This window comes from Rugamonas brunnea, from assembly GCF_014042345.1.
GTDB lineage: Bacteria > Pseudomonadota > Gammaproteobacteria > Burkholderiales > Burkholderiaceae_D > Rugamonas > Rugamonas brunnea.
Map to the genome: position 1 here is coordinate 574,258 of NZ_JACEZT010000001.1, position 115,019 is coordinate 689,276.

The 115,019-nt window shown below is 65.9% G+C and carries 102 protein-coding genes (1 of these 102 running past the window's edge); 43 read left to right on the forward strand and 59 right to left on the reverse strand.

What is annotated here, in order from left to right; all coding sequences use genetic code 11:
- Positions 1–88 precede the first annotated feature (88 nt).
- The 3 genes from H3H37_RS02605 to H3H37_RS02615 form a co-directional block, all read right to left on the reverse strand.
- Positions 89–2,137: an NAD(+) synthase gene (locus H3H37_RS02605; protein WP_182159866.1), complete on the reverse strand. Its 2,049-nt coding sequence runs from the start codon at positions 2,135–2,137 to the stop codon at positions 89–91.
- 181 nt (positions 2,138–2,318) lie between these two features.
- Positions 2,319–3,449, reverse strand: coding sequence for a GNAT family N-acetyltransferase (locus tag H3H37_RS02610; RefSeq protein ID WP_182159869.1), 1,131 nt, complete (start codon positions 3,447–3,449; stop codon positions 2,319–2,321).
- Positions 3,450–3,532: 83 nt separating this feature from the next.
- Entirely contained in the window at positions 3,533–4,942 is a 1,410-nt protein-coding gene (locus tag H3H37_RS02615; RefSeq protein ID WP_182159871.1) for an amidase, read from the reverse strand.
- Positions 4,943–5,094: 152 nt separating this feature from the next.
- Between H3H37_RS02615 and H3H37_RS02620 the strand changes: the two genes are divergently transcribed.
- The gene (locus tag H3H37_RS02620) at positions 5,095–6,090 is read left to right on the forward strand and encodes an AraC family transcriptional regulator (protein WP_182159874.1); all 996 of its coding nucleotides are present in this window, start codon (positions 5,095–5,097) and stop codon (positions 6,088–6,090) included.
- On the opposite strand, the gene H3H37_RS02625 is transcribed toward H3H37_RS02620, so the two are convergent.
- The 9 genes from H3H37_RS02625 to hemC all read right to left on the reverse strand — a co-directional run bounded on the left by H3H37_RS02625 (position 6,056) and on the right by hemC (position 18,546).
- Positions 6,056–6,394, reverse strand: a complete 339-nt coding sequence (locus H3H37_RS02625) for a DUF5335 family protein (RefSeq protein WP_182159877.1) — start codon at positions 6,392–6,394, stop codon at positions 6,056–6,058. The two genes, H3H37_RS02620 and H3H37_RS02625, sit on opposite strands and share 35 nt — an antisense overlap.
- A 77-nt stretch (positions 6,395–6,471) precedes the next feature.
- The gene (locus tag H3H37_RS02630) at positions 6,472–6,618 is read right to left on the reverse strand and encodes a hypothetical protein (RefSeq protein WP_182159880.1); all 147 of its coding nucleotides are present in this window, start codon (positions 6,616–6,618) and stop codon (positions 6,472–6,474) included.
- Positions 6,619–6,626: 8 nt separating this feature from the next.
- On the reverse strand, positions 6,627–8,126 hold the full coding sequence (locus H3H37_RS02635) for a peptide MFS transporter (protein ID WP_182159883.1): 1,500 nt from the start codon (positions 8,124–8,126) through the stop codon (positions 6,627–6,629).
- A 151-nt stretch (positions 8,127–8,277) separates the two neighbouring features.
- On the reverse strand, positions 8,278–13,431 hold the full coding sequence (locus H3H37_RS02640; RefSeq protein ID WP_182159886.1) for a diguanylate cyclase: 5,154 nt from the start codon (positions 13,429–13,431) through the stop codon (positions 8,278–8,280).
- Positions 13,432–13,628: 197 nt separating this feature from the next.
- Positions 13,629–14,171 carry an inorganic diphosphatase gene (gene ppa, locus H3H37_RS02645; RefSeq protein WP_182159889.1) on the reverse strand — a complete coding sequence of 181 codons (543 nt, stop codon included), beginning with the start codon at positions 14,169–14,171 and terminating at the stop codon, positions 13,629–13,631.
- A 202-nt stretch (positions 14,172–14,373) separates the two neighbouring features.
- Positions 14,374–15,570 carry a heme biosynthesis protein HemY gene (locus H3H37_RS02650; RefSeq protein WP_182159892.1) on the reverse strand — a complete coding sequence of 399 codons (1,197 nt, stop codon included), beginning with the start codon at positions 15,568–15,570 and terminating at the stop codon, positions 14,374–14,376.
- Between the two features lie 2 nt (positions 15,571–15,572).
- Entirely contained in the window at positions 15,573–16,709 is a 1,137-nt protein-coding gene (locus tag H3H37_RS02655; RefSeq protein ID WP_182159895.1) for a uroporphyrinogen-III C-methyltransferase, read from the reverse strand.
- The gene (locus tag H3H37_RS02660; protein WP_182159898.1) at positions 16,706–17,500 is read right to left on the reverse strand and encodes a uroporphyrinogen-III synthase; all 795 of its coding nucleotides are present in this window, start codon (positions 17,498–17,500) and stop codon (positions 16,706–16,708) included. The genes H3H37_RS02655 and H3H37_RS02660 overlap by 4 nt, the downstream gene beginning before the upstream one ends.
- Before the next feature lie 5 nt (positions 17,501–17,505).
- Positions 17,506–18,546, reverse strand: coding sequence for a hydroxymethylbilane synthase (hemC, locus tag H3H37_RS02665; RefSeq protein ID WP_229218613.1), 1,041 nt, complete (start codon positions 18,544–18,546; stop codon positions 17,506–17,508).
- Positions 18,547–18,638: 92 nt separating this feature from the next.
- On the opposite strand from hemC, the gene ppc reads away from it, so the two are divergent.
- Both ppc and H3H37_RS02675 read left to right on the forward strand, forming a co-directional pair.
- Complete coding sequence (ppc, locus tag H3H37_RS02670) at positions 18,639–21,461, forward strand: phosphoenolpyruvate carboxylase (protein WP_182159902.1); 2,823 nt, start codon at positions 18,639–18,641, stop codon at positions 21,459–21,461.
- 193 nt (positions 21,462–21,654) lie between these two features.
- A complete protein-coding gene (locus H3H37_RS02675; protein ID WP_182159905.1) occupies positions 21,655–22,965 on the forward strand; it encodes a PAS domain-containing sensor histidine kinase in 1,311 nt (436 codons plus the stop codon).
- Positions 22,966–22,971: 6 nt separating this feature from the next.
- Here the strand turns inward: H3H37_RS02675 and H3H37_RS02680 are convergent, their stop codons facing one another.
- The 8 genes from H3H37_RS02680 to nosZ all read right to left on the reverse strand — a co-directional run bounded on the left by H3H37_RS02680 (position 22,972) and on the right by nosZ (position 32,234).
- Positions 22,972–24,027 (reverse strand): FAD:protein FMN transferase, encoded by a 1,056-nt coding sequence (locus tag H3H37_RS02680; protein ID WP_229218614.1) that lies wholly within the window; start codon positions 24,025–24,027, stop codon positions 22,972–22,974.
- A gap of 79 nt (positions 24,028–24,106) precedes the next feature.
- Positions 24,107–24,424: a c-type cytochrome gene (locus H3H37_RS02685; RefSeq protein WP_229218615.1), complete on the reverse strand. Its 318-nt coding sequence runs from the start codon at positions 24,422–24,424 to the stop codon at positions 24,107–24,109.
- Positions 24,425–24,506: 82 nt separating this feature from the next.
- Positions 24,507–25,037: a nitrous oxide reductase accessory protein NosL gene (locus H3H37_RS02690; RefSeq protein ID WP_182159911.1), complete on the reverse strand. Its 531-nt coding sequence runs from the start codon at positions 25,035–25,037 to the stop codon at positions 24,507–24,509.
- The gene (locus H3H37_RS02695) at positions 25,034–25,858 is read right to left on the reverse strand and encodes an ABC transporter permease (protein ID WP_220456306.1); all 825 of its coding nucleotides are present in this window, start codon (positions 25,856–25,858) and stop codon (positions 25,034–25,036) included. The genes H3H37_RS02690 and H3H37_RS02695 overlap by 4 nt, the downstream gene beginning before the upstream one ends.
- Positions 25,842–26,762 (reverse strand): ABC transporter ATP-binding protein, encoded by a 921-nt coding sequence (locus H3H37_RS02700; protein ID WP_182159914.1) that lies wholly within the window; start codon positions 26,760–26,762, stop codon positions 25,842–25,844. The genes H3H37_RS02695 and H3H37_RS02700 overlap by 17 nt, the downstream gene beginning before the upstream one ends.
- Complete coding sequence (locus H3H37_RS02705) at positions 26,743–28,011, reverse strand: nitrous oxide reductase family maturation protein NosD (RefSeq protein WP_375539977.1); 1,269 nt, start codon at positions 28,009–28,011, stop codon at positions 26,743–26,745. Before H3H37_RS02705 ends, H3H37_RS02700 begins: the two co-directional genes overlap by 20 nt.
- Positions 28,012–28,055: 44 nt before the next feature.
- A complete protein-coding gene (locus tag H3H37_RS02710) occupies positions 28,056–30,275 on the reverse strand; it encodes a 4Fe-4S binding protein (RefSeq protein WP_182159917.1) in 2,220 nt (739 codons plus the stop codon).
- Between the two features lie 15 nt (positions 30,276–30,290).
- Positions 30,291–32,234 carry a TAT-dependent nitrous-oxide reductase gene (nosZ, locus tag H3H37_RS02715; protein WP_182159920.1) on the reverse strand — a complete coding sequence of 648 codons (1,944 nt, stop codon included), beginning with the start codon at positions 32,232–32,234 and terminating at the stop codon, positions 30,291–30,293.
- A 365-nt stretch (positions 32,235–32,599) separates the two neighbouring features.
- Here nosZ and H3H37_RS02720 point away from each other — a divergent pair, with 365 nt between their 5' ends.
- The 7 genes from H3H37_RS02720 to H3H37_RS02750 all read left to right on the forward strand — a co-directional run bounded on the left by H3H37_RS02720 (position 32,600) and on the right by H3H37_RS02750 (position 39,163).
- Entirely contained in the window at positions 32,600–32,797 is a 198-nt protein-coding gene (locus H3H37_RS02720) for a hypothetical protein (protein ID WP_182159923.1), read from the forward strand.
- A 129-nt stretch (positions 32,798–32,926) separates the two neighbouring features.
- Positions 32,927–33,955, forward strand: a complete 1,029-nt coding sequence (locus tag H3H37_RS02725) for a sensor domain-containing diguanylate cyclase (RefSeq protein WP_229218616.1) — start codon at positions 32,927–32,929, stop codon at positions 33,953–33,955.
- 536 nt (positions 33,956–34,491) lie between these two features.
- Entirely contained in the window at positions 34,492–35,439 is a 948-nt protein-coding gene (locus H3H37_RS02730) for a hypothetical protein (protein WP_182159926.1), read from the forward strand.
- A gap of 69 nt (positions 35,440–35,508) precedes the next feature.
- Entirely contained in the window at positions 35,509–36,039 is a 531-nt protein-coding gene (locus H3H37_RS02735) for a nuclear transport factor 2 family protein (protein WP_182159929.1), read from the forward strand.
- A gap of 31 nt (positions 36,040–36,070) precedes the next feature.
- Positions 36,071–37,069 (forward strand): lipase secretion chaperone, encoded by a 999-nt coding sequence (locus H3H37_RS02740; protein WP_182159932.1) that lies wholly within the window; start codon positions 36,071–36,073, stop codon positions 37,067–37,069.
- Between the two features lie 20 nt (positions 37,070–37,089).
- Positions 37,090–37,854 carry a DsbC family protein gene (locus H3H37_RS02745; RefSeq protein WP_182159935.1) on the forward strand — a complete coding sequence of 255 codons (765 nt, stop codon included), beginning with the start codon at positions 37,090–37,092 and terminating at the stop codon, positions 37,852–37,854.
- Positions 37,838–39,163 (forward strand): MFS transporter, encoded by a 1,326-nt coding sequence (locus tag H3H37_RS02750; RefSeq protein ID WP_182159938.1) that lies wholly within the window; start codon positions 37,838–37,840, stop codon positions 39,161–39,163. Before H3H37_RS02745 ends, H3H37_RS02750 begins: the two co-directional genes overlap by 17 nt.
- Before the next feature lie 61 nt (positions 39,164–39,224).
- Here H3H37_RS02750 and rpoD read toward each other — a convergent pair whose 3' ends face one another.
- Complete coding sequence (gene rpoD, locus H3H37_RS02755) at positions 39,225–41,738, reverse strand: RNA polymerase sigma factor RpoD (protein ID WP_182159941.1); 2,514 nt, start codon at positions 41,736–41,738, stop codon at positions 39,225–39,227.
- Positions 41,739–42,208: 470 nt separating this feature from the next.
- Here rpoD and H3H37_RS02760 point away from each other — a divergent pair, with 470 nt between their 5' ends.
- The 4 genes from H3H37_RS02760 to H3H37_RS02775 all read left to right on the forward strand — a co-directional run bounded on the left by H3H37_RS02760 (position 42,209) and on the right by H3H37_RS02775 (position 45,560).
- A complete protein-coding gene (locus H3H37_RS02760; RefSeq protein WP_182159943.1) occupies positions 42,209–42,691 on the forward strand; it encodes a ProQ/FINO family protein in 483 nt (160 codons plus the stop codon).
- A 1-nt stretch (position 42,692) separates the two neighbouring features.
- Positions 42,693–43,427: a 3'-5' exonuclease gene (locus H3H37_RS02765; protein WP_220456307.1), complete on the forward strand. Its 735-nt coding sequence runs from the start codon at positions 42,693–42,695 to the stop codon at positions 43,425–43,427.
- A gap of 131 nt (positions 43,428–43,558) precedes the next feature.
- Positions 43,559–44,278 (forward strand): c-type cytochrome, encoded by a 720-nt coding sequence (locus tag H3H37_RS02770; RefSeq protein ID WP_182159946.1) that lies wholly within the window; start codon positions 43,559–43,561, stop codon positions 44,276–44,278.
- Positions 44,279–44,282: 4 nt separating this feature from the next.
- Entirely contained in the window at positions 44,283–45,560 is a 1,278-nt protein-coding gene (locus tag H3H37_RS02775) for a c-type cytochrome (RefSeq protein ID WP_182159949.1), read from the forward strand.
- 37 nt (positions 45,561–45,597) lie between these two features.
- On the opposite strand, the gene H3H37_RS02780 is transcribed toward H3H37_RS02775, so the two are convergent.
- Positions 45,598–46,719, reverse strand: a complete 1,122-nt coding sequence (locus H3H37_RS02780) for a type IV pilus twitching motility protein PilT (RefSeq protein WP_182159952.1) — start codon at positions 46,717–46,719, stop codon at positions 45,598–45,600.
- Positions 46,720–46,852: 133 nt separating this feature from the next.
- Complete coding sequence (locus tag H3H37_RS02785; RefSeq protein ID WP_182159954.1) at positions 46,853–47,503, reverse strand: class I SAM-dependent rRNA methyltransferase; 651 nt, start codon at positions 47,501–47,503, stop codon at positions 46,853–46,855.
- A 150-nt stretch (positions 47,504–47,653) separates the two neighbouring features.
- On the opposite strand from H3H37_RS02785, the gene H3H37_RS02790 reads away from it, so the two are divergent.
- Positions 47,654–48,952, forward strand: coding sequence for a Xaa-Pro dipeptidase (locus H3H37_RS02790; RefSeq protein WP_220456308.1), 1,299 nt, complete (start codon positions 47,654–47,656; stop codon positions 48,950–48,952).
- Positions 48,953–49,003: 51 nt separating this feature from the next.
- On the opposite strand, the gene H3H37_RS02795 is transcribed toward H3H37_RS02790, so the two are convergent.
- The 5 genes from H3H37_RS02795 to purU form a co-directional block, all read right to left on the reverse strand.
- Entirely contained in the window at positions 49,004–51,283 is a 2,280-nt protein-coding gene (locus tag H3H37_RS02795) for a TonB-dependent receptor (RefSeq protein WP_182159957.1), read from the reverse strand.
- 16 nt (positions 51,284–51,299) lie between these two features.
- Positions 51,300–51,746: a copper chaperone PCu(A)C gene (locus H3H37_RS02800; protein ID WP_182159959.1), complete on the reverse strand. Its 447-nt coding sequence runs from the start codon at positions 51,744–51,746 to the stop codon at positions 51,300–51,302.
- A gap of 193 nt (positions 51,747–51,939) precedes the next feature.
- On the reverse strand, positions 51,940–52,350 hold the full coding sequence (locus H3H37_RS02805) for a DUF2946 domain-containing protein (protein WP_182159962.1): 411 nt from the start codon (positions 52,348–52,350) through the stop codon (positions 51,940–51,942).
- Between the two features lie 84 nt (positions 52,351–52,434).
- Positions 52,435–52,977 (reverse strand): YaeQ family protein, encoded by a 543-nt coding sequence (locus H3H37_RS02810; protein ID WP_182159965.1) that lies wholly within the window; start codon positions 52,975–52,977, stop codon positions 52,435–52,437.
- 30 nt (positions 52,978–53,007) lie between these two features.
- Entirely contained in the window at positions 53,008–53,877 is an 870-nt protein-coding gene (gene purU / locus H3H37_RS02815; protein ID WP_182159968.1) for a formyltetrahydrofolate deformylase, read from the reverse strand.
- A 188-nt stretch (positions 53,878–54,065) separates the two neighbouring features.
- Here purU and H3H37_RS02820 point away from each other — a divergent pair, with 188 nt between their 5' ends.
- The 3 genes from H3H37_RS02820 to H3H37_RS02830 all read left to right on the forward strand — a co-directional run bounded on the left by H3H37_RS02820 (position 54,066) and on the right by H3H37_RS02830 (position 56,260).
- A complete protein-coding gene (locus tag H3H37_RS02820) occupies positions 54,066–55,097 on the forward strand; it encodes an NADP-dependent oxidoreductase (protein ID WP_182159971.1) in 1,032 nt (343 codons plus the stop codon).
- Between the two features lie 179 nt (positions 55,098–55,276).
- Complete coding sequence (locus tag H3H37_RS02825) at positions 55,277–55,765, forward strand: phasin family protein (protein WP_182159974.1); 489 nt, start codon at positions 55,277–55,279, stop codon at positions 55,763–55,765.
- A 138-nt stretch (positions 55,766–55,903) separates the two neighbouring features.
- Positions 55,904–56,260 (forward strand): KGG domain-containing protein, encoded by a 357-nt coding sequence (locus tag H3H37_RS02830; RefSeq protein ID WP_182159976.1) that lies wholly within the window; start codon positions 55,904–55,906, stop codon positions 56,258–56,260.
- Between the two features lie 148 nt (positions 56,261–56,408).
- On the opposite strand, the gene H3H37_RS02835 is transcribed toward H3H37_RS02830, so the two are convergent.
- The gene (locus tag H3H37_RS02835; RefSeq protein ID WP_182159979.1) at positions 56,409–57,233 is read right to left on the reverse strand and encodes an inositol monophosphatase family protein; all 825 of its coding nucleotides are present in this window, start codon (positions 57,231–57,233) and stop codon (positions 56,409–56,411) included.
- A 103-nt stretch (positions 57,234–57,336) separates the two neighbouring features.
- Here H3H37_RS02835 and H3H37_RS02840 point away from each other — a divergent pair, with 103 nt between their 5' ends.
- A complete protein-coding gene (locus H3H37_RS02840; protein ID WP_229218618.1) occupies positions 57,337–58,140 on the forward strand; it encodes a helix-turn-helix transcriptional regulator in 804 nt (267 codons plus the stop codon).
- A 79-nt stretch (positions 58,141–58,219) separates the two neighbouring features.
- Here the strand turns inward: H3H37_RS02840 and H3H37_RS02845 are convergent, their stop codons facing one another.
- The 4 genes from H3H37_RS02845 to modA form a co-directional block, all read right to left on the reverse strand.
- Positions 58,220–58,987 carry a TOBE domain-containing protein gene (locus H3H37_RS02845; protein ID WP_229218640.1) on the reverse strand — a complete coding sequence of 256 codons (768 nt, stop codon included), beginning with the start codon at positions 58,985–58,987 and terminating at the stop codon, positions 58,220–58,222.
- Between the two features lie 157 nt (positions 58,988–59,144).
- The gene (locus H3H37_RS02850) at positions 59,145–59,864 is read right to left on the reverse strand and encodes an ABC transporter ATP-binding protein (RefSeq protein WP_182159985.1); all 720 of its coding nucleotides are present in this window, start codon (positions 59,862–59,864) and stop codon (positions 59,145–59,147) included.
- A gap of 6 nt (positions 59,865–59,870) precedes the next feature.
- Positions 59,871–60,545: a molybdate ABC transporter permease subunit gene (gene modB, locus H3H37_RS02855; protein ID WP_182160307.1), complete on the reverse strand. Its 675-nt coding sequence runs from the start codon at positions 60,543–60,545 to the stop codon at positions 59,871–59,873.
- Positions 60,546–60,560: 15 nt separating this feature from the next.
- Positions 60,561–61,319: a molybdate ABC transporter substrate-binding protein gene (modA, locus tag H3H37_RS02860; protein ID WP_182159988.1), complete on the reverse strand. Its 759-nt coding sequence runs from the start codon at positions 61,317–61,319 to the stop codon at positions 60,561–60,563.
- 153 nt (positions 61,320–61,472) lie between these two features.
- Between modA and H3H37_RS02865 the strand changes: the two genes are divergently transcribed.
- From H3H37_RS02865 to cydX, 5 genes are read left to right on the forward strand one after another with little or no spacing between them, the layout of a single operon-like run.
- Entirely contained in the window at positions 61,473–62,099 is a 627-nt protein-coding gene (locus H3H37_RS02865) for a GbsR/MarR family transcriptional regulator (protein WP_182160308.1), read from the forward strand.
- Complete coding sequence (cydP, locus tag H3H37_RS02870; protein WP_182159991.1) at positions 62,096–62,332, forward strand: cytochrome oxidase putative small subunit CydP; 237 nt, start codon at positions 62,096–62,098, stop codon at positions 62,330–62,332. Before H3H37_RS02865 ends, cydP begins: the two co-directional genes overlap by 4 nt.
- Entirely contained in the window at positions 62,316–63,896 is a 1,581-nt protein-coding gene (locus tag H3H37_RS02875) for a cytochrome ubiquinol oxidase subunit I (protein WP_182159994.1), read from the forward strand. Before cydP ends, H3H37_RS02875 begins: the two co-directional genes overlap by 17 nt.
- 9 nt (positions 63,897–63,905) lie before the next feature.
- Complete coding sequence (gene cydB, locus H3H37_RS02880) at positions 63,906–65,048, forward strand: cytochrome d ubiquinol oxidase subunit II (RefSeq protein ID WP_182159997.1); 1,143 nt, start codon at positions 63,906–63,908, stop codon at positions 65,046–65,048.
- A gap of 12 nt (positions 65,049–65,060) precedes the next feature.
- A complete protein-coding gene (gene cydX / locus H3H37_RS02885) occupies positions 65,061–65,210 on the forward strand; it encodes a cytochrome bd-I oxidase subunit CydX (protein WP_182160000.1) in 150 nt (49 codons plus the stop codon).
- Between the two features lie 100 nt (positions 65,211–65,310).
- Here the strand turns inward: cydX and H3H37_RS02890 are convergent, their stop codons facing one another.
- Entirely contained in the window at positions 65,311–66,168 is an 858-nt protein-coding gene (locus tag H3H37_RS02890; RefSeq protein WP_182160003.1) for a GIY-YIG nuclease family protein, read from the reverse strand.
- A gap of 109 nt (positions 66,169–66,277) precedes the next feature.
- Here H3H37_RS02890 and H3H37_RS02895 point away from each other — a divergent pair, with 109 nt between their 5' ends.
- The gene (locus H3H37_RS02895) at positions 66,278–66,787 is read left to right on the forward strand and encodes a M48 family metallopeptidase (protein WP_182160006.1); all 510 of its coding nucleotides are present in this window, start codon (positions 66,278–66,280) and stop codon (positions 66,785–66,787) included.
- Positions 66,788–66,887: 100 nt separating this feature from the next.
- Here H3H37_RS02895 and H3H37_RS02900 read toward each other — a convergent pair whose 3' ends face one another.
- The 5 genes from H3H37_RS02900 to H3H37_RS02920 form a co-directional block, all read right to left on the reverse strand.
- On the reverse strand, positions 66,888–67,445 hold the full coding sequence (locus tag H3H37_RS02900; RefSeq protein ID WP_182160008.1) for an LOG family protein: 558 nt from the start codon (positions 67,443–67,445) through the stop codon (positions 66,888–66,890).
- A 6-nt stretch (positions 67,446–67,451) separates the two neighbouring features.
- Entirely contained in the window at positions 67,452–68,225 is a 774-nt protein-coding gene (locus H3H37_RS02905) for a hypothetical protein (RefSeq protein ID WP_182160010.1), read from the reverse strand.
- Between the two features lie 29 nt (positions 68,226–68,254).
- The gene (locus H3H37_RS02910) at positions 68,255–68,920 is read right to left on the reverse strand and encodes a TetR/AcrR family transcriptional regulator (protein ID WP_182160012.1); all 666 of its coding nucleotides are present in this window, start codon (positions 68,918–68,920) and stop codon (positions 68,255–68,257) included.
- Between the two features lie 52 nt (positions 68,921–68,972).
- Positions 68,973–70,250 carry a patatin-like phospholipase family protein gene (locus H3H37_RS02915; RefSeq protein ID WP_182160014.1) on the reverse strand — a complete coding sequence of 426 codons (1,278 nt, stop codon included), beginning with the start codon at positions 70,248–70,250 and terminating at the stop codon, positions 68,973–68,975.
- A 240-nt stretch (positions 70,251–70,490) separates the two neighbouring features.
- Positions 70,491–71,255 carry a phasin family protein gene (locus H3H37_RS02920; protein ID WP_182160016.1) on the reverse strand — a complete coding sequence of 255 codons (765 nt, stop codon included), beginning with the start codon at positions 71,253–71,255 and terminating at the stop codon, positions 70,491–70,493.
- 196 nt (positions 71,256–71,451) lie between these two features.
- Between H3H37_RS02920 and H3H37_RS02925 the strand changes: the two genes are divergently transcribed.
- Positions 71,452–73,440, forward strand: coding sequence for an SDR family oxidoreductase (locus H3H37_RS02925; RefSeq protein WP_182160018.1), 1,989 nt, complete (start codon positions 71,452–71,454; stop codon positions 73,438–73,440).
- A gap of 81 nt (positions 73,441–73,521) precedes the next feature.
- On the opposite strand, the gene H3H37_RS02930 is transcribed toward H3H37_RS02925, so the two are convergent.
- The 5 genes from H3H37_RS02930 to H3H37_RS02950 all read right to left on the reverse strand — a co-directional run bounded on the left by H3H37_RS02930 (position 73,522) and on the right by H3H37_RS02950 (position 80,022).
- On the reverse strand, positions 73,522–76,038 hold the full coding sequence (locus H3H37_RS02930) for a TonB-dependent receptor (RefSeq protein WP_182160020.1): 2,517 nt from the start codon (positions 76,036–76,038) through the stop codon (positions 73,522–73,524).
- Positions 76,039–76,115: 77 nt separating this feature from the next.
- A complete protein-coding gene (locus H3H37_RS02935; protein ID WP_182160023.1) occupies positions 76,116–77,387 on the reverse strand; it encodes an alanine racemase in 1,272 nt (423 codons plus the stop codon).
- Between the two features lies 1 nt (position 77,388).
- Positions 77,389–78,810, reverse strand: coding sequence for a D-arabinono-1,4-lactone oxidase (locus H3H37_RS02940; RefSeq protein WP_182160026.1), 1,422 nt, complete (start codon positions 78,808–78,810; stop codon positions 77,389–77,391).
- A complete protein-coding gene (locus tag H3H37_RS02945) occupies positions 78,807–79,175 on the reverse strand; it encodes a c-type cytochrome (RefSeq protein WP_182160029.1) in 369 nt (122 codons plus the stop codon). Before H3H37_RS02945 ends, H3H37_RS02940 begins: the two co-directional genes overlap by 4 nt.
- A gap of 106 nt (positions 79,176–79,281) precedes the next feature.
- Complete coding sequence (locus H3H37_RS02950) at positions 79,282–80,022, reverse strand: TetR/AcrR family transcriptional regulator (protein ID WP_182160031.1); 741 nt, start codon at positions 80,020–80,022, stop codon at positions 79,282–79,284.
- 135 nt (positions 80,023–80,157) lie between these two features.
- On the opposite strand from H3H37_RS02950, the gene H3H37_RS02955 reads away from it, so the two are divergent.
- The gene (locus tag H3H37_RS02955; protein WP_182160033.1) at positions 80,158–80,736 is read left to right on the forward strand and encodes a transglutaminase-like domain-containing protein; all 579 of its coding nucleotides are present in this window, start codon (positions 80,158–80,160) and stop codon (positions 80,734–80,736) included.
- 207 nt (positions 80,737–80,943) lie between these two features.
- Positions 80,944–82,644: a methyl-accepting chemotaxis protein gene (locus tag H3H37_RS02960; RefSeq protein WP_182160035.1), complete on the forward strand. Its 1,701-nt coding sequence runs from the start codon at positions 80,944–80,946 to the stop codon at positions 82,642–82,644.
- Positions 82,645–82,680: 36 nt separating this feature from the next.
- Here the strand turns inward: H3H37_RS02960 and H3H37_RS02965 are convergent, their stop codons facing one another.
- The 5 genes from H3H37_RS02965 to H3H37_RS02985 form a co-directional block, all read right to left on the reverse strand.
- On the reverse strand, positions 82,681–86,307 hold the full coding sequence (locus H3H37_RS02965; protein WP_182160037.1) for an EAL domain-containing protein: 3,627 nt from the start codon (positions 86,305–86,307) through the stop codon (positions 82,681–82,683).
- A 69-nt stretch (positions 86,308–86,376) separates the two neighbouring features.
- A complete protein-coding gene (locus tag H3H37_RS02970; protein WP_182160039.1) occupies positions 86,377–87,858 on the reverse strand; it encodes a PAS domain-containing sensor histidine kinase in 1,482 nt (493 codons plus the stop codon).
- Between the two features lie 188 nt (positions 87,859–88,046).
- On the reverse strand, positions 88,047–88,988 hold the full coding sequence (locus tag H3H37_RS02975; RefSeq protein WP_182160041.1) for an esterase/lipase family protein: 942 nt from the start codon (positions 88,986–88,988) through the stop codon (positions 88,047–88,049).
- Positions 88,989–89,070: 82 nt separating this feature from the next.
- Positions 89,071–90,723, reverse strand: a complete 1,653-nt coding sequence (locus H3H37_RS02980) for a GMC family oxidoreductase (RefSeq protein ID WP_182160043.1) — start codon at positions 90,721–90,723, stop codon at positions 89,071–89,073.
- Positions 90,724–90,751: 28 nt separating this feature from the next.
- The gene (locus H3H37_RS02985) at positions 90,752–91,276 is read right to left on the reverse strand and encodes a hypothetical protein (protein ID WP_182160045.1); all 525 of its coding nucleotides are present in this window, start codon (positions 91,274–91,276) and stop codon (positions 90,752–90,754) included.
- 145 nt (positions 91,277–91,421) lie between these two features.
- Here H3H37_RS02985 and H3H37_RS02990 point away from each other — a divergent pair, with 145 nt between their 5' ends.
- Positions 91,422–92,120, forward strand: a complete 699-nt coding sequence (locus H3H37_RS02990; RefSeq protein WP_182160047.1) for a DUF8198 family protein — start codon at positions 91,422–91,424, stop codon at positions 92,118–92,120.
- A gap of 85 nt (positions 92,121–92,205) precedes the next feature.
- Here H3H37_RS02990 and H3H37_RS02995 read toward each other — a convergent pair whose 3' ends face one another.
- Positions 92,206–92,982 carry an RNA methyltransferase gene (locus H3H37_RS02995; protein ID WP_182160049.1) on the reverse strand — a complete coding sequence of 259 codons (777 nt, stop codon included), beginning with the start codon at positions 92,980–92,982 and terminating at the stop codon, positions 92,206–92,208.
- A 202-nt stretch (positions 92,983–93,184) separates the two neighbouring features.
- Between H3H37_RS02995 and H3H37_RS03000 the strand changes: the two genes are divergently transcribed.
- The 6 genes from H3H37_RS03000 to H3H37_RS03025 all read left to right on the forward strand — a co-directional run bounded on the left by H3H37_RS03000 (position 93,185) and on the right by H3H37_RS03025 (position 98,677).
- On the forward strand, positions 93,185–93,967 hold the full coding sequence (locus H3H37_RS03000; protein WP_182160309.1) for an inositol monophosphatase family protein: 783 nt from the start codon (positions 93,185–93,187) through the stop codon (positions 93,965–93,967).
- Positions 93,968–94,184: 217 nt separating this feature from the next.
- Entirely contained in the window at positions 94,185–95,600 is a 1,416-nt protein-coding gene (locus H3H37_RS03005) for a DEAD/DEAH box helicase (protein ID WP_182160051.1), read from the forward strand.
- Positions 95,601–95,744: 144 nt separating this feature from the next.
- A complete protein-coding gene (gene hyi / locus H3H37_RS03010) occupies positions 95,745–96,524 on the forward strand; it encodes a hydroxypyruvate isomerase (RefSeq protein WP_182160053.1) in 780 nt (259 codons plus the stop codon).
- A 78-nt stretch (positions 96,525–96,602) separates the two neighbouring features.
- On the forward strand, positions 96,603–97,505 hold the full coding sequence (locus tag H3H37_RS03015) for a hypothetical protein (protein WP_182160055.1): 903 nt from the start codon (positions 96,603–96,605) through the stop codon (positions 97,503–97,505).
- Between the two features lie 113 nt (positions 97,506–97,618).
- Positions 97,619–98,122 (forward strand): hypothetical protein, encoded by a 504-nt coding sequence (locus tag H3H37_RS03020; protein ID WP_182160056.1) that lies wholly within the window; start codon positions 97,619–97,621, stop codon positions 98,120–98,122.
- Between the two features lie 180 nt (positions 98,123–98,302).
- On the forward strand, positions 98,303–98,677 hold the full coding sequence (locus H3H37_RS03025) for a TraR/DksA family transcriptional regulator (RefSeq protein WP_182160058.1): 375 nt from the start codon (positions 98,303–98,305) through the stop codon (positions 98,675–98,677).
- A 69-nt stretch (positions 98,678–98,746) separates the two neighbouring features.
- Here the strand turns inward: H3H37_RS03025 and phbB are convergent, their stop codons facing one another.
- Both phbB and H3H37_RS03035 read right to left on the reverse strand, forming a co-directional pair.
- Complete coding sequence (gene phbB, locus H3H37_RS03030; RefSeq protein WP_182160060.1) at positions 98,747–99,493, reverse strand: acetoacetyl-CoA reductase; 747 nt, start codon at positions 99,491–99,493, stop codon at positions 98,747–98,749.
- Between the two features lie 100 nt (positions 99,494–99,593).
- Positions 99,594–99,911, reverse strand: a complete 318-nt coding sequence (locus tag H3H37_RS03035; protein ID WP_375539974.1) for a hypothetical protein — start codon at positions 99,909–99,911, stop codon at positions 99,594–99,596.
- 369 nt (positions 99,912–100,280) lie between these two features.
- Here H3H37_RS03035 and H3H37_RS03040 point away from each other — a divergent pair, with 369 nt between their 5' ends.
- Genes H3H37_RS03040 through nosR form a run of 5 tightly spaced genes read left to right on the forward strand, consistent with a single transcriptional unit; the run spans position 100,281 to position 107,259 of the window.
- A complete protein-coding gene (locus H3H37_RS03040) occupies positions 100,281–103,211 on the forward strand; it encodes an EAL domain-containing protein (RefSeq protein ID WP_182160064.1) in 2,931 nt (976 codons plus the stop codon).
- Positions 103,208–103,579: a hypothetical protein gene (locus tag H3H37_RS03045; protein ID WP_182160066.1), complete on the forward strand. Its 372-nt coding sequence runs from the start codon at positions 103,208–103,210 to the stop codon at positions 103,577–103,579. The genes H3H37_RS03040 and H3H37_RS03045 overlap by 4 nt, the downstream gene beginning before the upstream one ends.
- Positions 103,580–103,581: 2 nt before the next feature.
- The gene (locus tag H3H37_RS03050; protein ID WP_182160067.1) at positions 103,582–104,418 is read left to right on the forward strand and encodes an HDOD domain-containing protein; all 837 of its coding nucleotides are present in this window, start codon (positions 103,582–103,584) and stop codon (positions 104,416–104,418) included.
- A 16-nt stretch (positions 104,419–104,434) separates the two neighbouring features.
- Positions 104,435–105,922: a PAS domain-containing sensor histidine kinase gene (locus H3H37_RS03055; protein WP_182160069.1), complete on the forward strand. Its 1,488-nt coding sequence runs from the start codon at positions 104,435–104,437 to the stop codon at positions 105,920–105,922.
- Positions 105,919–107,259 (forward strand): response regulator c-di-GMP phosphodiesterase, NosR family, encoded by a 1,341-nt coding sequence (gene nosR / locus H3H37_RS03060; protein WP_182160071.1) that lies wholly within the window; start codon positions 105,919–105,921, stop codon positions 107,257–107,259. The genes H3H37_RS03055 and nosR overlap by 4 nt, the downstream gene beginning before the upstream one ends.
- A gap of 12 nt (positions 107,260–107,271) precedes the next feature.
- On the opposite strand, the gene H3H37_RS03065 is transcribed toward nosR, so the two are convergent.
- From H3H37_RS03065 to H3H37_RS03085, 5 genes are all read right to left on the reverse strand, one after another.
- A complete protein-coding gene (locus tag H3H37_RS03065) occupies positions 107,272–108,312 on the reverse strand; it encodes an extracellular catalytic domain type 2 short-chain-length polyhydroxyalkanoate depolymerase (protein WP_182160072.1) in 1,041 nt (346 codons plus the stop codon).
- 229 nt (positions 108,313–108,541) lie between these two features.
- Complete coding sequence (locus tag H3H37_RS03070) at positions 108,542–109,846, reverse strand: ATP-binding protein (RefSeq protein ID WP_182160074.1); 1,305 nt, start codon at positions 109,844–109,846, stop codon at positions 108,542–108,544.
- Between the two features lie 112 nt (positions 109,847–109,958).
- On the reverse strand, positions 109,959–110,846 hold the full coding sequence (locus H3H37_RS03075) for a M90 family metallopeptidase (RefSeq protein ID WP_182160076.1): 888 nt from the start codon (positions 110,844–110,846) through the stop codon (positions 109,959–109,961).
- A 104-nt stretch (positions 110,847–110,950) separates the two neighbouring features.
- Positions 110,951–111,538: a winged helix-turn-helix domain-containing protein gene (locus tag H3H37_RS03080; RefSeq protein ID WP_311197393.1), complete on the reverse strand. Its 588-nt coding sequence runs from the start codon at positions 111,536–111,538 to the stop codon at positions 110,951–110,953.
- A 293-nt stretch (positions 111,539–111,831) separates the two neighbouring features.
- On the reverse strand, positions 111,832–112,143 hold the full coding sequence (locus H3H37_RS03085; protein ID WP_182160078.1) for a BON domain-containing protein: 312 nt from the start codon (positions 112,141–112,143) through the stop codon (positions 111,832–111,834).
- A 204-nt stretch (positions 112,144–112,347) separates the two neighbouring features.
- Here H3H37_RS03085 and H3H37_RS03090 point away from each other — a divergent pair, with 204 nt between their 5' ends.
- Genes H3H37_RS03090 through H3H37_RS03100 form a run of 3 tightly spaced genes read left to right on the forward strand, consistent with a single transcriptional unit; the run spans position 112,348 to position 113,474 of the window.
- Positions 112,348–112,809, forward strand: coding sequence for an outer membrane lipoprotein (locus H3H37_RS03090; RefSeq protein ID WP_182160080.1), 462 nt, complete (start codon positions 112,348–112,350; stop codon positions 112,807–112,809).
- A gap of 15 nt (positions 112,810–112,824) precedes the next feature.
- Complete coding sequence (locus tag H3H37_RS03095) at positions 112,825–112,977, forward strand: DUF3309 family protein (RefSeq protein ID WP_182160082.1); 153 nt, start codon at positions 112,825–112,827, stop codon at positions 112,975–112,977.
- A gap of 32 nt (positions 112,978–113,009) precedes the next feature.
- Positions 113,010–113,474, forward strand: coding sequence for a hypothetical protein (locus H3H37_RS03100; protein WP_182160084.1), 465 nt, complete (start codon positions 113,010–113,012; stop codon positions 113,472–113,474).
- A gap of 51 nt (positions 113,475–113,525) precedes the next feature.
- Here H3H37_RS03100 and H3H37_RS03105 read toward each other — a convergent pair whose 3' ends face one another.
- Positions 113,526–114,677, reverse strand: a complete 1,152-nt coding sequence (locus H3H37_RS03105) for a patatin-like phospholipase family protein (protein WP_229218619.1) — start codon at positions 114,675–114,677, stop codon at positions 113,526–113,528.
- Between the two features lie 27 nt (positions 114,678–114,704).
- A protein-coding gene (locus H3H37_RS03110) for a hypothetical protein (protein ID WP_182160086.1) crosses the window boundary here: on the reverse strand, positions 114,705–115,019 show its 3' portion. 63 nt of this gene lie beyond the right edge of the window; only the last 315 of its 378 coding nucleotides appear in the window; its start codon lies off the right edge, out of view; its stop codon occupies positions 114,705–114,707.

Sequence of the window (115,019 nt, forward strand, 5' to 3'; positions counted from 1 at the left end):
CATTGTAAGCTACCCGGCGCCGCTCTCCTACCCGGGCACGCCGATACCGAGGCGCCACTCGGTTCTGGCGCCCGCCCGGCGTCCCTTCTCAGACGGGAATCCGTTGCAAATCCTGCATCCAGACCACGCTCTGGCCGTCGGTCGGCGCGCGCCAGTCGCCGCGCGGCGACAGCGAACCGCCCGTGCCCACCTTGGGCGCGTTCGGCACGCAGGTGCGCTTGAACTGGCTGGTGCGGAAGAAGCGGTCCAGGAAAATGCCCAGGTTCTTCTTGATCACCGCCAGGTCGTACTGGTTGCGCGCCACATGCTCGCCATCGGGCCAGCGGCCCTGCTCGCGGTCATGCCAGGCCGCCAGCGCCAGGAACGCCACCTTGGACGGCGCGAAACCATAGCGCAGCACGTAGTACAGGTTGAAGTCCTGCAGTTCATAGGGGCCGATGGTGCTCTCCGTGCGCTGCTCCGGCTGGCCATCGGCCGTGCCGGGCACCAGCTCGGGGCTGATTTCCGTGCTCAGGATGTCGAGCAGCACTTGCGCGTCGTTGCGGCCGATCACGCCCGACTCGGCCACCCAGCGCACCAGGTGCGAGATCAGCGTCTTGGGCACGCTGGCGTTGACGTTGTAGTGCGACATGTGGTCGCCGACGCCGTAGGTGCACCAGCCCAGCGCCAGCTCGCTCAAGTCGCCGGTGCCGATCACGATGGCCTGGTTGTGGTTCGCCAGCCGGAACAAATGGTTGGTGCGCTCGCCCGCCTGCACGTTCTCGAACGTGATGTCGTACTGCTGCTCGCCGGCCGCGTAGGGGTGCCCCAGGTCTTGCAGCATCTGGATGCAGCTGGGGCGGATATCGATTTCGGCCGAGGTGCAGCCCACCAGTTTCATCAGCCGGTGGGCCTGGGTCAGCGTGCGTTCGCTGGTGGCGAAACCAGGCATGGTGTAGGCCAGGATGTTGGTGCGCGGCAGTTTGAGCTTGTCCATCACGCGCGCGCACACCAGCAGTGCGTGGGTGGAATCGAGGCCGCCGGAGATCCCGATCACCACTTTCTGGATGCCGCTCGCCTGCAACCGCTGGGCCAGCGCCTGTACCTGGATGTTGTAGACCTCGTTGCAGCGCTCATCGCGGCGGCGGCTGTCGGCCGGCACGTAGGGGAAGCGTTCCACGCAGCGCTTGAGCGGCAGCGTGCGTTCCAGCGGCAGCGCCAGTTCAAAACTGACCACGCGGAAGCGGGCCACCTCCTCCGCATGGCGCTGCACCGACTGGCCAAACGTGGTCTGGCGCATGCGCTCGCGCGACAACCGCTCCAGGTCCACGTCCGCATAAATCAGGCTGGGCTCATCCTGGAAGCGCTTCGACTCGGCCAGCAGTTCGCCGTTCTCGCTGATCAGGGCTTGGCCATCCCAGGCCATGTCGGTGGTCGATTCGCCGCTGCCGGACGACGTGTACAGGTAGGCCGACAGGCAGCGCGCCGACTGCTGCGCCACCAGCTGGTGCCGGTAGCCGGCCTTGCCCACCAGCGCGTTGGAGGCGGACAGATTGACCAGCACGGTGGCGCCGGCCAGCGCCGCGAACGACGACGGCGGCACCGGCACCCACACGTCCTCGCAGATCTCGACGTGGAACTTAAACAGCGGCAGATTGGCCACCTCGAACAGCAAGCCGGAGCCGAACGGCACGGTCTGGCCCAGCAGCGTCACCTCCGGCACGGCCGCGTAATCGCCGGTAGAGAACTGGCGCGCCTCGTAGAATTCGCCGTAGTTGGGCAGGTAGCTCTTGGGCACCACGCCCTGGATGCGGCCACCGGCGACCACCACGCCGCAGTTGTAGAGCTGGTGCTGCACCCGCAGCGGCATGCCGACCACCAGCGCCAGCGGCAGTTCGGCCGACGCGGCCACCACCGTGGCCAGCGCCGCTTCGCAGCCGTCCAGCAGCGCGCGCTGGTGGAACAGGTCGTCGCAAGTGTAGGCCGACAGGCCCAGTTCCGGGAAGGCTACCAGCGCCGCGCCCTGCTGGTGCGCCTCGGTGGCCATGGCGATGGTCTGGGCCGCGTTGAACGCCGGGTCGGCCACGCGGCAACGCGGCACGGCCACGGCCACGCGGGCGAAGTCGTGGGTGTACAGGTTGAAGAAATTCTTGGTCATCTGCGTCTTTCTCACCTGCCGGGCGCGCACCCGGCGGTGACGGAATATTGTGCGTAGGATGCCACACTGGTCAGTGCAAACATGATGAGCGGGCAACAAAAAAGTATTATCGCACGGGGATCATTTCTTCTCCCGCCGAGGTGGCACGGACACAGGACAGGACTAACCAGGCATCGGTACGCTAGGCGGGGTCGTCCTGTTTGAACGGCGACCGGCTTTCCAGGCTATCGGCGTAGCATTCGATCGCCACGGTCTCCCGGTCGAGGAAATCGGCAATCGCATCCGCAAAGGACTGATTGGCAATCCAGTGCGCCGACCAGGTCTTGATCGGCGTAAGGCCGCGGGCCATTTTATGCTCCCCCTGCGCGCCGCCTTCGAAGCGCTGGAAGCCATGGTCGATGCAATACTTGATCGACTGGAAATAGCACGTTTCGAAATGCAGACCGGACACGAATTCCGTGCTGCCCCAGTATCGGCCGTAGACAGTGTCGCCGCCAACGAGGTTGAGGGCGGTCGCGATTGGCCTGCCGTCTTTCGACGCGAGAACGATCAGCATGTCGTCCGGCGCGTCCCGGAGGATGCGTTCAAAGAACTGGAACGTGAGATACGGACTGGAGAAATGCGCCTCGTACGTGCGCGCGTAGCATTCGTAAAAGAAGCGCAGCACGTCAGTGGAAATGTGGGCTCCACGCAGATGTTCGAACGTCACGCCGGCTTCGGCGACGCGACGGCTGTCCTGCCGCAGCTTCTTTCGCTTCTCATGTTTCAGCGATCCCAGAAAATCGTCGACAGATTCAAAACCCTGGTTCGACCAGTGGAACTGAACGCCTTCACGTATCAGGTATCCCGCTTCGACCAAAGCGGCCTTGCTGGCGTCATCAGGATAAAGAACGTGCAGCGAAGAGACGTCCATCTCCTTGGCGACCTGGATGGCGGCCCTCGCCAGCGTCTCGCGATGCGCGGGGGTCTGGCCCAGCAGGCGTGCGCCCGTCACCGGGGTAAAAGGTATAGATGACAGCAGCTTCGGGTAGTAACGCATCCCATGCCGATGAAATGCTTCCGCCCATCCGTGGTCGAACACATACTCACCCCTTGAGTGGCTCTTGAGATAGAGCAGCATGCCTCCGACCAGGCGGGCGTCTTCACGCAGCACCAGGAAATGCGGCGTCCAGCCGGTCTTGGGCGAGGCACAACCGGTATCGTGCAACGCTTGGATGAATTCGTACTTGGTCGTTGGATTGCTGCCCGCAAGCAGATTCCAACCAGCCGCATCGGACGCATCCAGGAAATTGACAAGGGAGATTTCAAACACCTGACGGGGCCTCGGGAAACAGTATCGAGCTAAATACTAACTGAAACGCCGAGGCCGCGTTGGGTGCACGAGCATCACCCCATTCAGTTCAGTACACTTTCAATGCACTTGGCCGCCTCAAACAATTTTGCTTCGGCGCCAGGGGCACAGAGCACGGAAATACTGGGTGGAAGGCCCGTCGCAGGGTCCCGGAATTTCCAGGCCGGTATCGCGATGGATGGCAGGTCCAGGTAGTTGCCCATGGTATGACCGGTAAACAGACCGTTGATGCCGGGCTTGAGCGACAAGCGGTTCATCTCACCATGTCGCGGCGCGAGCAGCCCCAGGGTCGGCAGCACCAGTATCCCGTCTTCACCCAACAGGGATTGGTAATGCGCCCTGGCCTCGTCAAATTGTCTGGCCACCGCCTGAACCTGCTTCCGGCTCCGTGGCTTCATGAATGGCGCAATCAGGAGCCACATCAACAGCCCCCGGTCGATCGTCGGCTTGCCCCGCAGCTGCGCCACCAACTCGTTGAGCAAGGAGAATCGCCGGCCTGGTGGATGGGACAGCATGTCCAACCATTGATGGTGGAAGTCATCCAGAATCAGCTTGGGAATTTTCAGGTACAGGCTGCCGATGTCGGTAAACGCCCGGCGCTCTTCAGTGAAGCTTTGCTCAAGCAATGCGGTTCTGGCGGCGCTCAGCGCGTCGGAGATGCATCCCTGCTGCACACGCAAAGGAAAACCGTGGGGCGTGATCAATCGGCCACCTGTGCGTGCAGGTTCAGCGACCGGATGGTCGGTGATGACGTTATAGACGAGCTGGGCGTCGCGCACGCTGCGCGTCAGCGGGCCGATGCCGAGCCAGGTGCGCGTGTTCCCGGTCACGACCGGCCAGGTCCCGGTCTTGTCGACGCCACCTGAATGGGGCTTGAAGCCGACGACGCCGCAGAATGCCGCCGGGATGCGGATGGAGCCCAGGATGTCAGACCCCACCCCGAAAGCCGAGGCACCTGAACCGACGAGCGCGCCCTCGCCCCCACTCGACCCGCCGGCGACCCGATCCACATCCAGCGGATTATTCGTGCGTCCAAACCGGAGATTGGTGGACTCCCCCGTCATCGCGAATTCCGGGATATTGCTGCGCGCGATGATCACCGCGCCGGCCTGCCGCAAACGACGGACGACTTCCGCATCCTGCAGGTGGTGTTCCGGTTGCATCCGCATCGAGCCAGCGGTCACGTCTTGCCCCGCCATGCAAAACGTCTCCTTGACGGAACAGGGCAGACCGAACAACGGGAGATCCTTGTTGCCATGGCGGTCCAGCTCGCGGGCTTCCGCCAGCGCCTGCTCGGTGAAGATGTGCGTGGCGCCGTTGATCTTCCCTTGCGTCCGGGCGAGACGTTCCAGGTGTTGCCGAACCACCTGCTCGGCGGACAATGTCCCTAGTCGCATGGCAGATAAGAGGCTGGTAGCGTCGGGGTTGCTAAGATTGAAATTGTTTTGGCCCATGGTCGTCTTCGTATAATTGGTCTCTCAGCGCACGGCGCGCCGCCTGGCCGCGCTATTATGCAGAAATGACGATGTGAAAGTCTTAACCAAATTCCTACAAAGTTGAGAAATTGCGCAATCAGGAGACAAGTCAGCCCAAGGGGCGGGTCAGCGTGGAGACGGTACTGCCGCTGCTCAATTATTTGCGAACCAATGGCGGTCCGGCGGCGAGCACGCTGTCTGGCAGCCTGGCACTGCGGCTGGGACAGTCCCGGGAGATTACTTGCGATGCCTGGCTGGATTTGTATGAACAGGCTATCGCCGTAACCGGTGACCTTGCACTGCCACTTCACGTCGGCGCCAGCATTCAGCCCAGCGATTACAGCATACTGGGATTCGCCGCCATGAGCTGCCCTACCCTCGGCGACGCCATCGGCATCATGCGGCGTTACGAGCGGTTGGTACAGGACGTGAATGCGACCGAACTGGTCATCCGTGGGCAGAATGCGGAGTTGCAATGGCTCCCCTACCTCGGCCCCATTGCGCCGATCTTCATGCAGTTGGCGCTGGCATCATGGGCGACACTCGGACGGGGACTGACTGGCGATCAATGCATGCCCTTTGAAGCGCACTTCACTTTCCCCCAGCCGGCCAACACCGACGCCTACGTCAAGGTGTTCGGCCGGCCCGCCAGGTTCCAGCAAGCAGCGACCAAGCTCGTGTTCGACCGTGATTTCCTCGATCGCCCAACGATATTCGGGGATGCGCAAACGAACCAACTACTCGTGCAAAAGGCTGAAGAACAATTGCTTCATGTGACTGAAAGCGACTTCGTGCATCGTGTGCGCCAGCGGATTTCGGCAAATCTGGCCACTGGCGCATTCGGCGTTGAAGCCATCGCGCAAGAGCTGGCGATCTCGACACGCAGACTACAGCAACTGCTGGCCAGTGACGGCAGCAGTTTTCGTAAGCTCATGCAAGACATCCAATGCCAGCATGCCAAGGCCTACCTCGCCGACCCAAGCCGGACTCTCCTGGAAATTGCGCACCTGGTCGGGTATGCCGAGCAAAGCCCGTTTCAGCATGCGTTCAAGCTCTGGACCGGCATGACGCCCGGCGACTACCGGCGAACCGTCAGTGCGGCGCTGTCAGGCGCAGCGGATCGCTGAGCTTGAGGATGTGGCGGTAGTCGTCGCCGTCCACCACTTCCATGCTGCTCACCTGCCCCAGTTCGATATCGACAAACACCGTGCGCGGCGAGCGGATCAGGTGGTTCAAGCCTTCCACCATCACGCTGAGGATATCGTCACGCGGCTCGTACGTCAGGCCCAGCAGCGGTATCCACTCCTGCTCCACCTGGCTGCCCAGCGACAGTGCCTCGACGTCGATTTCCACGCTCTTGCCTTCCAGTTCCTTGGATACGCGGTCGAAATAGCTGTGCCATTCCGCCTTATCGATTTTTGCGACCGTCATTTCCCGCCTCCATTTGTAGTCAGCATAGTCAGCATTGCCGGCCGCCCCGCTACCACGGAAGACCGGTGTCGGAGCGTTCAGTATGCGCCGCCGCCCTTGCGCACGGTATAAAAATTACTGATCGGGATCAGGTCGGGAAATGAAAAACGCAGCCGGCCGGCATGGCGCCGGGCGGCTGCGTGCTTGTACCGGCGGGCGCCGGTAATGGTCAACTGCGCGGTCAACTGCGCAGTCAGCTGTGCGCCTGGTGGGTAGCCGTCAGGCGGCGCATCATGGGCAGCGCGGCCAACGCGATGGCGGTGCAGACCACGGCGCCAAAACCGAGCTTGGTGAACAAGTTGGTGTAGATTGGCAAGGTCAGCACGGGATCAACCACATCCTTCGGTACGCTGGCGAAATTGGCCACCACGCCGCCCAGGTACTGGGAAATGCCGACCGCCACGAAATAGGCGCCCATCATGAAGCCGCCCATGCGGGCCGGCACATAGCGCGCCATCACGGCCAGGCCCAGGCCGCCCACCAGCAGTTCGCCGAGCGAATAGAAGCCGTAGCCGGCGATCATGACCCAGGCCGAGGTCTTGCCGCCCACGGCGAACTGGCCGGCGATGCCGTAGATGAAGAAGCCGATGGCGACGATGGAAAAGCCCACCGCGAACTTGCCGGCGATCGACAAGTCCTTGCCCTGGCTGCCCGCCTTGGCGTAGGCCCAGGCCAGCACGGGGCTGAGCAGCATGATCCAGATCGGATTCAAGGCCTGGAACTGGGCCGGCGCCCAAGTCCACAAGTGCGTGCCGAACATGGCGAAATCGCCATTCACGTTGCGCAGCGCAAACAGCGACAGCGAGGTCGACATCTGTTGATAGAAAATAAAGAAGAACACGGTCTGCAGCATCAGGATCAGGGCCGCCATCAGGCCGGCCCGTTCGCTGGCCTCGCTGCTGCGGATCAGATGGGCGAAGATGCCCAGCACCACGAAACCGGCCACGTACACGAACGCCCGCGCCACGGCCTGGTATTGCAGGATGATGGCCGCGCCCACGACGGCCAGCAGGCCGCCGCCGAGCACCATGGCCAGCTTGCGCAGATCGAGCGGCAGTTCGTCCGGCCGGGAACCCACCGCGTTCAGGGTCTGGCGCATCGACAGCACGGTGAACAGGCCCACCGCCAGGCCCACGCTGCACACGGCGAACGCCATATGCCAGCCCAGGCCATTGCCGTACTGGGCGTTGACATAGTCCTTGACCCATGGCGTGGCCAGCATGGACACGGTGGAGCCAACATTGACGGACATGTAATACATGGTGAACGCGCTGTCGATCTTGGAATCGTCGCCCTCATAGATCTTGCGCACCAGGTTGGCCGTGTTGGGCTTGAACAAGCCGTTGCCGACCACGATCACGCCCAGCGCCGAGAAAATCTGCCAGGTGTTCTCGCTCGGCACGGCCAGCAAGCCGTAGCCGATGCTCAGGATCAGCGCGCCCAGCAGCATGCAGCGCTTGGTGCCGAGCACTTTGTCGCCGATCCAGCCGCCGATGGCGGGCGACACATAGACCAGGGCGGAGAACGCGCTCCACACCAGGTTGGCGCGGCTATCCTCGAAACCGAGGCGCTGCACCATGAAATAGACGATCAGCGCCTGCATGCCGTAATAGCCGAAGCGCTCCCACAGTTCGATCAACGCGATGGTCGCGAACGAGCGCGTCTGCGTATACGTTGGAATGGAGGTATTCATGAGTCTCCAGTGACTTTTTAAGTGTTGTTTAAGTGGCATACGTGTGCCGACGCCGCATGCTACGCCACTCCACGTCAACTGGCAATTTCAGGAAAGCAATTTCATTGAAGCAACATCCCGGCCATGGGCGCCGGGCCGGCAGGGCAAGGCGTCAGGCTTGCCGCTGGGCTGGCTGGACCTGACCCAGTGGCTCGCCGTCGCACACGACGCGGTCGCGTCCCGCGTGCTTGGCCCGATACAGGGCCGCGTCGGCCAGCCGCAGCAAGGCATCGGTGTCGGCCACGGCGTGGCCTTCGGCGCTGGCCACGCCGACGCTGATGGTGACGATGGTGCCGGGCGCCTCCTCGTGCGCGATGGCCAGTTGCGCGACCGCCGCGCGCAGCGCCTGCCCCACCTCGAGCGCCTCGGACGGGCCGGTGTTGGGCAACACGATGGCGAATTCCTCGCCCCCGTAGCGTGCCACTAGGTCGGCCGCGCGACGTGCGCCGCCGCGCAACACTTGCGCCACCCGCATCAGGCAATCATCGCCGCGCTGGTGGCCATAGCGGTCGTTATAGCGCTTGAAGTAATCGACGTCGATCATGAGCACGGCCAGCGGCTGGCCAGCGCGGCGCGCGCGCGCCCACTCGTTGCGCAGCACGTCGTCGAAATGGCGGCGGTTGGCCAGCCCCGTCAGGCCGTCCGTCACGGCCAGCGCCACCAGCCGCGCATTGGCTTCTTCCAGCTGGGCCGTGCGCTCGGCCACGCGCCGCTCCAGGTTGTCGTACAGGCGGGCATTGGCGATGCCGGTGATGGCCTGCGCGCACAGGATGCGCAGGAATTCCACCCGCGCCGACGTGAACGTGCCTTCGGTCAGCCGGTTTTCCAGGTACAGCATGCCATCGAGCCGCCCGGCCTGGCGGATCGGCAGGCACATGACGGAGCGCACGCCGGGCTGGCGCACGTAGGGGTCGGCCGCGAACCGGGGCGAAGCGGCCAGGTTGTCCTCGATGACCTCCGCACCCGACCGGACCACATAGCGCAGCAGCGACAACGGGAATTGCGGATCGCTGGCCGCCTCCAGGTCCACCGCGCGCGCCTGCGGCACGGCCGTCGCACCATCGACCGCCTCCACTTCCAGCCGCCACGCATCGCCTTCATGCAGCAGCAGGCGGGCCACCTGGGCGCCCGAGTTCTCGCACACGATGGCCATCAGCCGCCGCAGCACATTGGCCAGCCCGACCTCGTGCGACAGCGCCTGGGCCGCCTTGAGCAGGGTCATCAGGTCCAGCTCCGCGTTGGCGCCGGCCCGTCCGCGCGTGGTCCAGCCGGGGGTGGCCGGCACGTTCCAGCCGGGCGTGGATGGTGCAGCCCAACCCGATAGCGCATGCCCGGTCAGCGCCGCACCATGGCGCGCGCTCAGCACGCTGGCCTTGCCGTCCGCGCCCCACTGGCGGTAGCGCGCCAGCGCCTCGGTCAGGTAGACCGTGGCCACGCGCGCCTGGCCCTGTTCCAGCCAGCATTCGCCGCACAACTCGTTGCCCAGCGCCTGCAGCGGCACGTTGCCGGCCGCCGCGTCCAGCCCGCGCTGGTAATGGCGGGTGGCCAGCGCCAGGTCCTGCTCGCCGCGTGCCAGTTCGGCCAGCACCAGGTTGTGGCGCGCCGCGAACAACGGCGGCGCCAGCGCGGCCCAGCGCGCCAGGTTGTCCTGCAGCGCGGCGATGCGGGCACGGATGGCGGGCGCGTCGGGCCGGTCCGGATCGCGCCGCAAGGCCCGCACCCAGATCAGGGCCGCGTAGAACGTGGCATCGGGCACCTTGGCCTGTCCGCGCATCATTTGCGCCACCAGCTCCAGCTGGCCGGCCAGCGCTTCCGCGTCCGGGCCGTCGAACAGGAAGGCGTTGCGGATCTTGCCCTGCAAGAAATAGGCGCGGAACAGCTTGGAGTCGCCATAGCGTTGAAGGAAGCGGGCCTCGCTGAAACCGTCGTCGTCGTAGCTGGCGCCAGTGGCCGTCTGGCCCATCAGGCATTTGATCGGCTGCACGGCCGCCGCCACGCAGCAGTCGGCCATCGCCTGCTGGCCGTTGGCGCGCATCAGCAGCAGGTCGTGGGCAATAGCCAGCTTCAGTTCGGGCAGGTAGTCGCCCAGGATCAGGCGGTCGGTGGCGCGCACGGCCGCCACCACGCCCACCTGCACGTAGTCGGCGATGTCTAGGGCCCAGCCGAACGCCTCGTCGTACAGCAAGTCGGAGCTGCGCAGCGAGCGTACCCAGTGGTTGCACAGGGCCGCGAACATCAGGCCGGTCAGCGTGCGCGTCTGCAGGTTGGCGCGGCGGCGCGCCAGCGCCAGCGACATCTCGCCAAAACGGTAAGCCAGGTCCATGTCGCCGGTGCGCAGGGCCAGCATCAGCGCGTGCCCCACATAGGCCACGGAACTGAAATCGCTGATGCCCTTTTGCATGGACAGGCGCGTCATCGATTGCATCATGTGCACGCTCAACTCCTGCTGGCCCGCGTAGTAGGCCGCCATCCACATCGATTGCATCATCTGCATGGCGGCCAGTGCCGGGCCATCGTCCAGCTCGGGCGCGTCGAGCAGCGCCTGGGTGTCGCGCGCCTGCGGCAGGCGCTCGATCTCCGCGTACAGCGCGTCGGAGCGGGCGCTCAGCTCGGCCACGTCGTGTGGCACCGGCATGTCCAGCAGCGCCAGCCCGGCGCGCAGCACGGCGATGGCGTCCGGCAGCCGGCCCTGCAACTGGTACTGGTGGGCCTGCACGGCGATGCAGCGCACCTGCTCCAGCGGCGCCGCGTGCGCCATCAGCAGCGGGTAGATGGCCTCGGCCCGTTCAAACTGGCCGCACAGGTAGGCCGCTTCGGCCGCGCCCAGCTGCAATTCCAGCCACAGCGCGCCATGCGCCAGCCAGGGCTGGTCCGGCAACAGGGCCAGGCCGATGCCCATGTGTTCGAGCGTGGCCTGGAACGCGGCGGAGCGGCGCGCCTTGACGCCGGCGCGGCAATTGAGCTGTGCCAGTTGCAGCCGTTCGCCCTCCTCCACCACCAGCGCGCGGCCCGCGTTGTACTGCTCGACGATGGCGAACACCTCGTCCTCCTGGCGGCGCTCGTCGGCGTGGCGCAGCAGCAGGCGGCCGATGCGCAGGTGCAGCGCCGCGCGCGCGTCGGCCGGCACCAGCGCATAGGCGGCCTGCTGCACGCGGTCGTGCAGGAAACGATAGCTGATGTCGGTGCCGGCGGCGTCGGCGTCCAGGTACTTGTAGCGCAGGTCGCGCGGCTGGATCAGGCCGGCCTGCAACGCCGGCCACAGCGTCTGCTGGGCCTGGGCCGGCGCCGCGTCCACCAGCACGGCCAGCGTGTCGAGCCGGAACTGGTTGCCGACGGCGGCCGCCAGTTGCAGCAACTGCTGGGCGGGCGCCGGCAGCCGGCGGATCTTCTCCACCAGCAGTTCGACCACGTTGTCCGTGTAGGCGGCCTGCTCCAGCACGGCCAGGTCCCAATACCAGCAATCATGGGCTGGCTGGTAGTGCAGCTGGCCGGCATCGTGGATCGCGTGCAGGAACTGGTTGAGGAAGAAGGGATTGCCGCCCGTCTTGCGCTGGCACAGGCGGGCCAGCGGCGCGGCCGCCTCAAGCGGCACGTGCAGGCTGTCGGCCACCAGTTGCGCCACGTCGTCCTCGGCCAGCGGCGACAGCGCCAACCGGGTCAGGCGCGCGCCCTGCCGCTGCAGCCGTTCGCATACCCCCGTCAGCGGATGGGCCGCTGCCACCTCATTGTCGCGGTAGGCGCCGATCAGCAGCATGTGGCCGCCTTCGCGCTCGCGCAGGAACAGCTCCACCAGGCGCAGCGTGGGCGGATCGGCCCACTGCAGGTCGTCCAGGAACAGCACCAGCGGATGCTCGGCCGTCGCGAACACTTGCACGAAACGGTGGAAGGCGCGGTCGAGCCGGGCCTGGGCCTGGTCTGGCGCCAGCGCGGCGCCGGGGTCGGCCGGGCCGGCCACCAGCGCCAGCTCCGGCAGCAGCTCCTGCAGCACGCCCAGGCTGTCGCCCAGCGCACCGCGCAGGCGCTCGGCCCAGCGCCGCAAGCCTTGCTCCGGTTCGCTCAACAACTGGCGCAGCAATTCCTGGAACGCCTGGATCAGCGGCGCATAGGGTACGTCGCGCCGGTACTGGTCGAATTTACCGGACAGGAAGCAGCCGCACCGGGCCACGATGGCCGGCTGCACCTCGTCCACCACGGCCGACTTGCCGCTGCCGGCAGGCCCGGCCACCAGCAGCAATTCGCTGGCGCCGCCGGCCGTGCGTTCAAAGGCCGCCAGCAGCGCCGCCGTTTCGCGTTCGCGGCCATACAGGCGTTGCGCCACGTTGAAGGGCCGGTGGCGGTCGGCCAGGCCGGCCAGCGGCATGGTGTAGCCACCGTCGCCCGCAAGACCGTCCACGCCCGCGCCCGCCCCAGAACCCGCTCCAGTCCCCGCCGCGCCCGCGCGGCAGGCCTGCAAATCGATCGCCAGCGCGTGCAGGGTCTGGTAGCGCTGCTCGGCGTTCTTTTCCAGCAGCCGGCGCAAGATGGCGGTCAGGCCGGGTGGCGCGGCGGCCAGCGCCGGATGCGACCAGTCGGGCAGGCGCGCAATGTGGCTGTGCACCAGCTCCATGGCGTCGCTGCCGGCGAACGGCGGTTGGCCCGTCACCAGCTCGTACCAGGTGGCGCCAAGTCCATAATAGTCGGCGCGGTAATCGACCCGCCGGTTCATGCGTCCCGTGCGTTCAGGCGCCATGTAGGGCAAGGTGCCTTCCAGGGCGTAGGGATGGACGATGCCCTGCACCTCCTGCGCCAGCTCGCCGGCGATGCCGAAATCGATCAGTTGCAGCTGGCGCCGGGCGCCGCTCCAGATGATGTTGGACGGGGTGATGTCGTTATGGATGATGCCCTGGCCATGCACGGCGTCGAGCGCGGCGCACAGTTGCAGGGCGATGGCAAAGAAGTCGTCGAGCGCCAGCCCGGGCTGGCCGGCGGCGGCGCGGTCGCGCAGCAGTACGCTGAGCGCGGTGCCGCCGATATCCTCCTGCAGCATGACCCAGCGTCCGCCCTGCTGGGCCAGCGCCAGCGGCCGCACCACGCCAGGATGGGCGCAGCGGCGCGCCAGCGCGAATTCACGCTTGAAGCGCGACACTTCCTCGTGCGAGGGACAATCGGTGTTGGGGATCTTGACGATGAGCGGCGCACGCTCGGCCACGGAGCGGGCGCGGTAGACCAGGGAACGGGCACTGGCATGCAGTGGTTCGATGATCTCGTAGTCGAATAAGGCGCTCACGGACTTCCAGTCGTAATAAAACGAGGCAACGCGGCCATGTCGGTTGCTGCCAACCAACTAGTGACCTTCACCGCTATATTACGTTAGCGCGACGACAATTACTATAAAGAAAAACAACTTAAGATAAAACAAGTTGATGCGCCGTGCAAAACGCACCAGCGGGCCAACGCGGGCCCGCTGGTGCGCGCACCACAGGCTTAGCCTTGTGGATTTTCCTTCTGATAATTAGCCACGCCGCTCAGGATCTCAGCCTTGGCTTCTTCCGGACCGTACCAGCCGTCGATCTTGACCCATTTGCCCTTCTCCAGGTCTTTGTAGTGCTCGAAGAAGTGGGTGATCTGGCGCAGGCGCAGTTCGTTCAGGTCTTCCGGTTTCTGCCAGTGGCTGTAGATGGACAGCACCTTGTCGACCGGCACGGCCAGCACTTTGGCGTCTTCACCGGATTCGTCGGTCATCTTCATCACGCCGATCGGACGGCAGCGCACCACCACGCCGGGGATCAGCGGGAACGGGGTGATCACCAGCACGTCGACCGGGTCGCCGTCGGCCGACAGGGTGTTCGGCACGTAGCCGTAGTTGCATGGGTAGTGCATGGCGGTGCCCATGAAACGGTCGACGAAGATGGCGCCGGACTCTTTGTCCACTTCGTACTTGATCGGATCGGCGTTCATCGGGATTTCGATGATCACGTTGAAATCGTTGGGCAAATCGCGGCCCGAAGGCACTTTATTCAAGCTCATGGAATTTCCTTGTTATGCAGGCGGATGGTTTAACCGCGCCATTATAGCGAAAGCATGCCTGCTTGTGCGCCGCAGCACAAAAAACAGGCACGTCAGCGAGGCGTAAGCGCGATATGCAGCAGCCACAAAAAACCCGTCGCGGGGACGGGTTTTGGGGGCTTGGGCTTAGGCTTGGGCTTGGGCTTGGGCTTGGGCTTGGGCTTTACAGGATGGTGGCCAGCGCGCACTGGCGGTAGTGGTTGGCCGCCTCCTCGGGCTGCTGCAACGCTTCGTGCAACTGCGCCAGTTTGAGGTGGGCTTCGCGCACCATGCGCGCGTCGCTGGCATCCGACAGGGCCTGCTCCAGGTGGCGCTGGGCCTTGCCCCACAGCTTCTGCTTCAGGCACAGGGAGCCGAGCGTGAGGGCCAGCTCGGCGTCGGCCGGACGCTGGGCCACCCACTTTTCGCAATGCTCGATCTGCTGCAGCAGCGCCGACGAACCGGCCGGCGCGGCCGCCTCGCGGTAGGCCCGCACCACGCGTTCGTCCCAGTCGGCCGCCAGCGACTCCTCGGCCACCAGCCGCGCTTCATCGTGCAGGCCACGGGCGTTGAGGGCGGTGGCCGCGCGCGAGGCGACGAAGGGCTTGATGCGGTCGGCCGTGGGCACGGTGGACCATACGCGCTTCAGCGATTCGGCATCGTGGCCATGGTCGGCCAGCATGTCCTCGTAAGCCATCTCGCGCAGGCGCGCGGACAGGGCCGGATGCAGGGCGCGGTGCTTGTCGAGCGAGCGCACCAGGCGCAGCACTTCGGGCCAGTTCTTGGCCTGCTGCTGGGCCTTGAGCGACCATTGCAGCGCGTGGATGTGGCGCGTGCCGCTGGCGTTCAGTTCGGCCACGGCTTGCAGCGCCGCTTCCGGCTGGTGGTCGTCCACCAGCAGTTCCGTCATCGTCATCAGGCGCGCCGTCTTCATCGACGCGTCGCCGGTCAAGCGGGCCAGCCAGCCGTCGCGGCGCTCGCTCTGGCGCATGCGATGCGCGGCGCGGGCGCCGATCAGGGCCGCCACGCCGGCGTTCTCCGGCAGCTCGGCGGCGCGGGCGGCAGCCTTCTCGGCGTGGCCGAAGCGGCCTTCGAACAGGGCCTTGAGCGCTTCGCGCAAGCCCTTGTTGCCGTCACGTTCGCGCTTGCGCAGGCGGTAGGCGGCCACCCGGGCCGGCATCTTGAGCGTGGCGCGGAAGGCGCGGATCAGCACATACAGCAGCGCGAACAGCGCCACTTCCAGCACCACGAAGAAGTTCAGCGACAGGTCGATCCGGTGCGGCGGGTAGAACAGCACCACGTTGCCGGGATTGAAACGGGCCGTCACGGCGATGCCGATGGCGGCGGCCATCAAGGCGACTAACCAGAGGAATAAACGCATGGTTATGGCTTCGCCTTGTAGTTGCGCACCGCGTTCAGGCTGTCGGCCAGGGTCGGCATCTCGATGGCGAGGTTGCTGCCCTGGACCTGGCGCAGCAGCGCCTGCACGGTCTGGGTGGACTTGGCACGCGTGTCGAAGTACTTGAGCAGCGCATCCTGGGCCGCCTGCAAGTCGCTGCGGAACGCGCCTTCATTGCGCGACAGCAGGGCCATGCGCGCGTTGAGCAGGCGCAGCTTGAGGTTCTCGCGCAGGAAGTAAGCCTGGGTCGGCGACAGCATCAGTGCGTCCGGCGTTTCCACGCTGCGCACGCGGATCAGCTGGCGCACATCGGTCCACATGTCGGTGCTCCAGCTGGTCCACACATCCTGCAGTTTCAGCAGCCACGGGTTGGGCGCTTCGGCCGGCGCGGCGGCCTTGGCGCCAGGCTTGGCCTTGGCGACCTTCTTCTCAGGCGGCGCGGGCAGGGTCGGCTTCTCGTCGGCCAGCATCGGCAGCAGGTCGATCTGGGCGATCACGTTATCGAGGCGCAGCGCCAGGCCGACGGAATCGACGCTGGGCAGGGCCTTGAGCTTGTCCATGTCCTTGGCGATGGCGCGGCGGATGGTGATGAACTGCGGCTTGTCGGAGCGCGACAGGCTGCGGTCGGCGTTTTGCAGCGCGATCAGCGCACCCGGCACGTTGCCGGCCAGTTGCAGCTGCTGGCTGGCCGTCGACAGCACTTGTTCGATCTCGGTCAGCGCCCACTCGTCGCGGTTCTTCGACAGGTCCTGGTACAGCTGCTCCAGCGCCAGTTGCTGGCTCTGGGCTTCCACCTGCTTCGATTCGAGCAGCGCCACCTTGGCCTGCAGCTCCTTGCTGGACTCCTGCACGGTGCGGGCCAGCGTGCCCGTTTCGGCGTTGGAGGCATCGTTCTTCTGCAGGCGACGCGCCATCTCCTCGCGCAGGTTGCGCACCTGGGCGTGGGTGGACCAGGTCTGGCCGGCCACCACGATGCCGAGCGCCACCACGGCGCAGCCCAGCACTTGCGGTTGCAACAGGGTTTCCATCCAGGTCGGCGCCGGCGGCGTGGGCGGCGTGGACGACTCCGCGGCCGGGCCGGGAGCGGTGACAGGGTCAGGTAATGTAGGCAATTCGTTCATGGGTGTGATTGTAACGCGGCGAGCAGTCGTTCGTCGCCTGATCCTGTGAGCGTCAGTCGGGTAAAGCCCAAATTGTTTGCCGTTTCGGCAATTCGGGCGTGCGGGATAATCAAATGCTGTTGTTGCATCATTACAACATATTTTGTGATGTCGGCGCCAGCACCATCGTGCTGCCCCAGCTGCTCCAGCAAGCCCACCAGGCCACGCAGCGCCTCGGAACTGGTGATGATCCAGTCGTTGGGCCGGGCCAGCAGGCCGCGCAACTGATCGGCCAGGGCCGGCGTCAGGGCCGGCACGGTGCGCCGGTAGGCGGCCACCACGGTGACCTCGGCGCCGGCTGCGCGCAAGCCGTCGGCCATCAGCTCCCTGCCCTGCTCACCGCGCACGATCAGCACACGGCGCCCGCGCAGGGCCGCCAGGTCCAGCGTTTGCAGCAGGTGTTCGGAATCGCTGTGGGCCGTGTCGGCCGGGCTGACGATGGTGGCGTTGGCCGGCGTGATGCCGTGCGCGGCCAGCGCGGCGCGGCTACCCTCGCCCAGCACGGCCAGCGTCACGCCATCCGGCCAGCCGGTGAGGTGCGCGAACGCCGCGTCAATCGCGTTGGGTGACACGAAGGCCACCATAGCGTAGCCGGCCAGGCCGGCCAGCACGGCTTTGAGTGGCGCCGGATCGGCCAGCGGCGCGATCTCCAGCAGCGGCAGCAGCGCCACATCGCGCCCGGTGGCGGCGATGCGGGCCGCCAGCGCTCCGGCCTGCGCCGCGGGCCGCGTGATGACGACCGTGCCGGCCATCCGTATCAGGCGGCCGGCTGGTCGTCGGCCGGCGCCGTGGCGCACACGGCCAGGATGGCTTCCGCGTCCTGGCCGCGCAGCAGCTCGGCCACCTGCTCGCCCAGCTGTTCCGGCGTGGCGGCCAGGCCGCTCACTTCGGCGCTGGCCATGCGGCTGCCGTCCGGCGTGGCCACCATGGCGCGCAAGCGCATCTGGCCCGCGTCCACGGTCGCGAAGGCGGCCAGCGGAATCTGGCAGCTGCCGCCGAATACCTTGGACACCTTGCGCTCAGCCGCCACGGCTTGCGCCGTCGCCTCGTGGTTCAGCGGCGCCAGCAGCGCGTGCAGGTCGAGACCATCGTTGCGTTCGGCGATCTCGATCGCCATCGCGCCCTGGCCGGCGGCCGGCAAGCTCGTTTCCGGCTCCAGCAAGGCGCGGATGCGCTGCGGCAGGCCCAAACGTTTCAGGCCGGCGGCAGCCAGGATGATGGCCGCGTAGTCGCCTCGGTCCAGCTTACCGAGCCGGGTATCGAGGTTGCCGCGCAGCGGCTGGATCACCAGGTGTGGATAGCGGGCCGCGATCAGCGACTGGCGGCGCAGGCTGCTGGTGCCCACCACGGCGCCGGCCGGCAGTTCGTCGAGCGAGGCGTAATCGTTGGAGACGAAGGCGTCGCGCGGGTCTTCGCGTTCCAGCACGGCGGCCAGCGCGAAGCCCTCGGGCAGCTCCATCGGCACGTCCTTGAGCGAGTGCACGGCCAGGTCGGCCCGGCCCTCGGCCATCGCCACTTCCAGCTCCTTGACGAACAAGCCCTTGCCGCCCACTTTGGACAGCGCACGGTCCAGGATCTGGTCGCCACGGGTGGTCATTCCCAGAATCTCAATGCTGCACTGCGGATATAATGCAGCTAAGCGTGCCCGCACGTGCTCGGCTTGCCACATGGCAAGACGGCTTTCGCGCGACGCGATGATCAATCTGGACGGGAGAGGTTGGACCAATTCGGAAGTTTTCAAAACCAGTTCTTTCGCTGTAGCCGACGCTAACCGGCGGTGGCCAGTTATTTCGCGCATGTTTAAGATCATAAATTTTATCATGCGCGCCTCTTGCAGAACCGGGCCACAAGCCTTTGCACCGACATACATCACATTTTGCGACTCATCAAATGGCAAAACAATCTAGTGCAATAGACGAACAACCGGGCGTGGACGCGCAAGCCGACAAGGACGCGCCGCTCAAGGAAGACATCCGCCTGCTGGGCCGCCTGCTGGGCGAGGTCCTGCTCGAACAGGAAGGCGAGGAAGTGTTCGCCGTGGTCGAGACCATCCGCCAGACGGCCGTGCGGTTCCGCCGCGAGGCCGACGCCGGCGCGGCCAAGGAACTGGACGGCATGCTCAAAATTCTCACGCGCGAGCAGACCATCTCCGTGGTGCGCGCGTTCTCCTACTTCTCGCACCTGGCCAACATCGCCGAAGACCAGCACCACATCCGCCGCCGCCGCGCCCACCTGCTGGCCGGCTCCGCGCCCCAGCAAGGCAGCGTCAATTTCGCGCTGGATAAGCTGAAGAGCGCCGGCGTGGCCCAGGACACGGTGGCCACCTTCTTCCAGGACGCCCTGATTTCGCCCGTGCTGACGGCCCACCCGACCGAGGTGCAGCGCAAGTCCATCCTCGACGCCGAGCACGATATCGCCCGCCTGCTGGCCGAGCGCGACCTGCCGCTCACGCCCAAGGAACGGGCCGCCAATGTGCACCTGCTGCGCGCGCGCGTGGCCACGCTGTGGCAGACCCGCATGCTGCGCTACTCCAAGCTGACGGTGGCCGACGAGATCGAGAACGCCCTGTCCTACTACCGCATCACCTTCCTGCGCGAGCTGCCCGGCCTGTACGACGACATCGAAGCCGACATCGCCCAGCACTATCCGGCCTCGGAAGAACGCGCCATCAACGCGCCCTACGTGCAGATGGGCAGCTGGATCGGCGGCGACCGCGACGGCAACCCCAACGTCAACGCCGGCACCATGCAGCACGCGCTGGAGCGCCACGCCACCACCATCCTCGACTTCTACCTGGAAGAAGCGCACACCTGCGGCGCCGAGCTGTCCGTCTCGACGCTGATGGTGGCTTGCAGCCCCGAACTGCAGCAACTGGCCGACAGCTCGCCCGACACCTCGGCCCACCGCAGCGACGAACCGTACCGCCGCGCCCTGATCGGCATCTACGCGCGCCTGGCCAGCACGGCCCGCGCGCTGGGTGCCACCAACATCCTGCGCAAGGAAGTGGGCCACGCGGAACCATACGCCACGGCCGCCGAATTCTCGGCCGACCTGCAGGTGCTGATCGACTCGCTGGAAGCGAACCATGGCGGCATGCTGGTCAAGCCGCGCCTGTCCACGCTCAAACGCGCGGCCGACATCTTCGGCTTCCACCTGGCCTCGCTGGACATGCGCCAGAGTTCGGACGTGCACGAGCGCGTGCTGACGGAACTGTTCGCCCAGGCCGGCGTGCTGCACGACTACGCGTCGCTCGATGAAGAAGCCAAGGTCGACCTGCTGCTCAGTGAACTGAGCCAGCCGCGCCTGCTGTACACGCCCTACATCAGCTACTCGGCCGAGACGGAATCGGAGCTCACCATCCTGCGCGCGGCACGCCAGATCCGCGCCCGCTACGGCGCGCGCGCGATCCGCAACTACATCATCTCGCACACGGAAACCGTGTCCGACCTGCTGGAAGTGCTGCTGCTGCAAAAGGAAATGGGCTTGCTGCGCCTTTCCGAGCCGGAGCTGGACCTGATGGTGATCCCGCTGTTCGAAACCATCCCCGACCTGCAGCGCGCGGCCGGCATCATGGAAGCCGTGATGGCGGTGCCGCTGGTGCGCCAGCTGATCGCCAAGCAGGGCGAGATCCAGGAAGTCATGCTCGGCTATTCGGACTCCAACAAGGACGGCGGCTTCCTGACCTCGAACTGGGAACTGTACAAGGCCGAAACCCACCTGGTGACGGTGTTCGAAAAGGCCGGCGTCAAGCTGCGCCTGTTCCACGGCCGCGGCGGCACCGTGGGCCGCGGCGGCGGCCCCAGCTACGAAGCCATCCTGGCCCAGCCGCACGGCACCGTCAACGGCCAGATCCGCCTGACGGAACAGGGCGAGATCATCGCCTCCAAGTTCTCCAACAAGGACATCGGCCGCCGCAACCTGGAGCTGCTGGTCGCCGCCACGCTGGAAGCGAGCCTGATGCCGCAGTCGGAAGACAGTGCGCACCAGGCCCGCCTGCGCGGTTTCGAAGCCGTGATGGCCGAGATCTCCGACCGCGCCTACAAGGCCTACCGCAACCTGGTCTATGAGACGCCCGGCTTCACGGACTACTTCTTCGCCGCCACCCCGATCGCCGAGATCGCGGAACTGAACCTCGGTTCCCGTCCCGCCTCGCGCAAATCGACCAAGCGCATCGAAGACCTGCGCGCCATCCCCTGGGGCTTCTCGTGGGGCCAGTGCCGCTTGCTGCTGCCGGGCTGGTACGGCTTCGGCAGCGCCATCGGCGGCTGGATCGCCGACGGCGACCAGGAACAGCGCGTGGCCCAGCTGCGCGACATGTTCCAGCACTGGCCGTTCTTCGCCACGCTGCTGTCGAACATGGACATGGTGCTGGCCAAGACCGACATGGCGATCGCCTCGCGCTACGCGGAACTGGTGCAGGACAAGGAGCTGCGCGAGCGCATCTTCAAGCGCATCACGGAAGAGCACGACCACACGCTGCGCATCCTGCAAAGCATCACCGGCGCCACCGAGCGGCTGGCCGGCAACCCGCTGCTGGCGCGCTCGATCCAGAACCGCTTCGCCTACCTGGACCCGCTGAACCACTTGCAGGTCGAGCTGATCAAGCGCCACCGCGCCATCAGCAAGGAGCCGGGCAAGGTCGATGAACGCGTGCACCGCGGCATCCACCTGTCCATCAACGGCGTCGCGGCGGGCCTGCGCAACACCGGCTGACGCCCGACGGACCAGCCGCAACGGGGACGTAACCTGGCTTACGTCTCCGTTTTTTTGGGCCAAAAATATTACAAAAAAAGAAAGACAAAACGACCAAAATTTCATTACAATACGCCAACATTCCACCGCGCCCTCCCCCCGACCCGCTCTGGCGAGCCCGGAGCATCGCGTCCGTCTTTCCAGGTTTGTCGCCATGAACAATTGGTCCACCCTCTTCCTGCGCCCCGTGGGCTACGGCGCAACCCTGCTGCTGGCCGGATGGCTGGGCGGGGCCACTTGGGGCCACACTGCCCAGGCCGTCGCCGGCTACCTGTCCGGCAGCGCGGCACTGTTGGCGGCCGCCGCGCTGCTATGGCGCCTGCATGCGGGCGACGCGCGCCTGCGCGCCGAGGCGGCCGGCCACTTGTCGGCCGCGCAAGCCAATGCCCACGCCGCGCTGCAATTGCGCGAGATCGTCGCCATGCTGCCCGCGCCGCTGTTCATCAAGGATGGACAGCACCGCATCGTGATGATGAACGCGGCCTGCGAGGACTTGTTCGGCGTGCCGTTCGCCGCGCTGGAGGGCAATACCGGCAGCGGCCATTTCCCCGCCGAGCAGATGGAAGGCTTCCTCGTCCATGACCGCGCCGCCTTCGCCGGCGGCCGGTTGCTCGTCAATGAGGAATTCGTGTGGTGCGCGTCGCGCGCGGAGAACCGCCAGATGCAGACGTTCAAGAATCCCGTGTTCGGCACCGACGGCCAGCCGCAACTGTTGATCGGCATGTGCTTCGACATCACGGACCGCAAGCGCACCGAGGCGGCCCTGCAGCGCACGCTGGACCAGCTACGCGCCATGACGCTGCACCACGACCGCATCCGCGAGGACGAACAGCGCCGCATCGCACTGAACATTCACGACGAGCTGGGCCAGAACCTGCTGGCCATGCGGCTCGACGTCGCCCGCCTGCACGCGCGCACGGCGGCGCACCACGCGACGCTGCACCGCCAGTCCGGCCAGGTGCTGGCCACGCTGGACGCCACCATCAAGTCGGTGCGCGAAGTGATCAACGAGCTGCATCCGAACACGCTGGAGCTGGGCCTGTGCGCGGCCGTCGAGTGGCTGCTGGGCCAGCTGGCGCAGCGCAGCGGCCTGCGCTACAAGTTGCAGGTGCTGGACGACCACGCCAACGCCCTGCTACCGCGCGACCAGACCTCGGGCCTGTTCCGGCTGGTGCAGGCGGCCCTGACCAGCATCGCCTGCTTCGCGCGGGCCGGCGCCGTCACTGTGTCGCTCAATCTGAAAGCGGAGGCCATGACCATCGTGCTGCAGGCCGACAGCGCCGGCATCGTGCAGGCCGAACAGGCGACGCTGGACGCCTTCGGCATCCGCGCCATCAGGGAACGGGTGGCGGCCATGGGCGGGGAAATGGTGCTGGCCCGCCGCCAGGGCGGCAGCATGATGACCCTGCTGCTGCCCGGCGTGGCCGCCCGCCAGCACGGCGCGCCCCAGCCGTCGCCGGCCTGAAGCGCGTCAGTGCGCCCGCCCGCCATCCATGCGGGCGCGCATGGCCGGCGTCATCACCACGTTGTGCTGGGCATCGACCAGCATCACTTCCTTCAGGCCCAGGCGCTGGGCCATTGCTTCCCAGCCGGCCGGTCCCGTGATGAACAGCGGCTTGGAATTGCCATCCGACCGCAAGCCCGGATCGCTGCCGCCCGAGGCGATGATGGTGACGGAGGCCACCAGGTCGATGGTCTGGCCGGTGCGCGGGTCGATGATGTGCGGGTGGCGCTTGCCATCCTTCATGAAGTAGCGCTCATAATCGCCGCTGGTGCCGATCGCCTCATTGTCGCGCAATGACAGCGTGGCCAGCGTGCCGTCGCCGCGCGGGTCGCGGATGCCGACCTGCCATGGCCGCTTGCCGGGCTGGCCGATGGCCAGGATGTTGCCGCCCACGTTGATCAGGGCCGCGTTCACGCCCGCGTCGCGCAGGATGCGGGCGGCCCGGTCCAGCGCGTAACCCTTGGCGTAGCCGCCCAGGTCGATCATCACGGCGCGGTTGGTGCTGGTGATGGTGTTGCCCTGGTAGCGCAGGTCCGACAGGCGCGGATTGGCCGCCACCCACCGTTGGATCTCTTCCGGCGCCGGGCCCTGGTCCTGGATGTCGCTGCTCTGGAAGCCCCACAGCCGGATCAGGTGGCCGATGGCGGGATTGAACAGGTAGTCGGACTTGGCCGACAGGGCCGCCGCCGATTGCAGCAGGCCCACCAGTTCGGCGTCCGCCTCGAACGGCTGGCCGGCCGCGATGGCGTCGTTCAAACCGGTCAGCATGCTGGGCTGCCAGGCGTGCAGCTTGTGGTGCAGACGGTCGAATTCCTTGAGCACGGCGGCGCTGAGGGCGTCGGCCCGCTGCGGCGTCTCGCCGTAAATGCTGACCTCGACCACGGTGCCGAACACGTGGCCTTGCGTCTTGTAAGTGTGGTATTCGCGGGCACAACCCGACAACAGGCCGGACAACAGCGCCAGCGCGATCAGTGTCGCCAGCCAGCCCGCCATTGCGGCGCTTTTTTTGGTGCTAACTTGCATGCGCGCCCTCCTTGCGGTGAGGGACCGGACGGAGCCGGTCCCGGGTCCTCACGCCGCCATCACGGCGGCGGGTTCAATCTCAGCTCGACTTGGTGGTCATGAAGTCGACAGCCGATTTCACCTCGTCGTCCTTCAGTGCTGCGTTGCCACCGCGTGGGGGCATCATCTTGAAGCCGTCCAGCGCGCTCTTGTAGAGGGCGGGGATGCCTTTGCCGACACGTGGTTTCCAGGCGGCCTTGTCGCCGAACTTCGGTGCGCCCATCACGCCGGCGCCGTGGCAGGCGAGGCAGGTGGCTTTGTAGATCTTCTCGCCTTTGGCCAGGTCGGGGGCGGCCTGGGCGGCGCCGGCGGCGCACACGGCCAGCAGCAGGGAGGACAGGATAGTAGCTAATTTCATGGGGATAGACTCTCGATTAAAAAAGAACAAAAAACACGGGGGCGCTGACCGATGCAGCCCTGGCCATAGCCGCCCCCTTTTCTCAGTGCGACATGGCGTCGTCATGGGCGGCGCTGCCCCCCATGCTGACCATGTCACGGCTGACTTGCTCGAAGCGCAGCACCTTGCCGCCCTGGGCGGCCGCGAAGTCCTGCGCCCCCTGCAAGGTGGCGAAGGCGCCGAAGGTCGGGCCCATCGAGCCCTGCTTGCGGCTGCCCGCGACGTAATAAGCGCTGCGCGCTTCGATCCAGTTGCCGCTGGGGTGGTCCCAGTCGGCCTTGCTCATGTCCTGCACGTACAGGCCGCCCACGGCCCGCTTCTGCTCGGGGCCGAGCACCACGGCGAACAATTCCGTCAGGTCGCAGAAGTAATCAGGCTTGCCTTCCGCGTATTGAATCTGGGCCTTGGGGCCGGGGAAATCGCGCAGCACCATGCCGTCCAGCGCGCAGGCCGTGTCGGCGCCCGGTTCCTGGGGCGCCACTTTCGGCGTGTTGGGCGAGCAGGCCGCCAGCAGCAGCACGCCCACGAACAGGGCGCGGCGGGCGGCGGGCGCCGCCATTGGGTTGAACTTCATTTGAACCTCCGTATTGCGAAAAGGAATGGCACTGCGATCCAGGCCAGCATGATGGCCAGCAGCACCAATGGATCGGTGAGCGCGCCCGGCATCACGGTCGACAGGCCGTACATGGTCTGCACCTGTTCCGAGCTAAAAATATTCAGCAGGCGGAACACGTCGGCCGGGTTGAGCATGAGGATGGCGCCGAACAGGGCACTGCTCAGCTTGCCCTGGCTCATCACGAGGCCGCCCATCAGCAGCAAGTCGAAAATGAGCACGTAGAAGAACCACAGACCGATGGCCGCGCCGCTGGCGCGCACGCGGTCGCTGGCGATCACGGACAGCAGCACGGAAATGCTGAGGAAAGCCATGCCCATCAGCACCGCGCTGAGCACGAAGCCGGCGTAGTGGTAGCCATCGCGCACGGTCAGCTCGGCCGACAGCGGCAGCAGCCCGGCGCCGAAGCCGACCACGGTGGCGCCGGCCAGCGCGCCGGCCAGGCCCAGGTATTTGCCGAGCAGGATCTCGGCCCGCGTGATCGGCATCGATTGCAGCAGTTCCAGCGAACCGCGCTCGCGCTCGCCCACGATGGCGTCGTAGCCGAGGATCAGCGCGATCAGCGGCACCAGGTAGATCACCAGGCTGACCAGGCTGGCCACCGTGGCGTCCACGCCGTGGAAGCCCACCTCGCCTTGCTGGGCCGCGCCGAAATAAGCAATGGCCAGCGCGAACAGGGCGAAGATGATGGCCACGGCCAGCACCCAGCGGTTGCGCAGGCGGTCGCGCAGCTCCTTGCTGGCGATCACCTTCACCTGGGACCATTCAATGCGCGTGGACATGGGCGCCTCCGTGGCCGAGGAACAGTTGTTCCAGCGTCGGTTCGTGGATGGTGACGTCCAGCGCCAGCGCCGCCAGCGCGGCCAGCACGGCCATCTTCTCGCCGGACTGGCAGGCGATGGTGGCTTGGGCGCCGTCCAGGCGCAACTCTGGGCCCTCCAGCGGCGCCAGCGCGGCCTGCAACTGGGGCGCCGTGCCGGGCCGCAGCGTGGCCACGATGTGCGACGGCAGCACCATGCGCGAGCGCAGCTGGGCCAGCGTGCCCTGCTCCGCCACTTTGCCCGAATGCATGATCACCAGCCGGTCCACCCGGTCCTGGATCTCGGCCAGGATGTGCGAGGTGATGACGATGGTGGCGCCGCGCGCGCGCACCTCGCGCAGGATGCGGTAGAAGTCGGCGATGCCTTCCGGGTCCAGGCCGTTGGTGGGCTCGTCGAGGAAAATCAGGTCAGGATCACCGAGCAGGGCCTGGGCGAAGCCGAGCCGCTGGCGCATGCCCTTGGAATAGGTGTGCACGCGGCGGCCGGCGGCCAGGCTCATGCCCACCTGCTCCAGCACCCCGGCGCAGAAACGGCGCGGCACGTGTTTGAGGTCGGCGAACAGTTGCAGCACTTCCAGCCCGGTCAGGTTGTCGTAGGTGACGAAGCTTTCCGGCAGGTAGCCGATGCGCCGGCGCACCTGGCGGAACTCGGGGCTGGCCGTGTCCACGCCCTGCACGCGCACGGTGCCGGTGGTGGCCGGCAGCAGGCCCAGCATGAGCTTGAACAGCGTGCTCTTGCCGGCGCCGTTGTGGCCGATCAGGCCGAACATTTCGCCCTGGTTCACGGTCAGCGACACGCCCCGCAGCGCCTGCACGGCGCCGAAGGACTTGCTGACCTGCGCCAGTTCAATGGGGGAGGATGTCATTCCAGCGTCTCCAGTTGGGGTTCAGGGGGCGGGTGCGCGGATGGCGGTCGACGATGCTGGGCGCGCGCAGCAGCGGGAACTGGCGCGCCACGAAACGCAGCGTCTGCACCGAGGGGCTGGACAGCACCAGCTTGACCAGCGGGTACTGCCAGTTCAGGCGGTCCACCAGGTCGTTGGCTTCGTAGGGCACGTCGCCCACGCCGTCGCCATCCTGATCCCAGCCGCTGTAGTTGCTCCAGTAATTGCCTTGCTTGCGGCCCCACTCCACGTCGCGCGCGGCGACGAACTTGACCTGCTCCTCGTTGCCGATGAAGTCGTTGCCGTCCACTTCGTTGTTCGAGGAGCCGGCCGACAGGTGCACGCCGGTGTGGTTGTGGCTCACCAGGTTGTTGCGCACCACGTTGAATTCCGCGTCATAGATGAAAAAGCCGCGTCCGTTGCCGGCCACCACGTTGTTCTCGATGACGGAATCCTGGATGGTGCGCAGCATGATGCCGTGGTCGGTATTACCCCAGGCGACGTTGTTGCGCACGATGAGGTCGCGCACCTCCATCAGCGCCAGCCCGCCCCGGTTCAGATACGATTCGTTGTTTTCCCACGTGCTGTGGTTGGTGTTCATGTAGTGGGTGCCATAGCGCACGTGGTGGATCTTGTTGCCCCGGAACAGAGCGTCACGCGACACGTCCACGTAGATGCCGTCGCGGGTGAAACTGATATTGTTGTCGACGATCTGCGCGCCGCGCGTGTTGTAGACCTGGATGCCGTTGCCGCGCTTGACCGACATCTGGTCGCGCCGCCCGGTGATGACGTTGCGCAGCACCTTGGCGTTGTCCGCGTTCTCCAGCCAGATGCCGAACAGGTTGAACACCAGCGCGCAGTCGGCGATGGTGACGCGGTGGGCGCCGGGCACCACGTAAATGCCGGCGTTCTGGGCGTCGAGGTCGAGGCCGCTGTCGCGCACGTTGAAGCCGGCGATGGTGACGTCCGTGGCCGTCACGCGGATCACGTCGCCGGTGAAGCCGCCGCTGATGGTGGGCTGGTCCAGGCCGCGCAGCGTGAGCGGCTTGTCGATGCGCAGGTGCTCGCGGTAGTCGCCGCGCGCCACTTCCACCGTGTCGCCGGGCGCGGCGCGCGCCACGGCCGCCGCGATCGACTGGCCCGGATTTACCCGCAACACGGCGGCCGCCCCATCGGCCGCCGTGCCCAGGATGGCGAGGCCGCTGGCGCAAGCCAACAGCCAGACCCGCAACCGGTGCGCTAACACCGGCCGCGTCTCGCCCCGTCTGTGCGTGGTCACAGCGACTCCTGTTCGGCGGCAGGACGCCGCTCTTTCAGGGTGCTGCGCAAACTGTCGAGGGAAATGAAATAGCCCTGGTCGTTGATCGGCGTGAGCGCCTGGCCCGCGTTGGTGCGGCGCTTGCGCTCCTTGACCAGCGGTGGGCAGGCATGGTCGTCGTAGTACATGACCATGCAATCGAGGCACAACAGGCATTCCATCTGGTCGATCTTGCCGTTCTTGTCGATCGCGTGCGAACCGCAGCCGGCCGCGCAAGCGTGGCAGGTGGTGCACTCGGCCTTGCGCTTGAGGCCAAACAGGCGGAACTTGCTCGGAATCGCCAGGCCGGCGCCCATCGGGCAGATGTACTTGCAGTACGGCCGCTCGCTGATCATGGACAGGCCCAGGATGCCGCCGATGAAGATCCAGAACGGCCACGTGCGGTTCCACACGCCCACCAGGAAGGTGGTCTTGAACGGCTCGATCTCGGCCAACTTCTCGGCCATTTCCATCGAATAGAACGACACGCCCAGCAGCACGAAGAACACGCCGTACTTGATCCACTTGAGCTTGTCGTGCAAGGCCTTGGGCAGCAGGCGCTGGTATTTCTTCAGGCCGATGATGGCGCCGAATTTCAGGGCCAGGTGCTGCAGCGAGCCGAACGGGCACAGCCAGCCGCAGAACAGGCCGCGTCCCCAGATGAACACGGTGCCGATGATGAACCACCAGAACGTGAAGATGTACGGGTCGGACAGGAACAGTTCCCACTTCCACTGGTGCAGGATGGAATGGAACCACGTCATGATCTGCGTGATGCTGGGCTGCGCCTTCAGGTAGAAGCCGAAGAAGCCGACGCTGATGATCCACAGCGCCGTGCGCGGGCCGCTGATCAGCGGTTTGCGCTTGCGGTTCGAAGCGCGCACCAGCTTGTCGCGCCGCGCATACCAGAACGCGGCTGCGCCCAGCACAACCACAAAGGCGGCGCCGACCAGGGCGTTGTTGCGCCACAGGGCTTTCCAGGCCGCTTCCGGCTGCACCACTTTCGGCCGGCCACCTTCGAGGTAGCGGTCGGCCAGCCAGTATTGCTGGTCGAAGTGGACATAGGTCTTGGTGCCGTGCTCGGTGTCCTGCTTGTTGGCCAGCATGGTCAGCTGCCACGGCCAGGCCGGGTTGAAGTCCTTGGAACGGATGATGAAGATGGCCGATTCCTTGAACTCGGGCACATCCTTCGGTTCCAGCCGGTACAGGTTCAGGTAGTCGGTGTCGCGGAAGGTGAAGGTGACGGGGTCCTGGCGCACCTGGATGCGGTCGTAGATGCCGCCGCGCACGAAGCCGGAACCCTTGAACGAGGTCTGGCCCTTGGCGATCAGGAAGATCGCGTGCTCGTTGGGCTTGAGGTCTTCCATCAGGCGCTGGTAGCCGTGCTCGCCCAGGATGCTGTTGCCGATGGTGGGCACGTTGAGGTAGCCGAAATACAGGTCCATGTAGGGACCGCCGCTGTCGCTCACGCCGACGTCGGCGGCCGACACCAGCAGGTGGCCGACGCTGCCCTCGGCGGCCAGCTTGGCCCAGTCGAGCCGCTCGTTGAGCGCCGTGAAGTGCGCCGGCGGCCGCTCGGCCGTGGTGAAGATGCCGACCTGGCGCCCGATTTCATAGGCGCTGCGGGAGATGACCTGGTTTTCCGCGATGGCGGTGACGGTGGCGCCGCTGATGGCGTCCAGCCCGACGGCGCCGGTGGCCGCGTCGCCATGGCCGATTTCGAGTTTGGCGTCGCCTTTGCGGCCCACGTACTGGGCTATGAATTTCAGCAGCGCCGACTCGGGGATGCCGGCCAGCAGGATTGGTTCGGAGTGTTTCAGTACTCGCACGCCCGTGATCACGCCCTGGCGGTCCATGCCGATCAGGGTCACGACGGGTTTGCCGGAATAAGCGGGAATATCGACCACGTCGGTCGAGAGGAACACATACCCCAGCAGTTTTTCATGCTGGTCCGCGCCCTTGCCCCATGCTTCCACATAGGCAGGCGCGCCTTTGCGCTGAGAAAAGCGCGTGGCCTGCGGCAGCACGTCGGTGCACGGCGCGTAGGCACACAAATCCGGGCCGTGCAGCATTTCCGGGGGCAGCTCGGCGTCGTAGACCGTGGCGCGCGCCGGGATGGCGCACAACACGGTCAACAACGCGCCGAGCAGCACCAGGCAGTGCCGCACGACACGGGGCAAACGAAAACAGATTGTCATCGGATGCCCGGCTTCTTACGCTTCCACCAGCAGACGGCTGCGCATTTCCAGGTGCAGCGCGTGGCAGAAGTGGGTGCAGTAGATCCAGAACGCACCGGCATGGTCAGCCTTGAAGGTGACCGACTTGGTCTCCTGCGGGTTGACGATGAAGCAGATGTCGTAGGTCGGGATCGCGCAACCGTGGGTCAGATCTTCCACCTTGTCGTGGTTGGTCAGGATCAGCGTCACTTCGTCGCCCTTCTTGACCTTGATCTCCGGCAGGCTGTAGTTCGGCGCCACCGACATCATGCGCACCGTGACCTTGTTGCCCTGGCGGGTGATGCCGGCGTTCTCCGGTTTCACGGCCAGCGGGAAGTCGTCCATGTTGTAGATCTGGCGCGTCTTGACCACGTCGCGGCGCACGATGATGCCGTCGTGCGGTTCCGAGTACGCCGTGTGGTCGGCCACCAGCTTCATGGTCGAGCCGCTGATGTCGATCAGCTGTTCCGTTTCCGGATGCAGCGGGCCGACCGGCAGGAAACGGTCTTTCGAGAACTTGTTACCCGAGTTCAGGTACTTGCCGTCCGCTTCCTTGGTCTCGCCCATCGAGGCGTAGTTGTGGCCAGGCTGGTAGTGCACGTCCATCTTCTCGACGATGACCTTGGCGTTCTTGTCGCCCTTGAACTGGGCGATGGCGGCGTCCACGTTCCACTTCACGCACTGGCTGTCCAGGAACAGCGAGGTGTAGGCGTTGCCGCGGCCGTCGAAGGCCGTGTGCAGTGGGCCCAGGCCGATTTCGGGCTCGGCCACCACGGCGTCGCGCTCGGTCTTCAGTTGACCGTCGAACCACTTGAGCACCAGCGACAGGTCGATCACGGTGGCGGTCGGCGACAGCTTGCCCGAGCACACGAAGTATTTGCCATCCGGGCTGGCGTTCACGCCGTGCGGGTTCTTGCCCACCGGGACGTAGCAGGTGACAGCCGATTTCGGATCGCCGTTGGCGGCTTTGCGGCCATCGACCACTGGCACTTTCGAGCTGCCGATGGTGACGAACTTGCCGGCCTTGACCAGCGCTTCGATGCGGGCCACGTTGAAGAACACGCAGGCGTCGCGCTCGGCCGACATCATGCCGGTCAGGTCATGCGCGTTTTCCGTGTTGTACTGGTTGGAGGCGGCCAGCTTGCCGTCATACGAGGTGGCCACCAGGTCCATGTTGCCGTCCACGCGGCACTGCCACTTCACTTCCATCGAGTCGGCGTCAACGCAGCTGAACAGGCAGCCCCATTTGTCCGGATCGTTCACATCGTGGCCATCGTTGGGCAGCGGGATGTGGAATTCGGCGCCGCAGAACACGCGGGTGGTGTAGTTGATCTTCGGATCGACCGGGTCGCACTTGTCCGGGAAGATGCCGTGGAAGCCCATCACGTTCGGCAGCTTGGTGATCTTGTCGCATTCCATCGTATCCATGCGGATACGGGCCAGGCGCGAGTGGATCTTGTCGTTGACCCACAGGAAGCGGCCGTCATAGGTGCCGTCCTTGTAGCTGCCGTGCACGTGGTGGGTGTCGCCGGTCTTGTATTCGAGCGAGCCGTCGGCCTTGGTGCCGATGATCTTCTTCGATTCGTTGGTGATACCCCAGCCGACCATGCAGTCGATATTGAACACGGGGATGCGCTTCAGCGTGCGACCCGAAGGCAGACCGATGATGCGCGCTTCGCCGCCGTGGCCGGCGCTGGTGAAGGCATAGTAGTCATCGAGCTGGCCCGGTGCGATCTCGTGGCCACCGCCGCCCTTGGCTGCGGCCGCAGCCGAAGCGGAGGCGCTGCCCTTGGCGGCACCGCCCTCTTCCTTGCAGCCGGCCAGACCCAGCGTGGCGCCAGCCAGGCCCAGCATTGCGCTCTTGCCGAGGAAGCCGCGTCGTGCGTTGACGACGTCGGTGTCCAGTTCCTTGCCTGCCTTGTTGCTGCTATCCCTATCCATCTGTTTTTCTCCTGAGTGTGCATACATCGGTACAGCGGGTTGCCGCGCAGCGCGCGCGGTCCCGGGCCAGCGAGCATTGTCTTGCTTCAACAGGGCAATCTTGAATGATCTGAGTCAAGAAATTTTGAAGCCGCGACAATGCGCTGACCGACCTGGGCAGTGTAGGCAGCGGCGCGTGCGCCCGCTATCGGTGAATAGTGGGTCCGCTGGTGGCAATGGGAACTAGCACAGCTAGGCCTTAGGAACTAGGCGCCCGCATCGGAAGGCGTATTGCGCGCGGGGCCGCGCGTGCCGTAGCATGGCCGCTCGCCTACCGCTCCGATCTGCAGGCAGCGCCGGGCGCCATGAAAGAGGAAGTGCGTCTGATGAACGAGCATGTACCAAGCCAGGGGCGCGAATCAGCCCTGAACATCACGATAGACCGCGACGGCACCCGCATCCACCGCCTGGTCGATGACGTGATCTATCCCGTGCGCGCCAGTCGCGCCATCGCCCGCCGCGATCCCATGGTGGAAGCGCTGTTCGGCGCGCCGAAAGTGCGCCGGCCCAAGAACAAGCAATAGCACGCCACCGGGCGCTTTGGCGGCCCGGCGACAACGGCGCGCGGGCTCCGGCGATCGCATTAATTAATTGCCTTTTTGCATTATTCGGGTCACACTCACATGATGTGATTTTGTGTGAGAATTGATGCCTTGAAACATCCGCCGCAGTATCTTCGCCTCGATACCGCCACGTTGCTTGAGGTGATCCGTACCCATACGGAAATTGCCCGCTGCGGCCTTGACCTCGGCGGCGTGATGGCGCTCGTGTGCGAACGCGCCCAGGCGCTGACCCACGCCACCGGCGCCGTGATCGAAATCGCCGACGGCGAGGAGATGGTCTACCGCGCCGTCTCGGGCAGCGCTGCGGGGCAGCTGGGCTTACGCATTCCAGTCGCCGGCAGTATGTCGGGACTGTGCGTGCGCTCCAGGCGCATCCTGCTGTGCGCGGACTCGGAAACGGACCCGCGCGTGGACCAGGCGGCGTGCCGCAAGGTGGGGCTGCGCTCGATGGCGGTGATTCCGCTCGTCCATGACGATGTCGCGGTGGGCGCGCTCAAGGTGATCTCGACCGAGGTCAACGCATTTCACGACAAGCATACGGCGGTGCTCGAATTGATGTCCGAGCTGATCGGCGCGGCCATGTTCCATGCCGCCAAGCTCGAATCGAGCGCGCTCTACCACAGCGCCACCCATGACGCGCTCACCAATCTCGCCAACCGTGCGCTCTACTACGACCGGCTGCGCCACAGCGTGGCACAAGCCGAGCGTCGGCAAGGGCGGTTCGGCGTGCTGTGCATCGATATGGACGGCCTGAAAGCCATCAACGACCACTTTGGCCATCGGGCCGGCGATGCCGCCATCCGGGCCGTCGCGCAACGCATCAACGCCCAGATCCGCGACATGGATCTGGCCGCGCGGGTCGGCGGCGACGAGTTCTGCGTGATCCTGTCGAATGTCAGCAACACCGCCAGCGTTGAGCAAAAGAAGCAGGCGCTGTACGCGTCCATCCAGGGCGAGTTTGAATTCGAGGGGCGGCAAATGCCGCTCGGCGCCAGCATCGGCGCCGCCGTCTACCCGGACGACGCCGGGCAGCTGGAACAGTTGCTGGAAGTGGCCGATCAACGCATGTACGCCAGCAAACGGGCGCGCAAGCAGCAACTGGCCGCCACACTGCCTTAGCCCCCCCTCACCGCTGCGCGCAGCCGCGCCAGCCTTGGCCCGCTTGCCTTCTTCAACTGTCTTAATTTTCCAACAGAGCCACGAAAACAATAGCAAATGAAAAATATTTCAGTAAAATGAACTCACAATATCGCAGCAAAGCAACACCATAACAATGAAATCTGCTCGCGCCACAAGCGCAACCGCAGTGCCGCACAATCTCATCGGGAGAAACACATGTTGTTGAGCACCTTGAGTACCGCTTTTGGCAGCCTCCGTCATCCCCACGTCTTCCATCCCGTCAGTCGCCCCCAACGTTCCCCCGCGTAGCCGCTTTTTGCGCCGCCACAAATCATTTAACCCATAAGCAATGCTCGTGCTCTTGATGACAAGAGACGATGCGCTGCCGCAGCATTTTTTCGCGCTCGCCGATAGTCGAGAGCGTTAAAATATACTCACGCTTGTTGACGCATGGCAGCATGTAGACAGCGGAGTAAGAGCAGATTGTCCGCTAGCAGGACAACTTTGATGTTCCACACCCCCACGGAGAAATCAACATGACTTTGCGCCTCAAGCTTACTTTGCTCGCTGCCAGCCTGGCATGCGCCACCGCCGCCCATGCCGGCGTGATCAAGGAGTCCAAGGACTCCATCTTCAAACCAACCGGCAAGGGCTGGGGCGAACTGGACCTGGACTCCATGAGCCATCCGGAGAAAGCGGCCACGCTCAAGGCGCGCCGCACCTCCAACCTGACCTACCAGGGCGGCCCCGTGATGGTGGCGCCGACCAACAATGTGTATTACATCTGGTACGGCAGCAACTGGGACACCGGTAACGGCCCCGCTTCCAAGAGTGTGCTGACCACGCTGGCGCAATCGATCGGCGGCTCGCCCTACTTCAACATCAACACCACCTACTACAACGGCAGCAACACCCACGTGAGCAACAGCGTCAAGCTGGCCGGCAGCATCACCAACAGCGGCACCCTGGGCACCCAGCTGACGGACGCCAACATCCAGACCATCGTGACCAACGCCATCTCGTCCGGCGCCCTGCCGCTCGACAGCAACGCCGTCTACTTCGTGATGACCGACAGCGCCACCACCGCCACTTCGGGCTTCTGCACCCAGTACTGCGGCTGGCACACCAACACCACCGTGAGCGGCCAGAACATCAAGTACGCCTTCGTGGGCAACCCCGAAACCCAGTGCCCGTCGGCCTGCGGCGCCAACACGCCGAGCCCGAACAACACGCCGGGCGCCGACGCCATGGCCAGCATCTTCGCGCATGAACTGGAAGAAGCCGTCACCGATCCGGACGGCAACGCCTGGTACTCGCTGCAAAGCGGCATGGAGAATGGCGACAAGTGCGCGTGGACCTTCGGCACCACCTCGCTGGCCTCCAATGGCGCCAAGTACAACGTCACGCTGGGCGGCCTGAAGTACCTGATCCAGCAGAACTGGACGCTGCTGCCGTCGCAAGCATGCACCATGCAGTATCCCTAAGCCCGATGGTGTAGCATGAAGTCAGGCCGCCGCGCGTCCGGTGCGGCGGCCATTCTTACCGGAACAAGTATGCCCAAGTACCTGCTGACCTTGCCGACGTTGCTGACTCTGCTGTCCCTGGCCACGCCGCCCGCGCTGGCCGCCGAAGCGCAAAAGCGCATCGTCCCCACCGTGACGCTGACGGTGAAACAATTCTCCGAGCTGGAAGAAGACTGGCTGCAAGCCGTGCGCCAGCACGACACGGACGCCCTGAACCGGCTGGTGGCCGACAACTTCGAACTGCGCACCTCTGCCGCTCCCGGCCGCCCGACGGCGCGCGCCGAATGGCTCAAGCAGGCGCAGGCCGGCGCGCCGTTCGACTCGCGCATCGAGCAGATGGCCGTGCATGAATATGGCCAGCTGATGGTGGTCAGCTTCCTGTGGAAACTGGACGTGCCCAAGACCTCACCCCTGCCCCAGCAAGTGTTCGTGATCGACACCTGGAAACAGGGCGACAATGGCTGGCAGGTGCTGACCCGCTACGCCGCGCCGGTGCAGGCCGGCGCCAAGGCCGTGCCAGGCGCCGAACCGGGCCCGCCGGCCGTCGACAAGAAAATCTGAAGCCCGCGCCCTCCCCTGCGGCGAACGATCCATGCACCTGACCTCCTATCTCCGCCAGGGCGGCTATGTGGCCGCCGCGCTGGCCAGCGCCGGCCTGATCTGGTACTGGCAGGCCGGCACCCCGGCCGACGCGCCCGGCGACGCCAGCGCGCGCCCGGCACCCGCCGCGTGGAACGGCGCCATCGGCCCCGGCACGCTGAGCGGCGCGCCCCGCAACGCGGCGCTCGACATCGGGATGGACGACCCGCCGCCCGACGGTTTCACCATCAGCAGCAACGGCCAACTGGTGGTCAACCGCCAGCTGCGCGCCAGCTTCGACTACTTCCTGATCCGCAGCGACGGCGCCGACCTGGCGGCCCGCGCCGCGCAATTGCGCGCCTACCTGCAGCAGCGCTTGCCCGCCGGCGCCGCCGCCCAGGCCGAAGCGCTGCTGACGCCGTATGTGGCCTACATCCGGGCCCACGACGACTTGCTGGCGCGCCAGCAGCTCGCGTTGGCGCCGGGCGCCGTACCCGACGCGCAGCAGACGGAACGGCTGGCCATCTGGCAGGCGCAACGCGCGCGGCTGCGCCAGCAGAGTTTTACGCCAGCCCTGCAGCGCGCCTGGTTCGGTGACGACGATGACGTGCTGGCCGACGCCGTGGCCGAACTGCGCGTGCGCGACGCCGATCCACGCGCCGGCGCAGACGCCTCCAGCCATGGCGGCCGTCCCGGCTCCGGCGCTGCGGATGCCGAAGCGGATTCCAACACGCTACGCCAGCAACGGCTGCACGGCGCTACCGAACAAGCCGCGCGCGACGCCGAACTGGCCGAACTGGCGCGCGACGCCACCCGCTCCTACGAAGCGGCGGCCGCCGAAGAACGCCAGTGGCGCCTGCGCTATGCGCGCTACCGCACGGCCGTCAGCCAGTTGCAGGGCGACGCCGCCAGTCCCGGCGAAGCGCGCCGCCGCAAGCTCGACGCATTGCGCGCCGAACTGTTCCCGACCGAGGGCGAGCGCCTGCGCGCGCGCGCCAGCGGCATCGAATGACCACACATCAAGGAAAGAACATGAAGCACAAGTTAGCGCTGGCCTTCGCACTGCTCTCGGCCACCGCCCTGCCGGCGCTGTCCCAGGCCGCCGCCGAGACGCCGACGGAAGCGCGCATCCACGCCCTGATCGAACCACGCATGGGCATCAACATCAAGGTCGATGGCGTCAGCAAGACGCCCTACGGCGGCCTGTATGAAGTGCGCACCAATGGCGACGTGTTCTACACGGACGAAAACGCCAAGTATCTGTTCGTCGGCAAAGTGGTCGACACCACCACCTACCAGGACCTGACGCGCGCCCGCGCCGACCAGCTGGCCACCATCCGCTTCGGCGACCTGCCGCTGGAAGCCGCCATCAAGACCGTACGCGGCGACGGCAAGCGCGTGATGGCCGTGTTCGAAGATCCGAACTGCCCGTACTGCCGCAAGCTGCACCAGACGCTCAAGAACATCGACAACGTCACCATCTACACCTTCCTGCTCGACATCCTGTCGGACGATTCGGCCGTCAAGTCGCGCAACATCTGGTGCGCGCCGGACCGTGCCCAGGCCTGGCGCGCATGGATAGAAGACAGCAAGGTCGCCCCCGCCGCCCCGGCCGGCTGCACGGCACCGCACGAGCAGGTCCTGGCGCTGGGCAAGAAGCTGCACGTGATCGGCACCCCGACCGTGTATTTCGCGGACGGCACCCGCACCGGCAGCGCGTTCGACATGCGCGCGCTCGAAGGACGGCTGACGGCCGCCCTCAAACCGCACGCCGCCAGCGATGCCGGAGCGCCCTGAACACGGCGCGGCAAACCCGGCGGATGATCGCGGCCCCGCCGCGACGCCGCCGGCATCAGCACCAGCACCAGCACCAACACCAACACCAACACCAGCATCGGCATCGGCATCGGCACCAACACCGGCGTCCGATAACGCGCCGGCCAGCGGCTGGCGCAGCCTGGATCCCGACATCCTCAAGCTGGGCCTGGTCAGTTTCCTGACCGACCTCAGTTCGGAGATGATCTTCTCCGTGTTCGCCATCTTCTTCACCACCGTGGCCGGCGCCTCCAGTTCCCTGCTGGGACTGATCGAAGGGCTGGCCGACTTCTCCTCCGCCTCGCTCAACTACCTGTCCGGCTGGCTGTCCGACCGGGGCGGCCGCCGCAAGGCGCTGGTGGTGGCCGGCTACGGCTTTTCCACGCTGGCCAAGACCATCCTGCTGGTCAGCACCGCCATCACCGGCCTGGCCCTGTTCCGCGTGATCGAACGGCTGGGCAAAAGTTTCCGTGGGCCGCCGCGCGACGCCTGGCTGGCCGCCATCGCGCCGTCCGGTCGGCGCGGCTACGCATTCGGCGTGCACAAGGCGCTGGACAAATCGGGCGCCGTGGTGGGCCCGCTGGTGGCGTGGGCGCTGCTGACGTGGCTGGGCGAATCGGCGCACGCCTACCGATTGTTGTTCTGGGTGGCCGTGGTGCCGGCCGTGGTCAGCGTGCTCGTGCTGGCCACCGTGGACGAACGGACCACCGCGCCGCACGCGCGCGAAAGCGTGTGGCAGAACTGGCATGCGCTCAGCCCCGGCTTCAAGCGCTTCCTGCTGCCAGCCGGGCTGTTCGCCCTGGCCTACTACAGCCTGGGGTTCCTGCTGCTCAAGGCGCACGAGGTGGGCTTCGGGGTGACGGAGATCGTGCTGCTGTATGCGTTCTTCAACGTCACCTGCGTGCTGGCCGCGCCATCGATGGGGCGGCTGGGCGACCGCATCGGCCGGCGGCACGTGATCATGCTCGGCTACCTGCTGCATGGCCTGCTCAACGTCTGGCTGGCGCTAAGCCATGACAAGTGGCAGATGGTGGCCGCATTCGGCGTCTATGGCCTGTTCTACGCGATCGACGAAGCCCAGAGCAAAGCCTACGTGGCCGACCTGGAACCGGAGCGGCGCGCCTCGGCCATCGGCATCTACAGCTTTGTGACGGGCGCGCTGTACCTGCCGGCCTCGCTGCTGGCGGGCGCGTTGTGGGCCGTGAATCCGGCCTGGACGTTTGGTGCGGCGGCCTTGCTGTCGCTGGCCGCCATCATCGTATTCGCAAAAAAAACCGGGGTCAGGTCATGAATCTGCGCAAGTTGCGCGGATTCATGACCTGACCCCGGTTTTAGGCGGGTGCTGGCCAGGCTTAGTGCGTGGTCAGGAAGGTCTTCAGCTTGTCCGAACGGGATGGCTGGCGCAGCTTGCTCATGGCCTTCGCTTCGATCTGGCGGATACGCTCGCGGGTCACGTCGAACTGCTTGCCCACTTCTTCCAGCGTGTGGTCGTTCGACATTTCCACGCCGTAGCGCATGCGCAGCACCTTCGCCTCGCGCGGGGTCAGTGAGTCCAGCACTTCCTTGATCACGTTGCGCATCGAGGCGTGCAGCGCGGCATCCAGCGGCGCCAGCGTGGTGTTGTCTTCGATGAAGTCGCCCAGCTGCGAATCGCCATCCTCGCCCATCGGCGTTTCCATCGAGATCGGCTCTTTGGCGATCTTCATGATTTCGCGCACTTTGTTTTCCGGCATTTCCATCTTGACGGCCAACGTCGCCAGATCCGGCTCGCTGCCCGTTTCCTGCATGATCTGGCGCGAGATGCGGTTCATCTTGTTGATGGTCTCAATCATGTGCACCGGCACACGGATGGTGCGCGCCATGTCGGCGATCGAGCGCGTGATGGCCTGACGAATCCACCACGTGGCGTAGGTCGAGAACTTGTAGCCGCGACGGTATTCGAACTTGTCCACCGCCTTCAGCAGGCCGATGTTGCCTTCCTGGATAAGGTCGAGGAACTGCAGGCCGCGGTTGATGTACTTCTTGGCGATCGAGATCACCAGACGCAGGTTGGCCACCGTCATTTCACGTTTGGCCTGGCGCGCGCGCTTTTCGCCGGCGGCCATCTGCTTGTTGATCTTGCGCAGGTCGGCCAGCGGCAGCGCCACGCGCGCCTGCAGGTCGATCATCTTCTTCTGCAGCTCTTTCACGGCCGGCACGTTGCGGCCCAGCACGGCGCTGTACGGATAGGCGCAATCGACTTCCAGGTCCACCCAGTCCAGGTCGCACTCGTTGCCGGGGAAGACCTTGATGAAGTGGGCGCGCGGCATGCCGCACTTGTTCACGCACAGTTCCAGCACGGCGCGCTCGATGTGGCGCACTTCCTCCATCTGGCCGCGCAGCGTGTCGCACAGCTTCTCGACCACCTTGGCCGTGAAGCGGATGCCCAGCAGTTCATTGGAGATGGCTTCCTGCGCCGCCACGTAAGCCTTGGAGCCGTAGCCGCCGCTGGCCTTGCGCATCTTGTCGTACTGGGCCGAGATGACGGCGAACTTCTCCAGCGCCGCCTTCTTCAGCTGCACCAGCTGTTCGGTCGAGAAGCCGGCCGCGCCGCCGTTGGCGTCGCCGTCTTCCTCGTCCTCTTCCTCGACTTCCTCGTCCTCGTCCTCGTCCGACGCGGCGGCCGTGCTGACGGCCGGCGCGTTGGCCGCTTCGTTGGGGTCGACGAAACCGTCCACCACTTCATCGACCTTCATCTCGTCCGCTTCGATCTTCTTGGCCAGCGCCACGATCTCGGCGATCGTGGTCGGGCAAGCGGAGATGGCCTGGATCATGTCCTTCAAGCCGCCTTCGATGCGCTTGGCGATTTCGATCTCGCCTTCGCGCGTCAGCAGCGCCACGGCGCCCATTTCACGCATGTACATGCGCACCGGGTCGGTGGTGCGGCCGAAATCGGAATCGACCGTCGACAATGCCGTGGCGGCAGCCGCCTCCACTTCGTCGTCGCTGGTCACGGTGGCCACGCTGTCGGTCAGCAGCAACGACTCCGCGTCGGGCGCGCGCTCGTAGATGGCGATGCCCATGTCGTTGAAGGTGGCGATGATGCCTTCGATCGCTTCTGGATCGATGATGTTCTCGGGCAGCTGGTCGTTGATCTCGGCATAGGTCAGGAAGCCGCGCTCCTTGCCCATGTTGATCAGGTTCTTGATCTGCTGGCGACGGCGTTCCAGGTCTTCGGCCGACGCTTTCGGGTCCATGCCCAGCAGGTCGGCGCCGCCCTTGGCCTTGCGCTCGCGGGCCTTGGAGACGGCCTTCAGTTCGGCGCGCTCGACGGCGTTCAGTGCCGCCACTTCATCGTTTTCCGGCGTGAATTCGCTCGGCTTGCGGCCACGGCGGCCTGGCACCTTCACGCTCGGCAGCAGGTAGCCGGAGGTGTCGATCGAGGCCAGCGTGGCCGCGTCCGTCACCTGGCTCACGGCCGGGCCGGCCGTCACGATCACCACGGGCGCCGGTTCGGCCTTGGCCTTGACCAGCTTGGACTTGGGCGCGGCGGCTGGCTTGGGGCCGGCTGGCGCGGCCAGCGACACGGCGGCCGAGGCGGCGCCAGCCTTGCGGGCCACCTTGACGGTGGGCGCCTTGGCCGGCGCTTCCGCAGCCATGCCTGCTTCTGCACCCGCTTCCGCGCCGGTCTCGACGACGGCAGCCGCTTCAGCGGCGGCCACGGCGGCCAGGCGCGAACTCTTTTTCTTCACAACCGTTACTTTGCCCGCTGCCTCTTGCGCATTCTCGATGACATAAGATAAAGTCGTCTTCGGCACCACCAGCGGCGCGGAGCTGGTACGGGAAGCCTTGACGGACAACGTTAAAGTTTTCGGCGTTTTTGTCATTAAATTTCTCTCTATGCGAGACCCATGGGCCCATACCCCAATGCCATTGGCCGGCGCTCACCGCATGCGGTCCGCCTGGCTGTGCAATGTTGTATAAAAGTTGACGATGAAGCTGCGGAATAAAAAAAGCCCGCTACCTGATCAACGGGCTTCTGTCTATTTTTCAGTGAAGAATAGAGGAGAGGGCAAATTATGCCGTATCGCGAGACATCAAGATAATTGATAAATCAAATATCTGTTATCTAAAAACCACATAACAAGGGCTAGCGCCCTGTTAAATCTTCCTGTACCAAACTGAAATCGCACCACCCTGCATTTGGTGCGTCAGTCATTATACAAGGTTTGGCGCGCAAAAGCACCTGCCGCGCCCGCACGAAAAACGTGGTCGAAACGACATGATGGCTTAAAATGCACTGCATTGATGGGGCACGCATGATATGCTGGCGCCTCTCGCTACAACCTATGATTCGATGAACACTAGCCTCACCCCCCAGCCGCCAGCCGGCGACGTTGAAACGACCGCCGCCACGACGGCCGCCACCGCGCCCGCGCCGGCGCAGTCCCCGCGCAGCCTGCTGAAAAAGCTGCAAGCGGAATTCCCGGCCTTCCGCGATTGCCTGCCGCTGTCTATCGGCATCGACAAGCAACTGCTGGCGCGCATGCCCGACCTGGATCGCAAGACCATGCGCACCGCGCTGGGCATCCACACGGGCTCGCTGCGCTACCTGAAAGTGATGGAAAAAGCCAAGGTGCGCTACGACCTGGACGGCACCGCCGGCGCCGAGGTGACGGATACCCACCGCGCCCACGCCACCCAGGTGCTGCAGGAGCGCTTCAAGAAGGAAGCGGAACGCAAGAAGGCCGAGCGCGCTGCTGCCGCCGCCGAGGAAGCAGCCCGCGTGCGCAACGAAAAGCTCCAGCAACTGACCGCGAAATTCTCGCGCAAGGGTTGAGTTGATCCCGGAAGCCGAGCCGTCCGGCGCGCCCGACGCGCCCGAGCTGCCCCCCTACCAGGGCATCGCGCTGCGCGACGTGCGCGTGGTGAGCACGCCGGCGCAGGCCGAGCAAGCGCGCGCCGACCTGCTGGCCTCGGACGCTATCGGCTTCGACACGGAATCCAAGCCCACCTTCCTCAAGGGGGAAAAGTCGACCGGGCCGCACCTGATCCAGCTGGCCACCGACCGCATCGCCTACCTGTTCCCCATCGGCGCCCATCCGGCGTCCGAAGTGCTCGACGTGCTCAAAGCCATCCTGGAATCGGAGCAAGCCATCAAGGTCGGCTTCGGCCTGTCCGACGACGTCAAGCGCCTGCACGCGAAACTGGAAATCCAGGCCGTCAAAGTGCTGGACCTGTCGGTCGCGCTGCGCACGCCGGGCCAGCGCAACGATCTGGGCGCCAAGACGGCCGTGGCCAAGTTCTTCGGCCAGAAGCTGCAAAAGTCGAAAAAAATCTCCACCACCAACTGGGCCAGTCCGCGCCTGAACGAAAAGCAGATCCTGTACGCGGCCGACGACGCCCAGGTGGCGCTGCGCATCTTCCGCCACTGGATCGCGCAAGGAGGCAAGGTGCCGCCGTTCAAGCCGCCCAAGCCGCCGCGCCAGCACCGGCCGGGCAACCGCCGCCCCGCCGCCGCCGCTGCCGCAACCACACCCCCCACCGCCACGCGCGACCAGACCAGCGAGCACTGAACCCGCACGCGCGGCCGGCAAATTGCGGCGCCGCGTCTGTCTTTATTCGGCAGCACGGTATATGCTTGCCAAACCGCCAAACTTGCATGCGGCATTTGTCCGGCGGCGTTTTCCAGATAACGGTATAGCTCATGTCCAAACCCTTGACTGTGGCACGGCACACCGCGCTGGCGCTGGCGCTGTCATGCGCCGCCCTGGCGCCGGCGGCGCACGCGGCCACGCCAGCCACGCTGCCCGACACGATCGAACAGCGCGTGGCGGCTTGCACCGCCTGCCACACCATGAAAGAGCGCGGCGACGCCTTCTTCCCCCGCATCGCCGGCAAACCGGCCGGCTACCTCTACAACCAGCTGCGCAATTTCCGCGAAGGCCGGCGCCGCTATCCCATGATGACCTACATGGTGGAGCACCTGTCGGACGACTATCTGCGGGAAATCGCGCAATACTTCTCCGAACAGCACCCGCCCTATCCGCCGCCAGAAACCAGCACGGTCGGCGCCGCCCTGCTGGAGCGGGGCCGCGCGCTGGTGCGCCTTGGCGATCCGGCGAAAAAGATCCCGGCCTGCGTGGCCTGCCATGGCGAGCAGTTGACGGGCGTGACGCCCGCCATCCCCGGCCTGGTCGGCCTGCCCCACGATTACATCAATGCCCAGTTCGGCGCCTGGCGCAACAAGGTGCGGCGCGCCGCCGCACCCGATTGCATGGCCGAGATCACCAGCCGCCTGTCGGATGCCGACGTGGCCGCCGTCTCCTCCTGGCTGGCCAGCCAGCCAGCCAATGCGGCCGTCCGCCCCGCCACCACCATCGCCAGGCCGATGCCGCTCGAATGCGGCAGCATGCCGGCACCATGACCCCATGAAGAAGCTCACTCCCATCCTGGCCGGCGCCGGCGCGCTGCTGGCCACCGTGCTCGCCATCGCCCTGTGGCCGACCGACGATGCCGGCCCGCCGCCCACCGCCACCGCCGCGCTGGCACCGGCCGAGCGCGTGGCGCGCGGCGCCTACCTGGCCCGCGCCGGCGACTGCATGGCCTGCCACACCACGCGCGGCGGCGCGCCTTACGCGGGCGGGCGCGCACTGCCCACGCCGTTCGGCACCATGGTCACGCCCAACATCACGTCCGACCGCGAGACAGGCATCGGCGCCTGGAGCGCGGACGACTTCTGGCGCGCGCTCCACAACGGCAAATCGAAGGATGGCCGCCTGCTCTACCCCGCCTTCCCGTACACCAACTACACCAAGGTGTCGCGCGACGACGCCGATGCGCTGTACGCCTACTTCCAGAGCGTGCCGGCCGCGCACCAGCCCAACCGGCCGCACCAGTTGCGCTTCCCGTACAACCAGCAATTCATGCTGGCCCTGTGGCGCACGCTGTACTTCAAGCCCGCCGTGTTCCGCCCGCAGGCCACCCAATCGGCCGACTGGAACCGGGGCGCCTACCTGGTCGAAGGGCTGGGCCATTGCGCGGCCTGCCACAGCGAACGCAATACGCTGGGCGCCACCAGCGACACGCTGTCCGGCGGCATGATCCCCGTGCTGGGCTGGTACGCGCCCTCGCTGACGGCCGACGCGGAAGCAGGCCTGGGCGCATGGAAACCGGAGGACGTGGCGGCGCTGCTGAAAACGGGTATATCGCCGCGCGCCACCGTGTTCGGGCCGATGGCCGAAGTGGTGCGGCAAAGCCTGCAGCACCTGAACGACGCCGACATCCATGCAATGACGGTCTATCTGCGGGCCTTGCCCGGCGCGGCGGAGAAATCGGACTTTGAGCGCGACACCTCGACCCAGGCCAAGGAATTCCTGCTGGCCGGCGCGCGCCTGTACCACAGCCATTGCGAGGACTGCCATGGCGCCAACGGCAAGGGTTTGCCGCCCGGCGTGCCGCCACTGGCCGGCAACCGCGCGTTGACAATGGAGGAAGCCGTGAACCCGATCCGCATCGTGCTCAATGGCGGCTTCGCGCCCGGCACGGCCGGCAATCCGCGCCCCTACGGCATGCCGCCGTTCGGCCATGTACTCAACGACACGGAAGTGGCGGCCGTGGTGTCCTACCTGCGCAGCGCGTGGGGCAACAACGCCCCGCCCGTCACGGGACAGGACGTGAACCGCTACCGCAACGTGCCGCTGGATTGATGTGGTGATGTGAAGGGGCCGCCCGCGCGGCCCCGGATCAGGCGCGCTCGATCAGGCCGACGCGGTTGGTGCTGGCGTTGCGCGCATCTTCCGCGCTGACTTTACCAGCGGCCAGCAGCGCGCGCAGCGAGGCGTTCATCGTATGGCAGCCGGGCGTCGATTTGCTCTCCATCCAGCCGCGGATGGCCGACACGTTGCCGCTGGCGATCATCTGCACCACTTCCGGATTGGAGGTCAGGCATTCCGTAGCCAGGTGGTAGCGCTCTCCCTCAACGGACGGCAGCAACGCCTGGCACAGCACGCCGCGCAGCGCATGGGCCAGCGCCTGCGATTGCGGTTCCGTGTTGCCCAGCAGGCGCACCATCTTCTGCAAACCCAGCTCCGTCGAGCGGGCGTGCAGCGAGGCCAGCACCAGCGGGCCCGATTCGGCCAGCGCCAGCGCTTCCTGCGCCGTCTGGGCGTCGCGGATCTCGCCGATCACGATCACGTCGGGCCGCTCGCGCAGCGCGTCGAGCGCGCCCAGGTAGAAGCTTTCCACGTCGCCGTCGAAGCCCACCTCGCGCTGGGTGATCACGCATTTACGTTGCGGAATCAGGGTTTCGACCGGGTCTTCAATGGTGATGATGTGACCCGAGCGATTCTTGTTGATCTCATCGAGCATGGAGGCGATGGTGGTCGACTTGCCCTGGCAGGTGTCGCCGATGATCAACACCAGGCCGCTGGAGAGTTTGGCGAAATCCATTTCATCCTGGCGCAGGCCCAGCTGGCCCAGCGCCATTGGCTCCTTGGGGAAGCGTCGGATCACGCAACCGAGCCGCTTCTTACCCTGGAAGGTGAAGCAGTTGGCGCGGATACGGGCCGTGTGCAGGTCGATGGAACGGTCGAACGCGCGGTCCTGGATGCGCTCGGCCCAGTTGGGTTCGACCACTTCGAAGAATTCTTCCAGCTCCTCGCGCGTGATCGGCGAATCCGTCACGGCCACCAGCCCCTTGGGCTGGCGCAGCAGCAAGGGACTGTTCTGGTGGATCAGGATGTCGCTGAAGATCAGCTTGGAGTTCAGCAGGTGCAGGATCTGCTCGACCAGCGTGCCGAACACGGGATGGTCTTCGTTCTCCACATAGGACAACGTGCGTATTTGCGACGACAAGTGATGTTCCATCTTTGCTCTGATCTCCGGGTCCGTTACGCCGCTGGGGTAGCCTCTCCAACTGCTACGGCGATTATAAGACCAGCGCCAAAGATTGCCACCAGAAAATTAATTTTCTGAAACTTGGGCGCAACAGGGGCGCACATCAACGCGGCTGGCGCGTCTTGGGATACTCGAAACCGGTGCGCAAATCCATCTGCCAGCGCTGGCCGGCGTCCGTCACCTCGACCCGGTCCGGCGGCGCATCGCCGGCCAGGGCGCCCGAGAACAGCGGCAAGCCCTCGCCCTTGCGCACCAGTTCCTCGCAGCGCTCGTAGACGTTAGGACAGCCCGTCTCCGCGATCAGGGCCTGCACGATGGGCACCTTCCACGCGTCCACGCCGCCGGCCTGGAAGCGGCAGATCAGGTAGCCGGACGGCCCGCCGTAGCTGTCCACCAGCAGGCCGGGCAAGCCGTCCTCCTCGCCCAGCACCAGCGGCACCAGGGCCGTGGCCCCGGCCTGGCGCCAGCCGGCGGCACGCTTGGCGACGGCGGCCTTGACGCGGCGCTTCATCAGCGCGTGGTCGATCGGCTCGTCCTCGCGGAAGCTCCACACGCGCGCGCGGATCTGCGACTTGGCGTTGTAGGCGGCGCGGGCCAGGAACTGGCGCGACGAACTTTGCACGATGGCGGTCGAACCGGGCTTGGCTTTTTCCTGCGGCTTGCCGTCCACTTTTTCGATCGCGGACGCGTAAATCCACGGTTCGCCGGCCAGCAAGCTCTTTTCCTTGCCCTGTTTGATGGTGATGATCAGCATGGTATTCCAGTGAGGTTGACCCGACATGATACCGCACGGCGTCGCCGCAGCGGCGGCACGATCAAGTAGTTTAAGTTTAAACAAATTCCGTGCGCCGCGGGCAAGGGGCGCTATATACTCTCCGTTCGAATAACCTACCAGGAGACTTATTTGAACCGTCCCACCACCTCCCTGCAGCGCGCACTTGCGCTGCCGGCCCTGCTGCTGGCCTGCGCCGGCGCCTGGGCCGCCGACAGCGCGCCGGCCCCGCACATCACCGCCGTCAAGGCCGCCCACATGCTCGACGTGCGCAGCGGCGCCATGGTGGACCAGGCCGTGGTGCTGATCGCCGACGACCGCATCACGGCCGCCGGCAGCAAGCTGGCCATCCCGTCCGGCGCCCAGGTGATCGACCTCGGCGACAAGACCCTGTTGCCCGGCCTGATCGACATGCACACCCACCTGACCGGCAACCCCGAGGATGCCGGCTATGCCAGCGTGGCCATCTCCGTGCCGCGCGCCACGCTGACAGGCGCGCGCAACGCGCTGCGCACACTCAACGCCGGCTTCACCACGGTGCGCAACGTGGGCGCGGAAGGCTATGCCGACATCGGCCTGCGCGATGCCATCAACGCCGGCGACGTGCCCGGCCCGCGCATCTCCGCGTCCGGTCCGCCGTTGAGCATCAGCGGCGGCCACTGCGACGACACCATGCACGCGCCCGAATACAAGATCCAGGCCGAGGGCGTGGCCGACGGCGTGGACGAAGTGATCAAGCGCACCCGCCAGATCATCAAATACGGCGCCGACGTCATCAAGGTGTGCGCCACCGGCGGCGTGCTGTCGTTCGGCGACGATCCGCGCGCCTCGCAATACACGCTGGAGGAAATGAAGGCCATCGTCGGCGAAGCGCACCGTCTGGGCCGCAAGGTAGCGGCCCACGCCCACGGCGGCGAAGGCATCCGGCTGGCCGTGCTGGCCGGCGTGGACTCAATCGAGCACGGCTCCTACATCGACGACGAGGACATCAAGCTGATGAAGGAGCACAAGACCTGGCTGGTGCCCACGCTGTACCTGGGCGACTGGCTGATCGAGAACGCGGAAGCGATCAAGCTGCCCAAGCCGCTGCTGGAGAAAGCCAAGGTGGTGCTGCCGGCCGCGCGCCGCAACGTGGCGCACGCGATCCAGCAAGGCGTGCCAGTGGCGCTGGGCACCGATTCGGCCGTGTACCCGCACGGTCTGAATGGCCGCGAGTTCGCCGTCTACGTGAAACTGGGCATGACGCCGCTGCAGGCGATCCGCAGCGGCACGGTGAACGCCAGCCAGTTACTGGGCTGGAGCGACCGCGTGGGCAGCATCGAGGCCGGCAAGTTCGCCGACATGATCGCCGTGAGCGGCGACCCGCTCAAGGACATCACGGAACTGGAACGCGTGCAGTGGGTGATGAAGGGCGGCGCCGTGGTGCGCTGATCCTCCTGTCCCTCAAAGTAAAAATGCCCGGATCGCTCCGGGCATTTTTTCTTACAGGTCGTACTTCAACTCCGCCACCAGCGTGCGCTGGGTGTAGGGATGGAAGGCCCAGTACTTGGCGTTGTTCAGGTTATCGATGCCGGCCGAGGCCGTCCAGTGCGCATCGATCCGGTAGCGCGCCCGCACATCCATCACGAGGAACTTCGACACGCCCGTGTAGGTATTGCCATTCGGGTCGCTGTTATCGAGCGTGCCGTACTGCTTGCCGCTGTAACGCACGCCGTAGGTGCCGCTCCACTGCGCGTTGGCCTGATACGCGGCCAGGAAGTTGGCGCGCCAGCGCGGCACGCGCGGTTGCAGGCTGCCCACGCTGGCCGGGAATGCGTCGTTGGCCACGATGCGCGAGTCGGCATAGGTCAGGCTATCGGAGATGGCCAGGCCGGGCAGCAACACATTGTCGGCCTGGTGCGAGAACTCCACGCCCGTGGTGCGGATCTTGCCCACGTTCTGGATGGTGTTCACGGTCGGCGTCAGCGGCTGCGAATACAGGGCGTCGCGCGTGACCTCGTGGAACAGCGTGGCGCGCAGGCTGGAGTCGGCGTTCAGGCGCTCGGCCGTCAACTCGCTGGTCCACGACTTTTCCGCCTTCAGATTCGGGTCCGTGTACACGATCTTGCCGTCCACGATGGCGCCCTGGAACAATTCGGCCGCCGTCGGATTGCGCACGGCGCGGCCGGTGGAGGCCTTCATGGTCCAATCGTCGGTGGCGCGCCACGCCAGCGCGGCCTTGGGCGACCACGCCGTTGCGCTGCGGTCCGTGAACGGCAGCAGCTTGCCCTTGGCGCCGATCTGGCCATCGAACGCCTGCCAGTGTTCGAAGCGCGCGCCCAGCGTGGCTTTCCAGGCCGGCGCGATACGCCAGGTGTCCTGCGCGAACAGGCTTTCCAGCCGGGTGTCGCCGTTGAAGTCGGACACGGGCGCGCCATCGACCGCGTGCAGCCAGTCGCCGCTGCTGAACACGTGGGTGCGCAGTTTGGCGCTGTCGCGCTGCACGCCGAAGTCGACGATGTGGGCGCCGACCATGCCGTCCGGGCGCCACGTGCCTTTCAGCGCCAGCGTGTTCCAGCCGCTGCCGCCCATGTCCGTGATGTTGCCCTGGCCGTTGGTCTGCGCGTCGGCCACCAGCACGGTCGGGGTGCGCACCAGGTCGCGGTGGTAGTCATACAGGCTGGCCGCCACTTCCCAGTCGAACACGCCCTTGCTATGGCTTTTGAGCGACAGGCCGTGCATCAGGTGTTCGAGGTCGCCCACGCTGGGCGCGAAGTCGGAGGCCACCAAGGTGTAGGTCTTGCCGCCGACGTTGATGCGGTTCATGGCATCGCCCGTGTAGACGGCGTTGCCAGCCGCGTCGCGCAGGTAGGAATCCGAATGGCGCTCGGCGTCGTTCTTCCACCAGCCCAGCGTGTAGCTGGCCCGCAGCACGGGCGACACGTCATACGCCAGCTTGACCTTGGCGTGGTCCTGGATGGTGTGGATCTGGTTGGTGGCGCCCAGGATCAGCCAGTCCTGGTTGACGGGATTGCGGTCGGCCAGCGCGCCCGTCACGGGCAGGCCGGCGCTGCCGGGCACGCCCTTGCTGGTCAGCTTGTTGGCGTAGGCGATGGGCTGGCCGTTGCTGTCCAGGCGCGACAGGTCCAGCCACCACGACCATGCGCCATGGCGGTCGCCGATGGCGGCGCTGCCCTGCTTGCCGAAGTAATGGGCGTCGGTGCCGTACTGCTGGAACGCCTGGCCGAAGCCGGTCAGCTTGAAGTGGGCTTCGAAGCGGGTGGGCATGCGGGTCATGTAATCGACCACGGCGCCGACAGAATTGCCGGCGTAGGCGGCCGAGAACGGGCCGTACAGCACATCCACGCGCTCGATCTCCTCGGGCGTGACGAGGCCCCAGCGCGGCGTGTAGGTGGCGCCGTTACCGAGCAGATTGGACAGCAGGATGCCGTCCGCGTACACCATCGAACGGGCGCTGTTGCCGGTTCCCGAAGCGCGGCTGGCCAGCACAGCGTGGTCGTAATCGCCCACGTAGCGCTTGCGCACGTTCAGGCTGGGCAGGTATTTCAAGGCGTCCTCGCTGTCGAGGGCATTGATGCGCTCCTCGATCTGCGGGCCGGTGATGCCTTCGATGGTGGTGGGGATCTGGGTCGGCAGCGAGCTGGGACGGCCGCCGTTGATCGCGATCACCGTCAGCGGCTGGGCCTCGTCGGCCACGGCGTAACCGGCGCCCAGCAGGGCAAGCAGCAGCACCAGTGGTTTGGGACGGATACGTGATGTCATGGCACGCTCCGTGGACTCAATGTTTGGGGGCTGAGTAATTGAGCGCCTTGACCGGCACCGACAGCGAGACGGTCTCCGTTTTCTTGTCCTGGTTCTGGATCACCAGCGTCAGCGGCACCGTGTCGCCCTCCTTCAGCTGGTGCTTCAGGTCCAGCAGCATCACGTGGTAGCCGCCGGAGGCCAGGTTGACCGGTTTGCCGGCCGGCAGATCAAGGCCGGCGATGGCGTGCATACGCATCATCTGGCCTTCCATCGCCATTTCGTGGATCTCGACCACGCCGGCGGCGCTGGAACGCACTTCGACCAGGCGCGCGTCTTTCGCCGACTGCAACTGCATGAAGGCGCCCGTGGCCTTGGCGGTGGGCACGGTGGCGCGGATCCAGGCATCTTTCACGGTCACCTGGGCCATGGCGCAGGAAGCGAAGGTCATCGATGCGAGGAAGGTCAGGATTTGCTTGTTCATGTTGGTTCTCTCTTCAAGTGGCGGCACGGGCCGGTGCGCGGTGCCGGCCATGATGGCGGCCCGGATCGGGGCCGACGATGGCGGGCGCACAACGGCGGTACGCGCGGAGCCGCGCTGGGGCGGCGGACAATGAGGCGCGATCAGGCGCCGGGGCTAAGCAGATACGGGAGCGGTGCGCGGCGTATGACCGCACTCAGGCTGCGGGCGGGCCGCGCGGGCGGGAGGCCGACCACGCCATCAGCGGCGCGGGCGAACGGTAGAACAGGAACGGTAGTATCGATTGGGTACTGAACAGGCCCAGCCCGGAGACGAGCGTGGGCGGCAAACCATAGCTGCCGGCGTGCGGGGTGCAATAGCCGCAATCGTCCATGCTGAACATGGCCTTGTGCGGCGCCTGCTGTTTGTCGGCGCCATCGGCCAGCATCGCCTGGAGCATCTCGCCGGCGGGCCCGGCCTGCAGGGTGCTGCGGCAGATTTCCCAGCTCGGCGGCTGGCCCTGCATGAAGGCGACGGCGTGGGAAATCGACGGCGCGAGCGCGTTCATCAGAATCGCAAAACATGCGATCCAGATGTGCAGCGCGCGTAGATTCGATTTCCTGGACATGGCTCGATTATAGCGGAGTGCGCATTTTCGCCGCGCCGAAGGCTGCGGCGAACTTGATTTATGCTGTCCTTTTCCGGGAAAAGATCAGCGCTCGGCCTTGAACGTTTCGCGGCCGATTTCCACCGTCGCCGTGCCGTCCGTCAGCCAGATCTGGCCATCCTGGATCGTGCACTGCAACTGCATGGTGCGCTGGGCCATCTTCTCCAGCTGTTCGGTGGCGTCGGCCGGCAGGTTGATCACGGTCAGGTTCTTGCACCGCTCGACCTTGTTGGCCAGCTGCTTCCACCAGATATGGCTGGTGGCGCTGTAGCTGTACACCACCACGTGCTCGGAACGGCCGCAGGCCTTGAGCAGCTTCTTCTCGTCCGGCTGGCCCACTTCGATCCACAACTGGATGGCGCCCGTCAGGTCCTTCTGCCACAGGTCCGGCTCCTCCACGTCGAACAAGCCCTTGGTGAAGGTCAGCGCTTCGTTGGCATGGATGGCGAAGGCCAGCAGGCGCACCATCATGCGCTCGTCCGTCTCGGACGGATGGCGCGCCAGCGTCAGCGCCTCGCTGCCGTAGTAGTTGCGGTCCATATCCGCGATTTGCAGATCGGCTTTGTAGATTGTCGCTTTGAGGGCCATCTTGTGAAACTCTGTAAATGATATAAACGATTACTTGAATACGACGGTCTTTTCGCCGTTCTGCAGGATGCGGTGTTCCACGAACCACTTCACGGCGCGCGCCAGCACCACGCATTCCACGTCGCGGCCGATGGCCGACAGCGTCTCAGCATCCATCGAATGATCGACCCGTTCCACGTCCTGCTCAATGATCGGGCCTTCATCCAGGTCGCCGGTCACGAAGTGGGCGGTGGCGCCGATCAGCTTCACGCCGCGGTGGTGGGCCTGTGCGTATGGCTTGGCGCCCTTGAAGCTGGGCAGGAAGGAGTGGTGGATGTTGATCGCCTTGCCCTTCAACGCCGCGCACAGTTCAGGCGACAGGATCTGCATGTAACGGGCCAACACCACCAGGTCGATGCCGTGGGTGTTCATCAGCTCGATGATCTTCGCTTCCTGCGCGGCCTTGGCTTCCTTGGGCGCGCCGGTGGCCAGCGGCAGGTGGTGGAACGGGATGTTGTAGCTGGCCGCCAACTGGTAGAAGTCCATGTGGTTGGACACGATGGCCGGAATCTCCACCGGCAGCAGGCCGCTCTTGTAGCGGAACAGCAGGTCGTTCAGGCAGTGGCCGATCTTGGACACCATCAGCATCACACGCGGCTTGTAGCGCGCGTCGCGCAGTTCCCAGTCCAGGCCCATCTCCGTCGCCAGCAGGCCGAAGTCGGCGCGCAGCAGCGCGTCGCCCACGGCGCTGTCCTCCAGCGCGAAGTGCACGCGCATGAAGAACAGGCGCGATTCGCCGTCGCCGAACTGGGCCGAGTCGATGATGTTGCAGCCGTGGTCGGCCAGGAAGCCCGATACGCGATGAACGATACCGCGCTGGTCCAGGCAGGAGAGAGTCAAAATGTATTCGGGGTGGGTCATGGCTGCTATTGGGCAATGATGGGTTATCTGAACAAGGGCGATATTGTCGCATGCCGGAGCCCCTGCCGTAAAAAAGTGGGCAAACTGGCATCGAAACGGGCGCACACTGCACCACACATGCGGAAATAGCACGGTCGTGCATTTATGCGGTATAGTGGACGCCACCTACCCCTACAGAGGAAGAAAAAATGACAACGAACGTCTTGGAGAACCTGCAATTCCGCCTTGCCGCCCGTCCGGTGGGCATGGTCAAGGCCAGCGACTGGCAGCAAGTGGTGGAACCGGTGCGCGAACTGGCCGATGGCGAAATCCTGGTCAAGGTGCTGTACCTGTCGCTGGACCCGGCCATGCGCGGCTGGATGAACGATGCCAAGTCCTACATCCGCCCGGTGGCCATCGGCGAAGTGATGCGTGCCGGCGGCATCGGCGTGGTGCTGGCCTCGCGCTCGCCCAAGTTCGCCGTGGGCGACCACGTGTCGGGCGGCACCGGCGTGCAGCGCTACTGGATCGGCAAGGCCGACGACAAGGCCGGCGCGTTCTACAAGGTCGATCCCAAGCTGGCGCCGCTGACCACCTACCTCAACACCCTGGGCATGCCGGGCATGACGGCCTACTTCGGCCTGCTCGAATCGGGCCAGCCCAAGGCCGGCGAGACGGTGGTGGTGTCGGGCGCGGCCGGCGCCGTGGGCCAGACCGTGGGCCAGGTGGCCAAGCAGCTCGGTTGCCGCGTGGTCGGCATCGCCGGCGGCAAGGAGAAATGCGATTTCGTCGTCAACGAACTGGGCTTCGACGCCTGCATCGACTACAAGCACGAGTCCGTGCGCGACGGTCTCAAGCAGCATTGCCCGCAAGGCGTGGACGTATATTTCGACAACGTGGGCGGCGACATCCTGGACACCGTGCTAACCCGCATCAACCTGAAAGCACGCATCGTGATCTGCGGCGCCATCTCGCAGTACAACAACACGGAAGCCGTGAAGGGACCGGCCAACTACCTGTCGCTGCTGGTGAACCGGGCCCGCATGGAAGGTATCGTTGTGTTCGATTACGCCGACCGCTACCACCTGGGCGTGGCCGCGCTCGGCCAGTGGCTCAAGCAAGGCAAGATCAAGAGCAAGGAAGACGTGGTGCAAGGCATCGAGCAATTCCCGCAAGCACTCAACATGCTGTTTGAAGGTAAGAACTTCGGCAAGCTGGTGCTGCAGGTGGCGCAGGACTAAGCACACGCTGCCCACGCCGCCGCGCGCCACGGAACGTCCTGGCGGCGCGGCGGCGCCCTTCCCCTCTCCTCTCCTTCACGCGACGGCGGAACTTCCGCACCCCGCCAGCGTCTATCCCAAGTCTGCCCTGTCCGTCCGGCGCCGCCGGGCCTTTTCAACCGCCAGCTTGAGGATATGCCATGGATACACTCATCACCCCCGCCATGCGCTCGCATTGCGACGCCCTGATCACCTATACCACCGACGTGAACCAGCACCTGCTCGACACGGTGCGCAAGATCGGCGAACTAAACCTGCAGCTGGCGCGCGACATGCTGGCCGACATGAGCCAGATCTGCCAGCACTCGCTGGCCCGCGGCAACGCGGCTGAACTGGGCACGGCGCTGGGCAGCACACTCAATCCGGTCAACGGCCCGCTGCGCGACTACCAGCGCAAGCTGGCCGACACCATGGCCCATGCGTGCGACGACCTGGCGCGCGCCACGGAAACCCATATGCCCAAGCTGAGCCGCTCGGCCACGGCCGTGGCCGAGGACACCATGCGGCGCGCGTCGGAAGAAGCCAGCAAGGCCACGGAACGCCAGCAGGAAGCGGTGCAGCACATGCAAGCCGGCATCCACAGCGGCGACGGCCACGCGGGCGAACACGCCAGCCAGCACCACCACTGAAGCGGCGAGCGCACAACACGGAACTTCCACCAGCAGCCCGTCTCTAAACTGGCAGAGCGACTCGAACGTGCCCGGCTCGCCGGCGACATGCCGCGCCGCTCTGCGACAAAATCATTCCCCATGACTAAGGAGATCGATATGGCCAGCAATCAAGGTAGCGATCAGGGTAAAGGTAGCACGCAGAAAGGCACATCCAAGCGCGGCTTCGCCGCCATGAGCGAAGCGCAGCAACGCGAGATCGCCAGCAAGGGCGGCCAGGCCGCCCATCAGAAGGGCACGGCCCACGAGTTCGATTCGGAGGAAGCGCGCCGCGCCGGCCAGAAAGGCGGCGAAGCCGTCAGCCGCGACCGCGAGCACATGGCGGAAATCGGCCGCAAGGGCGGCGAGAACCGGCAACTGGCCGCGCGCCAGAATGGCAAGGCGCGCGCCGCCGCCAGCTCGCAACAGCAGGACAAGAGCGGCGTCCGGCAAGGCGGCAAGGAGGACGACAGCTGATCGCCGCCATGGCCGCTGCGGCCCGCCCGCAACGGCCACGGCCGGCACTGTCGATGCGGCGGCCCTGGCATTGTGCCGGCAAAGCAGTGGTGCTGCTGCGGTGCTTGTGCGGTGCTGATGCGTTGCCGATGCATTACCGATGCGTTACTTATCCCGCCAGCACCTGCTGCAACCGTAGCAGCATGGACGCGTGCACGCGGGGCGGACCGGCCGCGATATCGGCCGAGAGCAAACGGTAAGGCGCGCCATCGACCTGGCTGACCGTACCGCCCGCCTCGCGCACCAGCAGTGCCGGGCCCAGGCAGTTAAAGCCGTCCTCGCCAAATTCCCAGAACGCGTCGAGGCGGCCGCAGGCCACATACGCCAGTTGCAGCGAGGTGGGGCCCAGGTTGCGCACGGCCGCCACATCGGGCAGCATCGCGCTCAATGCCAGGCCAGCGCGGCCCACGGCCGCCGGTTGTTTGACAGCGAACGGCGGGTGGTTGGTGGCCACCACGCCGTTGTAGTGGCTCTCCCTCGCATTCACGCGCACCGGCTTGCCGTTGCACCACGCGCCGCCGCCCCACGCGGCATGGAACATCTCATCATGGGCCGCGTCGAACACGGCCACGAACACAGGCACGCCTTCGCGCACCAGCGTCAACGACATGGCCCAGTTCGGCATCGCGCGCAGGTACTGGGCGGCGCCATCGATCGCGTCACAAATCCAGTATTCGCCGCGCGCCAGCAGGGCGACGGCTTCCTCGTCATGGCTGTCGGCGCCGTCGAACTCCCCTTCCATCCAGCCGATGTGCGGATACAGCTCGGCCAGTGCACAGCGCAGCGTGGCCGACGCCGCGCCATCGATGCGCTGGAACGCGGCTGCCATCTCGTCCAGTTCGACCACCGGCTCCAGTTGCCAGAAAGTGTCACACAAGGATGCGCCCACGCTCCGCAACAGCGCCAGCACCTCTTCGGTATCGATTGCAGTCATGTTAAATCCTTGCTATAAATGAAAGTTCTAGCATGCCAGCAGCGCCGTCGTCCGGCTAACTGGCGCCAGACAAGAGATAACGCGATCGGGCCACAATATGCATTTGCACCCTCCTCCTTTCGAAGAACGCCGGCTGTCGGCCGACTTCCCCATGCGGCTCACGCCCACCCACGCTGGTTTGTCCGGGACAGACAAAGGCAAGCACATCCACTGTCATCCGGAAGGCCAGATGTACATCGCGCTGCAAGGCTTGATCGTGCTGGAAGCGGGCGGCAACCGCACCGTGCTGCCGCCGGGCCGGCTGGGCTGGGTGCCGCCGCAGATGGCGCACGGCGCCAGCGTGCACGGCAGCAAGCTGCGCCCCGGCCTCGCCGGCTACACGCTGCACCTTGCGCCATCGTTGTGCGATGCCTTGCCGGCGCAGCCCCAGGTGCTGCGCCTGTCGCCGGTGGCCAGCGCGCTGTTCGAGCGCATGCGCGGCTGGCCGCAAGGCGCGCCCGCCGACGCGGCCGAGCACCGCCTGATGATGGTGTTCCTCGATGAGATAGGCCGGGCCGAGCCGGACCCGCTGCGCCTGATCATGCCGCGCCATCCGCGCCTGCTGGCCATGGCGACCAGCATCGCCGAGAACCCGGCCGACGAGACCGACCTCGACGGCTGGGCCGAACGCATTGGCCTGTCGCGGCGCAGCGTGACGCGCCACTTCCGCGCCGAAACGGGGATGTCGCTGGTGGAATGGCGCCAGATCGCGCGCCTGCAGAAAGGCATGGAGTTGCTGACGGCCGGCGAATCCGTGACCACGGTTGCGATGAACCTCGGCTACGACAGCGTCAGCAGTTTCATCGCCCTGTTCCGCCGCATCCTGGGCACCACGCCGGCCAAGTTCCTGCCCTGGGGCCACGTCTGACAAAAACCGGGGTCAGGTCATGCCATCACGCAAGCTGCGCGCGGCTTGCGTGATGGCATGACCTGACCCCGGTTTTGGATTAGCCAGCGGTGCCGAGGATAACGCTGGAGGCCTTGAAGATGGCGGTGGCCGGCGCGCCCACCGCCAGCGCCAGCGCGTCGGCGCTGTCGCGCGTGATGATGGCGGCGAGCGTGCCGCCGCCCGGCAAGGCGATGCTCACTTCCGTGTTGACGGCGCCCGGCTGCAAGCGCACCACCGTACCGGCCAGCTGGTTGCGGGCCGACAGGCGCGCGCCGGTCGCGTCCGTCATGACGATGATGGACGAGGCCTTGACCAGCGCGAATGCAGCCGCGCCCTCGCACAAGCCCAGGCTGTCGCAACTGTCGCGCGTGATGGTGGCCACGATCTGTTGCCCGCCCATGATCTCCAACACCACCTCATCATTGACGGCGCCCCGCTTCAAGGCCGTGACGGTGCCGCTGAACTGGTTACGCGCGCTGGTTTGCATCTGCATCTTCCGTATCAATAAAAAGTCGTCGGCCAGGGCGTGCGACTGGGCGCTCAAATGGGCGATGAATTTGTCGTGCTCGGCCGCGACCTGGCGGAAGTTGGCCACCAGTTGCGTGCCGCGCGCCGTCAACCGCGTGCCGCCGCCGCCCTTGCCGCCGGCCACCCGTTCGACCAGCGTGGCGCCGGCCAAGTTATTCATGGCGTCGATGGCGTCCCACGCGCCCTTGTAGCTCATCTTGACGGCCTTGGCCGCGCGCGTGATGGAGCCGGTCTCGGCGATGGCCGCCAGCAGCGCCACCCGGTCCTGCCCGCCCAGCTTCTCGCCGCCCACTGTCATCCACACATTGCCTTGCAGCGCCAGCTGGGGTGCCAGCGTGGGTGTTAGTTGAGGTGCTAGTTGAGGTGCCAGTTGCGGCGCGAGCTGTGGCGCCAGCGGTGGCGCCATCTCGCCCGCCGCGTCCAGCGCCACGACCGGCGCGGCACCGGCCTGCGGATCAGCCTGCGGCTTTTCGTGTGCCATCGTTGGTCTCCGGGAATTCAAAAGTGTGCACCGGCGCGATCTTGCCGTCCTCCATGCGCAGGATGTGTTCGCCGAACGCGCGTGCATCGTCGGGATCGTGCGTGATCAGGATCATGGGGATGGCAAGCCGGCGCTGCAACGCATCGAGCTCGGCCCGCATGCGCGCGCGCAAGCTGGGGTCTAGCGCGGCGAACGGCTCGTCCAGCAGCAGCGCCTGCGGATCGGGCACCAGCGCCCGCGCCAGTGCCACGCGCTGCCGCTGGCCGCCCGACAATTCGTGCGGGAACTGGTGCGCCACATGCTCCAGCTCGAACGCCTGCAACCAGTGGCGCACGGCGGCGTCATCGGCGCGGGCGCGCGGATTGAACCAGCCGCGCGCCAGTCCGAACGCGATGTTCTGCCGCACGTTCAAATGGGGGAACAGGGCGTAGTCCTGGAACAGATAGCCGACCTGGCGCCGCTGCGGGGCCAGGTCCACGCCACGTTCGCGGTCGAACAGGCAGCGGCCATCGAGCGCGATGCGGCCCGCGTCCGGCGTCATCAGGCCGGCCACGGCTTTCATCAGCTGGCTCTTGCCGGCGCCAGAAGGACCGTAGATGACGATGCGCTGGCTGTCGGACGAGAATTGCGCGTCCAGCGTGAACGTGCGGGCGCCCGAGCGCAGTGTTTTACGGATGTCGACCTGGATCTGCATGGCGGTTCAGTCGTTGACAAGACGCTTGGGCGTCAGTTTGCTGGCCAGCACCAGCACCACGATGCAGGTGACCGAGGTGACCAACACCAGCACGTTGGCGCTGTCGTCCTGCCCCGCCTGCACGGCCTCGTACACGGCGATCGACAGCGTTTGCGTCTTGCCCGGTATGCTGCCGGCCACCATCAACGTGGCGCCGAACTCGCCCATGGAGCGGGCGAACGCGAGCAAGGTGCCGGCCAGCACGCCGCGCCACGCCAGCGGCATGGTCACGCGCAGGAACACGCCGAAAGACGACACGCCCAGCACGTGGGCGGCTTGTTCCAGCTGGCGGTCCACCGTTTCGAACGCGGACCGGGCCGCCTTGAGCACCAGCGGAAACGCCACCACGGCAGCCGCGATCACGGCCGCCTGCCAGGTGAAAATCAGGTTGATGCCGAAGCTGCGCTGCAGCCAGCCGCCCAGCCAGCCGTTGCGGCCGATCAGCACCAGCAAGTAGTAGCCGAGCACGGTGGGCGGCATCACCATCGGCAAGGTCAGCAGGGCGTCCAGCATTTCGCGGCCGCGAAAACGGCAACGCGCGAGCAGATAGCCCAGCGCCAGCCCCAGCAGCAAATCGATGGCCGTGGCCCAGCCCGCCACCTTGAGCGACAGGGACAACGCGATCCAGGCCGGGCTATCCATCATGACGCGGTGCGCTCAGGGACGGCCGAAGCCGTACTTGGCCAGGATGGCCTGGCCGGCCGCGGCCTGCACGAAGGAGATGAAACGGCGTCCCGCTTCCGCCTGCGCGCTGCCAGCCGTGGCGGCGATCGGATAGCTGACCGGGGTTGCCGTCGGCACCATGGCCACCACTTTCACCTTGTCCTTTTGCACGGCCACGTCGGTGGCGTAGACGAAACCGGCGTCGGCCTCGCCGCGCGCCACGTAATCGAGGCTCTGGCGCACCGAGGTGACGTAGATGGCTTTGGCTTCCACGGCCGGCCACAAGTGCGTCTGTTCCAGCGCCTGCCTGGCATAGCGGCCGATGGGCACGCTGGCCGGGTTGCCCAGCGTAACGCGCTTGACACCGGGTTGCGTCAGGTCGCCCAAGCCGTGCAGTTCGGCGCCACCGCTGGCGGGCACGATCAGCACCACGCGGTTGCTGGCGAAGTTGGCGCGGCTGCCGAGCCGCAGCAGTTTCTGGTTCTCGGCCTTGTCCATCGCTTCCTGGTCGGCAGAGGCGAACACGTCCACCGGCGCGCCCTTGGCGATCTGCTGCACCAGGGCATCGGAACCGCCGAAATTGAGTAACACCTTGTCCCCCACATGGGCCTGCTCATAGGCTTGGGCGATGTCCCTGAACGCATTGCTCAGGCTGGCGGCGGCCGACACCGTGATCTCGGCCGCGCTGGCCGTGCCCGCCGCCGCAGCGAGCGACAGCGCCGCAAGCGCCCCAACTTTCCGCAGCATACACATTCCTTTCCACGATGGCGAAACCGCAATATACAGGATTATATAGCGCAAGGAATTTTCCCGCCCTACATCGAAATAACTAGCTGTCATACGCACTTTTCGTAAACCTTCTATAATTTCAGGAATTACTGAAAATTCAAAAGGACACGTATCGTGATGAATCTCACACCATTGGCGCAACGCTTCATCCTGCACTTTGGCGAAATGGGCAGCCGCTGGGGCATCAACCGCACCGTGGGCCAGATATACGCCCTCCTGTATGTGAGCGCCCGCCCGCTGAACGCGGACGAGATCGCCGAATCGCTGTCGTTCTCGCGCTCCAACGTGTCGATGGGGCTGAAGGAACTGCAATCGTGGCGGCTGGTCAAACTGCTGCACCAGCCGAACGACCGGCGCGAATATTTCGAGCCGCCCAAGGACGTGTGGGAAATCTTCAAGGCCCTGCTGGAAGAGCGCCGCCGGCGCGAAGTGGAACCGACCCTGTCCATGCTGCGCGACGCGCTGCTGGAAACGCCGACCACGGACGCGGACCGCGTGGCCCAGCAACGCATGCGCGAAATGTACGACCTGATCGAACTGTCGAGCGCCTGGTTTGACGACGTGCAGCGCCTGTCGCCGGACACGCTGGCCTCGCTGATGAAGATGGGCTCCACCGTCAAGAAGCTGCTCGACGTGGGCGAATCGGTGCGCGACAAATTCCGCTTCAGCCGCGCCGACGCCACCCCGTCCGCCGCCGAAGAGACCGGCCTGCCAGCCACCACCCGCGAACGGGACGGCCAGTGAACCCGCCGCCCACGGACAGGCGGCGCGGCGCGCCGCTGTGGCTCACCATCAGCCTGGCCCTGGTGCTGAAGGGCGCGCTGCTGTTCTGGCTGTGGCACGCCTTCTTCGCCCACCCGCAAGCCCAACACATGCGGATGCCCACCGCCCAGGTCCAGCAGCATTTGCTGGACGGCGCGCCGGCCTCCCTCCCCGCTTCCCCAACCTCCGAGATGAAAAATGACTCCGCTCGATGATGTCGTCAGCCTGTCACGCCTGCAGTTCGCCGCGACAGCCATGTATCACTTCCTGTTCGTCCCGCTCACGCTGGGTTTGTCCTGGCTGCTGGTCATCATGGAATCCGTCTATGTCATGACGGGCAAGGAAATCTACAAGGACATGACCCGCTTCTGGGGCAAACTGTTCGGTATCAACTTCGCCATGGGCGTAACCACCGGCATCACGCTGGAATTCCAGTTCGGCACCAACTGGGCCTATTACTCGCACTACGTGGGTGACATCTTCGGCACCCCGCTGGCGATCGAAGGCATGATGGCCTTCTTCCTCGAATCGACCTTCGTCGGCCTGTTCTTCTTCGGCTGGAACAAGCTGAGCAAGGTGCAGCACCTGGGCGTGACCTTCCTGGTCGCGTTCGGCTCCAGCCTGTCGGCCCTGTGGATCCTGATCGCCAATGGCTGGATGAATTACCCGGTCGGTGCGGAGTTCAATTACGACACCATGCGCATGGAGCTGGTCAGCATCGTCGATGTGATCTTCAACCCGGTGGCGCAAGTGAAGTTCGTGCATACGGTGGCGGCCGGCTACGTGACGGCCTCCATGTTCGTGCTCGGCATTTCCGCGTTCTACCTGCTCAAGGCGCGCGACATCCCGTTCGCGCTGCGCTCGTTCGCCATCGCGGCCGGCTTCGGCCTGGCCTCGTCGCTGTCGGTGATCGTGCTGGGCGATGAATCGGGCTACACGGCCGGTGAAGTGAACAAGGTCAAGCTGGCCGCCATCGAAGCGGAATGGGAGACGGAACCGGCGCCGGCCGGCATCACCGTCGTCGGCCTGCCCAACGACGCGGCCGAACGCACCGACTACGCCGTCAAGATCCCCTATGTGCTGGGCCTGATCGCCACCCGCTCGGCCGACAAGCAAGTGACCGGCATCAAGCAACTGAAGCAGGAACACGCGGCCCGCATCCGGCGCGGCATGACGGCCTACGCGGCGCTGACCCGGCTCAAGGGCGGCGACACGTCGCCGGCCGCGCGCGCCGCCTTCGACGCCGTCAAGGCCGACCTCGGCTACGGCCTGCTGCTGAAGAAGTACACGCCCAACGTGACGGACGCCACCGACGAACAGATCCGGCTGGCCGTGAACGACACCATCCCCAAGGTGGCGCCGCTGTTCTGGTCGTTCCGCGCCATGGTGGGACTGGGCCTGCTGTTCCTGTTCATCTTCAGCAGCGCGTTCTACTTCCTGGTGCGCAAGCGGCTGGCCAAGCAACGCTGGCTGCTGCGGCTGGCCGTGTGCGCCATTCCGCTGCCGTGGCTGGCCGCCGAGCTGGGCTGGGTGGTGGCCGAATACGGCCGCCAGCCGTGGACCATCGCCGGCATCCTGCCCACCCATTTGTCGGCCTCGTCGCTGCAAGCGGGCAGCCTGTATTTCAGCCTGGCCGGCTTCATCGGTTTCTACACGCTGCTGCTGGTGATCGAAATGGGGCTGATGTTCAAGTTCGCGCGGCTGGGGCCAAGCAGCCTGCACACGGGCCAGTACCACTGGGAACAGGCAACACCAGCGGGCCACGCGCCTGCACACTAAGGAGCGACCATGTTATTCGACTATCAAACCTACAAGATCATCTGGTGGTGCTTCGTCGGCGTGCTGTTGCTGGGCTTCGCGCTGACGGACGGCTTCGACTTCGGCGTCGGCATGTCGCTGCCCTTCCTGGGCCGCAATGACGGCGAACGGCGCGTCATCATCAACACCATCGGCCCCACCTGGGAAGGCAACCAGACCTGGTTCATCGCGGCCGGCGGCACCGTGTTCGCGGCCTGGCCGCTGGTGTACGCGGCCGCGTTCTCGGGCTTCTACATCGCCCTCATGCTGTGCCTGTTCGCGCTGTTCTTCCGTCCGGTCGGTTTCGACTACCGCAGCAAGCTGGCCGACCCGCGCTGGCGCAACGCTTGGGACTGGGGCTTGTTCGCGGGCGGCATCGTGCCGCCGCTGATCTTCGGCGTGGCCTTCGGCAACCTGCTGCAAGGTGTGCCGTTCCAATACGACAGCACCATGCGCATGGAGTACTCGGGCAACTTCTTCCAGCTGCTCAATCCCTTCGGCCTGCTGGCCGGCCTGCTCAGCGTAGCCATGCTGGCCATGCACGGCGCCACCTTCCTGCAGCAGAAGACGGACGGCGCCATCGCCCACCGCGCCCGCGCGCTGGCCATCGCGGCCGCCGTCGTCACGATGGCGCTGTTCGCGGCCGGCGGCGTGTGGGTGGCGCACGGCATAGCCGGCTATCGCATCGCCGCCATGCCCGATGCCAACACCGCCTTCATGCCCGTCGCCAAGACGGTGACGCGGGCCACGGGCGCGTGGCTGGACAACTATGCACGCTGGCCGCTGACGCGCGCCTTCCCCGTCGCCGCGTTCGCCGGCGCGGCCCTGGTCATCGTGCTGAGCCTGCTGCGCCGGACGGTGGCGGCCTTCCTGGCCAGCGGCCTGACGGTGGCGGCCATCATCCTGACGGCGGGCGCGGCCATGTTCCCCTTCGTGCTGCCCTCCTCGCTGGCGCCGGGCAGCAGCCTGACGGCCTGGGACGCCGTGGCCAGCCACAAGAGCCTGGCCGTGATGTTCTGGGTGGTGGTGATCATGCTGCCCATCGTGGTCAGCTACACGGGCTGGGTCTACCGCGTGGTGCGCGGCAAGGTCACGCTGGAACACATCCGCGACAACCAACACACGGCATACTGAAAGGACAACATCATGTGGTATTTCACCTGGATACTGGGCTTGGGGCTGGCGCTGTCGGCCGCCATCATCAACGTCATGTGGCTGGAAGCCCACTACGCGTTCGGCCAGCGCGACGAGGACAGCACGCGCGCCAGCTTCGAGCGCGCGCGCGAACGGCCATAAGAAGTCGTTACGACATGGCCATGGCCAGGCGTGGCGCCGAAGACAGTGCGCTCGCACGGCATGGCACTGCAATGACGCCACGGGCTTGTTGAAGCGACTTCTAGGGTAGCTCCAGCGTCAGGCCGCCTTGCAACAGCGGCCTGACGAGGATCTGGTACACATCGAAATCGAACTGCGGCGCGGCCATGCTGCGGCGCCGCCCCTTGCCGCGCGGCCCCAGGTAGCACCAGTGGTCGACCACGTGCACCTGGCGCACGCCATCCGACTGCTCGACAATGCCGACAGCGCCCGCGAACGGCCACGGCGCGATGTGCAAGGGCTCCAGCGCGGCCCGTATCCGCGCGCCGTGCGCCTCCACGCTCTCGGCGCCGACACACACGCCGCCGCAACGGCGCAACTGGCGCGCGAAGCACGCGCGGCCGCGCGCCACTTTCTCCAATCCCAGCACAGCGCAGCACAGGCCGGCGCGATCGGCCACGTCGCGCAACGTCTCCATGGCGCTGGCGCGGGTGCCGAACAGGCCATACAAACCTTGCGTGCGCGCGAAATCGACCTCGCTCGAGAAGACGACTTCGGGCAGATTGCCCACCATGCGCAACGAGCACATGTCGCGCAAGCCGCGCAGTTGCTGGTTGAACGGCGGCTGCAACTGCTTGATCAACTGCGATTCGCGCAACAGCGCGCCGATCTCCCCGCCCGTGCATTCAAAATCCACGCGGCGGCTGCATTGCAGCAGCCGGCCCTCCTCGGGCGTGCGCAAGTGGCTGAGCACACGCTGGCGGATGTTGACGCTCTTGCCCACGTACAGCGCCTCGCCGTCGTCATCGCGAAAGACATAGATGCCGGGCTGGGACGGCAAGGCGTCGAGGCTGGCACGGTCGATGTGCTTGGGGTAGACGAAGGGAATGACGGGATCGCCGTGGATCAGCAAGCCCAGGGAATTGACATGGGTACGCATGGAGATGAAGTGCGGGACGACCGGAACGGAAGAGATACGGCCTCATCATACGGCGTTTCCGGCGTCTGTGGTATATTTCCGCCTCCCCCGCCCGCTCGTGCCGCTCACCATGTCCGCCCTCAAGTACCTCAGCGCCTATTCCGAACAGACCCAGCACCAGGTATCGCAACTGATCGCGCAAAACCGCTTGGGCGAAGTGCTGCTCAAGCGCTATCCGAAGGCGCACGACATCCGCACCGACAAGGCGCTGTACCAATACGTGCAAGAATTGAAAACTGAACACTTGCGCAACGCGGAACCGATCAACAAGGTGGAATTCGACAGCAAGATCCACGTGATCAACCACGCGCTGGGTTTGCACACGTCGATCTCGCGCGTGCAGGGCGGCAAACTCAAGGCCAAGCACGAGATCCGCGTCGCCACCGTGTTCAAGGAAGTGCCGCTGGAATTCCTGCGCATGATCGCCGTCCACGAGCTAGCGCACGTGAAGGAAAAGCAGCACGACAAGGCGTTCTACAAGCTGTGCACCTACATGGAACCGAACTACCACCAGTACGAGTTCGACCTGCGGCTGTACCTGACCCAGCTCGACACGGCCGGCCAGCGGCTCTGGTCTTAAGAGGCTGCTTCAACAAGCCCGTGGCTTCGTTGTGGCGCCTCGCCGTGCACATGCACTGTCTTCGTCGCCACGCCTTGCCACGGTCATGTTGAACCAGCCTCTATGCAGCGGCGGCGTGGCGTGCGCGCAGGCGTTGCACCAGCGCTTGCGGATCGGAATCCACCATCATCAGGGCCGCGTGCTGCGGGCGGATGAAGCCTTCGCCGCTGGCGTGGCCGATGAAACCCATCAGGCCGTCGTAGAAACCGTCCACGTTGAGCAGCCCGACCGGCTTGGCATGGATGCCCAGCTGTGACCACGTCAACATCTCGAATAACTCCTCCAGCGTGCCCAGGCCGCCCGGCATGGCGATGAAGCCGTCGGCCAGCTTGGCCATCATGGCCTTGCGCTCGTGCATGTCCTTGACGATGAACTGGCGCGTCAGCCCCATGTGGCCTACTTCACGCTCCATCAGCGCGGTCGGGATCACGCCCGTCACGTCGCCGCCCAGGCGCAGCACCTCGTCGGCGATGATGCCCATCAGGCCCACGTTGCCACCGCCGTACACCAGCGCGATGTTGTCCTCGACCAGCGCGCGGCCCAGCGCGCGGGCCGCGTCCGCATAACGGGGGCTGGCGCCGGGGTTGGCGCCGCAGTACACACAGATCGCTTTTGTCACAGCGGATTAATCCTCAAGTTCCTCTTTCGCCAGTTCCACGTCCAGCCGCTCCATCGCATCGCGCGGTTCGCAGGCGGCCGCGGCCTCGTACAGGCCGACGGCTTCGTCCATCTTCTTTTTACCGTCGAGCATGACCAAGGCGTTAGCATACTCGATGCGAGCAATGGCCGAGTCGGGATTGAGTTCCAGCGCCTTCTTGAAGTGCTTGAAGCCCTCTTCCTTCTTCACGCCGTAGGTCAGGCCGCCGATCATGGCGCCCACCTTGTCGATGATCTCGCTGTGGTAGGTGCCCAGCGCGATGTGCGCGTCCGCATGCTTGGGCGCCAGCTTGAGCGTGGTGTCCAGGCTGTGCTTGACCTTGGCGCCCACGCCCTGGGCCAGCGCCTTGACCACGGAGATGCCCTGGGCATAGCGGCCCAGCGCGTAGGCATGCCAGTAGTAACCGGCCGCGTTGTCAGGCTGCTCCTGCTGCTGGCGCTCGCAGCGCTCGGCCACTTCCTCGAAGGTGGCGATCTTTTTCTTCTCGCTCTTTTCCAGGTAGGTGGCGTACATGCAAGTCGCCTTGTGCGCCACGGAGTAACCGTCCACACCCACGTCCAGCCCGATCTGGGTGGCGCGCTCGAAATCGCCCGCATGGAAGGCGATCCACGCCTCGACCAGGCGCGCGTCTTTGGGGAACGGTTCCGCATCGCCCACGTGCAAACGGGCCCAGTTCTTTTTCAGGCTGGCGGCCGTGTACACATAAGCATCGTCAGGATGCGGGAATTTACTCCATGCCATAGTTTTCTCCGAGAGTTATTTCGATTTTTTTATTTCAACTTCTTCAAATATTCTTCAGACAACTTCTGGAACAGCACGCTGGTTTCGCCGCGCAGGTAGGGGCCGATCTGCGACAGCACCTGGTAGCAGCCGCGCGCCAGCGCGTCCGCCATCGATTGCTGCTCCGTGTATTTGCGCGGGTTGCGCACGTATTCATACGACAGCCAATAGGTCGCCACCACCACCATGTTGGTGGCCATGGCGTCGATGGCCACGTCGCTCGCCTCCATCGACTGTTCGCTGCGCAAGTCTTCGCACAACTGCTTGGCCACCTTGATCTTGTGCGCCAGGATTTGCTTGAAATGCAGTTCCAGTTTGCGGTTGCGCGACAACAGGTCATTCAGGTCGCGGTAAAAGAAACGGTAACGCCAGATCAATTCGAACATCAGGTGCAAATACAGCCACACGTCCTCGATATTCGAACGGCGGCCATCGGGCACGGTCAGGATGCGTTCGATTTCCGCCTCGAATTGCGAAAAGATCGAATTGACGATGTCGTCCTTGTTGCGGAAGTGGTAGTACAGATTTCCTGGCGAGATATTCATCTCCTCGGCTATCACGGTGGTCGTGATATTCGGCTCGCCAAATTCGTTAAATAAGCGCAGCGATAATTCCAGGATGCGTTCTCGGGTGCGGCGGGGAGCTTTTTGTAGCATAGCAGGCGATCTCTCTTTATTCTCCTGCAAGCATAACACCGAAGCTGCTACTTTAGAAACTGCCGTGCGTTGGATGGCCATGGACTACTTTTAAATACCGTTCGAGGTCGTTCAACACATTGTCCAGCCGCGTGGTGGCTTTGCGGGCCGGTTTCTGGCTCACCAGGCTCAGGCTGGTGTCGCTGAGCACGGACAACTTGAGGCGCATGCCATGGCGCGCCAGCTTGGGCGCCAGCTTTTCACGCTGCTCCCACAGCATCAAACGCGTGTTCTGGTACGCCTGCTCGCACATGCGGCGGCGGTTGTTGTAGCTGAAAATGTTGGTGAAAAACAGCTCCGCGTCGTCCTCGCTGGGCTGGAACAGCAAGATGTCGACGTCCGGGTGGCTGATCTGGTAGCTGGCCAGGCCCGTCTCCAGCCGCGAATGCAGGATGGAGCGCAAGGTCTGCGACAACACATCGAGCAAGCCGCCATTGGCCAGCTTGCGCGCGCCCTCCTGGAAGCGGGCGTTGTAGGGCACGATGGGATTCACGCACAGCAGCAGGTCCACACCCTCCTCCAGCGCGATGGAGGCGTGCATGGTCTTGCGCAGAGCGCCATCGACGAAATGGTGACCATCGACTTCCACCGGCGGGAACAGACCGGGTACGGCCGAACTGGCCTGCACGGCGACCGAGATCGGCGTTTTGTCCCAGCCCGGCGTGCCGAAGCGCACCGCCTTGCCCGTGTCGAGATCGGTGGCCACGATCACGAGCTTGCGACGCAGCTTGCGGAAGTCGTTGCTGCGGCCGGCCTGGGAAAACGTGGCGGCCAGGAAGTCGCCGATGGCGTCGCCCGAGAAGAAGCCGGCCGGCAGCAATTCCTTCAGGCGCTCGAACGACGCGGCCAGCGTGCCGCGCCGGCTCAGATAATGGAACAGCCCGCTCGCGAACAGGCCAGGCGCGGCGCTCATGCGTTTGCCGAATTCCTTCAGGGCCGGCCGCAACAAGGTTTCCGGCTTGAACAGGATGGCGCCATCGACGGCGTCCACATCGCTTTCAATGAACAGCCGGCACATCTGGTGCGGCGTGACGCCATTGGCCAGGCCGGCGGCGATGATGCCGCCCGCGCTCACGCCCACATAGATCTTCGCGTCGTTCAGGTCCAGTCCCTCGACGGCCTCTTCCAGCGCCGCCAGTGCGCCGATTTCATACACGGCGGCCAGCGGCCCGCCGCCGGCCAGCGCCAGGCCGATGCGGGGCTTGGGCGGCGTTGCGCGGGACGCCCGGCGCGGCGCGGCGGCGCCCGCGCGGCGGGTGGACTTGCTAGGTGTTGCGGCAATCTTGGGCATGGCAGTACAACGATTCTTCAGGTGTTACCGGCAATACGTGCTGGTGGCGTCTTGCTATGCCACAAGTGTGAGGACGATACTCGACAAAAAAAAGGCCTGCGCACCGCACAAGCCCCGATATTGCTACCGATGTTGCTACCGATGTTGCTTCAATTGTTGCTACATCTGCGTTCCCCCCGGACCCGGCCCGTGCACAGGCCGGGGTGAGGACCGAGGGGAATCGGCGCCGTGTCCGCTGTCTCAGGCCGCTGGCGTTTCCGTCGGGGCAGTGGCGTTGACGGCGGCGACCACAGGCTTCTTGGCCTCGGCGGCCGCTTTCACGGAAGCGACGGTCGGAAAGCTGATGGCGGCCTTGGCGGCAGGTTTGGCGGCGGCCTTAGGGGCGGCCTTGGCAGCTGGCTTGGCTTTCGCTGCAGGCTTGGCGGCGGCTTTCGCTGCGGGTTTGGCGGCGGCTTTTGCAGCAGGCTTGGCGGCAGCTTTCGGTGCGGCCTTGGCGGCTGGCTTGGCGGCAGCTTTCGCGGCTGGCTTGGCGACGGCCTTGGCGGCAGGCTTCTTGGCGGCGGCCGCTTTCGGCTCGGCCTTGGCGGCTGGCAGCTTCTTGCCGGTCAGTTGCTCAACGGCCTTGCTCAGTTGTTCCACGCGCTTGCTCAGGGTTTGCACGTCCTTGCTGGTAGGTACGCCGATCGAGCTCAGGGCACGCGCCACGCGCTCTTCGAACACCTGCTCCAGCTTGTCCCACGAACCGGCCGCTTGCTTGCCCATGCCATCGGCCAGGCCGCTGACGGTGTCACGCACATCCGATACTTTTTCTTCTGCCAGGCTACGGGTACGCTTTTGCAGCTCGGTGCCTTCCTTGACCAGCTTGGCGAACACACGGCCGCCTTCTTCCTGTGCCTTGGCGAAAGCGCCCAGACCGGCTTGCCAGATTTGCTGGGCCGAGTTACGCACGGCGTTTGCCAGTTGTTTGTCGTCGTCTTTTGCCAGAGTCTTCAGTTTCTTTACCATGGTGCGCTCCTGTTTGTTTTTCATTGATTCGGATTTACATAATTTCATTTTAGACAGCAAAACTAGAGACGTGATTCTAATGCGATAGAGCTGCCGTTCTAATGTGTCTCGCCCTTAAAACACGGCACTTGCCAATCATAAGCGGGCCTGTAATGATGCGGCAGCGGATTACCAAAAACACAAAAGGAGAAGTCGAATGCAGTATTTTGTTACAGGGGCCACTGGATTCATCGGCAAACGGTTGGTCAAGAAGCTGCTGGCGCGCAAAGGCAGTGTCGTGCATATCCTGATGCGCGACAGCAGCCGTGACAAACTGCCCGCCCTGCTCGAATATTGGGGCACCACCAAGACCCGTGTCATCCCAGTATATGGCGATCTGCGCAAACCGAAGCTGGGCGTTTCCAAGGATGAAATCAAGAACCTGACGAAAAAAATCGACCACTTCTACCACCTGGCGGCAATCTACGACATGGCGGCAGATCCCGAGGAGGAACTGGCCACCAATATCGGCGGCACCCGCAACACGGTCGAGTTCGCCAACGCGATCCAGGCCGGCACCTTCCACCACGTGAGTTCGATCGCGGCCGCCGGCATGTTCGAAGGCATCTTCCGCGAAGACATGTTCGACGAGGCCGAAGGCCTGGACCACCCCTACTTCGCCTCCAAGCATGAATCGGAAAAGATCGTGCGCCAGGAATGCAAGACCCCATGGCGCGTGTACCGTCCCGGCATGGTGGTGGGCGATTCCAAAACGGGCGAGATGGACAAGATTGACGGCCCCTACTACTTCTTCAAGCTGATCCAGCGTATCCGCCAGATGCTGCCGCCCTGGATGCCCACCATCGGCATCGAAGGCGGCCGCATCAACATCGTCCCGGTCGACTACGTGGTCAACGCGATGGACCACATCTCCCACCTGCCCAAGCTGGACGGCCGCGCCTTCCACCTGACCGACCCCGACCCGATGCGCGTGGGCGAAGTGCTCAACACCCTGTGCCGCGCGGCCCACGCGCCCACCATGAGCCTGCGTATCAACGCCGCGCTGTTCGGCTTCATCCCCAAATCGATCCGCAAAGGCGTGTTCGCGCTGACGCCGGTGCGCCGCCTGCGCGAAGCCATCATGAAGGACCTGGGCTTGCCCGACGACCTGATGCGCTTCGTCAACTACCCTACCCGCTTCGACAACCGCGACGCGGCCGCCGCGCTCAAGGGCAGCGGCATCAAGTGCCCGCCGCTGGACAGCTACGCGGCGCAGATCTGGGACTACTGGGAACGCAACCTGGACCCGGCCCTGAAAATCGACCACACGCTGCGCGGCCAGGTGGCCGGCAAGGTGGTGCTGGTGACGGGCGGCTCGTCGGGCATCGGCCTGGCCGCCGCGCACAAGCTGGCCGAAGCGGGCGCCATCACCATCATCTGCGGGCGCGACGTCGACAAGCTGGCCGAGGCCAAGGCCGAAGTGGAAGCACGCGGCCACCAGTTGATCACCTACCAGGCCGACGTGGCCGACATGGCAGACTGCGACCGCTTCGTGCAACTGCTGCTCGAAAACCACGGCGGCGTGGACGTGCTGGTCAACAACGCCGGCCGCTCGATCCGCCGCGCCATCGAATCGAGCTACGACCGCTTCCACGACTTCGAGCGCACCATGCAGCTCAACTACTTCGGCTGCCTGCGCCTGACCATGGGCCTGCTGCCATCGATGATCGCCAAGAAGCGTGGCCACATCATCAACATCTCCTCGATCGGCGTGCTGACCAACGCCCCGCGCTTCTCGGCCTACGTGGCCTCCAAGGCGGCGCTGGAAGCGTGGACCCGCTGCGCCTCGTCCGAGCTGTCGGACGTGGGCATCAAGTTCACCACCATCAACATGCCGCTGGTGCGCACGCCGATGATCGCGCCGACCAAGATCTACCAGAACGTGCCGACGCTGTCGCCGGAGGAAGCGGCCGACATGATCGGCCAGGCCATTGTCTACAAGCCGGTGCGCATCGCCACCCGGGTCGGCATCTTCGGCCAGGTGCTGCACGCGCTGATGCCGCGCGTGGCGCAAATCGTGCTCAACACGACCTTCCGCATGTTCCCCGATTCCGACGCGGCCAAAGGCACGGACGGCAAGAAGGCGCCGCAACTGACGTCCGAGCAGATCGCCATGCAGCAGCTGCTGCGCGGCGTGCACTTCTAAGCTAAGGCAAAAAACCGGGGTCAGGTCATGCCCTCACGCATTTTGCGTGAGGGCATGACCTGACCCCGGTTTTTTTTATTGTTACAGGCTGGCGCGCAGTTCAACGCCGATGCGGCGCGGTTCGGACACCGTCGCAAACGGCGTGCCCATGATGCCGGCCGAGGTGTTGTCGATGCGGTTCACATAGCGCTTGTCGAACACATTGTTGACGAACAGCGCCACGCCCCAGTTGCCGCTGTCGGCTTCCCAGCCCAGCCGCAGGTCGCTGTGCTGGCGCGCGCCCCCCACCGTGAACGCGGGCGTGCGCAGGCAGGCGCCTTGCAGCGCGTCCGCATTGCAGCGCGTGGCGCCCGTGTACGCGTGCTGCGCGCTCACGTTGACCGTGCCGCCGAACGCGTCGCGCCACGTGTAGTCGATGCCGGCGGACGCCGACCACAAGGGGGCGCCCACCGGCTGGTCGCTCAGGTCCACCCCATCGCCCGTGACGAAATGCTGGTACTTCTGGTTGATGTACTCGGACGAGAACGTGAGCCGCAGATCACGCGTAGCCTGCCAGCGCGCTTCCGCATCGAGGCCGGTGGCCACCTGGTTGCTGCTGCTGACCTGGTAGGTGGGGATGGCGGAACCGGTATTGCCGATCAGGCTCAGCGACTGCAGGTTGGAGAACTTGTAGTGGAACAGCGAGGCATTGATCAACAAATGCTGTTCGCGGAAATAGCTCTTCACGCCGGCCTCGTAGTTCCAGATCGTCTCCGGCTCGTACTTGCCCGCCACGGCCAGCGCGTTGAAGCCGCCCGCCTGATAGCCCTTGGTGACGGAACCGTACACCATCACGGCCGGCGTCAGTTTATAGTCGAGCACCACGCGCGGGCTGACGTCGGTCCAGCCCTTGTGGGCGCTGACGGCAGCCGTGGCCGCCGATGGATTATTGAACTCGATGTTCTGCGTCAGCGCGCCCATCACCTGCTGCAGCTGATCGGGCGTCAGCGCGCCGGCCTGCACCAGGCCGGGGAAGAAGCCTTGTGCGTTCAGGGCCGCCAGCGTGGCGTCCAGTCCCGGCGCGTCGCGGTTCGGGCTATACCACGAGAAGCGCTTGTCGTCGTGCGTCAGCCGCACGCCGGCGGTCAGGTTGGTTTTCGGCGCCACATGCCAGATGGTGTCGGCGAACAGCGCGTAGGCCTTGGACTGGCCGCGGTTGATCATGCTCTCCTGCCAGCTGTTGCCGAAGAATTTGGCGGGAACGCCGAATTGCTGCGCCGCGCCGTCCAGCAGCGTGTAGACGGGCATGCCGGCCAGGTTGCCGAACACGGTGTCGAGCGTGTCCGTGTTCATGCCGATCTGGCTGGTCTGGTGCGCGTTCTCGTAGTAGAAGCTGGCGCCGCCCACCCAGTCCACCAGCGCCGTCTTGCCGGACAGTTTGAACTCCTGCTGCCAGCTGCCGTTGCTCTCGTAGTTGATGGTGTCGAGATGGGTGTTGATGCGGTTGGTGCCGTCGCTGTCCTCCAGGTTGCGCGACTTGAAGTGACGGTAAGCCGTGGTGGAATTGAAGGTGCCCCAGCCGAACGGGCGCTCGACGCGCAAGGTCACGCCATCGAAATCGCGCGCCTCCGCATTGCCGATGGCGTCGTTGTAGACGGGAGCCGTGCGCGGGTCCAGGTAGGCTTGCGGATTGACGGGCACCGTGGGCACGCCCGGCGCGGCCGGCAAGGCCACCAGGCCGATGGCGGGACGCGCTTTCTGGTCCAGCTTCTCGTGTTCCCACGACAGCAGCACCTTGGTCTGCTCCGGCGCGTTCCAGCGCAACGTGGCGCGCGTGCCCCAGTCGCTGTTGCCGTTCAAGTGTTCGCCCGTGGCCGCGTCGCGCAGCCAGCCCTTGCTGTACTGGTCCACCACGGTCATGCGCAGCGCCATCGTATCGCTGAGCGGCACGTTGAGCAGACCGTCCATGTAAGCGAGGCCGTGGTTACCCGCGCGCAGATGCACCTCGCCCGCGCGCTCCTGCGACGGTTCGCGCGTGATGACGGAAATGGCGCCGCCCGCGCTGTTACGGCCGAACAGCGTGCCCTGCGGCCCTTTCAGCACTTCGACGCGCTGCGTATCGTTGAAGTTCATCAGCGCGCCGCCCGTCTTGCCGGTGTAGACGCCGTCTACATACACGCCCACCGGCGAATCGGTGCCGATGCCGAAATCGCTGGTGCCGATGCCGCGCATCGCGTACTTCGGCTGGGTGGGCTGCTCGGCATCGACGGCCAGGCCGGGGATGTAGCCGTTCATGGCCGACAGGTTAACCGCGGCCAGCTTGCCGATCTGGTCAGAGCTGATCAGCTGCATGGCGATCGGCACGGCCTGCGCGGCCTGGGTGCGGCTTTGCGCCGTGATGGTGACGATGCCGATGGCGGCGTCCTCGCCCTGCCCGGCCGGCGTGGCCGGCTGCGACTGGGCCGCCTCGGTCGCCCCGGCCGCGATGGCCGGATCGAGCAAGGCGCCGGCGGCGAACGCGCCGCCCAGCAGCGCGCGCCAGATGGCCAGCGCCAGCGGACGCGCCCGCGCGGCGGAAGATGGTGAACGGGCGGCTGCCCACGGTTCTCGGTTCTGCATACACTGGTCTCCTCTGTTGTCGTTGTTATTGTGTTCGCCGCTCTTGGTCGCTGGCGGCTGTTCCATCCCTGTTGTCGTTACAGCGCCGCGGTCAGCACCGGCCAGCGCGCGGCCACCTTGTCACCGCGCAGCGCCAGCAGGTCGCCGAACTGCAGCAGCACGGCCTCGCTCTGGAGCGGACGCAGGAACACAAAGTCGTCCACCTCCAGCGGCACCTTGGCCGAACCATTCAAACCCTGTTGATTCGAACTGACATAGGCGAAATGCGGATGCAATCCCGGCGGCGCTTCAGGTTCGGCCAGCCAGTTGCCGCTGTAGATGAAATAGGTCTGCGCCATATTGGGATTCCAGCCCTCCAGCAATGGCGCCGTCCATTCGAGCGATGGCAGCCGCGTATGCGCCAGCCGCTTGAGCACCGGCGTGGCGATGAAGGCCGACGGTTCGAATTCGGCCAGGGTCGGCAAGTCGTAATGGCTTGGCTTCATCAAGCAGGTGCCGGCCGAAAGGTCGTTCAGCAGCGCGTCGCCTTCGTACAGGCGGAAGGTGGGGCTGCCGGCGCCGTTCAGGCACAATGGCTTGGCCGCCATGGCCGGCTGGCTGGCCTTGAGCAGGTCGACGAAGCCCTGGTAGCGCGCGCGCACCTTGGGGAACTCGCGCTCGGCCAGAAACGCGGGGAGCCCCATCAGGTGCGCGTCGTAGCCCATGAAGCCGGCGAATTCCAAATGCTGCGGATCGGCGGCGATGGTGGCCAGCGCCTGCGTCATGGCGCCGTGGTCGTCGAAGCCGCCCCGGTGCAGTCCCACGTCCAGTTCGAAATTGATGCGCATCTTCACGCCCAGCTCGCGCGCCAGTTGCTGGTACTGCGCCAGCCGCGCGTTGGTGTCGATCAGCCATTGCAACTGGCGCTCCGGCTTGAACGCGCCTTGCAGATCGGCGTAGAAGTGGCGCGCGGCGTCCACCGGCATTGGCTTGCCGAGCAGGATGTCGGCGTCCGGCCGCAGCGCCGCCATCGCGTTCAGGAAGGGCCGATGGAACACCATGAAGGCGTTGGTGCCGGCGGCCTTGGCCACGTAGTCGATCAGCGCAGGACTGGGCAGCGATTTGACGACGATGCGGTAAGTCTTGGCCGGCGCCACGGCGGCCGACTGGCGCACGCGGGCGATGTTGCGGTCCAGCCGGTCCATGTCGATCACCAGCACCGGACGGTCGATGCGCTGCGCGCGCAGCGTGCGGTTCATGGCGGCGAAATAGGCCGGATACGGCCCGCCTTCATCATGCGGCCGCGCGATGGCGGCAGCGGCGACGGCGGCGGCGCCACCGGCCGCCAGGAAGGTGCGGCGTGTGACCATGTCAGGCTCCGAAGATGTGTTTCAGGTGGGGGTTGAGCATGCGGCCCTGCGGATCGAGGCTGCGCCGCACTTCCTGGAAGTCCTTCCAGTGGCGCGGGTAAAGCGCCGCCAGCCGCGCCGCGTCCAGCGTGTGGATCTTGCCCCAGTGCGGGCGGCCGCCGTACTTCCAGAAGATCGGTTCGATCTCGGCGAAATAGGCGCGGTGGTCGGTGTCGCCATACTGGTGCACGGAGATCGAACAGCCGTCGCGGCCCTCGAACATGGAGAGCCAGATATCGTCCGCCTTCACGTAGCGGTATTCGAGCGGGAAGGCGATCGGCAGGCGCCGCTCGCGGATGGTGCGCAGGATCTCGCGCACGCAGGCCGGGCCGGCGTCGGCCGGCACCGTGTACTCCATTTCGCGGAAGCGCACCACACGCACGTGCGGGAACACCTCGTACGACTGGCCCACGCGCACCTGGGAACCCTCGCCCGCCATGAAGGTGGTAAGCAGCTTGTCGTAGGCCGCCTCGCCCATGCCCGGCATCCAGCCCACCGCCTGCCATAGCGTGCGCAGCGACTTGACGGCTTGCGGATCGTCCTCGCCCGTTGGCGTGTCGTGCGGCCCCGCCTCGTCGGTGGCGATGGTCACGCACAACGAGGAATGCGGCAGCGGCATGCATTCGAAATTGCGGTGCATGGCGCAGCGCTTGGTGATCTCGTCCAGCACTTCCTCGGTGGTTTCGATGCGCGTGGTCTCGACAAGGCGGAATGGCGCCACGTTCTGCAAGGTCATGCGCGAGATGATGCCCAGCGCGCCGACCGAGGTGCGAGCCGCGTGGAACACCTCCGCATTGCGTTCGGCCGAGCAGTCGATCAACTGGCCCGACGGTGTGGCCAGCGTCAGCGCCGTCACGCACGAGGACATGGAACCGAAGCGCTGCCCGGTGCCGTGCACGGAATTGACGATGGCGCCGCCCATGGCCGGGTAATCCATATCCGGCATGTTCGGTACCGACTGGCCCACGCCATGCAGCATCGGGCCCAGCGCGTGCATGCGGGTGCCGGCCAGGATTTCGGCACGCAGCGTGGCCGGGTCGTGCGACACCAGCCCGCTCAGCAAATCGGTGGCGACCAGCGTGCCGTCGGTCGGCACCACGGCGCTGAACGAATGGCTGGCGCCCACGGCCCGCACCACGCCCCTGGCGCGGGCCAGTACGTCCACCAGTTCGGCCTCGCTGGCTGGCGCCGCGCGCCAGGCCGGCGTGCAGCTCTGGTTGCCGGACCAGTTCATCCACGGCATGGCGCGGCCGGGCACGAATTGGACAGGACTTTGCGGAACGGCGTCGCTGCGGCCGCAGCCGGCCAGCAAACCGGCCGTCCCCGCCGCAGCGGCCGTCATGCCCGCGCCGGCGGCCGCTTGCAGAAATGTACGGCGCTTCATTTGGCCGCTCCCTGCGCGTTGCCGCTGGCGGTGGCCGGCGGCGCCAGTTTGGCCATGAAGCGGATCAGCGCGCGGAAGTCATCCTCGGTGCAGGCGCTGCAATAGCCGAGTGGCGGCATGCCGCCCGTCCCCTGCACGGCGCTGGCCAGCATGGCCGGCTCGCCCTTGGCCACGTAGGGTTTCCACGCCTGCACATCGCCCACCTGCGGCGCCCCCACGCCCAAGCGCGCATGGCATTGCAGGCAGTTGTTGGCCAGCAGCTGGGACTGGCGCGCGCTCAGCTCGGCAGCGCTGGCCTGGCCCATCAGGGCAGCCAACGCCGCCGCCACGCAGGCCAGCAACTTGATTGACTTTCGATTCCGCATCCACGCTCCGGTCTTGAACAACATCAAAATTGGACAGTCGTCCAATATTCACATTGATTAAAACCGCTGTCAACAGGACTGTTGTCAAAATAACGCAGGGAAGGGATCAGGCGGGCGTGCCCGGCGGCAGCGTGCCGCGCACCATCAGCAGGCCCAACAGCAGGCGGAACAGTTGCAACTTGATGTCGGCCACGGGACTGAGCACGCCGGTGGACACCTGGGCGAATTCAAGCTGGCGGATGGTGGCCAGCAGCAGCGCGCTGTCCCCTTCCGGCGCGCAGCTGCCCAGTTGGGCGAACACGCGCGCGGCCAGTTGCACCAGCCCCTTGCTGTGCTGGTCGACTTTCTGGCGCAAGGCGGGCGGCAGATTCCACGCGAACAGGAAACTGCACTCGACGGCCAGGTCGGTGCGATGCTCGCGCACGCCGGCGTGGATGTAGGCGGCCAGCGTATCGGACATGGCATCCGCGATGGCCGCCAACACGTCCGGCGTCAGCTTGGCCGGCAACTGCCCCATCTGCTGGTCGACCCTGGCCACCAGTTCTGCGCGGCGCAGTTCCGTGTGCCCATGGTAGGCATCAAACGCCGCCTCCAGCAAGTCCTCCAGCGAACCGAAGTGGTAGCTGGTGAGCGACAGCCGCACATCGGCCCTGGCCGCGATGGCGCGGTGGCTCACGCCCGACAAGCCATGGGCGGCGATGATTTCCAGCGTGGCGCGCAGGATCTGCTCGCGCGTGCGCTCGCCCCGGTCGGAAGCGCCGGCCGAACGCGGCGCGCGCGTGCGCGCTGGCGCTGACGCCGCGGGGTCGGACACGGCGGGCTGGGTGGCGGTGGCGGCTTTCGTCATGATTGTCAGTCGGCATGGAAACGGTGCAAGGCCCGCCAGTATAAAGGCCAGTCCGGGGTCAGCGCCAACAACGCCACGCAAGCCCATGTATGATTGTTGACACTGCCCCCAACTTTTCTCACGACTTGTCATCGCATGCAGAACTATCTCGCCGCCAGCACCTACATCGATTTCAACCATCCGGACGTGGCCGCCAAGGCCGCAGCATTGGCCGAGGGCGCCACCTCGCCGCTGGAGGTGGCGCGGCGCTGCTTCGAATTCGTGCGCGACGAGATCCACCATAGCGTGGACTACAAACGCAATCCCGTCACCTGCAAGGCATCCGACGTGCTGCGCCACGGCACCGGCTATTGCTACGCCAAGAGCCATTTGCTGGCCGCCCTGCTGCGCGCCAACGGCATCCCCGCCGGACTGTGCTACCAGCGCCTTACCGTGGGCGCCGACGGCGCGCCCTACTGCCTGCACGGCTTGAACGCCGTCCACCTGCCACAGTTCGGCTGGTACCGCATCGACGCACGCGGCAACAAGCCCGGCGTGAACGCCCGCTTCTCGCCGCCCACGGAAGCGCTGGCCTTCGCCGTGCGCCCGCCCATGGAGCGCGACTTGCCGGAAATCTGGGCCGAGCCGCTGCCCGTCGTCGTCCACGCGCTGGAAACGTACAGCACGTATGACCAGGTACTGGCCAACCTGCCGGACGTTGCCCTGCCCGGCTAAGCGCGCACACACGCTGCCACAGGAACCCTGTCCTGGACAGGGCTCCCGCACATTCAAGGCCATTGCGCCAGGCCGTTGCGTTGTCGGCCATACCACTGCAATTAAACTTGCACCAACAAAAGCAATTCTGCAATACTTATCGTCTTGGCAGCGTCCGCACGGCATGCCCGCACGACCCTCCCTAACCCTGACGAAAAGCACCATCCCATGACTATCTCCAAGCGTCTCATCCTGACTCTGTCGGCGGCCCTGCTGGCCCTGATCTTCGTAGGCGCCAATGGACTGTGGCAGTTGTCGGCCGCGCAGCAACGGCTGGACATGGTCCAGGCCCGCCTGATCCCCAGCATCGAAGGCTTGAACAACGCCAAGGGCGCGCTGGCCGACAGCCGCCTGGCCGGCTACCGCCTGTCCGTGTTCTCCAACCTGGACGACAAATCGGCGCTCGACAAGGCCTACAACGAGGCCCACGCCAAGTTCGACGAGGTGATCGCCACCTACGAGAAAGAGCACATCTACGACGACGCCGACCGCAAGCTGCTGGAGGCGGACAAGGCCAACATGGCCGCCTACCGCCAGGCGCTGGTGCCCTTCCTGGCCGCCTCGCACGCCGGCGACATGGACGGCGTGCGCGCCACGCTGCTGGCCGGCACCCCGTTGGCCGTGTCGGCGGCCGGCGTCAAGAAAGGGCTGGACGAGCACATCGCGTTCAACAAGAAACTGATCGAGGAAGTGCGCCACAGCAGCGACGCCGCCTACAGCTCGGCCGTGCGCCTGCTGGTCGCGGTGACGCTGGCCGGCCTGCTGGTGACGGCCGTGCTGGCCGTGCAGCTGTACCGCATCATCAACGCCAGCCTGGGCAACATTCGCGGCACGCTGGAACAGGTCAGCCAGTCGCTCGACCTGACGCACCAGGTGGAAATCGAGCGCATGGATGAAATCGGCCACACGGCGCAGGCCTTCAACCGCCTGCTGCGCCAGATCGCCGGCGTGGTCGGCACGGCCCGCAGCTCGGCCGACGCGGTGCAACTGGCCTCGCAGCAGATCGCCGAAGGCACGGCCGACCTGGCCTCGCGCACGGCCCAGCAAGCGGCCGCGCTGGAAGAAACGGCGTCCTGCATGGACCAGCTGCGCTCGACCGTCAGCCAGAACGCCGACAACGCGCGCCAGGCCAACCAGCTGGCCCAGTCGGCCTCGCAGGTGGCAGCCGATGGCGGCGGCGTGGTGGAACAGGTGATCGTGACCATGGGTTCGATCAACGAATCGTCGCGCAAGATCGTCGACATCATCAGCGTGATCGACGGCATCGCCTTCCAGACCAATATCCTGGCGCTGAACGCGGCCGTGGAAGCGGCCCGCGCCGGTGAACAGGGGCGCGGCTTCGCCGTGGTGGCGGGCGAGGTGCGCAACCTGGCCCAGCGCTCGGCGGCTGCGGCCAAGGAGATCAAAGTGCTGATCGACGATTCGGTGGAAAAAGTGGATAGCGGCACCCGCCTGGTGGAACAGGCCGGCACCACGATGGGCCACGTGGTCACCAGCGTGCAGCAGGTGTCGGACATCGTGGCCGAGATCAGCTCGGCCACGGCAGAGCAGAACTCCGGCATCGCGCAGGTGCACGAAGCGGTGGCGCAGATGGACCAGGGCACGCAGCAGAACGCGGCGCTGGTGGAACAGACGGCGGCCGCCTCGCAGAACATGCAGGACCAGGCCACCGACCTGGCGCAGGCGGTGAGCGCATTCACCATCGACGCCTCGCGCGCGGCGCCGGCCGCGCCACGCCGCGCACCGGTGACCACTCCGGCCGCCACGGCCGCCACCTCTACGCTCGTCACCACGCCGGCAGCGGCTCCGCGCGCGCCCGCGCGCCAAGCCGCCAAGGCCGCCGCAGCCAGCGAGTGGGAAGAGTTCTAAGCCAGAGGGTCAGACCCGAGGGTCTGCCCCTCCCCCTCAGCCGCTGACCACCGCGCTGGGCCCATGCAACTGGGCGTGCAGCCGGAAGCCCTCGCGGATATTCTCGCGCAGCACAGCGCCCTTCCAAGGTTTGGTATAGAAGCGGTCAATGGCGCCGTGGTTGATCGCCGCCATGATGGGCGTCAGGTCCGCATAGGCCGACAGCATGATGCGGAACGTATCGGGCGCCAGGTTCTTGACCCGTTCCATGAATTCCGTCCCGCTCATCAGCGGCATGCACTGGTCGCACAGGATCACCTGCACCCGGTGGCGCGCCAGCACGTCGAACCCCTCGGCCGCCGTTTGTGCCGTCAGGATGCGGTAGCCATCCTGGGCCAGGAAGTCGGTCAGCACGTCCAGCATGAACGCGTCGTCGTCGACGATGAGCAGGGTCTGCTGTTCGAGCACCGTCTCGTCGGCCGGCGTCTGCAGGGATTTGCCTTCGCTTAGCATTTGCTCGAACTCCTCTTCCGGCAGCGGGCGGCTGAAGTAGTAGCCCTGCATTTCATCGCAGCCGTGGCGGCGCAGATAAGCCAGCTGCGCATCTTTCTCCACGCCCTCGGCGATCACTTCCAGTTTCATGCTGTGCGCCATATTGATGATGGCCAGCACGATGGCCGCGTCATCGGGATTGCTGGTCACCTCGCGCACGAAGGCGATGTCGATCTTGAGCTTGTCGATCGGGAAGCGCTTCAGGTACGCGAGGCTGGAATAGCCGGTGCCGAAGTCGTCGATGGAAATCTGGATGCCCAGCGCCTTCAGGTTCTGCAGCACCGTGATGGTGTCCTCCGCGTTCGACATCAGCGAGCTCTCCGTCAGCTCCAGCTCCAGCAGCTCGGGTGCGATGTCATGCTGCTTGATCACCTTCATCACCTCCTCCTCCAGCCCGCCGACGAAGAACTGGATGCCCGACACGTTGACGGACAGGTGCACGGGGCCGATATTACTGCGGCTCCATTGGGCGATCTTGCGGCAGGCCTCGTTGAGCACCCAGGTGCCGACCCGCACGATCAGCCCCGTTTCCTCCAGGATGGGGATGAACAGGGCCGGCGACACCATGCCGTGGCCGGGCCGGCGCCAGCGGATCAGCGCTTCGGCGCCGCTGATGCGGCCCGAGCCGATGTCCACCTTGGGCTGGAAGTACAGCACGAACTCGTCGTTCTCGATGGCCCGGCGCAGCGCGTTCTCCAGGTCCAGCCGCGCCAGCGACTGCGCGTTCATCTCGGCCGTGAAGAAGCGGAACGCGTCGCGCCCCGCTTCCTTGGCGCGGTACATGGCCGTGTCGGCGTACTGGATCAGGGTGTCGGCGTCGGTGCCGTCATCGGGGAACACGGAGATGCCGATGCTGGCCGTCACCGTCACCTCGTGGCCCTTCAGGTCGAACGGGCGGCGCATGGCTTCGCGGATCTTGTCCACCACGGCGATGGCGTTCTGCGCCCCCTCGGGCAGCATCAGGATGGCCGCGAACTCGTCACCGCCGAAGCGGCCGATGGTGTCGCGCACGCGCAGGCAATCGACCAGGCGGTTGGAGAACTGGCGCAGCAGCTCGTCGCCGATGGTGTGGCCCAGCGTGTCGTTGACGTTCTTGAAGCGGTCGACGTCGAGGAACAGCACGGCCAGCGCCCATTTGTGCTCGGTGGCCTGGTGCAGCGAATGGGTCAGCGATTCATAGAACTGGCTGCGGTTGGGCAGGCCCGTGAGGGTGTCGAAATGGGCCAGCTTGAGCAGGCGCTGCTCGGCTTCCTTGCGCTCGGTGATGTCGCGCGCCACGGCCACCAGGATCCAGCTCTGGCCCGAGCGCAGCGTGCGGCGCTGCACTTCCACCGACAGCGGCGTGCCATCGTGGCGCGTGAGCAGCAGTTCCGTCATGGCGCCGCTCTGGTCGCCGGCCAGCAGCTTGTCGTACAAATCCTCCAGCCGGCTCAACTCGCCCTTGGCCTTCTTGTCCGGCCCCACTTCGAGGAAATCCTCGCGCTTGTAACCGAGCATGCGGCAGGCCGTCACGTTCACGTCCACGAAGCACATGCCGGCCCGGTCCACCAGGAAGATGGCGTCGGCCGTGGCGTCCATGGCCAGCCGGAAGCGGCGCAAGTCCTCGTCGAGCCGGATGCGGGCGTTCATGTCCAGCGTGAGCTGGGCGTGGTGGCGCTTGATCTGCTCGTACAACAGCAGGTTCTCGTAGGCGACGGCGATCTGGGCTGCCACCGTGGCCGCCACCCGCTCATCGACTTCGGAGAACTCGTCGGCGCCCAGCTTGTCCACCAGGTACAGCCAGCCGTGGGTGCGCTCGCGCGACACGATGGGCACGCCGAGGAAGGAATGCACGGGCGGATGGCCGGCCGGCAGGCCGATGCAGCCCGGATCGCCGTCGACGTCGCTGACGCGCACCGGCAAACGCTGTTCGAGCAGGCCGCGCAGCACGCCCGCGCGCGGCGCGCTGGTCACCACGCGTGCCTGCGGTCCGGTGCCGCAGGCGGCGAAATAACTGAGCTCGGCGGCGCCATTGTCGAGCACGCCAATGCAGGCGTACTTGGACACGCAAATGTTCTGCGCCACCCGGCAGCCGATCTCCACCAGCGCCTGCGGGTCGCGCTCGGCGCCCAGTTCGATGCCCAGCTCGATCAGGGCCGTCAGGCGCAGGCTCACGGCCTGCAGGCTCGATAGCGAGCTCGACAGACGGGCCGTCATCAGCGACAAATGCTCGGGCGCCTGCTCCTCGCCCTCGCCCTGGTTGGCCAGCTCGGTGATCTGCTGGCTGCTGGCTTCGAGCACGTCGAGGTACTCGGCCACCTTGTGGTCGATGCCGTGGAAGCGGCCCTCGGACGGCGGCTCGGGTGCGAACGCCGGCAGGGTCTCCACCTCCGGCGCCATGCCCAGCGCCTCGTGCACAGTGCGCAGGATCACGTCCGGGTCGGACGGCTTGGGCAGCACCCAGCGCACGCCGCACGACTGGGCCACGGCCATCGCTTCGCGCTCGCGGTAGGTGGCCGTGTAGAAGATGATGGGCACGTCGGCCGTGGCCGGGTCGCTGTGCATGCGGGTGACGAACTCGTAACCATCCATGTTGGGCATCAGGATGTCGGAGATCACCAGGTCCGGATGCTCGGCGTGCACCATCTTCAAGCCTTCGGCGCCGTTGGACGCCTCCAGCAGCCGGTGGCCGCCGTAGCCCAGCAGCGTCATCAGGAATTCACGGTTCAGTACGTGGTCGTCCACGATGAGGATGGTGGCGACATCGCTTTTACCCGGGGCCGACGCCCCCGGCAAAAAAGACTCGAGCTGGCTCACAAACGTGTCGGGCTCGATCGGCTTGCCGATGTAGCCGTCGAAGCCGGCCGCCAGCAGCTTTTCGCGGTCGCCCACCATGGCCAGCGCCGTCACCGCCAGCGCCGGGATCGCGCGCAGGGCCGGGTCGCCCTTGAGCGCGGCCACCACGCCATAGCCGTCGAGCTTGGGCAGGTGCACGTCGCAGATGATCAGGTCCGGCACCTCCTGTCGGGCCACCGCCACGCCGGCCTCGCCATCGCTGGCCGTAAGCGGGGTGTAGCCGAAGGCGCGCAGCAGATACACCATCAGCTCCATGTTGGTGGGATTGTCTTCTATGATAAGGATGCGTGCCGACACGTTTGCGCTCCAGGTTAATCCGCTAGTCCAGCGGGGCTGTTTGCGCCCCGCCTCATCGTCGCACCGCCCTCAATCGAGCGGCAACACCAGCGTGAACGTACTGCCCACGCCGTACTCGCTTTCAAATTCGATCTGTCCATGCAGCAGGCCGGCCAGCTTCTGGCTCAGGTGTAAGCCCAGGCCCGTGCCCTCGTGCGGCCGCGTGGTGCTGGCATCGAGCTGGGCGAAGGCCTGGAACAACCTGCCCTGCTGCTCCGGCGCGATGCCCGGCCCCGTGTCGCGCACGCTGATCTCGGCGCACGGTTCGCCATCGCGCGTGGCCACGTCCAGCGCCACCCGCACTTCACCGCGCACCGTGAACTTGATCGCGTTGTTAATCAGGTTCATCAATATCTGCTGCAGCGCGCGCCGGTCCGCCATCAGGCCCACCTCCTGCGGCCCGCTGTCGAACACCAGGGCCAGGCCTTTTTGCTGGGCCGGCTGGCGGAACAGCTGCAGCACTTCCTCGATCAGCGCGCGGCATTGCAGCGGCTGGAAATTCAGTTCCACCTTGCCCGACTCGATCTTCGTCAGGTCGAGCAGATCATTAATCAGCGACAGCAAGTGGCGGGCGCTGCCCTGGATGGTGCGCAACTGGCGCTCCTGCTCGGCGTTGACGGGGCCGGGTAGCTTCATCAGCATAGTACCCGTAAATCCGATGATCGCGTTGAGCGGGGTCCGCAATTCATGGGACATGCCGGCCAGAAAACGATCCTTGGCCGCGTTGGCGTTGGCCAGTTCGATGTTTTTCTCGTGCAAAGTATGCTCGATGGTGCGGCGCTCGGTGCTGTCGCGGATGGCGCTCATGATCAGCATGCCCTCCTCCGTCTCCACCGGGCTCAGGCTGATCTCGACCGGGAACTCCTCGCCATCCTTGCGCAAGCCGTACAGGTCGCGCCCCGAGCCCATGGGGCGCACCTGGGGCTGGGTGAAGTAGTCGCTGCGATGCCCCACGTGGACGGCGCGGAAGCGGGCCGGCATCAATTGCTCCAGCAGGCTGCCGCGTAGCTCGCCGCGCCCGTAGCCGAACAGGGTTTCGGCCTGGCGGTTGGCCAGCACGACGCGGCCGCTGGCGTTGGCCATGATGATGGCGTCCGGCATCGATTCAAGCAGGCCGCCGAAGCGCGCCTCGACCAGCTTGGCGTCGCGCATGATCTTGAGGTGGGTGACGTCCTTCTTGCTCCACAGGATGTACTGCGGCGCGCCGTCATCGCGGTAGATAGTCTTGCTGGAACTGTCGATGTAGACCAGCGTGCCATCCTTGGCCCGGCGCACGGTTTCGTAAGTGGCCGCGCCCGTCTCCACGGTCTGGCGCATCACGGCCGCTTCCTCGGTCAGGCGGTCCGGCGGCACGATCAGGTCGCGCAGCACATTACCCATCGCCTCCCCGGCGCTGTAGCCGAACACGGCCTGCGCGCCTGGCGTCCAGCACAACACCTCGCCCGCGGGCGAGGTCAGGATCACCGCGTCCGGCGTTTCGTTGAGGATCAAGGTACCGAAGTCTGTTGCCATCGTCGCGCCTTGGAGGAAATCAAATCGCGGCCTGCGACGGCCATGGCGGCCTGCGAAAGAACGTGCCGCGCTGCTTAGGAATAACCATACAGCAACGCACCGGCGAAAATCTCACAAAAAATCACACACCGGCCGTCAAGCCAGGCCAGCCACCACAAGTGTGACTTTGCCTGCGCATCAACAACAGTCTATCGAAGCTGGCCGGGGCTGTCCACGCGCCGCGCCGCAAGCGGAACGGCGGCGATTTCAGCGAGTACATGGCGGGCAATGGCGGGATGGCGGCCCAGCGCCACATGGCCGATGGCGCCGACCGCCACATGATGCGCGCCGGTGAGCAGGCTGGAGTCCTGCGGCGCAACAATGTTGTCGTGGTGGGAATAGATGGAAGTAATCATGCCACGTTGCGAATTTGCGTCAGCCGCGTCCAGCGCCTGCAGCCATGCACTGTGGTGGCGCATCTGCGCGGCGTTGCGGCCCAGGCCCCAGCTGGCCAGCGCCGTGCCGTGATGGGGCGTGCCCAGCGTGATCACGCGCGCCACCCGGGCGTCGCCATGGCGGCGCAGGTAGGCGCGCGCCACCAGTCCGCCCATGCTGTGGGCCACGATCACCACTTGCCGCGCCCCGGCCGCCGCGCACAACTGCTCGATGCTGGCCTGCACTTGCGCCACGTAGTGGTCGATGTCGGCGCCCAGCGGCTCCAGGTCGGGCGCCAGGTGGCTGATGCCGGCCCGGCGCAAGCGGGCGCTCAACTGGGTCCAGTAGCCGCTGTTGCAGGCGTAGCCGTGCAACAGCAACACGGGCGGCCGCGCGCCGCCGGCGGCCACATGGGGTGCCGTACCATGCAACATGTGGATGGAAGATGCGGCTAAAGATGCATGGAATTCATACAGCACGAGGCGCAGCCAGCCCAGCGGCGAGAGCCGGAACGCGGGCGGCACGGCGCTGCCGGCGCGCCAGCTCAGGTAGAAGTTATGCAGCGAGATCAGCAGCCGCAGCGCCAGCACGGCGCCCACGCCGGTGGCCAGCGCGGGCCACCAGTCGAAGTTCCACGCGCGCTGCGCAGCCAGCGCCACGCCCAGCGCGGCGGCGGCCTGTACCAGCAACAACACGATCAGGATGCGTTTCAACATGCCATCGTCCTCATGAACGGCGCGGGCGCCTCAGCAACCGCAGCCAAGGGTCAGGCCCTATGATTGCGGCGGCGCCCTCCCCTCACGCGCTCGCGCGCGGCGCCGGCTTGCCCGTCAGCTGCTGCGCCAGCGCGCTGGCCAGCCTTGCCGTGATGCCGTAGATCGACAACTGCGGATTGGCGCCGATCGAGGTCGGGAACAGCGAGCCATCGTGCACCGACAGGTTGCTCACGCCATGGTAGCGGCCATCGGCCCCCACCACGCCCAGCCGCTCGTCGTCCGACAGCGTGCAGCCGCCCATCACGTGGGCCGACACCACCTTGGCCTGCAATACCTTGTACGGCAGGTTGTTGATGGCTTGCTTGGCCGCTTCCCAACTGCTGTAGCGCCCGGCCTGCTCGTGCACGGGCGCGACTTCCTTGGCGCCGGCGGCGAACTGGACCTCGGCCATGGTGAGCAGCGAACGGCGCACGCCATCCCACAGGAAATCGGTGATCGGGTAATCGAGCACGGGCGCGCCGCCGCTGTTGAGCATCACGCTGCCGCCCACGGATTCGGGATGGAAGCCGTCACGCAGCAGCGCCAGCATGCCTTGCAGGTGCGGGAACTGGCGCATCATGTCGGCGTGGCGGGCGCCGAAGCCGGGCATGGTGGACGACAACAGCAGCGGATGCAGCGGTGGCGCCTCCAGCTTGTAGCCGACCGGACCGTCGATGGGGCCCGTGTGCAGGAAGTGGTCCGAGTACACGGACTGCGGCGCGCCCGCGTAGCCGTCGACGCGCTGCTCGAACAGGCCGGCCGAGATGATGGTCGGATGCAGGAAGGTGCGTTTGCCCAGCAGGCCATGCGGATCAGGCGCGGCCGAGCGCATCAGCAGCGCCGGCGAGTTGATGGCGCCGCCGGCCAGCACGAAATGCTTGGCGCGCAGCGTCACCTTGCGGCCGGTGGGCGCCAGGCCCGCCGCGTCCAGCGCCACGCAGTCGAGCTGGTCGACGCGCTCGCCCTTGAACTGGAAGCGCTCGGCGCGCAGCCGCGTGAGCAGCACGGCGCCGCGCTTGAGGGCCGACGGCAAGGTCGTCACCAGCATCGATTGCTTGGCGTTGGTGGGGCAACCCATGCCGCAATAGCCGAGGTTCCAGCAACCGTTGACGTTGCGGTGGATGGTGGCCGTGGGGATGCCCAGCTTGGCCGCGCCCTGGCGCAGCAAGTCGTTGTTGGCGTTGGGCGCCGTGCCCCACTCGTGGATACTGAGCCGTTCCTCCATCATGGCGAACCACGGCGCCAGCGCCTCCGGCGTGTAGCTCTTGAGGCCGAAGTGCTCGGTCCAGTAGTTGAGCGTGCCCGGCGGCGTGCGGAAGCTGGTGGTCCAGTTGACGACGGTGGTGCCGCCCACCGTGCGCCCCTGCAGGATGTTGATGCCCTTGTCGCGCGTCTTGCGCGCGCCCGACTCCTGGTACAGCGCGGGATAGGCGTCCGACTCGCGCATCTTGAAGTCACGCGAAGACTTGAGCGCCCCCTCCTCCACGATCAGCACCTTGAGGCCGGCCAGCGTCAGGATCTCGGCCGTGACGCCGCCACCGGCGCCGCTGCCGACGATGACCACGTCCGCTTCCAGCGTGCGGTCGGCGTCCAGCTGGGCGCAATCAGTGACCTCCCAGCCGGCGGCCAGGCCAGCCTGGATGGGATCGGGAATCGGACCCGTGGCGGGTGTGAGGGGGATATTCGTTTTGATCATTGCAGCTTCCAGAAAGGTGGCGGACGGTTCAGCTCAATTCCTTGATCGGGCCGGGATAGCCGATCGCATCCCAGTGCGCGGGATTGGAATACCAGGCACCGGCGATCAGGTCATGCAAGGCCTGGTAGGCCGTGACCAGCATGGCGATGCGATGGTGCTGCCAGCTTTGCAGGAAAACGTCGACCTGGGCCGGGGTGGCCTCGTTCCAGCTGGCCGGCACACCGGCCAGGAAGCGGCGCGCCGGTCCTAGCGACAGCAGGCCGAACAGGTCCTGCACCTCCTTCTGGGTGGCCAGCGGCAAGCCGTGCACGGCGCCGGCCACGCGTTCCACCGTGCTGGCCACGGCGGCCGCGCGCGCGGCGGGCGCGTCCGGCAGCACGGGGCCCAGCATGGACGGAACGATCGCCGTCAGCACGGCGCGTGCATTGTCGTCGAGCGCGAACGCGCGCGGCTGCGCCGGTCCCTGCACGGCACGGTACAGCGCGCCGCCAGCGGCCAGCGTCACCGCGCCGATGATGCCGATCTTCAGAAACGATCTGCGGGAAGTGGTCATTGTCTCCGTCCAGTTCTGGTATTTTTTTTCGTTTGGTGTGTGGCCTGCTTCTATGGCCTATTTTTCTAGTGTACGTCAAAGGCAAGCTTGATTTTGAAGGGAAAAATAGAGTGTCGCGTCTACCAACTTCTGGTAAAACGGTGCCATGAAGAAAGAAGATCTGGTAAGAACGCTGCAGGAACAATTGCATGCCGTGCAGTCCGAACGGCAAGGCGCGAAGCGCGATCCGGCCCTGCTGGCGGCCCGCATAGCGCTCAAGCAATTCCAGTCGCAGCGGCTGGCCGGCACCCATGCCGACCTGCTGGCCGCACCCAATTCGCGCGAGGCGGCGCTGTTTTTTCTCGAAGAACTGTACGGCGCACACGACCTGAGCCAGCGCGATGCGGACCTGGAACGCATCATCCCCACCATGCAACGCCTGTTGCCGGTGAACGCGCTGCAAACCATCACGGAAGCGATCGTGCTCGACGCGTTGTCGGAGCGGCTGGACACGGCCATGGCGCGCGCGCTGGGCACGCAATTCACGCCCGACGATTACGTGGCCGCCTACCGCGCCTGCACCACGGCGCCCGACCGCACGCGCCAGTTGGCGCTGGTGCAGGCGCTGGGCATGTCCTTGTGCGAGCTGGTGCGCATCCCCTTCCTGAACGCCACGCTGCACATGATGCGCGGGCCCGCCAAGCTGGCCGGGCTGGGCGACTTGCAGCAATTCCTGGAACGGGGCTTCACGGCCTTCAAGCGCATGAAGCAGGCCGAACAATTTGTGACCACCATCGTCGGCCGCGAACAGCGTGCGATGGAGAACATCTACGCCGGGACAAGCGCGCCGTTCGACGTGGCGTAGTGCAAAACCGGGGTCAGGTCATGCCATCAAGCATTGTTGCGCGCAAATGCTTGATGGCATGACCTGACCCCGGTTTGTTGGCGTATCAGCGCCGGCGCGGGTCCTTGCCTTGCGCCACGGCCGCCATCTGGCGCGCGATGCCGCGCAGGATGTTGACTTCCTCCGTCTCCAGCCCGGCCCGCGAGAACAGCCGCTTCAGGCGCGGCATCAGCTTGCGCGGATTGCTGGCATCGAGGAAGCCGACCTCCACCAGCGCCTGCTCCAGGTGGGTGTACATGCCTTCGATCTGGGCCAGGCTGGCGGCTTCCCCCTGGAAGCCCACTTCCGAGCCCGCGCGCTGGCCGTCCAGCGCCGCCATGCGGCACTCGTAGGCCAGCACCTGGGCCGCCTGAGACAAATTGAGCGACGAGTAATCGGGATTGGCGGGGATGTTGATCAACACATTACACTGGGCCACGACGTCATTGGGCAAGCCGAAACGTTCATTGCCGAAGATGACGGCCGCGCGCAGCTCGCCATTGGCCACCAGCTGGCCGGCCAGTTCGCGCGGCGTGAGCACGGGCGGCGAGTATTCGCGCAGCCGGGCCGACACGGCGGCGGCGAAGTTGATGCCGTCGAGCGCCTCGGCCATGGTGGCCACCACGCGCGCGCCCTGCAAGATGTCGAGCGCGCCGCTGGCGAAGGCCACCGCCTCCGGGTCTTCCAGCATGCCGTCGAAACGGGGCGCCACCAGCACCAGTTCCGTGAAACCCATGGTCTTCATGGCCCTGGCCACGGCCCCGATATTGCCCGCCCGGCTGGTCTGGACAAGAATAAATCGCAGCCGGTGAAAAAGAGTCGTGTTGATTTCGGGCAGGTTCATTTAAAATAGCGCTATCGCGCGGTATCGATGCAAAAATTTCAATCTTGCAAGTCAGTCAGCAGTGACTGACCGCAAAGCCGGATTTTACCCTGTCGCCGCCGCTTCGCTCTTTAATTCATTCTTGTACCCCATTGCGCCGCCGGGACGACTTGGTCCGGGCGGGCGGTGGCGTTCTTTTAACGGAAAAGCTTACATGCACCCAATGCTCAACACGGCGATCAAGGCCGCCCGCCGCGGCGCCGCCGTCATCAACCGCGCCTCCTTCGACCTCGATCGCGTCACTGTGACCGAGAAACAACATAACGATTTCGTCACCGATGTCGACCAGGCCGCTGAACAGGCCATCATTGAAGTGCTGTCCAAAGCCTATCCCGACCACGCCTTCCTGGCCGAGGAATCGGGCCCGTCCAAGAACGCCAACGACGAGAGTGAATTCACCTGGATCATCGACCCGCTCGATGGCACCACCAACTTCATGCACGGCTTCCCCCAGTACTCGATCTCGATCGCGCTGGCCCAGCGCGGCGTGATCACCCAGGCCGTCATCTACGATCCCGTGCGCAACGACCTGTTCACGGCCACCAAGGGCGCCGGCGCCTACCTGAACGACAAGCGCATCCGCGTCACCAAGCTCGACCGCCTGGCCAACGCCCTGCTGTCGACCGGCTACGTGGCCGGCTCGGCCAAGGCGCTCGACGAATACCTGAAGATGTACGGCATCATGGCCGAACGCTGCCACGGCGTGCGCCGCCCCGGCAGCGCCGCGCTGGACCTGGCCTACGTGGCCGCCGGCCGCCTCGACGGCTTCTATGAAAAAGGCTTGAAGCCCTGGGACATCGCGGCCGGTTCGCTGATGGTGACGGAAGCGGGCGGCATCGTGGGCGAGTTCAGCGGCGAGTCCGACTACCTGTACAAGGGCGACATCATCGCCGCCAGCCCGAAGATCTTCGGCCAGATGGTCGGTCTGCTGACCCCGTTTATCTGAGATAACACAATCAACGGCTGAAATTTAGAAGTTTTGTTACAAAAAAAAGGGAGCATTTGCTCCCTTTTTCGTTTCCGTGGCGAAACAATCGGCGAAGGATGCTGTTATACTCCGGCCTGCGGCGCCCTGACCAGTCCTCTGCCGCTGTCTTACCTAATCCGATTGCCTGCGACTGGCGCCAATGATGGCGACAGGCCGATCTTAATAAAAAGTTACCATGTCCTTTTCCAAACTCGGTTTGTCCGACGCTATCGTCCGTGCCGTAACCGAAACGGGTTACACCACCCCGACTCCGATCCAGGCGCAGGCGATCCCTGCCGTATTGAATGGCGGCGACCTGCTGGCCGGCGCCCAGACCGGCACCGGCAAGACGGCCGGCTTCACCCTGCCCGTGCTGCACCGCCTGTCGACCGACGCCAACGGCGCGGCCATGACGGGCAAGTCGTCCCAGCGTCCGATCCGCGCCCTGATCCTGACCCCGACCCGCGAACTGGCGGCCCAGGTCGAGGAAAGCGTGCGCGTGTACGGCAAGTACACCAAACTGAACTCCACCGTGATCTTCGGCGGCGTGGGCATCAATCCCCAGATCAAGCAGCTCAAGCATGGCGTCGACATCCTGGTGGCCACGCCGGGCCGCCTGCTGGACCACATGGAACAGCGCACGGTCGACCTGTCGAAGATCGAAATCCTGATCCTCGATGAAGCCGACCGCATGCTCGACATGGGCTTCATCCGCGACATCCGCAAGGTGCTGGCCGCGCTGCCGCCCAAGCGCCAGAACCTGCTGTTCTCGGCCACCTTCTCGGACGAGATCAAGGCGCTGGCCGACGGCCTGCTGAACAAGCCAGCCACCATCGAAGTGGCGCGCCGCAATTCGACGGTGGAAGTGATCGCGCAAAAGATCCACCCGGTCGACCGCGACAAGAAGCACCCGATGCTGGCCCACCTGATCAAGAGCAACAACTGGCACCAGGTGCTGGTGTTCACGCGCACCAAGCACGGCGCCAACAAGCTGGTCGAACAGCTGGGCAACGACGGTATTGGCGCCATGGCCATCCACGGCAACAAGAGCCAGTCGGCCCGCACCAAGGCGCTGTCCGAATTCAAGGACAACAAGCTGCAAGTGCTGGTGGCCACCGACATCGCCGCGCGCGGTATCGACATCGACCAGTTGCCGCACGTGGTCAACTACGACCTGCCCAACATTCCGGAAGACTATGTGCACCGCATCGGCCGTACGGGGCGCGCCGGCGCCACCGGCGAAGCCGTGTCGCTGGTGTGCGTGGACGAGCACGACATGCTGAAGGACATCGAAAAGCTCATCAAGCAGACCCTGCCGCGCGCCGTGATTCCTGGCTTCGAGCCTGATCCGAACGCCCGCGCGCAACCGATCCAGCTGCGCAGCGGCGGCCCCGGCCACCGCAACGGCGGCCAGCGCAACGGTGGCGGCAACCGCAACGCCGGTGGCGGCGGCGGTGGCGGCGGTGGTGGCGGCCAGGTCATCCGCGTCAAGACCGGCGGCGGCGCCAAGCCGCGCGGCGCCGGTGGTGGCGGTGGCGGCGGCGGTGGTGGTGGCCGTCCCGGCGCTTCGCGCTCGGCCTCCCAGCATCGCTCCGGCGGCCGTGGCCGCTAAGCGTTAAACGCCAAAGCGGCAACGGATACGGGGACAGGACACCAGGGGACAACTCCCCGGTGTCCTGTCCCCGATTTTCATTCAGCGGTCGCCGGCCCCGGCGCTTTTCGATTACGATAGCGGCTCACGTCACCGGGAGTCCCCATGCCTAAGTTCGCCGCCAACCTGTCCATGCTGTTCACCGAAGCGCCCTTCCTGGACCGCTTCGCACTGGCCCGCGAGGCCGGCTTCGACGGCGTCGAATTCCTGTTCCCCTATGCCTGCGAGGCGCAGCAGATCACCGAGCGCCTGCGCCGCCATCAGCTGGAACTGGTGCTGCACAACCTGCCGCCGGGCGACTGGGCGGCCGGTGACCGTGGGATGGCCTGCGATCCGCGCCGCGTCGAGGAATTCCGCGCCGGCGTGGCGCTGGGCCTGGAATACGCGACGGAGCTGGGCACGCCGCGCCTGCACTGCATGGCCGGCATCGTGCCGCCCGGCCTCGATCCTGCCCGCGCGCGCGACACCTACCTGGACAACCTGCGCTACGCGGCGGACCAGTGCCGTCCGCACGGCATCGCGCTGATGATCGAGCCGATCAACCATTTCGACATGCCCGGCTATTTCCTCAACCACAGCTGGCAGGCGCGCGAACTGATCACGGCCAGCGGCTGCGACAATGTGTTCCTGCAATACGACATCTACCACATGCAGCGCATGGAGGGCGAGCTGGTCAACACCATCCGCGCCAACCTTCCCCTGATCGGCCACATGCAACTGGCCGACACGCCGGGCCGCCACGAGCCGGGCACGGGCGAGATCAACTACCGCTTCCTGTTCCAGCAACTCGACGCCATGGGCTACCAGGGCTGGATAGGCTGCGAATACGTGCCGCAGGGCGACACCGCCAGCGGCCTCAGATGGCGCGCAGCCCTCACCGCATGACGCAGGGCTTGCGCATCCGCAAAATCAAGCCACGGCTGTAGCACAACAATAGTCCCGACGCCTCCGCGAAAGGACGATATGAAACCGCTGCGCCTGTCCCTGCCCTCCACCCTGTTGCGTCTGATGCTGGCATGCTCGCTGGCCGCCACGCTGGGCGGCTGCGCCAGCAGCACGGCGCGCATGGCGCAAGTGCGCGATCTGGCGGCCGAGTCGTCCAAGCTGGGCGCATGGCATGACTTGACCGAACGCTACCGCGACACCTACGCGCGCGAACAACCGTACCTGAGCCCCGAGGCGGACGCCCGCGAGCGCGCGCAGGATGCCGGCCGGCACGCCGCCAGCGCCGACTTTGCCCGCATCGGCCGCGGCGTGCAACTGTACATGCAAACCCTGGGCACACTGGCCGGCGACAACCAGTACGACCTGGAGGATCAGGTCAAGTCGGCCGGCAGCGCCATCAAGGCCTGGCCAGACAGCGGCCTCGACGATCGCCACGTCAACGCCTATGCCGGGCTGACCCGGCTGCTGGCCCACGCGCTGGGCAGCCGCTACCAGGAACGGGCCGTGCGCGAACTGGTGCAGGCCGGCGACGCGCCGCTGCAGGAACTGCTCGACGCCATGCGCATCCTGCTGCGCACCTACAAAGGCAGCAACGACAACGAGCAAGCCATCGTCACGGGCCTGCTGGAAGTGAACATCCCCTATCGCAACACGCCCGACCAGCGCCTGCTGGCCACGCTGGCCAAGGTGCAACTGCGCGCGTTGCGCAGCGAGTACCAACTGATCGACCGCCGCCTTGCGCTGGCGGCGCGCAACCTGGACGCGATCGCGGCCGGCCACAAGACGCTGCTGGCCCAACTGGCGCAGGCGGAAAGCGGCGACAACGGCGGTGATGGCGACAGCCTGGTGCGGGCCAGCGCGGCCGTCCGCGCCAGCCAGCAACCGGCGGCCGGGCCGCTGCCGGCCATGCTGGCGCCGTGATCCGGGCCTGCACCTTGCCTGCATCGCCAGCCTTGCCCACGACGCTCGCCAACGCCCACCACGCCCATTGCACTCATCCCGCCCACATCGTTGAACACGCGCAAGGAGCCACCATGTCCACTCCCCTTCCCCCGCTGTCCGGCGCGGGCGACATTGAAGCGCTGGCCGAGCGCCTGTCCGCTTGCGCCGATGCGCTGCACGCACGCCTGATGAAAGCCATCCGCGCCGCCACGACGGCGGCGCCGGCGCCAGCGGGGCCGCAACCGGCGCGCGGCGCATCCATCGACCAGGGCCTGTCGCAAGGGGCGGCGCAAGCCTTGTTTGAAAACGAAGTGGCTTTGCGCCAGCGCGCCAACGGCCTGTACCTGGACGCGGCCACGCTGGCGGCCAGCGGCCTGGCTGGCGCGGAACAACAACTGCTGGCCTTGACGGCGCAGGCGGCCGAACGCATCCGCACGCTGGACCGGCTGCGCGACCTGATCGACCTGGCCGCCGAGCTGCTGCAACTGGGTGCGGCCGTGGCCAGCGGCGCCCCCGAGCACCTGGCCGCGCCACTGGAAAAAATCAAGCAGCACCTGGCCGACCTCAACAATCCAACGCCTGCGCCACCGGCCTGACAGGGAGGCCACCGCGCGCGACCACGACAGGGAACACGCGCGGCCGACGCAAGACCAGCGTACGCCGCGCCACAGCCGGGAACCGCGCCGCCACCCCCCGGCGATTGCAGTACAATGGACTCACGCGATCCAGCGCGTCATGCGCAGGGACGCCCTTGTCCATCAGCCAGTGAGGCGGTCATGAACGGTCTGGAACAGGAACAATGCAAGGCCTTGCAAGCGCGGCTTGAACAAGCCCGGCTGGACCTGCTGAGCCAGCTGGCCGACGACCTCGATCCGGGCACCGACGTACTGGCGCCGGCCGTGCTGGAAGTGGAAGCGTCACCGGCCGACAACGCCAGCAACCGCACGCTCAACGAACTGGTACATGAAACAGCCGAGCACACGGCCCGCCACCTGCAAGTGGTGCGCCACGCGCTGGCCAAGTTCGACGATGGCAGCTACGGCCTGTGCGAAACATGCGGCGAGCCCATCGGCTACTCGCGCCTGAACGCGCGCCCCGAAGCGCGCCTGTGCATCGCCTGCCAGACGCGCGAGGAAAAACCGCACCGCTAGCACCTGGAGGTAATTTCAACGTGCCTGTGGCGAGGCGCCACAACGAAGCCACAGGCGAGTTGAAACGGCCTAACGCATGTGCTGGCCGCCGTTGATGGCGATCTCCGCCCCCGTCACGAAGGCCGCCTCCTCCGAGGCCAGATACCCCACCAGCGCCGCCACCTCGTCCGGCTCGCCCAGGCGGGCAACGGGGATGCGCGGCAGGATCTTTTGCTCCATCACCTCGGCCGGCACGGCTTCCACCATGCGCGTGCGCAAGTAGCCGGGCGCCACCGTGTTGACCGTCACGCCATGGCGCGCCACTTCCAGCGCCAGCGCCTTGGTCAGCCCGTGCATGCCGGCCTTGGCCGCCGCGTAGTTGCACTGGCCGAACGCGCCCTGCTGGCCATTGACGGAGGAAATGTTGATGATGCGGCCCCAGCGCCGCTCCAGCATGCCGTCGAGCACCTGCTTGCTCATGTTGAATACGCTGTCGAGATTGGTGCGCAGCACGGCGTGCCAGTCGTCCTGGCTGAGCTTGCGCAAGCTCTGGTCGCGCGTGATGCCGGCGTTGTTGACCAGCACATCCACCCCGCCCAGTTCCTCGCGGATGCGCGCCACGGCGCGCGCGCAATCGTCATAATCGGCCACATCCACCTGGTAAGCGCGGCAGCGCAAACCTTCATCCTTGCGCGCCTCGATCCAGGCCTGGAACCCGCTGTTGCCGGGCGAATAGGTGGCGGCCACGGCGAAACCGGCCCGGTACAGCCGGTGGCAGATCGCCGTTCCCAATCCTCCCATGCCGCCCGTCACGACGGCCACGCGCTTGCTGTCCATGCTCTCCTCCTGGTGTTGTAATAAATGCACCAGTCTATGAGAGCGCGCAAACGCCGTCTTGCGCCAGATCAAATGGGCCGCGCGCGGGGCGGCGCGGCCGCTAGCCGTCCGACAACCAGGGCTGGCTGCGGATCTTGGCCACCTGGCGCAGGGCCAGCCAGCGCCACAGCTGCAAGGCGTCCGCTTCGGGCAAGGCCCGCATGTGGCGCGGATTGGCCAGTGCGATCTCGCAGTCGCGGTCCGACCATTCCTCGAAACGCACGTCGCCGCCGCACGCCACTTCCAGCGCGTACATCAAGCCATCGTCGTAGCCAAAGCGCAGCACGGCCGTGCCTGGCCCACCATCCGGCCCGGCCGTCTTGCCACTGTAGACGTCGGCCAGCGCGGCCACCAGCTGGGCCTCGGTGGGCGCCGCCACGTCTCGTCCATCGGGCCGCGTTAGCTCTACCCATGCCTGTGTCATAGAGATGTTCCCTTTCACACTCGTTAGCAACCTGCCGGCACATCATGCCCGTACTGCGCGGCACGGCCATGATGTAGCTCTGCTCCAGGCCCGTTGGCTGGCGCCATATGGCGCACCGGACGGAATGTGGCATTTTGATTGTAGCAACTATCAAGCGGGAAATTACAAGCCCCGCTCCAAAATATCGCCGACCGCAACAACAGGCCGTGCCGGGTCCGCCGCGCGCAAAAACTCCCACCGGCGGCGTCAACCTTGGCCTTATAATCAATTGCGCCGGTTTATTAGTTTCTGTCTATGAAGCTTTCATGAAGATAGGTACGCCTGATGGATCTGCACGACCAGCCCCCTGCCACGCCACCGGACCTGCTGTCGCCCGACGGCGCCGGCACGCAACTGCAACTGGCGGTTGAACAGGCGCCGGTCGGCATCGCCTACCTGGACCGCGACGGCATGCTGGTGCGCGTCAATGCCCGCCTGTGCCGGATGCTGGGCATGGCGCCCGATGCGCTGCAAGGGCGTCACTACAGCCACTTCCTGGCCGAGGCCGACCACCAGGTGATCGCGGCCGGCCAGGCCGAGCTGCTGGCCATGCCGGGCGTGGCGCAAAAGAATGACATACGCTGGCGCGGCCAGGACGACACCTTGTTGTGGACCCACGTCACGCGCTACAGCATTGCCGCCGCCGGCGATGCGCCCGCCGGCCAGGTGTGGTGGGTCAACGACATCAGCCAGCGGCGCCAGCTCAAGGACATGCTGCAACTGTCGAACCGGGCGCTGGCGGCCTGCTCGAATGGCGTGCTGATCACCAGCGCCAGCGAACCAGACTACCCCATCATGTACGCCAATCCCGCGTTCTACGCGATGACGGGCTACACGCCGATGGACATCATGGGCCGCAACTGCCGCCTGCTGCAGAACGCCGACCGCGACCAGCCCGGCCTGGCCACCGTGCGCCACGCGCTGGGCCAGCGCAAGGATGCCCATGTGGTGCTGCGCAACTACCGCCGCGACGGCACCCTGTTCTGGAACGACCTGCTGATCTCGCCCGTGCCGGACGAGCACGGCGTCGTCACCCATTATGTGGGCATCCTCAACGACATTACCGTGCTCAAGGAAAAGGAAGAGCGCCTCACCTACCAGTCCACGCATGACGAGCTGACCGGCCTGCCCAACCGCGCACTGTTCCACCGGCGCCTGCAGCAAGCCATGCTGCAGGCGGGCCAGCACGACCACGCCGTGGCCCTGCTGTGCGTGGGCCTGGACAACTTCGAACTGGTCAACGAGAGCCTGGGCCACGCGGCCGGCGACCAGATGCTGTCCATCGCCGCCCAGCGCCTGCAGCAATGCATGGGCGAGCACGACACGCTGGCCCGGCTGGGCGACCACGAATTCCTCGCCATCCTGGGCGCCGTGGACGGGGCCGGCGACGTGATGCCCGTGTGCGAGCACATGTTCGTGGTGCTGGCGCAACCGTTCGCGCTGGCCGGCCAGCCGGTGCACGTGAGCGCCAGCATCGGCATCGCGCTCTACCCGCAGGACGGTGCCGACAGCGCCACCCTGATGCGCTACGCCGACCTGGCGCTGTCGCGCGCGCGCGAACAGGGCGGCGCCAAGTACCAGTTCTTCGCGCAGGAAATGAACCAGCGCACGCTGGAGCGCATCGCCATGGAATCGGCCCTGCGACAGGCCATCGCGCGCGACGAATTGCGCCTGCTGTACCAGCCGCTGGCAGACTTGCGCACGGGCGCCATCGTCAGCGTGGAAGCGCTGGTGCGCTGGCAACATCCGACCCAGGGCTTGCTGGCGGCGGCCGAGTTCATCAACGTGGCCGAACAGGCCGGCCTGGCCGACGCCATCGGCGACTGGGTGCTGCGCCAGGCGTGCCGCGACCTGGCCGCCTGGCACGCGCAGCAACTGGCGCCGCTGCCGGTGGCCATCAATGTTTCGCCGCGCCAGTTCCGCGACCCTTTGTTCGCCGGCACCGTGGCCGCCATCCTCAATGAACATGGGGTGCTGGCGCCATCGCTGACGCTGGAGATCACCGAAGCGTGCCTGATGCAGGACAGCGGCGTGGGCGCGGCCAGCCTGGCCCGCCTCAAGGCGCTCGGCGTGCGGCTCGCACTGGACGACTTCGGCACCGGCTACGCCTCGCTGAGCAACCTGAAACGCTACCCGTTCGACGCCGTCAAGATTGAAAGCCAGTTCATCCGCAACATCGTCACCGACAGCGACGACGCGGCCCTGGCCCGCACCATCGTCTCCATGGCCCACCACCTGGGCATCGAAGTGGTGGCCGAAGGGGTGGAGACGGAAGCCCAGTGCGACTTCCTGCGCCGCAATATGTGCGACCTGGTCCAGGGCCATTTCTTCGCCCCGCCCGTCACGGCGGAAGCGCTGCTGGCCATGCGCGCCGAAGGACGGGCGCTGCCGCCGCACCTGCTGCGCATCCAGAAGCAAAAGCGCAGCCTGCTGCTGGTGGACGACGAGCAGAACATCGTGTCGGCCCTCAAGCGCCTGCTGCGGCGCGACGACTACCAGATCTACACGGCCAACAGCGGCCAGGAGGGGCTGGACGTGCTGGCCCAGCACGCGGTGGACGTGATCGTGTCCGACCAGCGCATGCCCGGCATGCTGGGCGCCGACTTCCTGCGCAAGGCCAAGCTGCTGTATCCGGACACGATACGCATCATGCTGTCCGGTTACACGGAACTGCAGTCCGTCACGGACGCCGTCAACGAGGGCGCGATCTACAAATTCCTCACCAAGCCGTGGGAGGACGAGCTGCTGCGCGGCCACATCGCCCAGGCGTTCCAGCTCAAGGAGATCGCCGACGACAACGCGCGCCTGCACCTGGAGGTGCGCACCGCCAACCACGAGCTGGCGGCCGCCAACCGGCGCATGGAGGAACTGCTGCTGCTCAAGCAGCGCCAGATCAGCCGCGACGAGATCAGCCTGAACGTGGCGCATGACGTGCTGCAGCACCTGCCGCTGCCCGTGATCGGCATGGACGACGCCGGCATGATCGCCTTCGTCAACGGCGCCGCCGCCGTCCTGTTCCGGCACAGCGGCGCCCTGCTCGGCAACGAGGCCAGCATGGTGCTGCCGGAACTGTTCCCCGATGCCAGCGCTGCCGCCGCACCGGCGCACCAGACCGTCATCGATGGCCAGCGCTACGACGTGGTGGTCTATCCCATGGGCGAACGCTCGCAATCACGCGGCAGCCTGATCACGTTGAGCCACAGCGAGGAAGCATGATGGAACCGTCCAGCGCATCGCACATCGCCATCGAACAGGCCGGCGCCGGCATGGTGCTGGCGGCCGACCTGCGCGACAGCCACGGCGCCGTGCTGCTGCCGCAAGGCGCCATCCTCACCGATGCCACCCTGGCCAGCCTGCGCCGACGCGGCGTAGCGCAGTGCACGGTGGTGCGCGCGACGGACGGACTGGATGGCGACGACGAAAACGACAAAGGCGGCGACGGCAGCGCGGCGGCCAGCGCGGCGCGGGCGGCCGCGCGCGCGGCCCAGCTGGCACGGCTACAGCACCTGTTCCGCCACACAGCGACGCACGAGGCCAACGCCACGCTGCTGCAATTGCTGACTGATTACCGCAACCGGGAGTGAGCATGCCCACCATGGACGACATCATCAAGCAGGTACACGACTTGCCGTCGCTGCCCGCCGTGGTGGCCGAACTGCTCACCACCGTCGAACAGGACGAAGTGGACTTGCACGCGCTGGCAGGCAAGATCGCCCTGGACCAGTCGCTCACGGCCAAGACCCTGCGGCTGGCCAATTCCTCGTTCTATGGCATGCCCACCAAGGTCACCACCATCGGCCAGGCGATCGCCGTACTGGGCTTTCACAGCATCCGCACGCTGGTGACCGCCTGCGCCGTCACGGGCGCGTTCCGGCCCGGGGCGGCCAGCCGCTTCGCGTTCGAGCCGTTCTGGCGCCACGCCATCGGCACGGCCGTGTGCGCGCGCGCGCTGGCCCGCCACGCGCGCCTGAGCCCGGAGACGGCGTTCACGGCCGGCCTGCTGCACGACCTGGGCACGCTGGTGCTGGCCACCCGCTACCCGGCCGAGTACGACGCCGTGGAAGCCTACCGCCGTCAGCACGACTGCGGCCCCGGCGTGGCCCAGCACGCCATCTTCGGCTATGACCATGCGCGCGTCGGCAGCGCGCTGGCGGCGCACTGGAAATTCCCGCCCGCGATTCAGGATGCCGTGTCCGGCCACCACCATCCGGACGGTCCCGACGGCATGTCGCTGGCCCTGCTGATCCATGTCGCCGACGTGCTGGCCCACGCACTCGACCTGGGCGGCGAGGAGGACGACCAGGTGCCGCCCCTGTCGCAACAGAGCTGGCGTATGCTGGCCTTGAGCGACGCGGCCTGCATGGCCATCTTCGCGGAAACGGAAGCCACGTTCCAGGACCTGTGCCAGATCCTGGTGCATTGACGGAGTACCCACACCCATGAACGCCCACTTCGATACACAGTCCGGCAGCGGCGACGCGGCCCATGCGGGCATCGAACTGTCCGAATTCTTCGACGGCCACCCGGTGGCCACGTTCGCCATCAACACCGACCACGTGGTCACGCACTGGAACAAGGCCTGCGAACAGCTGCTGGGCTGGAGCAAGGAGGAGATGGTGGGCACGCAAAACCACTGGCAGGCGTTCTATCCCAAGCAGCGCCCGCTGCTGGCCGACCTCATCATCTCCGGCGAGGAGGACGAGATCGACCGCCACTACCTGGGCAAGCACAAGCGCTCGACCCTGATCCCGGGCGCGTTCGAGAGCGAGGACTTCTTCCCCAACATCGGCGAAAGCGGCCACTGGCTGCACTTCACGGCGGCCCCGCTGCGCGACCGCCAGGGGCAAGTGGTGGGCGCCATCGAAACCCTGCGCGACGTGACCGAGCGCCGGGTGGCCGAGAACGCCCTGCGCAAGGCGCACGACAACCTCGAAAGCGTGATCGAGAAGCGCACCGCCCAGCTGGCCGAAGTGAACGGCCGGCTCGAAGACGACATCCGCCAGCGCCAGTTGGCCGACGCGGAACTGCGGCGGCGCAACGTGGAGCTGGAGCAACTGAACGAACAATTGTCGATGGCCCAGCAACAACTGGTGCAGTCGGAAAAGCTGGCCTCGATCGGCCAGCTGGCGGCCGGCGTGGCGCACGAGATCAACAACCCGATCGGCTACATCTTCTCCAACTTCGGTACCCTGCAAAGCTACCTGGACCAGTTGTTCGAGATGCTGGCCGCCTACCAGGACGCCGAGGCCAGCATCGCCGCGCCCGAGGTGGCGGCCCGGGTGCGCGCCATGCGCGAGCGCATCGACCTCGACTTCCTGCGCGAGGACATCCCGTCGCTGATGGATGAATCGAAGGAAGGCATCGTGCGCGTGCGCCACATCGTGCAGGACCTGAAGGACTTCTCGCGGGTGGACGCCAACCAGGAATGGGTGTGGGCCGACCTGCACCAGGGCATAGACTCGACGCTCAACATCGTCAGCAACGAAGTCAAGTACAAGGCCGACGTGGTCAAGGAATACGGCGCCATCCCCGACATCGAATGCCTGCCGCTGCAGATCAACCAGGTGGTGATGAACCTGGTGGTCAACGCGGCCCATGCGATCGGTCCCGAACGCGGCAGGATCACGGTGCGCACCGGCACCGGGTGCGACCAGGTGTGGCTGGAGGTGGCCGACACCGGCAGCGGCATCGCGCCCGAGGCGCTGTCGCGCATCTTCGACCCCTTCTTCACCACCAAGGCGGTGGGCAAGGGAACGGGGCTGGGCCTGTCGCTCGCTTATGGTATCGTGCAGAAGCATAAGGGCAAGATCGAGGTCAGCACGGAGCTGGGCAAAGGCACCTGCTTCCGCGTCACGCTGCCGATCCGCCACCCGGCCGACGCCAGGGACAACCAGGAAGCCAAGGAAGCCAAGGAAGCGAGCCAATGACACCAGCCGCACTGCCGCACAGCCCGCCCGTCATGCAGACGGCCAGCGCCACCCTGCTGTTCGTGGACGACGAGCCCAACATCCTGTCCTCGCTGCGCCGCCTGTTCCGCCCGCGCGGCTACCGCGTGCTGACGGCCGAAAGCGGCGCCGAGGGGCTGGAAGTGCTGGCGCAGGAACCGGTGGACCTGGTGATCTCCGACATGCGCATGCCGGAAATGGACGGCGCCCGCTTCCTGGCCCAGGTGCGCCAGCGCTGGCCCGGCGTGCTGCGGCTGCTGCTGACCGGGTATTCGGACATCCAGTCCATCCAGGACGCCATCAATTGCGGCGAGATCTACCGCTACATCACCAAGCCATGGGACGACAACGACATTGTGCTGGTGGTGCGTCACGCGCTCGAACGGCGCGAACTGGAACTGGAAAAAGCCAGGCTGGAGCAACTGACCCAGCGCCAGAACGAGGAGCTGAAAGCCCTCAACCAGAACCTGGAAGCCCAAGTGGAGGCGCGCACACGGCAGCTCAAGGTGGCGCACGACGCGGCGGTGGCAGCCAACGAGAAGCTCAAGGCCAATTTCATCACCACCATCAAGCTGCTGTCGAGCCTGGTCGAACTGCGCGGTGCCCAGCACACGGGGCATGCGCGCCAGGTGGCCGACCTGGCCCGCAAGCTGGCCGTGGCCCTCAAGCTCGACGTGCGCGAGACGCAGGACGTGTTCATCGCCGCCCTGCTGCAGGATATCGGCAAGATCGGTTTCACCGACGACATGCTGGCCACCCCGCTCACCATGCTCAACGGCGAGGCGCTGGGCCAGTACCGCAAGCACCCGTTGCGGGCCGAGCAATTGCTGATGCCGCTGCCGGACTTGCGCGGCAGCGCCGCCATCCTGCGCGCCCAGCTCGAACGCTTCGACGGCAACGGCTTCCCCTACGGGATCTCGGGGCTGGCCATTCCCATCGGCGCGCGCATCCTGGCGCTGGCGGCCGACTATTTCAACCTGCAGCACGGCGCCATGGTGCAGCGCCACCTGCGGCCCGAGGAAGCCAAGTCGCTGATCATGGATGCGGCGGGCAAACGCTACGACCCGTCCGTGGTGGCCGCCTTCCGCCAGCTGGTCGACTACACGGTCGAGGACCCGGGCGCCGGGGTGGAAATCCTGTCGGGCGAGCTGCAGCCAGGCATGGTGCTGGCGCGCGACCTGATCAGCCGCGACGGCCTGATGCTGCTGCCGGCCGAGCATGTGCTGGACCCGCGCATGATCCAGCAGGTGCAGGATTTCGAATCGAAGAGCGAGGGCCGGCTGGCGATCTGGGTGCGCCTCGCCAAGGGAACGCCATGAACACGGCGGCCGTCACTGGCCCGACGCCACGGTGTTGGCCGGCGACGAGGTCAGCCGTTCCACCATCGCATGCACGGCCATCATCTGCGGGCCGGACTTGAACGCATAGTTGACGCCCGTGTAGCCATACCAGTCCCAGCAGCCCTGCGGGTTGTACGGCACATTGGACGCGTTCACCTGCGGGTACAGCACGATGATGTTGTTGGTGTCGGCCCAGTTGTTGTAGCTGCTCTTGCCGTAGAAATCGTCGTGCACCACGGCCGCCGACTGCTTGCAGCCATGGAACGCCACGTGCACGCGGCAGGCCTTGCCGGCGTTGCAGCTGGCCGGCACATAGGCATAGGCGTCAGCCGCCATGCCGGTGCTGGCATCGGCGAACTCGCGCTGGTTGAAGGTGATGATCTTGCCCGACAGCTTGCTGGCCGGCGCCTTGGCCTTGCCGTAGATGTGGGCGAACATGGCGCCCGGCTGGTCATACGCCGTGTGGTGCACCGTGCACTTGCTGATGTAGGGCGCCGCATTGGCGCCGCAGCTGTTGCCGAACGCGGGCGTCAGCAGCGCATGGCCGGCCGGCACATTGTTCACATACACCAGGTTGGCGTCGGCCACGCCGGCGTCCTTGAAGAAGGTGACGGTGGCGTCCACGGCCTGCTGGTACACCACCGTATCCTTGGTGCCGCTGAACACGTAGATGCGCTGGTTCTGCAAGGCTGTGAGCGGATCGATCTGGCCGCTGGCGGCGAAGCCCTGGGCCGACAACAGCAGCAGGGCCGGGTTGGGCGGCAGGAAAGGCACCTGGCCCATGCACACGGTCGCGTTCACCAGCGACCCGGCCGCGCAATAATACGGGCCGCCGGCCACCACGCCCGCCCCCACCACGGCGCTCGAATAGGCGACTTGATATTGCACCGCCATAAACGCGCCCGACGACAGGCCGGACACGGATGTGGCGCCATGGTCGGCGCCCAGCGCGGGCAGGTTGCTGCTACCGTGCGCCAGAGGGGAAAACGCCAGCGCGACGGCCAGCAGGGATGCATGGACAGGCAATTTCATCGTGGACTCCTGGAGCGGAAATAGGAAGAAAACCGGGAAGAAAACCGGCGAAAACAGGGCAGAGACGGGCTAAACGCAGTGCCTAGCAAGACGAAATTGATGCACTGCACCATCAGCGCAACGCGATCTTCCCACAGAAAGCCGCCGTGCGCGCAATCGTGGTAAAAATACAAATTACCCTGGGTATGGAGTCTTTACGGGGCGCAGCGAACGTTGCCCGCCCATAGCGTCAGCTGGCCTGCGTGGCCGGCAGGCGCACGACGAAGCGCGTGCCCTTGCCCACTTCGGACGCCACCTCGATCTTGCCGCCATGCTTGTGCACGATGCCGTAGGACAGCGACAAGCCCAGGCCCGTGCCGCTGCCCACCGGCTTGGTGGTGAAGAACGGTTCGAAGATGCGGTTCAGGTGTTCGGGCGCGATGCCCACGCCGGTGTCGGCCACCTCCACCCACACCCAGCCGTTGGCCGTACCGGTGCTGATCGTGATCTCGCCCTGTTCCTTGATGGCGTGGCCGGCGTTCACGAGCAGGTTCATGAACACCTGGTTCAGCTGCGACGCCAGGCAGCGTATCGGCGGCAACTGGCCGTAGCGCTTGACGATGGTGGCTTTGTATTTGAGCTCGTTGGCCACGATGTTGAGCGTGCTGTCCAGCCCCTTGTGCAGGTCGGCGATCTGCCATTCCGTCTCGCCCACGTGGGAAAAGTCCTTGAGCGCCTGCACGATGTCCTTGACCCGCTTCAGGCCATCCATCGATTCGCGCACCAGCTCGCCCACATCCTCGCGCAGGTAGTCCAGGTCGGCCTGTTCGCGCACGGCCGCCATGCGCTTGCCGAGCGCGGTATCGCCGGCGCCGGCGCCGGCCACGACCTGCTCATACTGGTCGATCACGCCGAGCAGCGTGCCCACATAGCCTTGCAGCGCGCCCATGTTGGAATTGACGAAGCCGACCGGGTTGTTGATCTCGTGCGCGATGCCGGCCGCCAGCTGGCCGATGGACGCCATCTTTTCCGATTGCAGCAATTGCTGGTGCGCGTCGCGCAGCTTGCCGATCAGCTGCTGCTGCTCCAGTCCCTTGGCCTGCAAGGCTTCTTCCATGTGCTTGCGGGCCGTGATGTCGGTCAGCGCGCCGATCACTTCCAGCGGCACGCCATGCTCGTCGCGGATCAGGCGCAGCGTGTCGTGCATCCACAGGTAGGAACCGTCGGCGATGCGGAAGCGGTATTCGTAGGCGCGCTGGCCTTCGGTGAACACCAGCGCCAGGCTGGAGAAGATGTTGGGCGCATCGTCGGGATGGATATGGTCGAACCAGAAATTGGGATCGGCCAGCATCTGCTCGGGCCGGTAACCGAGCACATTGTAGGCGTTGTTGCTGACGAAGGTCATCTTGAAGTCACCGCTGGGCACGGTGGTATAGATGATGGCCGGGGTGTTATCGACCAGGTATTGCAGGCGCACCAGCGGTGAGGCCGCCTCGGCCGCCGGCGCGCGCGCGGGGGCATCGGTGGAGAAGAATTCGAGCTCTTCGAATTGCATGACGATAATCTCGCGGCAAACACTGCGGGGCGGCGGACGCGACGCGTGCGGCGAACGGGCATGCGCGGCTCTCAGCGATTATGCCCCATTTCACATTTGCTTTGCGCACATTTCACCAACGGGCGGGCCAGGCCAGATGGGGGGCGTCGGGCGCGTCGGGCGCATGAGCCGGCGGCGCTGGCGGCGGCGCCTGCCAGGCGCGCGGATCGACCCGGTAGTACTTGCAGAATTCGCCGTACAGCTCGGTGTGATGTTCGGCCATCTGCCACGGCTTTTCAAAAAACGTTTCCGTCGCCACGGCGAAGAATTCGGCTGGGCTGGTGGCGCCGTAGGGATCGATCACGCTGCGCTGGCGGTACATGGCTTGCCAGCGCAGCGCGTGGAAATCACGCGCCAGCACTTCGGACCAGTCGCGGTACCTGGCGTGGTGGCCCAGGTAGGGCGCGCCGTTGGCCCGGCCCGACTCGCTGTCGAGCTGGTGGGCGAACTCATGCAGGACGACATTCTGGCCATCGGTCCAGTCCGCCGCGCCGCGCTGCACGTCGTCCCACGACAGCACCACGCGGCCATCGTCCCACGATTCACCGAGCATGCTCTGGCGGCCCGGCGTGACCACCCCGCCCGGCCCCACCTCGTCGCGCCGCGCCACGAAGGCGGTCGGATAGACGAGGATGGTGTGTAGGGCCGGATAGACCTTGCTGGGTCGGTTCAGCAGCAACAGGCAAGCCTGGCCGGCGATGGTGATGGCCATGTCATCGTCCACCACCAGCCCTTCACAGCCGATGAATTTCTTTTGGTGCAGGAACTGCGCGACCAGGCGTCGCAACTGGGCCTGCAAGTCCGGTCCCATGTTGCGGTAAGGGGGGATCTGGCGCTCCAGCACGGCGACGGCGCTGGCCGGCAAGGCCCGCGCCAGCGCGCGCCGCAGCCGCCAGCGCGGTATCAGCCACGGCAACACCAGCGCCAGCACCGTCAGGCCTACCAAGAGCAAAGCGTCCATGTGCACCCGTATCAGTCGGCCGCAACGGGATGCGCGGCCACCCACCCCAAGTGGGGCGGGTTGCCGTCAATTCAATCACTTTTATTGCTGTAATGCCAGCCCGCTCATTCGGCCTTCTGCTGCGAGCCAGGCGAGCCGAACAGGGCAGCCACCAGCGGATCGCGCATCACGGGGCCGCGGTTGACGCGGATCGCGTAATGGGTGTCGTCGGCCAGGATGTGGAAGTGGCGGCCATTGCCGGCCATGGCCAGCTCGCGGGCGCCGGGCCGCTCCTTGCGCGGCGGCGCGCCTTCGCGCTTGGGCTGGACGATGGCGGCCAGGAAGGCGCGCACCCGCTCCGGATCGGGGGTGATCTGGTACACGGCCTTGCCCAGGTAGGTGGCCGTACCCTCGATATAGCGCGCCAGCTCGATCACGCCGGCCTCGCGCAGGTCGCGGATGTACTTGCGGGCGCCCGATGGCGAAAACTTGAGGAACCAGGCGATCTCGTCGGCCAGCATCTCGTGCATGGACAGCTCACCGATCAGCTTTTGCATGTTCTCGATGCGGCGCAAGGTGGCCGAGGTCGAGCGTACGCGCTCGATGGAGGCCATCGACAAGGCCGGCTTGCGGTCCAGCGGCGGTGCGGGCCGCTCCACCAGGGTCAGCTTGGCCGGCCGCGGGCCGGCGTCGCGCGCCGGCACGGCCGGCATCTCGGCACAGCCGTGGCCCCGGGCTGGGCTGGCATCGAGATCTTGAGTTTGTCTGTATGCATGCATTTTTTTACTCCTTAAAACAATTCCCGGGACAAATAGGCGGGCCATGCAAGCGCAACGCCATGCGTTGTACGTCAGCCATCAGAGTGCCGGGACGCGATTTTTCGGTCTGTGCGGCAACGAACATATAAAGTCTTCAATTTGTATCCAAATGCATCATTTCTCTCAAGCCAGTCCGCGCGCACGGCAGGGGTATCGCTGTTGGATGGCTGCCGGCGCGCTTGGTTCCCCTACTTGACCCGGATATCGTTCTTCACTTCCGTCACGCCCTTGACGTTGCGGGCGATCTCGGCGGCCTTGGCGATATCGGCCGGGTTGGCGACGAAGCCGCTCAACTGCACCTTGCCCTTGAAGGTTTCCACATTGATTTCCGTGGACTTCAGGGTCGGCTCGTTGAAGATGCCGGCCTTGACCTTGGTGGTGATGAGGCTGTCATCAACATATTCGCCCGTCCCTTCCTGCTTGGGAGTGGAAGCGCAACCGGCCACGGCCAGCAGGGCGGCCGACAGGCAGGCCGTCGCAATGTAATGTGTGGATTTCATGGTGAGTCTCCTTGAAGGTATGGTCCAACGACATGCCCGGAGCGAGCCAGCCAGCGCGCATGGCTTCGCACCGACAGCTCAGTTGTACGCGCAAATGGACTGGTCATCCGTTCGTTGCCGTACACAGGACGCACGGTGCGGCAGCGTACAGACCGGATGGCGTGCGCTGGCTAAGCTGAAAGCACACTTTTTCGGGAGGACAACATGAGACACAGCACCTACATGGGCGCCATCACCCTGGCCGCCGCCTCGGCCGTGGCCACCCTGGCTGGCTGCGCCAGCAGCACGCAGCCGGCCGCCGTGACCTATCCGCCCGCTTCATCGTCGGTGGCGGCCAGCTATGGCACCATCGACAGCATCCAGCTGGTGCGCACCGGCGGCACCACCAGCGGCGCGGGCGCCGTCACGGGCGGCCTGGTGGGGGCCCTGGTGGGCAACCAGATCGGCTCGGGCGCCGGCCGCACGGCCGCCACCGTGGCCGGCGCCGTGGGCGGCGCATTGGTGGGCAACAAGGTGGAGAACGACCGCAACCAGCCGCGCGAGACCTACCAGATCAGCGTGCGCATGGATAACGGCGACTACCGCGTGCTGCAACAGGATGACATCGCCGGCATGCAGGTGGGCACCCGCGTGCGCATGGTCGACGGTCACCTGTACCGCTATTGATGCCCGGAGGGCGCCATGGGAACCCTGATCCTGCTGATCCTGGTGCTGATCCTGGTCGGCGCCCTGCCCGCCTGGCCCCACAGCCGCAACTGGGGCTACGCCCCCAGCGGCGTGACGGGGCTGGTGGTGCTGATCCTGCTCGTGATGTTGCTCACCGGCAGACTCTGACTGGCCGCCTGCGGCCTGATATGGGAGGAATCATGAGAAACTACATCGCACACCCGAACTTGCCGAACTTGCCGAACTTGCGGATGGCGCTGTTGTTGAGCGCCATCCTGTGCGCTTCAGCCGGCGCACAAACCCAGGAGCCGGCCGCGCCGGCCACCAACCCTACCGCCACCACCACCACGACCACCGGCGACAACGCCGCGCCCGCCGTGCCGGACAGCAAGCCGGGCGTGACCCCGCCCGCCGTGGCCCAGCAGCAGAAGAAGGAGATCGCGCACGGCGACCCCGGCCGCTGGTACAGCCATGACAGCACGGCGGCCGACCAGTTGCGCACGGTGCGCAAGGAGATCGCGGCCGCATTGCAGGAAGCCACGCTGGCCTGCAAGCGGCAGCCGGCGTCCGAGCGCAACGCGTGCATGAAAGAGGCGCGCAGCACCTACCAGCACGACATGGTCAACGCCAAGGCGATCCGGGACGAGAACAACCGGCTTGAATGAGCGCAAAGTGCAAGGGCGTGGCGCGGGCCGGTGGCCGGCACGGCCGGTCGTTCAGGCCGGCGGCAGTTCGTGCACGACCAGCGGCGTATCCTCGCTGACGAACGATAGCCAGGCGGCCGCCCCGACGGCCCGCGTGGCGTCGGCGTAGCCCTGGTCCCAGCGCCAGTCGATCGAGCCGCGCGAGAAGTTGATGTCCTTGGCCGCCATGTGCCAGTCGCGCCCACCATACGGCAGGCGCACCACGTGCAGGGTCGTGTCGCATCCGAGCGCGACCAGTTCGGCGGCCGTTTGTTCCGTGTGTTTTTCCGGCGGCAGCGCCTGGTACAGCTCGCGCAGCTTCTGGCGCATGCGCTGGGTCTTCACGTAATCGTCCAGGTGGCGCCGCGAGCGCGAGGCGAAGGTCACGTCCTTTTGCCGCGTCTGCACTTCGTCCAGCGTGGTCGGCTCCTGCCCTTCCGCGTTCCACAAGTCCACCATGAAGCACAGGGTGTCGGTAGCGCCCGCGTCTTCCAGCACGGTTTCCAGCGGCGTGTTCGAATACAGGCCGCCGTCCCAGTACAGGTCGCCGTCGATGCGCACGGCCGGGAAGCCGGGCGGCAGCGCGCCGCTGGCGCGGATGTGGTCGGCTCGGATGGCCATGTCGCGGTTGTCGAAGCGGCGCAGATTGCCGCTGGTGACGCCCAGCGCGTTGACGGTGAGGCGGGTGCCACCGGGGGCGTTGAGGTAATCGAAATCGACCAGTTGCTCCAGCGTGCGGGCCAGTTCGCTCGTGTCGTAGAAGCTGGCCTGCTCGGGCGCCACGGCCAGGCCGGACGGGAACAGGTTCGGGCCGCGCGGCTTGAAAAAGCCCGGCACGCCGCGCAGCAGCGTATCCCAGGTCTGCAGCAGGATGTTGGCGCGGCGCAGGCTGTCGGGAATGGCGCGCATGTCGATCGTGTCGCGGTGGGCGATGCCGTGCCAGAACGCGCGCAGCCGCTCCAGCCGCACCTCGGGCGCGTTGCCGGCCAGGATGGCGGCATTGATGGCGCCGATCGAGGTGCCGACGATCCAGTCCGGCGCCAGTCCGCTCTCATGCAAGGCCTGGAACACCCCGGCCTGGTAGGCGCCCAGCGCGCCCCCGCCCTGCAACACCAGCACCACCCGCATGCCCGACGGATTCAAAGGACGTTGCGGCACATGGACCGCCTGGTTTTCTGCTTTCATACAATAAGAATGGGGGACGCGTGGCGATCAGTCGCCGCCGGCGTCGCTGGCGTCGCCGCGCTTGCGCCGCATCAGCCATGTCACGCCCAGCGCCACCACGGCGCCCACGCCCAGCGCCGGCTTGAGCAGGCGCCTGCGCATGATGAAGGAACCGACCGTCAGCGCGATCGGCAGCACGGTCTTAAGGTTGGCCACGCTCAGGCCGCCGGGCGAGAACAAGCCGCCCAGCCGCGCCTGGGCCAGCGCCGACGCCTGGTCCACGGCGCTGTGCAACAGCGCCTCAGGCCGCATGGCCATGCCCAGCTGCGCCTTGGCGTGGGCCACCTTGACCCGTTGCAGCTC

Bases quoted from the DNA above. Each gene is read 5' to 3' on its own strand.
- H3H37_RS02775 (WP_182159949.1), top strand. From the start codon at position 44,283: ATGAAGAAGCTCACTCCCATCCTGGCCGGCGCCGGCGCGCTGCTGGCC.
- H3H37_RS02800 (WP_182159959.1), bottom strand. From the start codon at position 51,746: ATGAACAAGCAAATCCTGACCTTCCTCGCATCGATGACCTTCGCTTCC.
- modA (WP_182159988.1), bottom strand. From the start codon at position 61,319: ATGTGTATGCTGCGGAAAGTTGGGGCGCTTGCGGCGCTGTCGCTCGCT.
- H3H37_RS02685 (WP_229218615.1), bottom strand. From the start codon at position 24,424: ATGAAATTAGCTACTATCCTGTCCTCCCTGCTGCTGGCCGTGTGCGCC.
- H3H37_RS02920 (WP_182160016.1), bottom strand. From the start codon at position 71,255: ATGGTAAAGAAACTGAAGACTCTGGCAAAAGACGACGACAAACAACTG.
- H3H37_RS02940 (WP_182160026.1), bottom strand. From the start codon at position 78,810: ATGAAGCGCCGTACATTTCTGCAAGCGGCCGCCGGCGCGGGCATGACG.
- H3H37_RS03020 (WP_182160056.1), top strand. From the start codon at position 97,619: ATGTCCACTCCCCTTCCCCCGCTGTCCGGCGCGGGCGACATTGAAGCG.
- purU (WP_182159968.1), bottom strand. From the start codon at position 53,877: ATGACCCACCCCGAATACATTTTGACTCTCTCCTGCCTGGACCAGCGC.
- H3H37_RS02895 (WP_182160006.1), top strand. From the start codon at position 66,278: ATGTCCGCCCTCAAGTACCTCAGCGCCTATTCCGAACAGACCCAGCAC.
- H3H37_RS02850 (WP_182159985.1), bottom strand. From the start codon at position 59,864: ATGCAGATCCAGGTCGACATCCGTAAAACACTGCGCTCGGGCGCCCGC.
- H3H37_RS02785 (WP_182159954.1), bottom strand. From the start codon at position 47,503: ATGCTGATCATCACCATCAAACAGGGCAAGGAAAAGAGCTTGCTGGCC.
- H3H37_RS03080 (WP_311197393.1), bottom strand. From the start codon at position 111,538: ATGCCGGCCGTGCCGGCGCGCGACGCCGGCCCGCGGCCGGCCAAGCTG.
- H3H37_RS02820 (WP_182159971.1), top strand. From the start codon at position 54,066: ATGACAACGAACGTCTTGGAGAACCTGCAATTCCGCCTTGCCGCCCGT.
- H3H37_RS02625 (WP_182159877.1), bottom strand. From the start codon at position 6,394: ATGACGGTCGCAAAAATCGATAAGGCGGAATGGCACAGCTATTTCGAC.
- H3H37_RS02970 (WP_182160039.1), bottom strand. From the start codon at position 87,858: ATGGCAACAGACTTCGGTACCTTGATCCTCAACGAAACGCCGGACGCG.
- H3H37_RS02710 (WP_182159917.1), bottom strand. From the start codon at position 30,275: ATGACAATCTGTTTTCGTTTGCCCCGTGTCGTGCGGCACTGCCTGGTG.
- H3H37_RS03095 (WP_182160082.1), top strand. From the start codon at position 112,825: ATGGGAACCCTGATCCTGCTGATCCTGGTGCTGATCCTGGTCGGCGCC.
- H3H37_RS03015 (WP_182160055.1), top strand. From the start codon at position 96,603: ATGAAACCGCTGCGCCTGTCCCTGCCCTCCACCCTGTTGCGTCTGATG.
- ppa (WP_182159889.1), bottom strand. From the start codon at position 14,171: ATGAGCTTGAATAAAGTGCCTTCGGGCCGCGATTTGCCCAACGATTTC.
- H3H37_RS02805 (WP_182159962.1), bottom strand. From the start codon at position 52,350: ATGTCCAGGAAATCGAATCTACGCGCGCTGCACATCTGGATCGCATGT.
- H3H37_RS02990 (WP_182160047.1), top strand. From the start codon at position 91,422: ATGAAGAAAGAAGATCTGGTAAGAACGCTGCAGGAACAATTGCATGCC.
- H3H37_RS02695 (WP_220456306.1), bottom strand. From the start codon at position 25,858: ATGTCCACGCGCATTGAATGGTCCCAGGTGAAGGTGATCGCCAGCAAG.
- modB (WP_182160307.1), bottom strand. From the start codon at position 60,545: ATGGATAGCCCGGCCTGGATCGCGTTGTCCCTGTCGCTCAAGGTGGCG.
- cydB (WP_182159997.1), top strand. From the start codon at position 63,906: ATGTTATTCGACTATCAAACCTACAAGATCATCTGGTGGTGCTTCGTC.
- cydX (WP_182160000.1), top strand. From the start codon at position 65,061: ATGTGGTATTTCACCTGGATACTGGGCTTGGGGCTGGCGCTGTCGGCC.
- H3H37_RS02905 (WP_182160010.1), bottom strand. From the start codon at position 68,225: ATGGCATGGAGTAAATTCCCGCATCCTGACGATGCTTATGTGTACACG.
- nosZ (WP_182159920.1), bottom strand. From the start codon at position 32,234: ATGGATAGGGATAGCAGCAACAAGGCAGGCAAGGAACTGGACACCGAC.
- H3H37_RS02825 (WP_182159974.1), top strand. From the start codon at position 55,277: ATGGATACACTCATCACCCCCGCCATGCGCTCGCATTGCGACGCCCTG.
- H3H37_RS02830 (WP_182159976.1), top strand. From the start codon at position 55,904: ATGGCCAGCAATCAAGGTAGCGATCAGGGTAAAGGTAGCACGCAGAAA.
- H3H37_RS02985 (WP_182160045.1), bottom strand. From the start codon at position 91,276: ATGACCACTTCCCGCAGATCGTTTCTGAAGATCGGCATCATCGGCGCG.
- H3H37_RS03100 (WP_182160084.1), top strand. From the start codon at position 113,010: ATGAGAAACTACATCGCACACCCGAACTTGCCGAACTTGCCGAACTTG.
- H3H37_RS02975 (WP_182160041.1), bottom strand. From the start codon at position 88,988: ATGTTGAAACGCATCCTGATCGTGTTGTTGCTGGTACAGGCCGCCGCC.
- H3H37_RS03025 (WP_182160058.1), top strand. From the start codon at position 98,303: ATGAACGGTCTGGAACAGGAACAATGCAAGGCCTTGCAAGCGCGGCTT.
- H3H37_RS02650 (WP_182159892.1), bottom strand. From the start codon at position 15,570: ATGCGTTTATTCCTCTGGTTAGTCGCCTTGATGGCCGCCGCCATCGGC.
- H3H37_RS02845 (WP_229218640.1), bottom strand. From the start codon at position 58,987: ATGACAGTGGGCGGCGAGAAGCTGGGCGGGCAGGACCGGGTGGCGCTG.
- H3H37_RS03000 (WP_182160309.1), top strand. From the start codon at position 93,185: ATGCTCAACACGGCGATCAAGGCCGCCCGCCGCGGCGCCGCCGTCATC.
- H3H37_RS02720 (WP_182159923.1), top strand. From the start codon at position 32,600: ATGAACGAGCATGTACCAAGCCAGGGGCGCGAATCAGCCCTGAACATC.
- H3H37_RS02915 (WP_182160014.1), bottom strand. From the start codon at position 70,250: ATGCCCAAGATTGCCGCAACACCTAGCAAGTCCACCCGCCGCGCGGGC.
- H3H37_RS02730 (WP_182159926.1), top strand. From the start codon at position 34,492: ATGACTTTGCGCCTCAAGCTTACTTTGCTCGCTGCCAGCCTGGCATGC.
- H3H37_RS03070 (WP_182160074.1), bottom strand. From the start codon at position 109,846: ATGCAATTCGAAGAGCTCGAATTCTTCTCCACCGATGCCCCCGCGCGC.
- H3H37_RS02690 (WP_182159911.1), bottom strand. From the start codon at position 25,037: ATGAAGTTCAACCCAATGGCGGCGCCCGCCGCCCGCCGCGCCCTGTTC.
- nosR (WP_182160071.1), top strand. From the start codon at position 105,919: ATGACACCAGCCGCACTGCCGCACAGCCCGCCCGTCATGCAGACGGCC.
- H3H37_RS02875 (WP_182159994.1), top strand. From the start codon at position 62,316: ATGACTCCGCTCGATGATGTCGTCAGCCTGTCACGCCTGCAGTTCGCC.
- H3H37_RS02950 (WP_182160031.1), bottom strand. From the start codon at position 80,022: ATGACGAAAGCCGCCACCGCCACCCAGCCCGCCGTGTCCGACCCCGCG.
- H3H37_RS02890 (WP_182160003.1), bottom strand. From the start codon at position 66,168: ATGCGTACCCATGTCAATTCCCTGGGCTTGCTGATCCACGGCGATCCC.
- H3H37_RS03050 (WP_182160067.1), top strand. From the start codon at position 103,582: ATGCCCACCATGGACGACATCATCAAGCAGGTACACGACTTGCCGTCG.
- H3H37_RS02740 (WP_182159932.1), top strand. From the start codon at position 36,071: ATGCACCTGACCTCCTATCTCCGCCAGGGCGGCTATGTGGCCGCCGCG.
- H3H37_RS02760 (WP_182159943.1), top strand. From the start codon at position 42,209: ATGAACACTAGCCTCACCCCCCAGCCGCCAGCCGGCGACGTTGAAACG.
- H3H37_RS02835 (WP_182159979.1), bottom strand. From the start codon at position 57,233: ATGACTGCAATCGATACCGAAGAGGTGCTGGCGCTGTTGCGGAGCGTG.
- H3H37_RS02770 (WP_182159946.1), top strand. From the start codon at position 43,559: ATGTCCAAACCCTTGACTGTGGCACGGCACACCGCGCTGGCGCTGGCG.
- H3H37_RS03090 (WP_182160080.1), top strand. From the start codon at position 112,348: ATGAGACACAGCACCTACATGGGCGCCATCACCCTGGCCGCCGCCTCG.
- H3H37_RS02605 (WP_182159866.1), bottom strand. From the start codon at position 2,137: ATGACCAAGAATTTCTTCAACCTGTACACCCACGACTTCGCCCGCGTG.
- H3H37_RS03075 (WP_182160076.1), bottom strand. From the start codon at position 110,846: ATGGACGCTTTGCTCTTGGTAGGCCTGACGGTGCTGGCGCTGGTGTTG.
- hyi (WP_182160053.1), top strand. From the start codon at position 95,745: ATGCCTAAGTTCGCCGCCAACCTGTCCATGCTGTTCACCGAAGCGCCC.
- H3H37_RS02995 (WP_182160049.1), bottom strand. From the start codon at position 92,982: ATGAACCTGCCCGAAATCAACACGACTCTTTTTCACCGGCTGCGATTT.
- H3H37_RS02960 (WP_182160035.1), top strand. From the start codon at position 80,944: ATGACTATCTCCAAGCGTCTCATCCTGACTCTGTCGGCGGCCCTGCTG.
- phbB (WP_182160060.1), bottom strand. From the start codon at position 99,493: ATGGACAGCAAGCGCGTGGCCGTCGTGACGGGCGGCATGGGAGGATTG.
- H3H37_RS02955 (WP_182160033.1), top strand. From the start codon at position 80,158: ATGCAGAACTATCTCGCCGCCAGCACCTACATCGATTTCAACCATCCG.
- H3H37_RS02615 (WP_182159871.1), bottom strand. From the start codon at position 4,942: ATGGGCCAAAACAATTTCAATCTTAGCAACCCCGACGCTACCAGCCTC.
- H3H37_RS02735 (WP_182159929.1), top strand. From the start codon at position 35,509: ATGCCCAAGTACCTGCTGACCTTGCCGACGTTGCTGACTCTGCTGTCC.
- H3H37_RS02750 (WP_182159938.1), top strand. From the start codon at position 37,838: ATGCCGGAGCGCCCTGAACACGGCGCGGCAAACCCGGCGGATGATCGC.
- H3H37_RS02745 (WP_182159935.1), top strand. From the start codon at position 37,090: ATGAAGCACAAGTTAGCGCTGGCCTTCGCACTGCTCTCGGCCACCGCC.
- H3H37_RS03085 (WP_182160078.1), bottom strand. From the start codon at position 112,143: ATGAAATCCACACATTACATTGCGACGGCCTGCCTGTCGGCCGCCCTG.
- H3H37_RS03105 (WP_229218619.1), bottom strand. From the start codon at position 114,677: ATGAAAGCAGAAAACCAGGCGGTCCATGTGCCGCAACGTCCTTTGAAT.
- H3H37_RS02660 (WP_182159898.1), bottom strand. From the start codon at position 17,500: ATGGCCGGCACGGTCGTCATCACGCGGCCCGCGGCGCAGGCCGGAGCG.
- H3H37_RS03055 (WP_182160069.1), top strand. From the start codon at position 104,435: ATGAACGCCCACTTCGATACACAGTCCGGCAGCGGCGACGCGGCCCAT.
- H3H37_RS02980 (WP_182160043.1), bottom strand. From the start codon at position 90,723: ATGATCAAAACGAATATCCCCCTCACACCCGCCACGGGTCCGATTCCC.
- H3H37_RS02945 (WP_182160029.1), bottom strand. From the start codon at position 79,175: ATGCGGAATCGAAAGTCAATCAAGTTGCTGGCCTGCGTGGCGGCGGCG.
- hemC (WP_229218613.1), bottom strand. From the start codon at position 18,546: ATGCGCGAAATAACTGGCCACCGCCGGTTAGCGTCGGCTACAGCGAAA.
- H3H37_RS02680 (WP_229218614.1), bottom strand. From the start codon at position 24,027: ATGCAAGTTAGCACCAAAAAAAGCGCCGCAATGGCGGGCTGGCTGGCG.
- H3H37_RS03005 (WP_182160051.1), top strand. From the start codon at position 94,185: ATGTCCTTTTCCAAACTCGGTTTGTCCGACGCTATCGTCCGTGCCGTA.
- H3H37_RS02655 (WP_182159895.1), bottom strand. From the start codon at position 16,709: ATGAACGAATTGCCTACATTACCTGACCCTGTCACCGCTCCCGGCCCG.
- H3H37_RS03040 (WP_182160064.1), top strand. From the start codon at position 100,281: ATGGATCTGCACGACCAGCCCCCTGCCACGCCACCGGACCTGCTGTCG.
- H3H37_RS02865 (WP_182160308.1), top strand. From the start codon at position 61,473: ATGAATCTCACACCATTGGCGCAACGCTTCATCCTGCACTTTGGCGAA.
- H3H37_RS02910 (WP_182160012.1), bottom strand. From the start codon at position 68,920: ATGCTACAAAAAGCTCCCCGCCGCACCCGAGAACGCATCCTGGAATTA.
- H3H37_RS02635 (WP_182159883.1), bottom strand. From the start codon at position 8,126: ATGAATACCTCCATTCCAACGTATACGCAGACGCGCTCGTTCGCGACC.
- H3H37_RS03045 (WP_182160066.1), top strand. From the start codon at position 103,208: ATGATGGAACCGTCCAGCGCATCGCACATCGCCATCGAACAGGCCGGC.
- H3H37_RS02700 (WP_182159914.1), bottom strand. From the start codon at position 26,762: ATGACATCCTCCCCCATTGAACTGGCGCAGGTCAGCAAGTCCTTCGGC.
- ppc (WP_182159902.1), top strand. From the start codon at position 18,639: ATGGCAAAACAATCTAGTGCAATAGACGAACAACCGGGCGTGGACGCG.
- H3H37_RS02925 (WP_182160018.1), top strand. From the start codon at position 71,452: ATGCAGTATTTTGTTACAGGGGCCACTGGATTCATCGGCAAACGGTTG.
- H3H37_RS03065 (WP_182160072.1), bottom strand. From the start codon at position 108,312: ATGAAATTGCCTGTCCATGCATCCCTGCTGGCCGTCGCGCTGGCGTTT.
- H3H37_RS02810 (WP_182159965.1), bottom strand. From the start codon at position 52,977: ATGGCCCTCAAAGCGACAATCTACAAAGCCGATCTGCAAATCGCGGAT.
- rpoD (WP_182159941.1), bottom strand. From the start codon at position 41,738: ATGACAAAAACGCCGAAAACTTTAACGTTGTCCGTCAAGGCTTCCCGT.
- H3H37_RS02930 (WP_182160020.1), bottom strand. From the start codon at position 76,038: ATGCAGAACCGAGAACCGTGGGCAGCCGCCCGTTCACCATCTTCCGCC.
- H3H37_RS02675 (WP_182159905.1), top strand. From the start codon at position 21,655: ATGAACAATTGGTCCACCCTCTTCCTGCGCCCCGTGGGCTACGGCGCA.
- H3H37_RS02935 (WP_182160023.1), bottom strand. From the start codon at position 77,387: ATGGTCACACGCCGCACCTTCCTGGCGGCCGGTGGCGCCGCCGCCGTC.
- H3H37_RS02795 (WP_182159957.1), bottom strand. From the start codon at position 51,283: ATGACATCACGTATCCGTCCCAAACCACTGGTGCTGCTGCTTGCCCTG.
- H3H37_RS02780 (WP_182159952.1), bottom strand. From the start codon at position 46,719: ATGGAACATCACTTGTCGTCGCAAATACGCACGTTGTCCTATGTGGAG.